Here is a 113,457-nt window from a genome sequence, read left to right as displayed (position 1 = left end):
ACCGCCACGTGCTCGTCCGCCAGTCGGGCCGTTTCGGTGCGGCGCGGGTCGATCACGACCACGGTGCCGCCTCGGGCGCGGACGTTCTTGATCCGTGTTTTCGCGCCGGGCATGGTGGTGATCGATCCGTTGGAGACCGCGGGATTGGCGCCGAGCACCACCAGCCGGTCGGTGCGATCGATGTCGGTGACCGGCATGAGAACGTTCGAACCGAACATCCGCCACGCGACGAATTCCTGCGGGAACTGATCGATCGAGGAGGCGGAGAAGAAGTTGCGGGTCAGCAGGACGGTCCGAAGCAGCGCCCCGTACATCACCGAGGAGCTGTGGGCGGCGGGGTTGCCGATGTACATCCCGGTGGCGCTGGAACCGTGCGCGGACCGCACCGCGCGCAAACGCCGGCCGATCTCGCGGAACGCCTCGTCCCAGCCGACGGGCTGAAAAGTGTCGCCGACGCGGCGCATCGGTGTCCGCAGCCGGTCCGGATCGTGGTGGAGACCGCCCATGGCTGTCGCCTTCGGGCAGATGTAGCCCTTCGACAGCACGTCGTCGGGGTTGCCCTCGATGCGGGTGACCTGCGAATCCTCGACGGTGACCAGAATTCCGCAGTGTGCCTCGCACAGTGTGCATTGCCGTGCAATCGTCGTGCTGTCCACAGCTTTTCCTACTTTCCGCTGAGCCCGGTCATGCCACGGTAGCGCGACCGGGTGCTCGGCATATCCGTCTACGGTCGGATTTCCGCGCAACCCGGCCAGCGGGCGTAAAATCGTCTGCGATACGAAGCGCCTTCCTTTCCGTTCGGGACAGGAGCAGATGCGATGCGTTCCAGAGTTCGTCTCGGGTTCGCGGCCGCCGCGGTCACGGTCGCCGGGATCGCCGGGCAGGCCACCGCCGCCGCCCAGCCCACCTATTACGACCCCGTCATCACGGCGTGCGGGCACCTGTTCCGCACCCCACTCGAACCGCCACGCCCCGGCACCGACATCTACTGGAGCCCGTTCGGCACCTCGAACATCGTCTGCTTCGACGATGGCACCGGGATGGAGCGGTACTACCAGCGAGACCCAGGGGGTCGCTGGCACGACATGAACGAACTGACCCCCGGTCACTTCTTCTACGTAATCTTCGATTCGTCGGTTCCGGACCACGCGAGCTGGGGCTGAGCGGACCGAGGGACGCGGCCGGCGACATCGTGGTCGCCGACCGCTCGGGGTCAGACGGAAACCGCCGCGTCCCCGGAGTTCTCGGTCGCCACCGGAGTGGTGAGATCGCCGGGCGATTCGACCGCCTGCCCGGACCGCACGGCGAAGCCGATGAGTCCGGCCAGAACCGCGATCGCGGCGGTCACGTACCAGGCGCGCTGGAAGGCGTCGAGCGTGGCAGCCGGGGTGTTCGGGGTGCCGAGTAGCGCGACGAGCACCGCGACGCCGAGGGCGAGTCCGAGTTGGCGGGCCATGCTCAGGACCGCCGATCCGGTCGCGAAGCGTTGCGGGGGAAGGGTTCCCGCGCCGACGGCGAAGGCGGTGGGCAGGGTCAACCCGACTCCGAGACCGGTCAGCAGCATTCCACCGAGTAGGCCACCCACGTAGTCCGGTGACAGTTCGGCCGCACGCGCCCACCACAGGAGCCCGCCGCCGAAGGCGAGCCCGCCTGCCGCGATCACCGGGCCCGGGCCGATTCGGGCGATGAGCTTGCCCGCGGCGACGGCGACGAACGGGACGACCAGTGGGCCGGGCGCGATCGCCAGACCGGTCTGCAACGCCGACCACCCCCACACGTTCTGGGCCCAGAGCGTGACCGAGAGCAGCATGCCCGCGAACGCGATCTGGAACACCAGCGAGTTCGCTCCCGCGAGCGTGAAGTTCGGGACCCGAACCAGGGCCGCGTCGATGATGGGGCTGTGATGACGGGCCGAGCTCACCGCGAAAACGACACCGAGCGCGATCGCTACACCGAACCCGGCTAGGACCCCGGCAGAGGTCCAGCCCCACTCGGGACCTTCGACGACGGCCAGGATCAACGACCCGACCGCGCCGATCAGTGCTCCCGCGCCCAGCAGGTCGGGCAACGGACCGCCCGCTGCGGGCGGGCACGGCAGCTTTCGCACGCCGATCGCGAACGCGGCCGCGCCGATCGGCACGTTCACGAGAAATACCCAGCGCCAATCGAGTTCGACCAGCAACCCGCCGAGGACCGGGCCGAGCGCGGCGCCGAGTCCGCCGAACCCGACCCACAGCCGAACCGCGCCCGCGCGCTGCTCCGGTGGCGTCGCGGCGAGGACCAGCGCGAGCGAGGACGGCGTGAGGAGCGCGCATCCCACGGCCTGGACGACGCGGAAAGCGATGAGCGACTCCACATTCCAGGCCGCCGAGCACAGGGCCGACCCGATCACGAAGATCGCCAGTCCGGTGAGGAAGGTGCCGCGGTTACCGCTGCGGTCACCGAGTCGACCGGCCGGAACGAGCAGGGCGGCGAAGACGATGGCATAGAGGTTGAGCACCCAGGACAGCTCGGTCAGTCCGGCGTCGAAGTCGTCTGCCATGGCGGGCATGGCGACATTGACGATGAACAGGTCCAGACTCGACAGCAGCACGCCGATGGAAACGATGGCGAGCACCAGACGTGGATTCGTATCCCGCAACGGGGCAACGGATTTCATGATCGAGCTTTCGTTCAGCCGAGGACGCGGCGGGTCTGACGGGCCGTGGCGAGCAGAACGCCCTCGCCGTCCCAGATATCGGTGTCGTCGACCGACCAGCCCTCACCGGAACTGACGTTCGCGGCGCGGACCAGGACGGGTGTGTCGCCGAGGCGGGTGCGATCGGCGTGTAGTTGCAGCGACAGGGTGACGGTCGGGACGGCGACCGGCGCGGTGAGCAGCGGGAACAGGCCGGGTGGGAGCGCGTCGGCGAGAACGGCCAGAGTCGGCGCGTCGAGGGGCAACCCGGGGTCGAGTGCGATCCAGGCACACATCATCGCCTCGTCCGCACCACTGAGGGGCAACGGGCCCGCGGCGGGCCGGATGACGAAATGCGCGCCGACGGGGACGATCTCGGGCGGCAGCTGGAACAGCGCGCAGTCCTGTGGCGGCGCGACGACGGGCGCGTGCCGGGCGCTGTGGGCGGGGATCGTCGACGCACTGGTCGCGCCGAGAGTGATGGTGGCCGACGCGACCGGCACACCGTCCTGTTCGGCGATCACGTCCACCATCGTCGTGCTGCGCCCGACGGTGTGTTCGGTGGCCCGCAGGGTGAACGCGCCGGTCGCCGGTCGGCCGAGGAACCGGACGTCGGCGGCCCGCACGGGGTCCTCGCGCGAGCTCGCCTGCTGGGCGACCTCGATCAGCAGCCCGGCGAGCGCGCCGCCGTGTGGGCCGGTCCAGCCGCGCCACGAATCGTCGACCACGGCACGCCACTGCCCGGACTCCGTGGCAGTGAGGGCGAATTGCGCGCCCAGCCGCCCAGTGAGTTTCATCATGCAACTCACCATAGATTGGTGAGTTCTTTCATGCAACTGACTATGCTGGGGTCATGCGGCGCACCAGCTTCGAAGACATGAACTGCTCCATGGCCCAGTGCCTCGAGGTGGTCGGGGAGTGGTGGACCTTGCTGATCGTGCGCGACGCCCTCTTCGGCGTGACCCGCTTCGACGACTTCCGCGATCGACTCGGCATCGCCCGCAATGTGCTCACCCAGCGCCTGGAGGGCCTCGTCGAACACGGGATCATGACCAGGGAGCCCTACCAGGACAACCCCGTCCGCTACGACTACCGGCTGACCGCGAAGGGTCGCTCGCTGTGGCAGGTGGTGAACGCGATGCGTCAGTGGGGCGACGAATGGGCCGCCCCGAACGGCGCCCCGGTCGAGTCGCTGCATCGAGGCTGCGGCCACGTCGCCACGATCGAGCCGACGTGCTCGCACTGCGGGGAGCGGGTCCACGGCCGCGACCTGAAACCGGTGGACGGCCCCGGTGCGGGGGATCGTTCTCCGCTGCCCGCGTCGCTACGCGGGTAACGCGCGATCTCGTCGACGGTCCGACCGTATATCGCTGCCGGACAGCTTGTTCCGTGGGTCAGCCGCGTAGACCCCGCAGGGCGGTCTCGACCACGCGATCGGCGAATTCGGTGGTCAGGGTGCCCGTGCGCAGTAACCATCGGTCCATCAGTGGGCCCCAGATCATCGCGATGGCCACGTCGAGGTCGATGTCGGCGGCGATCTGGCCCGCGGTCTGCGCGGCGGCCAGCCGACGGCGTTTCAGGTCGTCGACGGGGCCCTGGAGGCGTTCCACGTAAGCGGCGGCCAGGGTGGTGTCGTGCATGATGGCGCTGGTCAGGCCGCGCAGGGGGAGATCGAAGCGGGGGTCGGCCAGTTCGGCGACGGTGGCGCGCAGGACGAGTTTCAGATCCGCTTCCAGGTCACCGGTGTCCGGCAGGCCGGGTGTCGCGTCGTCGCCGGTCTCGCTGAGCATCAGGAAGGCGTCGAGCAGGACGGCGCCCTTGGACGGCCACCATCGGTAGATCGTCTGCTTGCCGACGCCCGCCCTGGCGGCGATCGCCTCGATGGTCAGCTTGTCGTAGCCGATCTCGCCCGCCAGCTCGAAGGCGGCGGACAGGATCGCGCGCCGAGATCCCTCGTTGCGCCGGGTCGCGTCGGCTGTCGGCCGGGGTGCGGGTTTCGCCTGCTGACTCATGACGTCATCCTAGCAATCGAAGAGACGAGACGTTGCGTCTTGACACGGCTATGGGTCGATGGCATCCTCGAATCATCAGACGAGACGCAACGTCTTGTCTAGGCAAGGAGGATCGCCATGACCACCGCCGGTACCACCGCATCCCGCATCTGGTTCGTCACCGGAGCCAGCCGCGGTCTCGGCCGGGCCTTCGCCGAGGCCGCGCTGGCGGCAGGGGATCGGGTCGCCGCCGCCGCGCGCACCGGATCCGCACTCGACGAACTCGCCGCCGCCCATCCGGGTCGGGTCCTGCCGTTGACCCTCGACGTCACCGATCGCGGTGCGGTACACGAGGCCGTCGATGCCGCCGTCGCGCATTTCGGTCGCCTCGACATCGTGGTCAACAACGCGGGCACGCTCTCGATGGGCATGATCGAGGAATTCACCGAAGTCGAGGCCCGTGCGCAGATGGAGGTCAACTTCTTCGGTGCGCTCTGGGTGAGCCAGGCGGTGCTCCCGCATCTGCGTGCTCAGCGCGGCGGGCACATCGTGCAGGTCTCCAGCATCGGCGGACTCGCCGGGTTCCCGCTGTCGGGAATGTACGCCGCGAGCAAATTCGCGCTCGAGGGCATGAGCGAGGCCCTGGCGATGGAAGCCGCGGAATTCGGTGCGCGGGTGAGCATTCTGCAACCGGGCGGGTACTGGACCGACCTGTATTCGGCGATGGCGACCACCACACCGATCGAGGCCTACGCCCCGCTGCGCGCACAGTTGGAGGCACAGTGGGCCGAAGGTTCGGTCGACAGCGAACCGGCCCTCGCCGCCGAGGCGCTGCTCACGCTCGTCGACGCCGAGGAGCCGCCGCTACGGCTGCTGCTCGGAAACATGGTGTACGACTTGGCCTTCGACCTCGCGCGCGCCAAGATGGCCACCTGGTCGGCGTGGGAGCAGACCAGCCGAGCCGCGGAGCGGGCAGTCGCCGCGCCGGGCTCGGCCCAGCCGCTCAGGTGGTGACGGGAGTCCGTGCGGCGCGATCGATCAGGTACTCGACCAGGTGCGTCAGCACCGCCTTGGCCGAGGGTCGATCGCGTGCGTCGCACAGGATCACCGGTGTGTTCGGGTCGAGGTCCAGCGCGTCACGCACCTCCTCGACCGTGTAGCGCGGCGCACCGTCGAAGCAGTTCACGGCGATCAGGAACGGCAAGCCCCGCCGTTCGAAGAAGTCGACCGCCGCGAACGAGTTGCTCAACCGCCGGGTGTCGGCCAGCACGATCGCGCCGAGGGCGCCACGGCACAGCTCGTCCCACAGGAACCAGAAGCGGTCCTGTCCGGGCGTACCGAACAGGTACAGCACCAGATCCCGGTCGATGGTGATGCGCCCGAAGTCCAGCGCGACTGTGGTCGTGTGCTTCTGCTCCACGCCCGACAGATCGTCGACACCGGTGCTGACCTCGGTGATCAGCTCTTCGGTCCGCAGCGGCGCGATCTCGCTGATCGCGCCGACCATGGTGGTCTTGCCGACGCCGAAGCCGCCGGCGATGAGGATTTTGACCGAGGCGGCCATGTGCTGGTCGCCTGCGGTCGTCGGGTCAAAGTTTTCGGATGCCATCCAGAACCGCTCGCAATATGTTGAGGTCACCGGCACCGGCCTCGGCCGATACCGGAGCCCGGAAGATGAGGTGGCCCTCGGCGATGAGATCACCGACGAGGATCTTGGTCACCGCCAGAGGCAGTTTCAGCACGGCCGAGACCTCGGCCACCGACTGCGGACGCTTGCACAACTGTGCGATCGTCGTGTACTCGGGTTCTGGTTTGCGCAGGGTGGGGGCGGGATGCACTGCTACCACCACCGTGAGCATGTCCAGGTCGTGCGCCGCACCCATGGTGCGGCCGCGGGTCACCGCGTACGGCCGGACCAGGGGTCCGGCCGCGTCGTCGAACCACGGATCGCCGAGTCGAGTCATAGTCGAAACTTTCTATAGCTGCGCATGCCCGTGCCGCGGCTCCGTCGACAGATAACTGCCGACCCGCTGCACGGTGAGATTCATTTCGTAGGCGACCATGCCGAGATTGGCCGACTCGTTGGCTTGCAGCGCCAGGCAGGCGTTCTCGCCCGCGGAGGTGACGAAGAGCACCGCTCGATCGAGCTCGATCACCGCTTGGCGCACGCCGCCACCGTCGAACCGGCTACCCGCGCTGCGCGCGAGACCGTAGAGGGTCGAGGACATGGCTGCGAAGTGTTCGGCATCTTCACGCTTCATCTGCGAGGAGCGTCCGAGCAGCAGTCCGTCGGTGGACAGCACAACCGCGTAGCGGACCCCTGCCAGCCGGTCGACGAGATCGTCGAGTAGCCAGTTGAGATCACCGGGGGAAGAGTTCACCTCAGCCTTCCTGTTCGTCCTGATTCGATGTGGTCTGTTGCTTGCGACCCTGGCGGGTGCCGTTCTCGATCGCGGACATGATGTCGCGCGCCTGTTCCGCGGAGCGGGGACGCTCGGGTGCGCGTGGCGCCTCGGCGGCCGGCTCGGTGAGTTCGGGTGCCAGATTCGTCTGCCTGCTGCGCCGTGGCAGTGCGGGACGGTCGTCGGAGCCGGTGTCGTAGCGCGGGTTCTGCACGGGGGGCGCCTCCGGGGCCGGCGCCATCGGACGCGGGGTCGGCGGGTCGGCGACCAAGGTCGCGACGGGCGACGGAGCCGCTTCGAGGGCGGCGACCGGTCCCGATGGTTCTTGCAGTGCGGGCAGACCACGCCGCAGCGGGCCGGTTGTCGTGGGCGGCGTGCCCGCCGAATCGGCCTCGCCCGCCAGCAACTGCTGGGGGATCAGCACGATGGCACGGATGCCGCCGTAGTCGGATTCGCTCAGCCGCACCGACACACCGTGTGCCAGGGCCAGCCGGGCGACCACGAACAGGCCGAGGCGCGAGTCCGAGGACAGCGTGCCGACACCGAAGTCCGGCGGCTCGGCCAGCATGGTGTTGTAGCGCACCAGGTCGTCGTCGCTCATGCCCATGCCCTGGTCGGTGATCTCGACGACCACACCCTTGCCGACGACATTGCCGCCCGCCTCGACCCGCGACTGCGGCGGGGAGAACGCGGTGGCGTTGTCGACGAGCTCGGCGAGCAGGTGCACGAGGTCGGCCACGACGGTGCCGACGACGTTGACCTCGGGCAGCTTGGTGACTCGCACGCGCGCGTAGTCGAGCGTTTCGCCGATGGCGCTGCGCACCACGTCCATCACGGGCACCGGCTGACGCCACTGGCGACCCGGTCGACCGCCGCCGAGGATGATCAGGTTCTCGGCGTTGCGGCGTTCGCGGGTGGCCAGGTGGTCGAGCCGGAACAGCGTCTCGAGCAGTGCCGGATCCTCTTGGCGGCGTTCGGCTTCGTCGAGGATCTCGAGCTGGCGGTGCACGACGATCTGGCTGCGGTGGGCGATATTGAGGAACACCGCGCGCACACCCTCGCGCGTGCGGGCCTCGTCGACGGCGGCACCGATCGCCGCCGCGGCGGCGTGCTCGAACGCCTTGGCGACCTGACCGATCTCGTCGTGCCCGAAGTCCAGGGACGGCGAGGTCTCGGCCGAGTCGACCTCGTCACCGTCGCGCAGAGCGCGCATGGTGGCAGGCAGCTTTTCGTCGGCGAGCTGCAGGGTGGCGGTTCGTAGGCGGCGTAGGCGACGAATGATTCGATTGGCCAGGACCACCGAGACCAGGAAGACGAGCACGCTGAGCGCGATGACGCCGCCGCCCGCGGCAGCCGCGGTCGCCTCCGAGCGCTGTGCGGAGTCCTTTGCCAGAGTCTGGATGAATTGGTTGTGACCGGTGTAGACGTCGAGCAGTGCGCGGTTGACGCTCGCCGAGGCGCTCTGCCATTCGGCGGCCGACATCGGCAGCGCGGGCGGGGTGGTCGCCTTGGTGGTGCTCGTGGTGGGCGCGGGAGCGGAGAAGCGCGCGATGATCGCGTTGTCCATCTGCGTGAGCTGCTGCCACGGCGCCGAGGCGGTCAGCGCGACGATCGCGTTGCGCTCGCCTTCGGGCAGCTCGGGGGTGAGGTTGCTGAGTTCGGTGCGGTAGAAGCCGCTCTGGCGGATGAATTCGTCGACCGTGACAGCGAATTCGCCCTCGGCCGAGACCAGCGCCGACCCGAGCGCGTTGCCCCGTGACATGGCCTCGATGACGTTGAGCAGGCGCATGCCTTCACCCACGCCGGAGGACACGGTCGCGTCGGGGGCGGCCAGCATGGCGATCTTCGTGCCCTGGATGAACTTGTCGACCACCAGGTTGAAGAACATGTAAGCGTCCGGCGCGGGCAACATACCCGCGTCCGCGCCGCCGCGCATGGCCTTGAGGTGCTGCTGGAAAGCTTCGAATTCGGCCTGGTCGTCGCCGATATCGGCGCCGTCGACGGCCTGCATCTGCTGCGCGATTTGGTTGAGCTTCAGGAACGCGGCGTCCGTGCGCGTACGCGCGGCGGGTAGCGCGGGGATGGTGGTCATGTCACCGGCGACCAGCGACAGGGTGAGGTGGCGCTCGGACTGGATCGCCTCGACCATCTCTTGGGTGTAGCGGCCGGCCTGTTGGAGTTCGGTGGCCCACGCTTTGGCCGTATTGCTCTCCTCGACCAGATATCCGGCGGTACCGACCCCGACCACCACCAGAGTCAAACTCGGAATGAGAGCAATCGCCAGAATCCGGGTGCGCACACCGAGTCTCGCTAAGAACATCGCCATAACGTAACGGAATCGTTGCAGTGTTGTCGTGTGTGTCTCGGTGAGCGAGACGCGATTTGGTTTGCGCGGGAACACATTTGCTATATGGGTGAAAGACGAAAAAACGGCGAGCTCACCCCGCCGGCTGAGCCTCGATGGCCCAGTCGGCGGGGGCTCGCCGCGATCTGGCAGCGCCGGGAAAGATGCTGCCAGATCAGGTTTTCGGGGGTGACGCTACAGGGTGCGGTCGGCGCCCGTTCGCGGTGGCGGACCGGCCGCCAGCGCCGCGTTCTCCGCCTCGGTCAACAGCCTGGCGCGCAAGACGAATCGCATGCCCTGGCCGGCCTCGAGCGAATCCTCGGCGGCCTCACCGCGCGTCACATCGACGGTGAGGTGGGTATCTTTCCAGCACTCGAACTGTGCCGCGCTGATCCAGAATTCGGTATGCCAACTGAGTCGGCCGAGCAGGATGTCGGCCTTCTCGATCGGGAACTGCTTGGCCGACAGACACACCGGTGCGCTGTCGTCGTCGCAGCCGTCGCCCGCCTGGCGGAACAGCACCGGGCCGTTGTCCTCGATGAGGCGGCGGAGCAGGGTCTGGGCGCGCTCGGTGATCTCCACACGGTGGATTCGATTCTGCATCAGAACATCCCGAGTCTCGTCGTCGAATAACTGACCAGCAGGTTCTTGGTCTGCTGGTAGTGCCCGAGCATCATCGCGTGGTTCTCCCGGCCGAATCCCGACTTCTTGTAGCCACCGAACGCGGCGTGGGCGGGATAGGCGTGGTAGCAGTTGGTCCAGACCCGGCCCGCCTTGATGCCGCGGCCGAGTCGATGGGCGGTGTTGATATCGCGGGTCCACACGCCCGCACCGAGACCGTAGAGAGTGCCGTTGGCGATGCGGATCGCTTCGTCGACGGTATCGAAGCGGGTGACCGCGACGACCGGGCCGAAGATCTCCTCCTGGAAGATCCGCATCGTGTTGTCACCCTCGAAGACGGTGGGTTCGATGTAGTACCCACCCGGTAGACCGTCGACCTTGCGTGCTTCCCCTCCAGTGAGCACGCGGGCGCCTTCGGCTCTGCCGATGTCGAAATAGGACAGAATCTTCTCGTACTGGTCGTTGCCGGCCTGTGCGCCGATCATCGTCTCGGTGTCGAGCGGATGACCGGACACGATGGCCTCGGTGCGGGCGATGGCTCGGGCGAGGAACTCGTCGTAGATCGACGAGTGGATCAGCGCGCGCGACGGGCACGTGCATACCTCGCCCTGGTTCAGGGCGAACATGACGAACCCCTCGACGCACTTGTCGAGATAGTCGTCGTCGGCGGCCATCACATCGGGTAGGAAGATGTTGGGGCTCTTGCCGCCGAGTTCGAGGGTGACCGGAATGATGTTCTCGCCGGCGTACTGCATGATCAGCCGTCCGGTGGTGGTCTCGCCGGTGAAGGCGATCTTGGCCACACGCGGGCTCTGCGCCAGCGGTTTGCCCGCCTCGGCGCCGAAACCGTTGACCACGTTGAGAACTCCGTCGGGCAGCAGATCGGCGATGAGTTCGACGACGAGCAGCAGCGACGCCGGAGTCTGCTCGGCCGGTTTGATCACCACGCAGTTGCCCGCCGCCAACGCGGGGGCGAGTTTCCAGGCGGCCATCAGGATCGGGAAGTTCCACGGAATGATCTGCCCGACCACGCCGAGCGGTTCGTGGAAGTGATAGGCGACGGTATCGGCGTCGATCTGCGACAGCGATCCCTCCTGGGCGCGCAGCACTCCCGCGAAATAGCGGAAGTGATCGACGGCGAGGGGCAGGTCGGCGGCGAGGGTCTCGCGAACCGGTTTGCCGTTGTCCCAGGTTTCGGCCACCGCCAGCGGTTCGAGGCTGTTCTCGATCCGGTCGGCGATCTTGAGCAGGATGTCGGAGCGTTCGGCGACCGAGGTCGCGGCCCAGCGCTCGGTGGCGCGGTGCGCGGCTTCGAGCGCCATGTCGATATCGGCGGCGGTGGAGCGGGCTACCGCGCAGAAGGTCTCACCGTCGACCGGTGAGGTGTTGTCGAAATAGCGGCCTTCGACAGGGGGAGACCAATCACCTCCGATGAAGTTGTCGTATCGGGCGGCATAGCTGACTATGCCGGTATCCGATCCGGGTTTGCCGTAGATCATGCGTCTCGCTCCTCGCGACCTCTGCGTGGTGTCCCACACTATGGTCGGCGAAGGTTGGTACGAGGTTGGTGACGGCGTTCGCGCAGGTCAGCCTTGTCGTGCGGTGAAAAGTCGGGCCGTGACGACGGCACGGCGGACGTCGTCACGAGGCAGTAGCCGCAGGGCATGCTCGTGCACGGCGACATCGCCGGGGCACCGCTGCCCGAACGCGACCGCGTGTTCGGGCCGGTCGCTGCCGAGCACGGCGTTGCGGATGCCGACATCGAGGTGGGCGCGCCATTGTTCGACGCCGGGCAGATCCGAACCGGGCAGCAGCGGTCCGCGATACAGCCACAGCGCCGAGGTGAGGTCGCCGCCCTCGATGGCGGCCAGCAGATCCACCGCGTCGCAAGAGACCGCGCCGGTGAGCATGTAGCGCCGGTTCGCGATCTCGCCGCGGGTGGCACGGCGCAGGTGCGACACATCGGCTTTGAGCGTGTTCAGCGACACCGCCCGCTCGCCGTAGACCGCGGCGTGGAGCTGTTCGGGGGTGTAGCCGTCGGGTTCGAGCGCCAGCAGGGCCAGGATCTCGAGTTGGCGCGGCGGCAGCGGTACCGGGCGGCCGTCGCGCAAAAGTCTTGCCGCGCCGAGGCATTCGAGCCGCACACCCGGGGCGGGCGTCGGTGCTTCCGCGCGCAGCATCGTCTCCACGGCGGTGACGAGCGCGCGGACCGAGGTCATCACCATCGGATGCGAGCGTTCCCAGGTCGAGGACAGATCGAGCACACCCACCGTCCGGCCGTCGGGGCCGTGGATCGGCGCGGAGTAGCAGACCCAGCCGTGCAACGCGGCGACGAGATGTTCCGCGGAGAACACGGTGACGGCCCGGTCGTCGTGCAGGGCAAGGGATAACCCGTTGGTGCCCATATGGCTTTCGTCCCAGACCCCGCCCGGCGCGAAGTTCACCGCTTCTCCTTGGCGGCGCAGCGTACGGTCGCCCGCGGTCCACAAGATGGTGCCCGATTCGTCACTGACGACGGCGAGATAGCCCGATTCCTCGGCCATTCCCCGTAGCTGGCCCGCGAGTTCGGTGACGGGCCTGCGCAGCGGGGATTCCGACCAGCGATCGCTGATGTCGTTGAGCCCGGGCGCGACCTCGGTGGCGGGGTCGACGGTGTGCAGGGAACGCTGCCACGATTTGGCGACATCGTTGCGCACGGCGCCGGTGTCTCGGGGCAGGGTCAGCGGGCGGGAGGGCGCGGCCAGGCGAGTCCACTGTTTCTCGAGCTCGACGCGGTAGTCCGAGAGCCGTTCGGGCCGGTGTGGGCCGACGATCGGATTGTCGGGGGCGTCTGGTCGGGCTCGTCCCAGGTCTTCGCCCACGTTCACTCCCTGCTCGTCGGTGACGCACCGTTCCAGCGACGAGAACGGGTGTGGCGCTTACTGTCTATCAGCTGTACCGCCGCCATGGGAACGTTTGTACCGAGGACGGCCAGGTCACCGGTCGCTGACCTGTCGTGTCGGCTTGACGTCGGCTACTTGTTCAGAAAGATCCCGGCGATGTCGGCGTTCTTGATCGGAGTGTCGACATTGCGCTGGGTCGCGCACAACAGGTCGACCTGCACGATCATCGAATCGACCACGGTGCCCGCGGGCTCGTTGTCGTTGCCGGTCTGCTGCTTGATCGCCTTGGTGATGGTGATCCGCTTGGTGTTCGCGTCCTGATTGACGTAGTCGCGGCAGCTGGTGTCGCCACCCTGGTTGAGCACCCGCTCGACCTCGGTGCAGCCGGTGGCCAGTGCCGCCAGCACCGCGACGCCCACCGCGACGGCGCCGGTTCGGGTGTTGGCAGCCATGTGTCCTCCTGGAATGGTTCACAGCGCGCGCCTGCGCGTCGGGGACAGCTTAGGTGGTGGTGCTCAGGCGCGGTGGATCCGCAGGGGAACCCGCAGTTCGGCGGCAGTGAGCGAACCGTGATGGCCGACCATGATCGATTGCAGCGGTTCGGCGCCGGACCGCACCACACCGCCGTCGCCGCAGGCGACCACGACGAGATCGCCGATGCGTGCGGCGGCGTCGCGGGTGAGGATCGGGCCGAACCAGCCCGCGTCGATCGCCTCCTCGCGGGTGCGGACCAGGAACCCGGCGCCCAGCATTTCTCGCCAGGTGTCGGCGACCGCAGCGCTGTCGTCGGTGTAGACGTGGCGGGCGCGCGGTTCACCGCCGAGTGCCAGCACGTTGTCCGACAGGTACGGGTGGGTGTCGAAGTCGATGCGTTCGACGAGTTCGACCATGCCGTGATCGGCGGTGACGACCAGCGCTGAGCGCGCGGGCAGCCGGGCCGCGATCTCGGCGGCGATCCGGTCGACATTGGCGAGCTCGAACCGCCACGCTCGGCTGGCCGGCCCGCGGGCGTGACCGGTGGTGTCGAGCTCCGAATGATAGGTGTAGACAAGGGTTTTCGGTGCGGAGGTGAGGGCGGTCAGAACGCCGTCGACGAGATCGCCCACCGAGAAAGCCGTGCGGAATCCGCCGCCGCGCCACCCGGCCAGGGTCAGGCCGGAGCCGTCCTGATAGCTCGGCGCCACCTGCACGGCGGCGATGCCCGCCTCGGTGGCGCGCTCGAAGACGGTGCGGTGCGGCTGAATTCGGTCGGGTGGGAAGGCGGTGAGCGCCTCCACCTTCGGCCCGGCGCCGATGAGTTGCCAGCGCAACGAATTGAACAGGCGCTCCTCGCCGGGCAGCCGCATGCTGTAGCCGACGATGCCGTGCTCGCCCGACGGCAGTCCGGTGCCGAGGGTGGTCAAGCTCGTTGCCGTGGTGCTGGGGAAACCGGCGTCGAGGGTGACCTCGGGCAGGCTCGTCAGGAACGGCGCGGCAGCCGATTCGGCGGCCAGGGCTTGCGCGCCGAGTCCGTCGACGAGCAGGACGCACACCCGGTCGACCTCGAGCTCGAGGCCGAGCCGGTCGGTGTCGCCGGGCGCGCCGAGGCAGGTCAGTACCGACGGGAGTAGATCGGAGAGTGCGGCTGTGCCGTAACGCGGTGTCAGCAGAAGATCGTCGCTCACGCCTGTCCTGTTTCGAATCGGCTGATCAGCCCGTCGCGCAGGACGAACTGCCAGGTGGTTCGCATCGAACCCCACCGGCTGTTGGTGTAGTCGGCGGTGAGTGCGAGGCCGTCGTCGGAATCGACTGTGTCCACGACGAGATGTCCGTTGCTGCTGAAGATCTCGGCTTCGGTCCACTGCGCGAGATTGCGTTCGACGCCGTCGTCGGACATCGTGGCGTCCTCGGTGAGCACGCCGTAGAACTGGTCGGTGTCCTGCGCGTTGAGCGCGTCGACGAACGCCTCGACCACGGGATCGAGTTTCGCGGTGCCAGACATCGGGCCTCCTGCTCGAATCGGCTACGCAACGACAAACACGGTCGTACTCACTCTAGGGCAGCGCGCACGCCGGTTCGCCCGAATATCGTCGGTGCGTCAGGTGCGTGGCGGGCCCGGCGTGATCAGCGCGGTGAATGTGTGCATGATCGTGTCGACGAGCTCGGGCGCGTGGGTGCCCATTTGTTCGCTGCGCTTTTCGAGATGACCGTCGAGCCACAGCGACGCCAGTCCGTGGGCCAGCCCCCACCAGGCGACGCCGAGGGTTTCGGCGCGGTCGGCGGGGATGGCGCCGACCGCGACGCATTCGGCGACGGTGTCGACCAAGACGTTGAAGGCGGCGTCACCGGCCACGTGGGCGTCGGGGTGCTTTTCCGGTTGGGACAGTTCGGGGCGGAACATCAGCCGGAACTGGGCGGGGTGATCGCGGGAGAACCGCACGTAGGCCGCACCGAGTTCGGTGAGGGCCGCCAGCGGGTCGGGCGTCGTCGCTCTGGCGCTGGTCATGTAGGAGGCCAACTGCTGGAAGCCGTCGACTGACAGCGCCGAGAGCAGCGCGGCGCGGTCGGCGAAATGGTGATAGGGCGCGCCGCTGCTGACCCCGGCCTCCCTGGCGACGCGGCGCAGGCTCACCGCGGCCAAGCCCTCGCTCTCGATCAGGCGCAGAGAGGCGTCCATCAGCGTGGCGCGCAGGTCGCCGTGGTGGTAACTGGTGCGCTTCACCCTCACGAGCGTAGGCGAGACCCGGGTCGGAATTGGCACTGGACAGGAAATCTATGCGGTGTTTAGATTAATTGAGCACCGCTTAGATGTGCGCCTCACCGAATCGACGGAATGGATGATCACCATGACCACTCGGGTACTCGTCACCGGCGCGACAGGTTTCGTCGCCGGCCACTGCATCGCCGAACTCCTCGACCACGGCTACGCCGTCCGCGCCACCGTGCGCGATCTCGCCGCGCACGCCGCTTGTGCCCACCTCACCGAGCTCGCGCGTCGCACCGGTGGTGACCTGGAATTCGTCGCGGCCTCCCTCGGCGACGACGCGGGCTGGGCCGCTGCGGTCGCGGGGTGCGACACCGTGCTCCACGTCGCATCACCGTTCCCCGCCACCCCGCCCGACAACGAGCAGGACCTGATCGAACCCGCCGTACAGGGCACCCTGCGCGTATTGCGCGCCGCGGCGGACGCCGGTGTCCGCCGCGTCGTGCTCACGTCCTCGGTGGCCGCTGTCGCCTACGGCCACGACGTGGACGAGGTGCGCACCGAGGACGACTGGTCGGTGGTCGACCGCATCCCCGCCTACCAGAAGAGCAAGACCCTCGCCGAGCGAGCGGCCTGGGACTTCGTCGAATCACTGCCCGCCGCAACCGGTCTCGAACTGGTGGTGGTCAACCCCGGCATGATCCTCGGCCCGCTGCTCGAAGCCAGGACCAGCACCTCCCACGAACCGATTCGCCGCCTGCTGGCGCGCGACGTGCCGGGTTCGGTGAAAACCGGCTGGACCCCCGTCGACGTGCGCGATCTCGCTGTCGCGCACCGGCTGGCGATGGAAGTGCCCGAGGCCGCCGGCAATCGGTACATCTGTGCGACCGATCCACTGTGGATGGGGGAGTTGGCCCGCCTGCTGGCCCGTGACTACGCGGCCGAGGGTTTCCGTGTTCCGACTCGGGTTCTGCCGAACTGGGTGATCCGCCTCGTCGCCGTGTTCGACAAAGGCGTCCGCTTGACGGTGCCGGTCCTCGGTCGCACCGAACACGTCAGCGCCGACAAGGCCCGTCGCGAACTCGGCTGGACCATGCGCCCGATCGAGGACACCGTCCGCGACACCGCCGACAGCCTGATCGCCTTCGGCATCGTCACCGCTCCCGGCCGGCCCGCGAAGTCATCGCGTGCCGCAGTCGGAACTCGTTGAGCGGGAAAGGAACACGATGCTGCTCACCGCGCTCCTGTTGACTCTCGTCGGCGTCGTCCGCCGGAAACTGCGCGGTCGTGCGGACGCGGAGTCGATGGCAGGTCCGGCCTTCGGCAGCCGTCTCGAGCGGGTCGGCGACGCGCTACGGCGCGGCGCGACCCGGTTGGTTCGCGAACCGGCCCCGGCGCTGTCGGTAGCCGTCGCGGTCCTCGGCCTCGCCGTTGTCGGCACGCATCTGGCCTGTTCGGGTCAGGTCTGAAGTCAACGCCATTCTTGGCGTTGCAGATCCAGGATCACCGGATGCATCAGCGTCGAGACCTCGGGGTCGACCGCCCGGCGGTCCGGCGGGAACACGGTGGCCGCCGTGAGGGTGGCCTCGTCCAGGGAGCGCAGCGGTCCGGGACCGCGCAGGGTCGGCGTGGGGGGCGCGGTGGCCGAGACCAGCACGAAGCCCCAGTCGCCGAAGCTCGGGACATCCACGTGGTACGGGGTGGTGTACAGACCCGCCGCGCGCACAGTGGCGTCGATGGTCCAGAAGGAGCGCGGGGCGAAGAACGGCGAACCCGATTGCACGACCATGCGGGCGCCGGGCGCCAGCACATGGGCGGTCATCGCGTAGAACTCCTTCGAGTACAGCTTGGCGACCGAGGTCTGGTCGGGATCGGGCAGATCGACGATCACCGCGTCGAAAAGGCCTGGTGCCGTGCGTAACCAGGCGAAGGCGTCGGCGTTGATCACCGTGACGCGCGGGTCGTCGAAGGCGCGGCGGTTGAGATCGGTCAGGCGATCGTCGGTGCGGGCCAGTTCGATCATCGCCGGATCGAGCTCGACCAGTGTCACCTGCGCGATGTCGGGATAGCGCAGGATCTCGCGCAGCGCGAGGCCGTCGCCGCCGCCGAGCACCAGCACCGCGCGGCGCGGGCCGGACAGCACCGGGTGCACCAGCGCCTCGTGGTAGCGGTACTCGTCGATCGAGGAGAACTGGAGTCCACCGTTGAGATAGAGCCGGGTGTCGGTGGTGGCGAACGGGGAGAACGATTCGGTGAGCACGATCTGCTGATACGGAGTGCGCGTCTGCCACACGATCGGGTGGGCGAACAGAGCCTGCTGCGCGGTCGCCTCGAAACGGTCGGCGTAGAGGTAGCTGCCGGTCAGGCCACAGGCGACCGCGACGGTGGCGGCGATCAGCGTGTGGCGGGCCCCGCGGGTCATCTTGTCCCGGAAGAAGAAGAATGCCAACGCGAGTCCGGCGACGGCGTTCACGACCCCGACCACCAGGCTGCCGCGGATCTGGCCGAACACCGGCAGCAGCAGGAACGGAAAAGCCAATCCGCCCAGGAGCGCACCCACGTAGTCGGCGGCGAACAGGTCGGCGACCGCGCTGCTGGCCTCCTGCTTGCGGATGTCCTGCAGCAACTCCATCAGCAACGGGATCTCCGCACCGACGAGCATGCCGATCACCGCCGCCGCCAGTACCAGCGTGCCCGTGTAGATGTTCAGCCACGCGTAACTGGCGTACAGGGCAGCTACCGACAGCCCACCGACCACGGCCAGCGCCAACTCCACCGCCACGAAAGCCGCAGCGGCACGCGACCGCAACGGTTTCGCCACCAGCGCGCCGACCCCCATCGAACACACCATCACGCTCAAGGTGATCGATGCCTGGGCGGCGGTGTCGCCGATCAGATAGCTGCCGAGGGTGACCAGCGACAGCTCGTACACCAAACCGCATGCCGCGCACACGAACACGGTCGCCAGCAGCGCCGCCCTGGCCAGGCGGTGCCGTGGCATCAGGTGAGGCTCGCGGCCACCACCAGCGCGACCGCGACATGCGCCGACGCCGTGACCCACACCGCCGGATGAGGTTCCGGGTCGGCGACGACCGCCCGGAAGTCACCGGGAGTGAGCGCGTCGAGCAGCACGAACGCCACCGCCATCGCGGCCAGTCCGATCACCCCGTAGATCGCGCTCGCCAGCAGGGCCTCGGCGATCTTGCCCTCGGAGGTCCAGATGGCCACGGCCACGATGATCCCGACTCCGAACAGATTCGAGGCGAGCAGGATCGCGGCATTGCGGTTGCGTTCGATCCAGATCTGGGCGCGCAGGTCGCCCGGGGTGAGCAGGTCGACGACGCCGAAACCGACGGCCATCAACACGATTCCCACCGCGGTATAGGCGAGCGCGGCGCCCGCGTTCGCCGCCAGGTCGGCGAGCATGAGGGTCCTCCTGTGCTGTACGGACGAGATGAACGCCCGAGTTGTCGGGCGACGATGCGCCCGGATGAACTACTTGCCGCCGTTGTCGCTGCCGCCGCCGCGGTAGTCGCCCGCCGCGGAGCCGCTGGTCCAGCCGTAACCACTGACGTGACCGTGATGGCGGCGAGTGCCGTTGGACAAGCTGTCGACGAGCACGAGGGCGCCACCGGCGTGCGGTGACACCGCGACGAGATCGTTGTCGAAGCGCAGATAGTGGTTGTCACCGGTATTGCGCTTGTCGCGCGGATCGGTGGCTTTCGCGATCGTCGCGGCCACCGCGGCAGGGGCGGCGGCGGCGAGGTAGGCCAGACCGTTGTTCGCCTGGTCGAGTTGTTGCGCCCGCCGGTACTTCTCGGCGACGAATTCGCGCGGATCCTCGTCGTGGGTGGCGACGACAACGACGACCACCGCCGCGATCACCGCGACCACCGTGACCAGGCTCGCGATGATCCACCGGGTGCGATTCATCGACTCGACCCCCCGAACCCGATGCGCCACAAAGCTGTCCGTGATGCGTTGATGACCGGCCCTCCCCATCGAAAAATCCTGCCGGACTGTATCACCCAGCTCGGCGCAGACACCGCATCGATTCGGACAATACGGATTCGCTCAGCGTGGCCGCCGCCACCGCAGGGTGTAGCGCCACATCAGGCGACGGCGGATCTCGGCGCCGGGAAGGTGTTCGGCGGCAGCGGACCGGATTTCGGCGAGGGTTTCCCGCGGAGCGGCCAGGGTGACATCGGGGCCACCGTGCGAACGGTGCCGCCAACGATCGAGTCCCCAGATGGCGGGCAGGAGGGGCAGATAGTGGAAGTCGCTGACCGGGTGCATCTTCCACAGACCCACCACCGCGAGGGTGCCGCCCGGCGCGACCAGGTGGCGCAGCGCGGTGATGCCGTCGCGCACGGGGACATGGTGCAGCGTGGCGACGGCGGTGACCACGTCGAAGGTCTGGTCGAGGTCGCGGAAGTCGGCGTGTTCGAGGTGGACGTTGGGGGCGGCGGGTGCGTTGGCGATCACCTGGTCGTCGATGTCGACTCCGAGCACCGCATCGCAGCGGGTCGCGAGTTTGCGGGCGAGTAACCCGTCACCGCAGCCGATATCCAATGCCGTGCGGGCGTTGTCGGGCACCTGCTCGAGTACCCAGGGGTGGTAGTGCGTGTTGTGGTTCCAGTAGGGGTCGGTCGGCATGACCGGTCAACGCGTCGAGTCTCGGATGGGTTCCGGAACGGGGCTGCGTAACAAGCTGTTTCGACGAACTACTGATCGACTCAAGTCGATGAGAGTCGGATTCGGGTCGAAGCCGACGGCGGGTGTCACGGTGCCGAGCCGATGGCCGGCCGCGTCGAACCCGGTCGATCGATGCCCGCACCTGCCCCGAACTGCACTGATTCACGTGGAACCCCGGCTGCACTCGATGCCGAAAACGGTTGGGGGAGTGTGGTGCGGCCAAGCATGATGTGCGTCACGGCATTTCGGACCTACCAGTTGGTAGCCGGGATATCAGCAGGTCACGCCCGCGTCGAGAGGCGTCGAAAGGTGTTGAGCCATCTCCTCGCTCAGCCGATGGCAGAAAACGCAACGGTGCAGCGACTGCCATTCGGCACGGAAACTCACCGCGCGGCGCGACCTGCATCCAGGCCGCGCCGCGAGGCATCAGCTACTGGCGGCCGCGGTGAACGGCGCGATCGTGGGCACCGACACCGGCCGCGACGGATGCGTCCAGACACCCTTGCGCTCCAGGATCGGCAGCACGCCCTCGCCGAACCAGTACGCCTCCTCCAGGTGCGGATACCCGGACAGGATGAACTGGTCGATCCCGATCGCGGCGTATTCGAGCAGGCGATCGGCCACCTCGGCGTGCGAGCCGACCAGCGCGGTACCCGCACCGCCGCGCACCAGGCCGACGCCCGCCCAGAGATTCGGGGCGATCTCGAGGCCGTCGGTGCGACCGTTGTGCAGCTGCGCCATGCGTCGCTGCCCCTCGGAATCGCTCTTGGCCAGGTTCGCCTGCACCCGTTCGATCTCACCGGGGGAGATGCCGTCGAGCAGGCGGTCGGCCTCGGCCCACGCCTCGGCGGCGGTATCGCGGCTGATCACGTGGATGCGCAGGCCGAAGTCGACCGTGCGGCCTTCGATCGCGGCCAGCCCACGGATCCAGTCGAGCTTCTTGGCGACGGCGTCGACCGGTTCGCCCCAGGTGAGGTAGGTGTCGGAGTAGCGGGCGGCGATCGGTCCGGCCGGACCCGACGAGCCGCCGAAGAACACCGGCGGAATCGGATCGGGACGAGTGCTCAGGATCGCGTCCTTCACCTGCAGGTGCTCGCCGGTGAAGCTGAACGGCTCGGTACGCGACCACAGCTCTCGCACGATGTGCAGGAACTCGCCGGTGCGCGCGTAGCGCTGGGTCTTGTCCAGGAAGTCGCCGTAGGCCTCCTGCTCGCGCTGCTCACCGCCGGTGACGACATTGAGCAGCAGGCGCCCGGCCGAATGACGCTGGAACGTCGCCGCCATCTGCGCGGCCAGGGTGGGGCTGGTCAGTCCGGGGCGCAGCGCCACCAGGAACTTCAGCGTCTCGCTGGTCTGTACCAGCATGGCGGTGGTCAGCCACGCGTCCTCGCACCAGGCGCCGGTGGGCGTGAGCACGCCCTCGAAGCCGTTGTCCTCGGCGGCGGCGGTGAGCTGATTGAGATAGCGCAGCGACGCGGGACGATCACCGGACATGAAGCTGCCGTGTCCGCCCGCCATCAGGCCGCGCGAGTCGCCGTAGGTGGGTAGGAACCAGTGGAACGACAGTCCGCGTTCGGTCATGTCCGCCTTTTTCGTTGCAGTGATAGTGAGGGGCCCATCGATGCTGACCGGTGCGCGAGCCCCCGTCACGGATTCCGATCACCGTGCGCGCAACCCACGACACGCCGCGGCGCCACCATGCCGAACTAGACGTAACTATGCGAAACACGTAACCTCGACGCAGGCTCGGGCGACGGTGCACGGGTCGGCGACCCTACGAAACGAGTTTCCTCAATGACGCGGCATGTCGACGTACTGATCATCGGCGCTGGCCTGTCCGGAATCGGCACGGCCTGTCACCTCACTCGCGAGCAGACCGGACGCAGCTACGCGATCCTCGAGCGCCGCGAGAACATCGGCGGCACCTGGGACCTGTTCAAGTACCCCGGCATCCGCTCGGACTCGGACATGCTCACCTTCGGTTTCGGGTTCCGCCCCTGGATCGGCACCAAGGTGCTCGCCGACGGCGCCAGCATCCGTGACTACGTCGAGGACACCGCCAAGGAATACGGCGTCACCGACCACATCAGCTTCGGCCGCAAGGTCGTCACCGCCGACTTCGACCGCGGCACCGCCCTGTGGACCGTGCAGGCCGTGATCGAGGCGACCGGCGAGACCGAGACCTGGACCGCCAACTTCGTCGTCGGCGCCAGCGGCTACTACGACTACGACAAGGGCTACCAGCCCGACTTCCCCGGTCAGGACGACTTCAAGGGTCAGATCGTGCACCCGCAGCACTGGCCCGAGGACCTGGACTACGCGGGCAAGAAGGTCGTCGTCATCGGTTCCGGCGCCACCGCGATCACGCTGATCCCGTCGATGGCCGACACCGCCGCCCATGTCACCATGCTGCAGCGTTCGCCCACCTGGATTCAGGCCCTGCCGTCCGACGACCCGGTCGCCATCGGTTTCAAGAAGTCGCGTGTGCCCGACGCCGTCGCCTACAAGATCGGCCGCGCCCGCAACATCGCCCTGCAGCGCGCCAGCTTCCAGCTCTCGCGCACCAACCCCGAGCTGGCCAAGAAGCTGATGCTGGCCCAGGTGCGCCTGCAGCTCGGCAAGAAGGTGGACCTGCGCCACTTCACCCCCAGCTACAACCCGTGGGATCAGCGCCTGTGCGTGGTCCCCAACGGCGACCTGTTCAAGGTGCTCAAGAGCGGCAAGGCCGACATCGTCACCGACCGGATCGCGAAGTTCACCGAGAAGGGCATCCTGACCGAGTCGGGCCAAGAGCTCGAGGCCGACATCATCGTCACCGCCACCGGCCTGAACGTGCAGATGCTCGGCGGCATCACCCTGACCATCGACGGCACCCCGGTCAAGTTCAACGAGACGGTCGCCTACAAGAGCGTCCTGTACTCCGACATCCCGAACTTCCTGATGATCATCGGCTACACCAACGCCTCCTGGACGCTGAAGGCCGACCTCGCCGCCGCCTACCTGTGCCGCGTGCTCAACATCATGCGCGACCGCGGCTACACCACCTTCGAGGTGCACGCCAACCCCGAGGACATCGCCGACGAGTCGCTCATGGGCGGCGCCCTCACCTCGGGCTACATCCAGCGTGGCAACGACGCCATGCCCCGCCAGGGTGCCCGTGGCGCCTGGAAACTGATCAACAACTACTACCGGGACCGCACGCTGATGCACAAGGCGCCGATCGAAGACGGCGTGCTGCAGTTCACCAAGACCGGCACCACCGTCAAGCCCGGTGAGAAGGTCGCCGGAGCGTAGACACCGAACCCGAAAAGGCCCGCCACAACGACCCGTGGCGGGCCTTTCGCTGTCCGCGATCGGCCGGTTTCCTTCACCCGGGCGAACTTTCAGCCGCTCCCGTACTATCGCGATCGAAGACACCGCCCGGGGAGATGAAGGAGGACGGTGTGGGATCTCGCCTACCGGCGACCATCCGTGACGCGGGGACGTGGCTGCGGCGATTCGCCGCGACGACACCAGGTGTGATCGGGGTGGTCCTCGTCGTGACCACGGTGGCCTGTCTGGTTGCCGGATCGACTGTGGGCCAACAGCTCGACGCGAAGATCGTGCGTACCGAACAGGTGCTGGATCGGACCGAGCCACTGGCCTTCGCCGCGCAGAGTCTGTATGTGTCGCTCTCGGCCGCCGACGCGGGCGCGGCGACGGCCTTCCTGTCCGGTGGCATCGAATCACCGCAGGTCCGAGACACTTACGAGCAGGCACTCGCCGATGCCGCCGCCGCACTGGCGGAAGCGACGGCCGGCGCCGCCGACGCGCAGACCAGGGCGATCGTGGCCCGCATCGCCGCCGACCTGCCGACCTACACCGGCTTGGTCGAGACCGCGCGCGCCAATAATCGTCAGGGCTTTCCGGTGGGGTCGGCCTATCTGCGCCAAGCCTCGGATCTGATGCAGACCTCGCTGCTGCCCAATGCCGAGCAACTCAGCAAAGCCCGCTTCGCCGCCGTGCGTGAGGACCAACAGCGCATCGGCACGCTGCCGTGGACGGGCATCGTGCTCCTGGTGCTCGTCCTCGCGGTGTGCGCGGTCGGATCGATCGTGTTGCTGCGCCGGACCAACCGTCTGGTGAACACCGGTATGGCCATGGCGGGACTGGCCGCCCTGGTGGCGTTGCTGTGGACCGCCGGCGCCACCCTGACAGCCGCGCAGTTGCTCGACAACGGCGATTCCGGCGCCGGTGCGCGCGTGGAGAACCTGGCGGGCGCCCGCATCCTGGCCCAACAGGCCCGCACCGACGAAACCCTGGCCCTGATCACCCGCGGCGACATCACCGTCACGGAGAAGGCCTTCCAAACCCACAGCGGCGATCTGCGTGGACGCCTCACCGCGGCCGGTGGCGGCGACTCCGATGCCGAACGCGCGCTGACGAATTGGAGCGCGGGACACAACGCCCAGCGCACCGCCTACGAGAAGGCCGACTATCCGGGTGCGGTCACCCAGGCGATCGGCACCGGCCCCGACAGCTCGGCCACCAGCTTCGCCCGACTCGACCAGGAACTGCGCGACGATCTCGCCCAGGCGCGTGACGACCTGCGCGACGGCGTCGCCGGCGCGGCGACGTCGTTGACCCTGAGCCCCTTCGGCACCCTGTTCCTGCTCCTGGCCGGGGCAGGCGCGGTGATCTCCGGACTCTGGCCACGACTGAAGGAATTCCTGTGAGGCGCCCCCTGCTGGTCGTGCTCGCCGCGGCCCTCGCGCTGGTCGCGGGCTGCGCCGACGCACCCGAACCGTCGACCATCGCCGCCACCGCCGTCGCCCCACCGCTGCCCGGCGCCGAAGCGATCACCTCGGCCCCGGCCGCCGAAGGCGCCGGAACCTGCGATACCGAAGCGACGCTGGCGCCGAGGACGCAGCCGAGACCGGGTGCGATGCCGGTGGGATCGGCGATGGCCGCGATCGTGGCCAACGGCAGGCTGCGCGTGGGTGTCGATCAGAACACCTACATGTTCGGCTTCCGCAATCCGTCGACCGGCAGGCTCGAAGGTTTCGACATCGACCTCGCCAGGGAGATCGCGCGCGACCTGTTCGGTGACCCGGACAAGATCGAACTGCGTTCCGTCACCGCGGCCGACCGGATCCCGCTGCTGCAGGAGAAGAAGGTCGACATGATCGTGCGCACCTTCTCGGCGACCTGTGAACGCCGCCGCGAGGTCGACTTCTCCAGCGTGTATTACCGTGCGGCGCAACGCATCGCGGCCCCGCGCGGCGCGGGCATCACCAACGGCGCCGGGCTCGCCGGCAAGCGGGTGTGCGTAGCGAAGGGCACGACCGCGGCCGCACCGCTGTTCACCCTGCCGACGCCCCCGAACGTGCTCGGCGTGACCAACTGGACCGACTGTCTGGTCGCGCTGCAGCAGGGCACCGTCGACGCGATCAGCGGTGACGAGCCCATCCTGGCGGGTCTGGTCGCCCAGGACCGCAATCTCGAGGTCGTCGGCGACCCGATCGGCGCGGGCGCGTACGCGGTCGGCGTGCCGCGCGGCAGTGACGAACTGGTGCGTTTCGTCAACGGCGTGCTCGACCGCACCCGCAACGACGGCACCTGGCAGCGGATCTACGCCCAGCACCTGTCGACTCTCGGCGCCTCGCAGGGCCCACCGGTGCCCCGGTACGTCGGATGACCTGGCCGGTGCTCGGCATGCTCGAGATCGATCGTGAACTCACCGGGCGCACAGCGGAACTGGCGAAGGTGACCACGACCTTGCTCGAACTGGACCGCCATCCCGGCCTGGCGCTGGTGCGTCGCTATCCGCCGACGGGGGAGACCGCACGCCGTTGGGCGCCGGTGGAGCAGGCGCTGGGCGAACTCTGGGAGGACCTCGGGCGGGTGCGCGCCATCCTCACCGAAGCCGAGGCGGTGCGGGCCGGGCGCGGCAAGATCGACGAGCGCGCCCGGGGGCGGCTCACAGAGCTGCTGCGCGGCCGCCCGCACGAAGTGGCGCGGATCCCGATTCCCCTGGCACAGCGCGGTCTCACCGGCCCCAGCGAGACCATCGTGACAGTCGGTATCGCCGATTGCCTCGACCGGATGCGCGCCGCGTTCGCCTTCGTCGCCCCCTTCGCCGACGAGGTCGCGGCGGTCGACGAGAAGGTGCTCGGCGCGCTCGCCCCCCTGCAACAGCGCGTCGAACAGGCTCGCGGCGCACTGGACGCGGCAGGCGAACCACTGGCCACCCTCCTGCGTCGCGCGGGCACCGACCCACTCGGCTTCGGGCGCGGCGAGATCGACACCGCCCTGGCCTCGCTCACCGCCCTGATCGACACCGAATCCGCCCGCCACAGTGAATATCTCGCGGTGGCCGCCGACCTACCGGACGCGGTCGCCGCCCTGCGCGCGCGGTTGGCCGATCTCGGTGAACTCCAACATCGCGCCGACGACACCGCGACCCAGGCCGAACGCAAGGTCGCGACCGGCGAGCTGCCCGCCGGCGGCGAACCGGCCACCAGGCTGGGCGCCGAACTCGACGCTCTCGGCGATACGCCCGACCGCCCGACGGTCGAACACCTCCTCGCGTTGCGCGTGCGGATCGCCGACGCCGCCGAAAAGGCCACGCGGCGAGACGAGTTGGCGCGTGGACTGCTCGACCGGCGCGCCGAACTGCGCGGCAGGCTCACGGCCTACCGTGCCAAGGCCGCTCGGCTCGGCGTGAGCGAGGACCGTGATGTGCTCGCGGCCGACCGGATCGCGGCCGGTCTACTCACCCGGACACCGTGCGATCTGGCCGCGGTCACCCGGGCGGTCGCGGACTATCGTTCGATCATCGGGGAGAAAGCGGGGCGGACAGCATGACGTGTAGTGAACCGGGGTGCGGCGGCACGATCGAGGACGGCTACTGCGCACTGTGCGGTACCGCGCCCGTCGCGAGCCCACCACCGGTGCGGCAGCCCGGCCCCGTGGCCAACGGCCGGTCGGGGCGCACCACGGCGCAACCACGCAGCGGGAACCGTCAGGCGCCACCACCGCCCGTGCCGGTCCCCGGTGCCTGTGGCGAAACCGATTGTGACGGAACGATCGTCGACGGTTACTGCGACACCTGCGGTACCGCTCCGGCCGCGGTGACAGGCCCGCTGCACAGCCCGTCCGCGTCGACGGTCAGCGCGAGCGGGCGCACCTCGAGTCGCTCGGTGCGAACCCGGTCGGGCTCGGCGCGTTCGGCCGCGCGCGGCAGGCTCGGCGCCGGGCTAGTCGAAGTCCCACCGGTCCCGCGGGTGGACCCGGCCACGGCCGTGCTCGCCGATCCCCAGGTACCCGAATCCGACCGCTTCTGCGGCAAATGCGACAAGCCCGTCGGCCGCGGTCAGGCGGGCGTTCCCGGGCGGACCTCCGGGTTCTGCCCGCACTGTGGCACCCGCTACTCGTTCGTGCCCCGGTTACGGGCAGGCGATCTCGTCGGCGGCCAGTACGAGGTGGCGGGCGCGCTGGCCCACGGCGGGCTCGGCTGGATCTATCTGGCCACCGACCGCGCCGTCAACAAGCGCTGGGTGGTCCTCAAGGGCCTCATCGACACCGGCGACCCCGACGCGCTGGCCGCCGCGCTGGCCGAGCGCCGTTTCCTCGCCGAGGTCGACCACCCCAACATCGTCAAGATCCACAACTTCACCGAACACGCCGACGCCGACGGCGAGCCTGTCGGCTACATCGTCATGGCCTATGTCGGCGGCACGTCGCTCAAGCAGATCCTGCGCGCCTACCGTGCCGAGACCCAGCGCTATCTGCCGCCCGCCCAGGCGATCGCCTATGTGCTGGAGATGTTGCCCGCCCTCGGCTATCTGCACGCTCGTGGCTGGGCCTACTGCGATTTCAAGCCCGACAATGTGATGCAGACCGAGGAACGCCTCGAGCTGATCGACCTCGGTGCGGTCATCGCGATGGACGACCGCACCAGCCCCATCTACGGCACCCTCGGCTACCAGGCGCCCGAGATCGCCGAAACCGGGCCGACGGTGGCCACCGAGATCTACACGGCGGGCCGCACGCTGGCCGTACTGATGATGCGGGTGCCCTCCGTCGACGGCAAGCTCGGCCCGATATCCGGTCCCGACACCGAACCGCTGCTGGCCGAACATGATTCGCTGTACCGCTTCTTGCAGCGGTCCACCGACCCCGACCCGCTCGCGCGCTTCGCCTCGATGAGCGAGATGGCCGACCAGCTCACCGGTGTCCTACGGGAAGTGCTGGCGACCGGCGACGGCATCCCACGTCCGGGCATGTCGAGCCAGTTCGGTCCCGCTCGTGCCGTCTTCGGCATCGACAGCGTCACACCCGAACCCGCCGCCCTCATCACCGGCCTGCCCGCCCCGCTGGTCGACCCCGGCGACAGCGGCGCCGCCCTGCTGGCGACCACCGATGCCGCGACCCCGGCCGAACTCGAGCAGGCGCTCACCGCGGGACTGCGCGCGGTGGTCACCGGAGCGGGCGAGTCGGTCGAGATTCCGCTGCGGCTGGTTCGCGCCGAACTCGAGGCAGGCGACGCGGCGGCGGCACTGGACCGTCTGGCCGACTTGGACGCCGAGCTCGAATTCGACTGGCGCCCCGTCTGGTATCGAGCCCAGGCAGCGTTGCTCACCGGCGACTATGCCGCCGCCGCGGCGGATTTCGAGTCCGTCTACGCCGCGCTGCCCGGCGAGCCCGCCCCGAAACTCGCCTTGGCGGCCGCACTGGAACTCGGCGCCACGGCCGACGGCAGCGAGAACCCGGACACCGCAGCCTTCGCGCTCAGGCGTGCGTCGGCGCTCTACGACGTGGTCTGGCGGACCGACCACACCTTCCTGTCCGCCGCCTTCGGCGCGGCACGACTGCGCCGCACCAGCGGCGACCGCGCGGGTGCGGTGGCGGTCCTCGACCAAGTCGACCGCACCTCCTCGATGTTCACCGAGGCTCGGGTCTCCGCCGTCGAAACCCTTCTGACGCACCGTGATCCGGCCGACCTCGACGAAGAACTGCTCCGGCGCACCGGCGAGCGCGTCGACCGACTGCGCCTCGACTCGCGCAAACGCACCGCGCAGGTGCGCATGTTCGTCCTCGAGGCGGCACTGAACTGGATCCGGTCGGGACAGCGGCCGAGTACACCAGGCAAGCTGTTGGACGTGGAATTCACCGAGCAGGGCGTGCGGACGGGATTGGAACGATGCTTGCGGACACTGGCGCGCGAGGCCGACGACATGTGGACCCGATTCGTCCTGGTGGACCAGGCGAACTCGGTGCGCCCGAGGACCACCCTGTGACGGCCCCGGGTTGTGCCGACTGCGTGGGCTCGGCACAGGCGGGGTATCGCTTCTGCGAAGGCTGCGGTCGCGAACTCGGCGTGCGCAAAGTCGCACTGCCCGTGCATGATCCGGTCGCGGTGCCGCAGTGCTCCACCTGCGGGGAACGCCGCTACGAGGGCGGCTACTGCGTCAAGTGCGGCAGCCCCAAGCCCATGCCCGATCGCTTCGAGGAAGACCTCGGCGCGGTGTATGTCCTCACCGACCGCGGAATCAGCCACTCCCGCAACGAAGACGCGGTCGCGGCGGCGGTGCGCGAGGGCGACGGCATCCGGGTGATCGTGGTCAGCGACGGCGTCTCCACCTCCCAGGATCCGCAAGCCGCCTCGGGCAATGCCGCCCGTACCGGCGTCGACGCCGCCTTGGCGGCCTTGGCCGAGGGCAGGCCCGACTCCGACGCCGCGATGGCGGGTCTGGCGGCGGCGACCGCGGCGGTGCGCGGCATGTCACGCACCCCCGAGTACGCGCCGTCGTGCACCTATGTCTCGGCGATCGTGCGCGAGACGAACGTGGGTACCGACATCACCGTCGCCAATGTCGGTGACAGCAGGGCTTTCTGGCTCGCCGCGGGCGATCCCACCGCCTCGCGCCGACTCAGCGTCGACGACTCCTGGGCCCAGGCCCTCGTCGACGCGGGCGCCCTCGACGAGACCGCCGCCATGAACGACCCGCGCGCACACACCCTGCTGCGCTGGCTCGGCGCCGACGGCGGCGAAGCGCCGTGGTCGGCCAACTGCCTGCAACGCATGCTCGCCACCGAACCGGGCACGCTGCTGCTGTGCAGCGACGGCCTGTGGAACTACCTGCCCGAGGCGGTCGCCCTGGCCGGCTTCACGGTGGAGACCTCGCCGCAGGCCGCCGCCCGCGCGCTCGCCGACTTCGCCCTGAACAGCGGGGGCAGCGACAACATCACGGTCGCACTGGCTCCGGTGCCCGTCGCCCTATCGCACCAACCAGGAGTGTCATGAGTTCCCCTGAGACAGCCGGTATCTCGATCGCCGTCGACCAGAACGAATTCCTCGCCGAAGGCGCGAGCGTGGTGGACGCGGTGCTGACGGTGACCACCGGCCCCGAACTCGCCGTTGTCGCGACGCCGCCGCCGCGCCTGGAGATCCTGATCATCGACTGTTCGGGCTCGATGGGTAACAAGCGTAAATTCGAGAACGCGCGCAACGCCACTCGCACCGCCCTCGACGAGATCCCCGACGGCACCGCGTTCGCCATCATCGAGGGCACCGAATCGGCCCGGCTGATCTACCCGACCGACAACACCCTGTCCGCGCCCGCCGACCGCGCTCACCGCGGCTCGGCCCGCCGGGCCCTGGATCGGCTGCGGCCGGACGGCGGCACCGCGATGGGATCGTGGCTGGCGCTGGCGCGCCAGGTCGCCGCCGCGCACCCCGGCGCGCAGGCACACGCGATTCTGCTCACCGACGGCAAGAACGAACACGAGTCCCCGCAGGAACTCGCGACCGAACTCGACCGGGCCGAAGGTCTTTTCGTCTGCGACTGTCGCGGTGTCGGCGACGACTGGGTCGCCGAGGAAGTGCGCAAGATCGCCCAGAAATTGTCCGGGGACGCCAATATCGTCGCCGACCCGAAGGACCTGGCCGCGGACTTCGCCGCGATGATGCGCTCGTCGGCGGCCCGGGTGATCCCGGAACTGACCCTGAGGGTCTGGACCCCCGCGGGCGCTCGGGTGCGCATGGTCAAACAGGTCTCGCCGGTGCTCGAGGATCTGACCGGACGTCGCACCGATGCCGGTGCGCAGGTGGGGGAGTACCCGCTGTCGTCGTGGGCCGCCGAGGAGCGCGAATACCACGTGCAGATCGAACTGGAACCGGCCGCGCCGGGCCGGGAGAAACTGGCCGCGCGATTGAGCGTGCTGGCCGGCGCCGAGGTCCTCGGCCAGGGTCTGGTGCGTGCCGTCTGGACCACCGATTCGACCCTGTCGACGCGCATCAGCACCCGCGTCGCCCACTACACCGGGCAGGTCGAACTGGCCCAGGCCGTCCAGGAGGGCTTGGCTGCGCGCCGCAACGGCGATGTCACGACCGCCACCGCGAAACTGCGGCGCGCGGTGGAGCTGGCCGCCGCCTCCGGCCACGAATCCACCGCCAGGCTGCTGCGCGGTGTGGTCGAAGTCGAGCACGACGGCACCGTGAAGCTGCGCGGTCAGGTCGCCGCGGCCGACGAACTCGCCCTCGACATCCGCTCGACCAAGACCGCGCGGGTGCGGCCGGAGGGCGGCTGAGATGCCGATGTGCGCGGACGGACACCAGTCGCGGTCGACCGACTACTGCGATGTGTGCGGATCGGCGCTCGGCGCTCCGCCCGCGCCCGACCCGGCACCGCTGCGCCTGTGCCCCCACTGCCAGGCGCCGACCAGCGGGCGCTTCTGCGAAGGATGCGGCCACGATTCCGCCCTTCCGGCACCGACTGCGACCGCGCGACCGGGTGACCGACCGGAATCGGCTGTCCCGTCCAGCGGGTTCGACCCCACCATGATCGCTACCGGCGCGCCGCCGGACAGCGGTCGGTCCAGGATCTGGGTGGCGCGAATCTTCGCCGACCGCGAGTTCTACGCGCGTGTCCAAGCCCGCAAGGGACCCGATGCCGAACGTGTCGAATTCCCTGATTTCTATCCCGAACGCCGAATCACTTTGCGCGGCACCCAGTTCCTGATCGGAAAACGATCGGCGTCGCAGGGAATCGTGCCCGAGATCGACCTGGGCATCGCCCCCGCGGATATCGGTGTCTCCCGCGCGCATGCGATGATCCAGGTCGATCAGGGTGGCGCGCTCACCATCACCGACCTCGGTTCCACCAACGGGACCAGCCTGGACGGCGCCGAATCTCCGATCACCCCACAGCAGGCGATCGCACTGCGCGAAGGCAGCCGGATCCACGTCGGCGGCTGGACCACCATCGCGATCACCTCGGAACCGTAGACGCATCTGTTCACCAAACCGTAGGGTCGGGATCATGACGAAGTTCGACGGGAAGACCTGCCTGATCACCGGTGCCGCCAGCGGCCTCGGCCGCGCCACGGCATTCGCGGCCGCCGCCAAAGGGGCGTCTCTTGTCCTCACCGACATCACCGCCGACGCACTCGCCACTACCGCCGAGGAACTGCGCGCGGCCGGCGCGACGGTGCATCTCGCGCACCCGGCCGACGTCAGCGACCATTCCGCGGTCGTCGGACTGGCCGCCCACACCTTCGAGGCCGTGAGCCATGTCGACATCGTCATGAACGTGGCGGGCATCGCCACCTGGGGTACCGTCGACAAGCTCACGCACCAGCAGTGGCGCCGCACCGTCGACATCAACCTGATGGGCCCGATCCACGTGATCGAGGAGTTCGTGCGCCCGATGATCACCGCGGGTCGCGGCGGTCACCTGGTGAACGTGTCCTCGGCGGCGGGCATCTTCGGCCTCCCGTGGCACGCTCCCTACAGCGCCACCAAGTTCGGGCTGCGCGGGGTCTCCGAGGTGCTGCGTTTCGACCTGCGCCGCCACAAGATCGGCGTCAGCCTGGTCTGTCCCGGCGCGATGGCCACCCCGATGGCCGACACCATCGACATCGCCGGCGTCGACCGCGACAACGCGGCCCTGCAGAAGGCGATCGGCCTGTTCATGCGCCACGCCGTCACCCCCGACCAGGCCGCCACGGCCGTCGTCAAGGGTGTCGAGCGCAACCGCTACTGGGTCTACACCTCCCGCGACATCCAGTTCGCCCACTGGGGCCAGCGCTACTTCCCCTACGGCTACACCCTGGCCATGCGCGGCCTGAACAACGCGATGACCAACTACGCCGAGAAGAACGCCCTGGTCCGCTAAACGAGATCGCTGGGGTCGGTATTGGCCCCACACAGGATCACACACACCCGTTCGCCGGGTTCGGGTCGATAGGCCGGGCCCGACCCGGCGTCGAGCAGCGCCGCCATCGCGGTGGCCGCGCCGTTCTCGACGACGATGCGGTGCGCGTCCCACAGCTGCTTCCTGGCCGCGCGGATCGCCTCGTCGGGCACCAGCAGCGAACGCACGCTCGGGTGCTGGGCCGCGGCCAGGGCCATCGCGGACACGCTCGGCGCGCCGAGCGAGTCCGCGGCGATCGAGTCGACGGTGACATCCACCGGGCGACCGGCTTCGAGCGCGGCAGCGAGCGATCGACAACCCAGGGGTTCGACGGCCACCGTACGAATCCCGAAATGCTGTGCGGCGATCGCTGTTCCGGTGAACAATCCACCGCCACCGACGGCGACGAGCACCGTATCCAGATCGGGTATCCGCGCCACGATCTCGCGCATCAGCGTGCCCGCGCCCGCCGCGACGAGCGGATGGTCGTAGGCGTGCGCGGCCAGCGCCCCACTGGTCCGGGCGAACTCCCGGCATGCCGCCAGCGCCTGCTTGTACTCCGGACCGATCAGTCGAACCTCGGCGCCGTAGTCACGAAGTCGACCAATTTTGACCGGGGGAGCTGTCTCAGGCAGAAACACCGTCGCGGGCACCCCCGCCTCGCGCGCCGCCCACGCACACGCCATCCCGGCATTGCCGCCTGAGGCGATCGTCACACCAGCGTCCGGCAACGTTCCGGCAGCGGCGTGCGCACGCACGAAGTTCTGCGCACCGCGCGCCTTGAAAGTGCCGGTGAACTGCAAGAACTCCAGTGCGAACCAGAGCGGGTCCGGCCCTGGTCCAGCGGGTGCGACGGTGAGTGGGCGAACCAGTCCGTCGATGCGCGCCGCGGCGGCTTCGATGTCGGCGAAAGTCGGGGTCACGCTCACGACTATGCCACCGGATCGGCCGCGCCGAACGGGCTGTTGACCGGGTGAATTGTTACGACGGGTTTACGCCGGGACCAGTCTGGGTACATAACAAACCGGTAACAAGCTCGAAGGCGGGATGGCGTGTCGGTCTGGGGACGCGAAATTCCCCAGTGCATCGGCACACGCCCGGCGTGTCAGCAAAGGATGTGCACAATGAGCGAGCGAAGCGAGCGGGCGAACACAGCCGCCATCGCGGTCATGTCGGCGCCGAGCGTCAGCGAGGTGCTGGCATGAGCGCGAACCTGATGATCGTGGACGACGACGTCCAGATGCGCGGCGACCTGCGTCGCGCGATGGAGGACGAAGGGTATGCCGTAGCCGAGGCAGGCGTGCCCTCCGACGCCCTCGATCGGCTGCGAAACGACGGGCCACCCGATCTGATGATCGTCGACCTGATGCGCGGCGAAGCCGACGGCTTCGACTGCATCAGGGAGATCCGTCGCGACCATGACGTACCGATCATCGTGATCAGTACCCGTTACGACACCCACGACGTGGTCGCGGCCCTGGAGGCGGGGGCCGACGACTTCGTGAGCAAGCCGTTCGAAATCAAGGAGATCACCGCCAGGATGCGCGCGCTCCGCCGTCGCGCCCGCATCACCGCCGATCGCGACACGACCCCCGAAGCCGTGCTCGACGCCGATCCGCACGCTCCGCTGGTGCTGGCGGCCGATGCGGGCGCGGTGCGCCGCGGCACCGAGGAGATCCACCTCACAGTCACCGAATTCCGGTTGCTGTGTGAACTGGCGGAGACCCCCGGTCGGGTGCTGAGTCGATCCGTGCTGCTCGAAAGAGTGTGGGATCAAGGCTTTTTCGGTGACGAGCGGATCGTCGACGTCCACGTGCGACGCCTGCGCACCAAGATCGAACGCGACCCCTCCGACCCGCGCATCGTGGTTACCGTGCGCGGTCTCGGGTATCGCCTCGATGTGCAGTCGTAGTAAACGATTCGTCATACAACCGCAAAGAGCTCGACACAAAGACCGCAAAGTCAGCTGGGCACTTTATAAATATGACAACGTCCACCAAGCCCATCGAGCCGGCCGCTGGGGTGGCGGCCCCTGGTTCGGAATCGAGATTGCGTCATCCACGACTGGGCGACGGCGCCCAGCTGTGGCGGATCGCCCGTGATTCGCAGGTACTCGACGTCAATTCCAGCTATGCGTACCTGTTGTGGTGTCGCGATTTCAGTGCGACCTCCTTGGTCGCCGAGGTTGACGGTCAGCCCGTCGGATTCGTCATCGGATATGTGCGTCCGGAAGCGCCGGACACACTGTTCGTCTGGCAGATCGCCGTCGACGCGCAATGCCGAGGCCGCGGTTTGGCCGCCGCCATCCTGCACGGACTGCTCGATTCGGTAGCAGCGGCAGGAATCACCACCCTGGAAACCACGATCTCACCCGGAAACACCGCGTCACATGCGTTGTTCTCCGCGGTGGCCCGGGAACGAGGTGCCGATTTGCGCACCGAGGACCTGTTCGAAGAAAACGATTTCCCCGATTCACACGAGGCAGAGCTGCTGTATGTGATTTCACCGGCTCAGCGCCAGGAGGAACGACGATGATCACGACCACCGACACCAGCATTTTCGAGGCTATGGAATCGAACGTGCGCGGATACTGCCGTGACTGGCCGGCCATCTTCAGCACCGCCGAAGGCGCCTGGTTGCGCGACGAGCAAGGCCGCGAATACCTCGATTTCTTCGCGGGCGCCGGCGCGTTGAATTACGGACACAACAACCCGATTCTGAAGAAGGCGCTGCTGGAATACATCGGCAGCAATGGCATCACCCACGGTCTCGATATGTCGACCGTGGCCAAACGCGAACTGCTCGAGACCATCCGCGACAATCTGCTCACGCCGCGCGGCCTCGATTACAAGGTGCAGTTCCCTGGGCCGACCGGCGCGAACGCCGTCGAAGCCGCGCTCAAACTGGCTCGCAAGGTCACCGGGCGCAAGACCATCCTGAGCTTCACCAACGCCTTCCACGGCATGACCCTCGGCGCGCTGTCGGTCACCGGCAACGCCGCCAAGCGAGCCGGCGCCGGTGTGCCGCTCGAGCACTCCACCCCGATGCCCTACGACGGCTACTTCGACAACACCATCGAGGACTTCGGGTGGATGCAGCGCGTCCTCGACGACAGTTCCTCGGGTTTCGATCGCCCCGCCGCGGTGATCGTGGAGACCGTGCAGGGTGAGGGCGGTGTCAATCTGGCCCGTGCCGAGTGGCTGCGCCACCTGGCCGGACTGTGCGCCGCGCGCGACATCCTGCTCATCGTCGACGACGTGCAGATGGGTTGCGGACGCACCGGCCCGTTCTTCTCCTTCGAGATCGCGGGCATCACCCCCGACATCGTGACGCTGTCCAAATCGATCGGCGGCTACGGCCTGCCGATGGCGCTGGTGCTGCTCAAGCCCGAGCACGACCAGTGGTCCCCCGGTGAGCACAACGGCACCTTCCGCGGCAACAACCCCGCCTTCGTCACCGCCACCGCCGCCCTGCGCGAGTACTGGTCCGACGACAAGCTGGCCCTGCGCACCGCCGAGAACGGCGAATACCTGGCCCGCACGCTGAACGCGGTCGCGCAGCGGCACGAGGGAGTGTCCACCCGTGGCCGCGGCATGGTGCACGGCATCGTGTTCGACGACCCGTCGCAGGCGGGCAAGGTGTGCCGCACCGCGTTCGAACAGGGTCTGCTGGTGGAGACCTCGGGTTCGATGGACGAGGTCGTCAAACTGCTGCCGCCGTTGACCCTCGGCCGCGACGAACTCGATCAGGGCCTGTCGGTCCTGGTCTCCTCGATCGACACCGTCTGTGGTGGTGCCGCATGATCGTGCGCACCACAGCGGAGATCACCGGAACCGAACGCGATGTGGCAGGGCCCGGTTGGCGTAGCAAGCGCATCGTGCTCGGCGGCGACAAGGTCGGTTTCTCCTTCCACGAGACCACGATCGAGGCAGGCACGGTTCACACGTTCCACTACCAGAACCACGTGGAGGCGGTGTGGTTGGTCGAGGGCGAGGGCAGTTTGCGCGATTTCGACAACGAGACCGACTACGAGCTGGGCCCGGGCTCGATGTACCTGCTCAACGGTCACGAACGTCACCAGGTGACCGCCCGCACCCAGTTGCGGATGCTCTGTGTTTTCAATCCGCCGGTTACCGGCCGCGAGGTACACGATGAGAACGGGGTGTATCCGCTGATTATCGAGGAGGATGGCGCCAGTGTCTGATCAGCTCGACCGCTACCCGACTCGGTTGTCCGAGCCGGCCCCGCACATCGAGCGCACCGATCCGACGGTGTGGGGCCGGGTCACCTCGCCGGAGCTGACCGGATTCGAGGCGAACGGTTTCGCGACGATCCCCGATCTGCTCACCCCCGACGAGGTGGCCGCCTTCGGCGCCGAGGTCGGCCACCTCGCGTCCGACCCGGTGCTCTACGGCGACGAACGGGTGATCGTGGAACCCGTTGCGGGGCAGGTCCGTTCGGTGTTCCAGGTGCATCAGCTCAGCAAGCCGATCGCCGAGCTGGTCGCCGAATCGCGGATCGCCGGACTCGCCGAGCAGATCATCGGTTCGCCGGTGTACCTGCATCAGACCCGGGTGAACTACATGCCCGGTTTCGGCGGTAGCGGTTTCGGCTGGCATTCCGATTTCGAGACCTGGCACGCCGAGGACGGCATGCCCACCCCGCGTGCGGTGAGTCTGTCGATCGCGTTGACCGACAACTACCCGTTCAACGGCAGCCTGATGCTGATGCCCGGTTCACACCGCACCTTCGTGCCGTGCCTGGGCGAGACGCCGAGCGGTCACTATCGGGAGTCGTTGCGCGAGCAGCGAATCGGGGTCCCGACGACGGACGACGTGACGTTTCTGGCCGCCCGCTACGGCATCACCCAGTTCACCGGGCGGGCCGGTTCGGCACTGTTGTTCGACTCCAACATGATGCACGGATCGTCGAACAACATCACCCCGTTCCCACGCTCGAACATCTTCATCGTGTTCAACAGCGTGGAAAACGCCCTGGAGGAGCCCTTCGCGGCCCCTCAGCGCCGCCCGCAATACATCGCGGCCCGCGACTTCACGCCACTGCGTGAAGCCCGGCCCGAAGTTGTCGGCGCACTGGCGGACCAGGCGACCTAGGGCAGCCCGAACACACGGTCGCCGCTCGCGAACCATCGCGGGCGGCGGCTTTGTCGTGCCCGTGCCGCCTAGGGCAGTTCGGACAAGGCGGTGAGGGAGGCGGCGGCTCGTGGGTCGTCGTGGGCGGCGGTTTTCCACCATTGTTCGGCGGCGGCGCGTTCGCCCTGTTGCAAGAGGAGGGCGCCGAGGTCGTAGGCGGCGCCGGTGTGGCCTGCCTGGGCGGCCTGGGTCCACAGGGCGCGGGCCGAATCGTGTTCGCCGCGTTCGTGCATGGCGGTTCCGAGGTCGTGGAGAGCGGCACCGACGCCTTGGTCGGCGGATCGCCGGGGAGTCGGCGGGGCGGCAGGTCTGAAGGAGACGTCTGTCGGGGGATCGAGATGCGCGGGGTGGGGTGTCGGCTCCGTGGATATGACCGGGGGGCTCGGTTCGGTGGGGCCGCCGAGTGACGTCGGCTCGGGCGAATCGGCGGGTGTGTCGAGTGGAGCGAGTTCGGCCGGGCCCGTAGTGAGCTCGACGACCAGTTCGTTGAAATCGGGTGTGCCGGGCCCGGTGCTGCACCACAGCGTCGACGCTCCGTCGGGAAGCAGGTCGACGACCACGCCGTAATTGCCGGTCCAGGACTGGTTCGTGCCCGACTCCGCCACCCAGACGGGCGTGAGAGTGAACAGTGCGTCGGGTGCGTCCGCGGTCACCGAGATGTCGATGCCGTCGGCGAGTGCTTCGTACCAGATGTCGACGCCCGCCAGCGATCTCCCGTCGAGGTTCACGTGCCCGTCGTGCACGGAGAGCCCCAGGCCTAGGCCTGTCACGTCTTCGGGTGCCATCACCGACAGTGCGCGCAGATGCAGCGCCGTCGTCCCGGCGGGTAGCGCCTCGGCATACATCGGATAGACGGCCGCACCGCACCATTCGATCGGATCGGCGCCTTGATAGCGCTGGTCGAGCGGTACCGGTTCGCCAGGGCGTTGCGCGCCGGGGTCATTCATCGGTGGCACCCACTCTTTCCGCTGTCACACCCCCTCGCGGCGCCAGATGGTCCGCGGTTGCGCGCTACACCGTACTCGTGTCTACGTGCGGCCGTGGCGGATTTCGCGACAACATCGCCGGCGAAGACGAGACCGCCCCGGCGAGCGCGTCGACCGGGTCCGGAACTGTGTGTCCGGATGTCGGGCAACGGGATTCGCCGGGGCGTGTCCCGACTGATCGGGCGTGGCGTCACACCGTCAGACGGCGACCGATTCGCCGATCTCCTCCTCGACCGCGGCAGGCGCGATCGGTTTCGGCGCGTGCCGTGCCTCGTGGCGACCCGCCACCACGACCAGCACCAGACCGACCACCAACCAGGCGAACAACCCGAACAGGCGGGAACCGAACCCGGCACCACCGTCGAAGTAGAGCAGGTCGCGCAGACCTTCGACGAAGTCGGCGCCGTTCCAGAACGAGTGCAGCGCACCGAAGAAGCCGTTCTGGAGTTCGGGCCCGTAGACGCCGCCGGAGGTGGTGAAGTTCAGCATCACGAACAGGGTGATCAGGGCCAGGGTGGTCCAGCGCTTCAGGAACGTGTGCAGGCCGATGCCGATCAGGATGATGCCCGAGGCGTAGAGCCAGGCGATACCGAACACGCTCGCGATGCCGCTGTCGATCACGCCGAATACCGGACCTGCCACCAGAACACCGATGAGGCTGACCACCAGCGCGGTCACCACACCGACCGCCGCACGCACTCGCATGCGCAACATCGCCCCGGCGGCGCCGATCACGGCGACGCTGCCGTACGCGCCGACGCTCAACGCGACCAGCAGGAAGAAGAGGCCCTGACCCGGCGGATCACCGTCGGCCTTGGTCGTCACATCGGTGACCATCAGCGGCACACCCTGATGATCGGACACCGACCGGAAAGCCACCTCCGCGGCCATCGCGCTGGTATCCGAGCCGGCCGTGGCGACGAGCAGTTCCGGCTTGTCGGCGTCGGGCACGTAAGCGCCGATGAGTTCGCGGTGCTGTAGCGCGCTGACAGCCGCCTCGCGGTCGGTCACGGTGACCATGTCGAGTCCGGCGCCGCCCTTGTCCTTCATCGTCTGGGCCAGCACCATCGTCTGTGGGGAGTCGCCGACGACCGCGAGTGCCATATTGTTCGGCTCGGGCTGGTGGAACGCGCCGAGGTAGGCGAAGGCCATGCCGAGGCACATCAGCAGCGGCGTCAGCAGATGTCCGGCGAGGTGCCGGAACTGTGTGCGAGTCATCGCGAACAATCTCCAAACAGTTGGTAAATGCAACTAAGTATGGTTGTATGATACAACCATGAATGCGCGGATCACAAGAACCCAGGCTGTCGACACCATCCAGCGCGAGCTCACCGCCTTCGCCCGTCGGGCGCGCGGCCGCGCCGCCGAGCTGCATCCCGAGCTGAGCCTGGTCGCCTACAGCATTCTCGATCTGATCCTCGAACGCGACGGTTGCCTGGCTACCGATCTCGCCGAACAGTTCCTGCTCGACAAGTCGACTGTCAGCAGGCAGGTCGGCGCGCTGGAGAAGCTCGGCTACCTCGAACGGGCGGTCGACCCCGACAATCGGCGCAATCACGTCCTGCGCGCCACCCCTGAGGGCCGCATCGTCGCCCGAGAGGCCGAACGCCGACGTCGGGAGGCCTTCCAGGCGCGTTTCGCCGACTGGACGGACGCCGACGTCGCGGCCATGGCCGGTTACCTGACCCGCTACAACCGCGGCGACTGACCAGCGCGGTATTCCGCGCGTTCGGTCCGTCGGCGGGCATCCGCCTGGCTATTGCGCGCATCACCGCGGCCGACGGGCGGTGCCCCGGTAGTGCACGCGAGTCGGTATAGTCGCCGCGGATGAGTAGTGACACCACCCACCCCGTGCAAGAGCGTTCACCACGCCCGATCAATCGAGCATGGTGGCTGGTGCCGGTGCTGCTCACCATTGTCTCGGTCGTCTGCGTCAGGACGCCGATCTGGCCCTTCGAACGCTATTCCGACGGGTTCATCGATCTCCAGGTCTACCGTCTCGGTATCGAGGCGATGCGCGACGGCGCCGACATGTACGGCCAGCTGCCCAAAACCACGATCGGCATCGGCCTGCCCTTCATCTACCCGCCGTTCGCGGCGATCGCGCTCGCGCCGTTCGCGCTGCTGCCGTGGGGTACGGCGAAGATCCTCTACGTCGTGGTGTCGATCGCCGCCGTCGCCTGGACCCTGTACCTGGTCGCCCGGCGCTACCACCCCGACCGCAAGCAGGCCGCCCTGCTCGTCACCGCCTGCGCGCTGCCGCTCGCGCTGCTGCTGGAACCGGTCCGCTCGACCATCGACTTCGGTCAGGTCAACCTGTTGCTGATGGTGCTGGTCGCCACCGACTGCCTGCTCCCGAAGACCCGCTACCCCCGCGGCATGCTGATCGGCCTCGCCGCGGCCATCAAACTCACGCCCGCGGCCTTCGTGCTCTACTTCCTGGTCCGCAAGGACTACAAGGCCGCCGCGACCGCCGCGGCCACCGGCGCGATCGCCACCATCGCCTCGTTCGCGTTCCTGCCCACCGAATCCACCCGCTACTGGTTCGGTGGCCTCGGCAACGTCTCGGGTCTGAGCGGCTCGGCCTTCCATACCAATCAGTCGATCCAGGCCGTCATGGCTCGCCTGCACATCACCGGCCTCCCCTTCGATGTCCTGTGGCTGGTGCTGGGCGCGCTGCTGCTCGTCCTCGTCGTGGCCGCGATGCGCAAGGCCGCCGACGCCCCGGCGATCGCGCTGTCCCTCAACGCGGTCTTCACGCTGCTGCTGTCGCCGATCTCGTGGTCGCACCACTGGGTCTGGATCGCGCCCGCGTTGCTCGCGATGGTCTGCCACGCCCGCACGCTGCCCGTCGCCAGTGCCCGCGGTTGGTACGCCACGACGGTCGCGGTCGCCGCGGTCTTCGTGATCGCGCCGCACAGTTTCCTGCCCGACGGCGAACACCGTGAGACCTCGTGGACCTGGGATCAACACATCATCGGCGACACGTACGTGTGGTTGGCCGTCGCCCTCGTGGTCTTGTTCCTCGTCACCGGACGTCGGCCCGCGCAGCCGGTGGCCGAGCCCGCGGCGGTCGAGGAACACGTACGCGTGGCCTGACTATCAGGTGAGACCGGCGGCCTTGTCTCGCGTCGGGTGGTAACCGAGGGCTACCGGGAGCGGACAGACGGTGACGTCGGGATGGGCGATGTCGGCCAGTTCGCGCAGGTTCGAGTCGAGTCCGGACTGGATGGCGCGACGAAGCACGACCACATCGGCGTCCCGCAATGCCTGGCCGTGCAGGCTGGTTCGAAGCGTCGCGCGGGAAACGTCGCGCAGCTGCTCGACTTCCACGGTGAACGCGACAGCGACTCCGGTGACCCCGCCGCACGTCATCGTCCAACCGAGGGTCGGGCGGTATTCGGTGACGACCAGATGCACGTCGTGGATCATGTGGAACATCTGAACCTGTGCGGCGAGTTCGCGACCTGCGCCGACTCGATCCGTGGCAGGCCCGGTCCAGGCGTGGAGTTCGGACATCCACGAGGCGATGTGCTCCGGCTGGGACAGGAGGTCCCACAGCTCTTCCGGCCGAACAGCCAGCGAGACCGAGCCACTGACGCGCACCTGGTCCAAGCCGTGTGAGGGTGTGGTGTCGGACGTGATCAGTACCTCGCCCTGACGCCTGCGACTACTCCGCTGGGCCATGATCCCCCACTTCATCAAGACGCCGCGTGCGATGCTCGCACGTCGGCGCCGAGGAGAAAAAGCCGAGCGGTAGGTAGGCAGACAGGGTGGTGCAGGTGCAGCGCTGCACCGCCGGTTTCCCGGCTACCACTCCTGAAAGGTTCCCCTTGTCCCGGTCGGCGTGCAAGAGACGCTAGCCGACCGGGACGGAATGTCCACCCGGACAGCGGATCTCGCATGCAACACCATAACGGCACCACTTCCTTCGTGGTGAGTCACCATGCCGATGTGATCCACGCGGGGCGAAGCTGTGAATACGACGCTCAGATGCCGACCGGTCGCCTCAGACAGTGACGGAGGCTTCGCGTCGGAGTTCCAGTGCGATGTCGATGAGTTGGTCTTCCTGGCCGCCGACGAGTTTGCGTTTGCCCGCGCGGACGAGCATTTCCGCGGCGGAGACGCCGTACCGTTCGGCTTGGCGTTCGGCGTGCTTGAGGAAGCTGGAGTAGACGCCCGCGTAGCCCATCATCAGTGATTGCCGGTCGAGCAGGCATTCCTGGGGCATGGCGGGGCGGACGACGTCTTCGGCGGCGTCGGCGATGGCGAAGAAGTCGACGCCGGTGGTGATGGCGAGTTTGTCGGCGACGCCGACGAAGGCTTCGACGGGGGTGTTGCCCGCGCCGGCGCCGAAGCGGCGGGTGGAGCCGTCGATCTGGGTGGCTCCGGCGCGCACGGCGTAGACGGAGTTGGCCACGGCCAGGCCGAGGTTCTCGTGGCCGTGGAAGCCGACTTGGGCGTCGGTGCCGAGTTCGGTGACGAGGGCGGTGACGCGGTCGGAGACTTGTTCGAGGACCAGGGCGCCGGCGGAGTCGACGATGTAGACGCATTGGCAGCCTGCGTCGGCCATGATGCGAGCCTGCTCGGCGAGGGCTTCGGGGGGTTGGGTGTGCGACATCATGAGGAAGCCGACGGTTTCCAGGCCGAGGTCGCGGGCGTAGCCGAAGTGTTGGATGGAGACGTCGGCTTCGGTGCAGTGGGTGGCGATGCGGCAGATGGAGGCGCCGTTGTCCTGGGAGATCTTGATGTCTTCCTTGACGCCGACGCCGGGCAGCATGAGGAACGCGATCTTGGCGTTCTTCGCCGTCTCCGCGGCGATGGTGATGAGTTCTTGTTCGGGGGTTTTGGAGAACCCGTAGTTGAACGAGGAACCACCGAGGCCGTCACCGTGGGTGACTTCGATGACGGGGACACCGGCACCGTCGAGGGCGGCGACGATGTCGCGGACTTCGGTGGTGGTGAATTGGTGGCGTTTGTGGTGGGAGCCGTCACGCAGGGAGGTGTCGGTGATCCGGATGTCGAGATCAGCAGAGAATGTCATGGTCGAGTCTCCTTACGCCCGGCTCGGCTGCGGCGAGCGCAGGGCCGCGGGGGTGATGGTGTCGAGGGCTGATGAATCGGTCATGATCACACCCGAGTCGACAGGATCTGTTCGGCCATGACCTCGCCGACACGGGTTGCCGCGGCGGTCATGATGTCGAGGTTGCCCGCGTAGGGCGGCAAGAAGTCGCCTGCGCCTTCGACTTCGACGAACACCGAGACCTTCGCCAGCCCACCGGAGACCACGGAGGGTTCGTCGAATTGCGGCTCGTTGAGCAGCCGATAGCCGGGCACGTACTGCTGGATGTCGGCGACCATCTGGTGGATCGACGCAGCGATCGCATCCTGGTCGGCGTCGTCGGGGATGGCGCAGAAGATGGTGTCGCGCATGATCATCGGCGGTTCGGCCGGATTCAAGATGATGATCGCCTTGCCCCGCTGCGCACCGCCGATGGTCTCGACACCACGGCTGGTGGTCTTGGTGAACTCGTCGATGTTCGCCCTGGTGCCGGGTCCGGCCGAATTGGACGAGACCGAGGCGACGATCTCGGCGTAGGGGACCGGCACGACACGCGAGACTGCGGCGACGATCGGGATGGTGGCCTGGCCACCGCAGGTGATCATGTTGACGTTCGGCGCGTCCAGCAGCGAGGCCAGATTCACCGGCGGCACCACGGCCGGGCCGACGGCGGCGGGGGTGAGGTCGACGGCGCGGATGCCGAGTTCGGCGTACCGGGGCGCGGCGGCGCGGTGGACGTAGGCCGAGGTGGCCTCGAAGACCATGTCGGGCCTCTCGTCCTGGGCGAGCAGCCAGTCCACACCCTCGGCGGAGGTTTCCAGGCCGAGGCCGCGAGCGCGTTCGAGACCTTCGCTGTCGGGGTCGATGCCGATCATCCAGCGCGGCTCGATGGACTCCGAGCGCAGCAGCTTGTAGAGCAGATCGGTGCTGATGTTGCCGGATCCTACGATCGCGGCGGTGACGGAACCGTGGGACACGGTTGGCCTCCTCGTGGAATAGCGGCCGGGCAGGCCGGCGGGGTGGGGTCGGCTCAGGTGAACGACAGGCGGACCGAGCCGAGTCCGGTGAAGTCGGCGAGGAAGGCGTCGCCGGGTCGGGCGTCGATCGCGCGGGTACAGGAGCCGGGCAACACGATGTCACCGGCTGTGAGCCGCACCCCGAAGGTCGCGACCTTGCGGGCCAGCCAGGCCACCGCGATCGTCGGATCGCCGAGGACCGCGTCGCTGCGGCCTTCGGCGACGACCTCACCGTTGCGGGTGAGCACGGCGTCGATCGCGGTGATGTCGATATCGCCCGGGGCGACGCGTTGCTTGCCGAGCACGAACCCGGCCGAGGACGCGTTGTCGGAAATCGTGTCGGCCAGCCCGATCTTCCACTCGGTGATCCGCGAGTCGATCAGCTCGATCGACGGGGCGTAGGCGACGGTCGCGGCGAGGACATCGGCTTCGGTGCAGTCCTCGCCGGGCAGATCGGCGCCGAGGACGAACCCGACCTCGACCTCCACCCGGGGCAGCAGGAACTTCGAGGTGTCGACGGGGACGTCCTCGTAGACCTCCATGTCGGCGAGCAGGTGACCGTAGTCGGGCTCGTCGACGCCCATCATCTGTTGCATCGCCTTCGACGACAGCCCCACCTTGTGCCCGACGATCTTCCCGCCGTCGCTAAGCCTGCGCCGGATATTGAGCAGCTGGACCTCGTAGGCGTCCACCACGTCGATGCCCGGATATCGGTCGACGATGGGGGACACGGCCACCCGGTCCAGCTCCGCCCGCGCCAGCTCGGCGGCGAGCTCGGCGCGCATGCCGGTTGTCAGCATCCTGGCTCCCTCTTCTCTTCTGGTGATACCACCCCATGCTCGTGGCCGAGACCGCGCACCGGAGCGGGCTCTCCCGCTGGATGGACAGGAAATTGCGAGGCCATACCCGGGATCGCCGCGCACGCGGCCACCAGCACGACGGTCATCGCCGCGATCGTCGCGAACACCAGATGTGTTGCTGCCGAGAGTGATTGCGGCGACGGCGCACCCACGTCACCGAGGTGCGCGTTGACGATCGCGCCGAACGCGGCGACCCCCACCGCACTGCCCAGTGACCGCGCGAACAGCGTGGCCGAGGTGACGACGCCGCGTTCGGTCCACCGCGCGCTCGTCTGCGCCGCGATGAGCGTGGGCGTGGCCACCAACCCCATGCCCGCGCCGACCACGAAACACGAGGCGCCGACCTGCCATAGCGTCGAGTTCTCGTCCAGGAGCAGTGTCGTCGCCGCGCCGATCGCCGCCACCGTGCTGCCGAGCACGGCACAGGTACGAAACCCGAAGCGCAGGTACACCTTTCCCGCACGGGCCGCCGCCAACGGCCAGCCGAGGGTGAGTGCGCCGGTGACGAGCCCCGCGACCAGAGCGCTCGTGCCGAGCACGCCCTGGTTGAACATCGGCACATAGGTCGTGAACCCGAACAGCAGGGCCCCGCCGAGCATGGCCGCGACACAGCTCGCGACCACCACCCGCCGGGTGAATACCCACAGCGGCAGAATCGGCTGCGCGGCACGCGCTTCCACGACCACGAACAGCGCGAGCGACAGTGCGGCGCAACCGAATACCGCGAAGCCCACCGGCGACCCCCACGCCCAGGCGTGCCCGCCCTCGAGCAGTCCGAGCACCAGCGCCCCCGCCCCGAGCGTCAACAGCACCCCCCCCGCGTAGTCGATGCCGCGGCGCTGCCGGGGCACGGACTCGTGGAAGTTGCGGACCAGCATCCACGCGGCGAGCGCGGCCAGCGGCAGGTTGACCAAAAAGATCCACCGCCAGCCGAGGTAGTCGGCGCAGATGCCGCCGAGCAGCGGCCCCGTCACCGACGCCACCGCCCACACCCCGGCCAGATAGCCCTGGACCGTGGCACGTTCGGCCAGCGTGTACAGGTCACCGGCGATGACCATGGTCGTCGGCTGGATGGCGCCGGCGCCGATGCCCTGCACGGCCCGGAACACGATCAGGGCGAGCATGCTGCTCGCCGACCCACACAGCAGCGAGCCGAGCGCGAACACCGCGATGCCGAACAGCATCACCGGCTTGCGACCGAACGTGTCGGCGAGCGCGCCGTAGATCGGCACCGTGACCGCCTGTGCGAGCAGGTAGATCGTGAACAGCCACGGGAACAGCGTGAAATCGCCGAGACTGTCGGTGATCGACAGCACCGCGGTCGCCAGGATCGTCGAATCGAGCGCGACGAGTCCGGTGGCGAGCATCAGTGCGGCCAGCACCGGCCCACGGTCCGAGCCGAATCCGACCTCGGATCGCGCGGTATCGGTTGCCACAGCACACCTTTCGCTTCAGAAGCGGATACGGACCCGGTCGGTGCGCGGACGGGCCTGGCAGGCCAGGGCGTAGCCGGCGTCGATGTCCTCCTGATCGAGGATCGCCGCGTCGGTCATGGTGACCTCGCCGTCGACGACGGTGCACGCGCACGAACCGCATTCGCCCTCACGACAGGAATAGGGGACGTCGAGTCCGTCGGCGAGCATCACGTCGACGAGGGTGCGCGAGCGCGGCCAGCTCAGCGCGTGCACCGTCCCGTCGAGCTCCACCTCCACGCGTGCGGCGTCCTCGGCGTCGACCGGGTCGAGGGGTGCGGGCTCGGCGAAGGGATCACCGGACAGCGAGACGAAGACCTCGGTGGTGATGCGCTCGCGCGGCCACCCGGCGCCGGACAGCGCCTCGGTCACCGCCGACATGAACGGACCTGGCCCGCACACGAACGACGCGAAAGACGGATACGGCGCGGCGAACTCGGCCAGCTGCGCCGTGGTGGGCAGGCCCTGGAGGGATTCGAGCCAGTGCGCCACGGTGATTCGGCCCGGATACCGCGCGACGAGGTCGCGCAGGGCCTCGGCGAAGATGACCGATTCCTGCTCGCGATTGGCGTAGAACAGCACCACCCGGCCCGCGCCGCGCGCCAGGGCCGACCGCAGAATCGACATCACCGGCGTGATGCCGCTGCCCGCCGCCCACAACAGCAGATCGGTGTCGAGGGAGGCCGGGGTGAAGCTGCCCTGCGGTGGCAGCACGTCGAGGGTGTCACCGACAGAGATGTTGTCGCACAGCCAGTTCGAGCCGTAGCCGTCGGGTGTGCGCTTGACCGTGACCTGCAGGGGATCGCCCGTGAACGGTGAGCTCGCCAGCGAATAACAGCGCGCCACGGCTTCGCTCCGCTCGCTCGGAATACGCAGCGTGAGGAACTGACCCGGCCGGTAGGCGAAGCGGTCGGCGAGCGCATCGGGCACATCGAACACCAGCGAGCGGGCGTCCTCGGTCTCCTCGATCACCGCCGACACCCGCAGCGTCACCACCCGCGAGCCGCGCGGCACGTCGACAGTCGCCCTCGTCACTGGTGTCCTCCTCGATCACAGAACCGGCGTTGCGGAGCCACCGTCGCAGGCCCGACGAAAGTGCGGAGCCCCTGGTTCCCGGTAGCCGGGAGATCGCCGCGCACAGCCCGCTGACCGGGAAGACCAGGGCGGACCCGGCGGCCGACGACCCTAGCGTCGGGCTCGTGGACACCAGATATTCCGGGGGCGCCCGATGAACCGCATGCAGAACACCGTCGCGCTGGTGACCGGCGCGGCCGGGGGAATGGGCCGCGCCCATTGCCGTCGGCTGGCCGAGGAAGGCGCCGACATCATCGCCCTCGACATCGAGGCCGCCGCGGCCGAATTGGCCCAGACGGCACGGGAAGTCGAGTCGGTGGGCCGCCTGTGCGTCACCGGTGTCGCCGACGTGCGCGATCAGGCGCAACTCGATGTGGCGGTCGCCGACGGCGTCGCCGCACTGGGCCGCCTGGACGTGATCGTGGCCAACGCCGGCATCTACGGCGACCTCGGCCTATCCTGGGAACTGTCGGACCAGGCCTGGCAACGCACCATCGACATCAATCTCACCGGTATGTGGCACACCGTGCGGGCGGCCGTTCCGGCGCTGAGCGACGGCGGCTCGGTCGTGATCGTGAGCTCCACCAACGGCATCGTCGGCGCGGCCGGGGCCGCGCACTACTCGGCGAGCAAGCACGCCGTGGTCGGCCTCGCCCGCACACTGGCCAATGAACTCGGCCCGCGCGGGATCCGGGTGAACACGGTGCACCCCGGCTCGGTCGCGACGCCGATGATCCTCAATGCCGCCGTGTACGCCAAACTGCGCCCCGACCTGCCGAATCCGACCCGCGAGGACGCGGCGGAGGCGCTCGCCCGCCGCACGATTCTGCCCGTTCCGTGGGTGGACCCGGTCGACATCAGCAATGCCGTGCTCTTCCTCGCATCCGCCGAGTCCCGTTACGTGACGGGAATCCAACTCGTGGTCGATGCCGGACTTACTCAGAAGGTGTGACATGGGACGGGTTTCGGGCAAGATCGCGCTGATCACCGGCGCCGCGCGCGGCATCGGCCGTGCACAGGCGATCCGGCTGGCCGAGGAAGGCGCCGACATCGTCGCCGTCGACATCTGCGGACCGGTCGAGACCGTGGTGTCGCCGGGAGCGACCCACGACGACCTCGCCGAGACCGTGCGCGCGGTCGAGGCGACCGGCGCGCGGATCGTCGCCGCGACCGTCGACGTCCGCGACGGCGCGGCGCTACGGGCCGTGGTCGACGCCGCGGTCGAGCAGTTGGGCGGCCTCGACATCGTCTGCGCCACCGCCGGAATCAGTTCCAGCGGCGGGGCACTGGAACTGACCGAACAGCAGTGGCAGACGATGATCGACGTCAACCTGACCGGTGTGTGGCAGACGTGCAAGGCCGCCACCCCGCACCTGATCGCGCGCGGCGGCGGCGCGATGATCCTGACCAGCTCGATCGCCGGACTACGCGGGCTGGTCGGCGTCGCGCACTACACCGCCGCAAAGCACGGGGTGGTGGGACTGATGCGCTCGCTCGCGAAAGAACTCGCTCCACACCATGTCCGGGTGAACTCGGTGCACCCGACCAATGTCGACACCCCGATGATCCAGAACGACATGGTGCGCAAGGTGTTCCGGCCCGACCGGGACAACCCCACCCGCGAGGAATTCGCCGAGGCCGCCGTGACGATGAACATGCTGCCCATCCCGTGGGTCGACCCGGTCGACATCGCCAATGCCGCACTGTTTCTGGCCTCGGACGAGGGCCGCTACATCACCGCGGTGGCGTTGCCCATCGACGCGGGCAGTACTCAGCGTTAGTGCACTAGCAACGCTCGTACTGACGTGCGAAGGGCTCCGACTCCGGCGAAACCTCACGCCCGGTTGCCGGGCAACCGCCGACAAGGACGGCGAGATCAGGGCCCTCCCGGTTGATGATCGTGTAGTCGACCACGCCACCGCGCAGTGACAAGTAGTGAAGATGCCGATCGGCGAGTTGTGTCGTCTGCACCGCGCTGAACCCCGCTCCGACGGGTGGGAACAGCGTGACGCCCAAGGTGCGGCCCGCTGTCGCGGGCGGGTCGAACACCGACACCTCGGCGACGAACGGAGTGGGTTGATCGGTCAGCAACCACTCCCACACTTCGAGTTCGCCGTGGGAGGGGAAGCGGGGACGGCCGCCTACGTGGGTCACACTGCGGCCCAGTCTCGAGTAGAGCTCGGACATGCTCCCCCCATGAGTGGGCGACACTGTCCAGTTGTTGGCTGCCAGTTCCGGGAACTCCTGGCTGATGCGGCGCATCGCCGCGGTGGCACGCTGGGGTTCGCCCTCGGAGCCCGCTCGGACACCGATGGATCCGAGCGGTCCGTCCGCGGCTCCGTTGGCCCTGATGCCGCCGGACCAGTGAATCTGCGCACCGGTTCCGGCCGATGACACTCGGGTCCAGGCGTATGCCGCGTTCGCCTCCACGTCCACGTCCCGCCCGAACAGCCAGCTCCCGAAATAGGAGTCGGCCATCCTGCGGATTTCGACCAAGGTTTGCTCGCCTCGATAGTGCGGCGGCAGTTGCTGCGCACCCATGACACGCACGACAGCCGCGGTCTCGGCCGGCGTGGCGTCGTCCTCGAGCTGCACGTCCAGTTCGGAGGTGTAGTACGAGTTGGGGCCGTACGGGTTGTACCGGAATGTATGTGACGCGTCGCCCACTCCCGGAAGGGCCTCGATGGACGCCTCGATCACCCGCGACCAGCTGTCACGCTCGTCCTGATCGGGCCCTTCCGCGAAGAGCGAACATCCCGTGAGCAGGACTGCCGCCATCATCGACACGATGGCGGGCACGGTGAAGCGCATGGCAATTGATCCTGCCAGCAGTCGGCATGAGGTCAGCCGCGAAACAGAAATGCGCGGGCTGCCCCGAGGCGGCCCGCGCATTGTGCTTGTTCAGAGTGCGGCTTCCTTGCGAGTGAGGAAAGCCATGACCGCCGACTCGAATTCGCTCTTGCGTTCGATCATCGCCCAGTGCCCGCAGTTCGGGAACACGTGCAGTTCGGCGCGCGGGATGGTACGCATCGGGATCAGCGCCATATCGAGGGGGCTCACCCGGTCGTCACGGCCCCAGGTGATGAGCGTGGGCGCCTGCACCTTGTGCAGCATCGCCCACGGTGGTGGGGCGTCGGAGGCTTCCATGGCGCGCACCATCATCGCGAACGCGGCCTTGCTGTACATCCGGCGGGCGCTGTCGAGGGTCGCGGGATCGGTGGCCTGGGTCCAGCGCTGCTCGATCAAGTCCTCGGTGACCATCGCCGGGTCGTAGACCATCGAGTGCAGCCACTGGACCAACCGCTCGCGGGTGGGTTCCTCGGTGAACTCCTGCAGCAGCTTGATGCCCTCGCCGGGGCCGGGACTGAAGAGGTTACGGCCGATGCCGCCGATCGTCACCAGCTTGCCGACCCGCTCGGGATGGGCGATGGCGTAGTTGAGCGCCACCCCGCCGCCCATCGAGTTGCCGATGATGTCGACGCTGTCCAGGCCGAGCGCGTCGACGAAACGGACCACCGCGTCGAGTGCGGTGACCATCGGATGGCCGCCGAAGTCGTCGCTCACCCCGAAGCCGGGGAATTCCAGCACGAGACAACGGAAGCGGTCCGCGAAGGTGGCGAGATTGGCGCCGAAGTTGCGCCACCCGGTGACGCCGGGCCCCGATCCGTGCAGGAGCAGCAGCGGTGGTCCCTCGCCCGCCTCGTGGTAGCGCAGGACACCCGCGGCGGTGGTGATCTCGCGCAGTGTGCCCTCGTAGCTCAGGTCGGTCATGCGTGGGTACCGCCGTCGATGCGGATCTCGGTGCCGGTGATGAAGGCGCCGTCCTCGGAGACGAGCATCGCGATCACGCCCGCCACCGCGGTCGGGTCACCCATGCCCGCGCCGCCGGATTCGCGGTCGGTCGGCAGTACGGGAGACAGCTTGGCGAACAGTGCCCAGTCGGAGTCGGCGGGCACGTATCCCGGAGTGGCGTCGGTGATTCCGGACTTGATGCTGCCGGGCGCGACGCAGACCGCGCGCAGGCCCTTGCCGCCGTACTCGAGGGCGATGGCGTGGGTGAAGGACTGGATGCCGCCCTTGCTCGCCGCGTAGGCCGCCATGTACGGGTGCGCGAACGCGGCCGAGGTGGAACTGAAGTTCACCACCGTCGCGCGCGGGTTGGCCAGCAGGGCGGGCAGTGCCTCGCGGACCACCAGGAAGGTGCCGGTGAGGTTCACCCGGATGATCAGGTCCCACAGGTCGAGGGAGGTCTGTTCGGTGTGCGAGGCGCGCAGGATGCCCGCCGCGTTCACCAGCGAATCCAGCCCGCCGAGGGTCTCGACCGAGGAACGCACACCCTCGACCACCGACTGTTCGTCGCCGATATCGATCAGCAGGGTGGTGAGCCGGTCCGCGGTGCCGCGCTCTGCGGCCTGCGCGCTGGTCGCGGCGAGGCCGTCGGCCGACACATCGGCGGCGACCACCCGCGCGCCCTCGTCGAGCAGCCGCAGCGCGGTGGCCTGGCCGATGCCCGATGCGGCGCCGGTGACCAGCGTCCGGTGGTTGTCGAGTCTGTTCATGGGTTCTCTCCTGGTCTGGGTGTCAGCCGAGTCGGCCGGGAACCGGTTCGTGGCGGAGCTGATCGGTCGCCAACGCGCCTGCGCGAACGGCGTCCTCGATGGAATCGCGCAGGGCGGGGCAGGTGGGGATCCAACTGCTGTGCTCACCGAGGGCCGCGCGCCGAGCGAACTCGGGGCACGCGGACTCGGCGTCGTCGAGCCACTGGATGCTGGTGTGGCTCGGACTGAACTTCTCGGCGAGCACCTTGTTGCCGCAGGAAGCGCATTCGACGGGTTGCATTCTCACCCGCCTCGTCGCTCGCCGGCGGCATGACGCGCGCCGATGTAGCCGAACACCATGGCCGGACCGATCGTCGCGCCCGCACCGGCGTAGTCGTTGCCCATCACCGCGGCGGAAGTGTTGCCCACGGCGTAGAGGCCAGGGATGGGAGATCCGTCGGCGCGCAGCACCTGGGCGTCGGCGTTGTAGACCAGTCCGCCCTTGGTGCCGAGGTCGCCGATCCGTACCCGCAGCGCGTAGTACGGACCCTTGTCCAGCACATCGAGCGCGGGCGTGGCCAGGGTCGGATCGCCGTAGTAGTTGTCGTAGGCGCTGACCCCACGACCGAAGTCCGCGTCGTGCCCGTCGCGAGCGAAACCGTTGAAACGTCCGACGGTGTCGCGCAGGCTCGCTACGGGAACGCCGATCGCCGTGGCCAGTCCCTCGATATCGGGCGCGGTCCGCACCAGGCCGCTCGTCAGCCAGGAGGACGGGAACTTCTGGCCGGGCACGATGCCGCCGATGGGGTAGCGGCTCTTGGCTTTCGCGTCGAAGATCAGCCAGGCCGGATCGTGGCCGCCCTTCAGCTGGGCATGCACGAACGTCACATACGGCGACGCCTCGTTGGTGAACCGCTTGCCCGTGTCGTCGACGATGATCGAGCGCGGGATGGAACGCTCCGACACCAGCACCTGATTGATGCCCTCGGGGCGCTGGAACGACGGCATCCACCACGCGTCGTCCATGAGATCGACTGCCGCGCCGACTTTTTCGCCCGCGATGATGCCGTCGCCGGTGTTGTCCGTCGAGGCCGCGCTGAAATTGTCGCGCCCGCCCTCGGGCAGGTGGTCCTTGCGCATGGTCTGGTTGTACTCGAAACCGCCGGTGGCCAGCAGCACACCGTCGCGTGCCCTGATCCGGATCTCGCGGCCGTCGCGCTCGGCGAGCACGCCGAGCACCGCGCCCGCGTCGTCGGTGATCAGCGAACGCAATGGGGTGTCGAGCCACAGCGGCACGCCCGCGTCGCGCACCGCCAGCCGTAGTCGGGCGATCAGTGCCCGGCCGAGCGTGTCCATGTGCCTGCGCAACACGATCGCCTTGATCGCACGCAGACCGGTCAGCAGTGCTGTCCAGCGTGCCCGCCAGGTGCGGGTCACCATATTGAGCTGGACGAAGTCCTTGGAGGTGATGAACAGTCCGGGCGGCGTCGCGAGCGCGGCCGGACGCAGGAGGTGCTCGTCCGCGCCGAGCTGTTTGAGATCGACCGGCAGCGGCTCGATGGACCGGCCCGCAGGCCGTCCACCGGGTGCTTCGGGGTGATAGTCGGAATAGCCGGCGCACCACTGGAATCGCAGGTGCGGGCTGGTCTCGAGAAAGGCCAGCATGCGCGGGCCCTCGTCGATGAACGCGTCGAGATTCTTCGTCGGCACCCGGTCGCCCACGACGGCGTCGAGATAGGCGCGCACGTCGGCGCGGGAATCGCCGAGGCCCTCGCGCAGCAGCGTCGGGTTGTTGGGCACCCAGATGCCGCCGCCCGACAGCGCGGTGCTGCCGCCGTAGACCGAGGCCTTCTCGATGACCAGGGTGTCCAGGTCGCGATCGGCGGCGGCGAGCGCGGCGGTGAGCCCGCCCGCGCCGCTGCCGACGACGAGGAAACCGACCTCGTGATCCCAGTGTTGTTCGGTCGCAGTCATGTCCGCCTCGCTCAGCCGACGACCATGTCGTCCTGGGACCAGAACGCGCGCATGCTCACGATGCGGGCGTCCTCGTCGAAGGTCATGACATCGATCGGGTCGAGGGTGAAGGTCTGCTCGCCGAACTTGGTGACCACCCGGAAGCTGAACGCGGCGCTGTCGCCCGCGACGCGGAGAGTGAACAGTTCGGTCGAACGCTCCAGCGGCTCGATGTTCTCGTAGAACTTGGTGATCGCCGCGTGCCCGACATGCGGTTCGGTGCCGACCGGGTCCTCCACCGTCGCGTCCTCGCGGTAGAGGGCGACGACGTCGGCGGCCGTACCGCTGCCGACGGCCTCCACATACTTGCGCACCGTCGCGCGAATGTCGTCCGCTGAAGCCATCGTGTCGCTCCTGAAATATCGAAAGGGATGAGTCTGTGAACCGAACCACATCCGGTGGCCCGGGTGCCCCGGTCTCTCCCGGCCAGCGGGAGAGACCGGGAAGGGATCATTCGCCGAGAATGTGCCGCACGGCGAGGTGGCTGAACAGCATGGACGCGCCGATCGGATTGCCGCCGCCGGGATAGACCTCGCCGCTCACCGCGGCCATGGTGTTGCCCGCGGCGTAGAGGCCGGGGATCGGTTCGCCGTCGCGGCCGAGAACCCGCGCCGCGCTGTCGGTGCGCAGACCGCCCTTGGTGCCCAGATCGGAGATGCCGAACGCCGCCGCGTGGAACGGGCCCTTCTCGATGGTCACCAGCGGCGGTTCGCCGTTGGAGAAGGCCCGGTCGTAGGCCTCGTCGCCGCGCCCGAAATCGGGGTCGACACCGGTGGCGACCGTCGCGTTGAACCGCTCGACGGTGGCCTCCAGGTTCGCCGCGGGCACGCCGATCTTCGCGGCCAGCTCCGCGAGGGTGTCGGCGGTGTGCCACAGACCGGCCTCGACGTACTTCTCGGTCTCGACCATGGACACATTGGTGGCCTTGATCGGCGGCACTTCGCCCTCTTTGTCGTCGTAGATCATCCAGAACGGCAGGGTGAGCCCGCGGTCGTTCATCTGGCGGATCACCTCGCGCCCCAGCCGGTCGTAGGGCGCCGATTCGTTGACGAACCGCTTGCCCTCCTGGTCGACGAAGATGCCGCCGGTGAACCACAGCGCGAACGCCGAACGCCCGTCGGGATGGGTCAGCCCGGGCGACCACCACGCCTGATCCATCAGATCGGTGTCGGCGCCCGCCGCGATGCCCGCCTGGTGCGCCCTGCCCTGATTTCCCCAGGGCCCCATGGTGTCTCGCGCCTCGCCGGGCACGCCGTAGTGCTTGCGCAGCTCGGTGTTCTGCTCGAAACCGCCGGCCGCGAGGATCACGCCGCGCCGGGCGCGGATCGCGATCCTGGCGCCGTCGCGTTCGACGATCGCGCCGGTCACCACCCCGTCCTCGACCACCAGTTCCACCAGCGGCGAATCCAGGTGCAGCCGCGCGTGCGGGTAGCTCGAGATCGCTCGCAGCATCCGCCCGATCAGCGCCTGACCGCCGATCAGCAGGTCCTGCGGGGGAGCGCCGAGCCGGTCGGTGTCGAGCGTTCCGCGCAGCGATTCGCGCAGCGGGCCCAGCTCGGCGGCGGGCAGGGGCGTCGGCATGATGTGGCGCCGACCGTCGAGCCGGGCCTTGGGCGCCTTCCCGAAGTAGTCCGGCCACGGCAGCATCATGAACGCGAAATGGTCGTCGGCTTCAAGGTATTCGATGAGATCGCGACCCCGCCGGACGTAGGTCTGCTGCAGCTCGTCGGGGGTGCGGTCGCCGACCACGGCGCGGTAGTACGTCAGCGCGTCGTCGATGGTGTCGTCGGTGCCCGCTCGCTCGAGCACCGGGTTGCAGGGAAACCACACTCCGCCGCCACCCGAATACGCCGTCGTGCCGCCGAACTTGTCGGTCGCCTCGACCACCGCGACGCTGAGTCCCTCGCGGGCCGCGGTGTAGGCGCCGGCCAGGCCACCGCCCGACCCCGCGACCAGCACATCGACCTCGTCGTTCCAGTCCACCACTGTTTCCTCCTGGTACCACCTCGAATTGCGCTCGACGGTAGGCCCGGCGCCGGGTGCCGTGGGGCGGATCTCCCGATCACCGGGAGGGCATCGATGCGCGAATGTGCCGGTCAGCGGGAAGGGGACCTGCTCGGACGGTGCGCGCCTCCTTAGCGTCGCCGCAGAGAAACCGGTCTCCATCGAAAGGTAGGCACTGTGAACCCCGAGACCCCATCGGCACCAGCGAAAGGCCCGACCGACGTCGACGTGGTCGTCGTCGGCGCGGGCATCGCCGGCCTCTACGCGCTGCACCGCTTCCGCGGCAGCGGCCTCACCGTGCGGGTGTTCGAAGCCGGTGACGGCGTGGGCGGCGTCTGGTACTGGAACCGCTATCCGGGCGCGCGCTGCGACGTCGAGAGCGTCGACTACTCGTACTCCTTCGACGACGCCCTGCAACAGGAATGGAACTGGAGCGAGAAATACGCCACCCAGCCCGAGATCCTGGCCTACCTCGAGCACGTCGCCGATCGCTACGACCTGCGCCGCGACATCGAATTCGGTACCCGTGTCACCGATATCGTGCTCGATGAGCAGACCCTGCGCTGGCAGGTCGACACCGACACCGGCCACGCGGTCTCGGCCCGGTTCGTGGTGCTGGCCACCGGTCCGCTGTCGAACGCGAACACCCCGGCCATCGATGGACTCGACACCTTCGCCGGGCAGATCCTGCACACCTCGCACTGGCCGCACGAGGGGGTCGACCTCACCGGCCGCCGGGTCGGCGTGATCGGCACCGGATCCTCCGGCATCCAGACGATCCCGTGCGTGGCCGAGCAGGCCCAGCGACTGCACGTGTTCCAACGCACCGCCAATTACAGTGTGCCCGCGGGCAATACGCCGCTGACCGAGCAGGATCGAGCGGCGCAGAAGGCGAACTATCCCGAGCGCAGGCGGCTGTCGATGGCCAGCGGCGGCGGTTCGCCGCATCAGGCGCATCCGGAATCCGCGGTCACGGTGACCGATCGGGAACGGCGCGAAGCCTACGAGAAGCGCTGGGCACTGGGGGGTGTGCTGTTCAGCAAGACCTTCCCCGACCAGCTGACCACCCTCGCCGCCAACGACACCGCGCGGGAATTCTGGGAGGAAAAGGTGCGGGCGGTGATCGATGACCCGCGCGTCGCCGACCTGCTCGTTCCGCACGACCATCCCATCGGCACCAAGCGGATCTGCACCGACACGAACTACTACCAGACCTTCAACCGCGACAATGTCGAGCTGGTCGACCTGAAGGCCACGCCGATCACCCGGATCGACGCCGCGGGCGTGCACACCACCGACGCGCACTACCCGCTCGACACCCTGGTGCTCGCGACCGGATTCGACGCGATGACCGGCTCGGTATCACGGATGAACATCGTCGGCCGTGATGGCGAGACACTCAACCAGGCATGGCGCGAAGGGCCGAAAACCTATCTGGGCCTGGGGATGGCGGGCTTTCCGAACCTGTTCAACCTCACCGGTCCCGGCAGTCCGTCGGTGCTGGCCAATATGGTGCTGCACTCGGAACTGCACGTCGACTGGGTGGCCGAGGCCATCGGCTTCCTCGACGGCAGGGGAGCGGTGGCGCTCGAGGCACGCCGGGACGCGGTGTCGGAGTGGGTGCGCGAATGCGTCAGCCGGGCCGCGGGAACACTGATGACACAGGCGAATTCGTGGTATCTGGGCGCCAACATCGAGGGCAGGCCGCGGGTGTTCATGCCGTTCGTCGGCGGCTTCGGCGTCTACGGCGAGATCATCGCCGAGGTCGCGGCCGCCGGGTACAAGGGCTTCGACGTCATCGAGGCGTGAGACACGACGACGGGGTGGTCCGGCGCGGACCACCCCGTCGTCGTCGGTTCAGGACGCGAAGCCGCCGAACCCACCCTTGTAGAACAGCAGCGGCTCGGCGCCCTCGGTGGCCCGCAGATCACCGACGCGGGCGAGCACTACGGTGTGGTCGCCCGCGTCGTGCTCGAGCTCGACGGTCACCTCGATCTGGGCCAGCGTCCCGGCCAGCGCGGGCGCGCCGTTGCCCGCCCTGTCCCACTCGACACCGGCGAACTTGTCGGCGCCGCTCACCGCGAACTGGCGACACAGCGCGCTCTGCTCCTGCGCCAGGATGTTGATGCACAGGGCGCCCGCCTCGCGCAGCAGCGGCCAGCTGGTCGAACTCTTGGCCGGGCAGAACGACACGTACGGCGGGTCCAGCGACACCGACACCACCGACTGACAGGTGAAGCCGAGCGGTCGCGTCCCGTCGTGGGCGGCGATCACCGCGACGCCGGTCGCGAAGTGACCGAGCACTCTGCGTAGCTCCGCGGGGGCCGGGATACCGGCGACGACGACGTTGTCCGCATTCATAGGTGTCCTTCCGAACGGAATTCGATGTTTCCCAGAATCCGGGACCATCGGGGCGCGGCTCAAGACGGCCTCCCGGTCAGCGGTTGTCGATGGCTGAATTCCGACAATGCCGGTTGCTAGCATTCAGCAATGGCTACCCCTGACCCCGATACCGGCGTGCCGAATCTGCCGCCGACCAGCTGGGCGGTGCTCGCCATGCTCTCGTACGAGGAGGAGATCTCCGGCTACGACTTGAAGAAGTGGGCCGATTGGAGCCTGCGCTACATCTATTGGACCCCGTCCTACAGTCAGATCTACGCCGAGCTGAAGAAGCTCGAGCAGCACGGCTTCGCGAGTTCGCGCCTCGACCCCGACAACACCATGCGCGCCCGGCGGCTCTACCAGATCACCGCGGAGGGTCGGGCCGCGGTGACCACGTGGTGGAACAAGGCGCCCGTCGATCCGTCGGTACTCAAACACCACGTGCTGCTGCGCGTCATGTTCGGTCATCTCGGGTCCCCGGATCGGCTCAAGCAGATCCTGCACGACCATATCGCCGATGTCGACAAACTCGCGCAACGCGCCGCGATCGATGCCGAAGCCGCGAAATCCGAACCGGGCTGGGCTTATTCGCAGTTGGTACTGCAATGGGCGCAGCGCCATTACGCGACCGAACGCGACCTCGCCCAGCAGTTGATCGATGACATCGACAACGCGGCCACCACATTGGCCGACGCCGAACACGACGACCGCGCCGAATACCCCCATCCGACGCCGGGGCGCTGGCGCGAGATCGAGCAGCGTGTGCGCGCGGAGGAACTCGAGCAGCACGACCCGGCGGACTAGGCCGTGTTCTGCCGGGTGCCGGTTCAGATCTTGAAGCGTCCCGCGAAGGCTCGCAAGGGCAGGTCCGCGCTGGTGATGATGCCCGCGGGCGCCGCCACCACCGAGGTGATGGCGTTGAGCGCGGGCAGCCCGGTTACGGTCATGCCGATCGAGGCGAAGTTGCTCGGATCCGACAGGTCGAACCCTTTGCGCGGGAAGATCATGTGCTTGCTGTAGATATTGGGATCGCCGGTTACCTCAGTGATGTAGCAGCCCTTGATATTCCACGCCGGATCGGTGTGCGGGGTCATTTGCCATTCGAGATGTGATTCCACCCGCGCGACGCCGTCGACCATGCCCTGGTACTTGATGTAGTTGGCGCCCAAAGACCCTTTCGGCAGGAAATACCAGCCGAGATCGACGTCCTCGGTGCAGGCGCCGAGTTCGTACCCGAACCGCACTTCGTCGAGTTCGAGGTCGAAGGCATCGGCCATCAGGTAGACGGCGTCGGCGAAGACCGCGGTGTATTTGTGCAGTGATTCCCCGATCGTGGGATCGTCGATCGGACGCCCGTAGCCGACAGCCTTCCAGGTGTCGACCGAGTGGTGACACGAGACGTCGACCGATTCGATGACGGTGATGTTCTCGATCTCGGAAACATCGGCGGTATGCACGATTCCGAGGATCTGACTCAGACCCGGATTCATGCCGGTGCCGTAGAAGGTGGCATTGCCGCGCTCGCACGCGGCCGCGATCACCTCGCTGACCTTCCTGCCGGACGGATGCGGATGGTGGGTGTCGCGGTGGAAGCCGGTGATCCAGTCCGCGGTGGTCACCACATCGATGCCTGCCTCGAGGACTTTCTCGTAGAGGTCCTCGTCGGGAAATACGCCGTGAAAGGTGAGGACGTCGGGTCGGGCGGCGATGATCTGCTCCACCGAGCCGGTAGCGATTACACCGATCGGACCGATACCGACGATCTCCCCGGCGTCGCGTCCGATCTTGTCGGGCGAATAGCAGTGCAGTCCGACCAGTTCGAGATCGGGATGCTGCTGGATGCGTCCGATCATCTCGGTGCCGAGATTGCCGGTCGCCACTTGGAAAACACGGACTCTGCCGGAGGTGCTCATGATGTGAATCCTTGTGTCGCGGTTCGTCGGTCGAGAGCTGTGGCCGCGTTGTCGTCGGGATAGAACTGGGCGGCCCACGCGCGCAACGCGGTGAACCCGTCGAATTCCCTGCGCGACAACGCTGGTGGGTCGGAGTAGCGCTGATGCGCCCAGATGTGGATGTCGGCGGCGAACTGCTCGATGACGAAGGCGGCCATCGTCTTGCCGTAGGTGGAGGTCTCGGAGCTGTCGTCGCCGGGTTCGCGGCCGATCCAGACGGTGAAGCGGACGTCGCAGGTGGCGTCGTCGACCGGCGTCACCGCGGGCATGGTGCGGTTGTCGACCATGCCCCAACTCTTGGTGACCGTGCAGCCCAGGCCCGCGTTGATCGATTCGACTCCGCTGTTGACGTCGTTCTCGGCGATGCCCGCGTCGAAGGCGATGGTGAAGTCCACGAACGACACCGGCCCGGAGAAGTCGTGGCGAGTGAAATTCGGGACGAACGGCGTCTTGTGCACGAACTTGAAGTGGGCGAAGTCGACACCGTTCTCCAGCACGTACTGCGGATGGAGTTCCAGCTGCTGCCGGTAAAGAGTCGCGACGGGTACCGGCTGGTAGTAGTCCTCGGCGGTCTTGTCGTCGCCGAAATCCGCGAAGATATCGGGCACCTCGAAATACGGTGCCCGGACCTGGGTGTCGTACCAGATCCACACCGCCTCGTTGCGTTCCACCACCGGATAGCTGCGGATGCGACGACCCTTGTTCGGATGGCTCTCGTACGGGATGCAGACATTGCGCCCTTCGCGATTCCACTCCCAGCCGTGGAACGGGCACACGAGATTCTCGCCCTCGACATGCCCGCCGTAACCGAGGTGGGCGCCCAGATGCTCGCAGTAGGCGTCGAATACCGCGATCCGGCCGGAAGCCGACCGCCAGGCGACCATTTCGCGCCCGAAGTACTTCATCCGGTGGACCGCGCCGGTCGTGATCTCGGGGCACCACGCCACTTGGAACCAGCCCGTCGGTTCCATCGGCAAGGGTGTTTTGGCCATCGGAATCCTCCAGGGCACCCGGCACGGCGATGAGCTGTTCGGTGTGATGCCGACCACAGAACGTCATGAGAATAGAACCCTCTTTCAAAAAATACAAGAGGGTTCGGTGAAACTGGAACGGGCAGCTCGGAGCGGCTAGAGTCGAGCCTCGTGACAGAACCGGCGATCGGTGGGCGACGCGCGAACAGGCGTGGCATCGAATCGCGAGACAGCATGATCAAAGCCGCTATCGCGTCGTTGGCCACCGGCGATCCCGCTGCGGTATCGGGCAATCGCATCGCTCGCGATATCGGTGCCACCTGGGGTGTGGTGAAGTACCAGTTCGGTGATATCGACGGCCTGTGGGCCGCGGTGCTGCGCTACACCGCCGACAAGCGCGGCGACCTCCCCGCGAACCTGCGGCCGGACGGGACATTGCGCGAACGGGTCGCTGCCCTTGTCGACGCCATGGCCGTCGGCCTGCGCACGCCGGAATCACTGGCCATCGAGACGTTGCGCGCCGCATTACCGCGCGAGCAGGTCGAACTCGAACGCGAGTTCCCGCTCACCGCGGCGGAATTGTCGTCGTGGAAACCGAACTGGGACGATGCCTGCCACCGGGCGTTCGCGGATCTGGGGGTCGACCCGGTCAGGGTGCGGCAGGTGGCCGCCCTGATCCCCGCGGCGATGCGCGGCATCACCTCCGAACGCACGCTCGGCACCTACGGCAACCTCGAGGATGCCCTCGCCGGGCTCACCGGCAGCATCGTGGCCTACCTACAGACCTGAGCCAGGCGCGCCCGATCGCGGGTAGCGTCGACCGAAAAGGAGAGAAATCATGATCGCAGTCATCGCCGAGGTCACTGTCAAAGCCGGTGCGGGTGCGGAGTTCGAAGCCGTCGTCGCCGATCTCATCGAACAGATCAAGGCCAATGAGCCGGGCAACCTGACCTACCAATTGGTGCGTTCGCGCACCGATGCCGAGCACTACCGGTTCTTCGAACTGTATGCCGACGACGCCGCTGTCGAAGCCCACGGCCGGTCGGATCACTTCCGCGCGGCAGGAAAGTTGATGGCTCCCTTGCTGGCGGGCGCACCGAAGATCGAGTACTTCACCGCCGTCTGAACCTCGAACTGTCGCGCCGCTGAACTAGTGGTCGAGGTCGAGCATCTCGCATACCACGGCCCAGATCTCGGTGCGCGCGGCCACGGTGGCGGCCAGCGACGGGATGCTGAGGAATCCGTGGAACAGCCCGTCGTAGCGGCGATGCCGGACCGCGACGCCGTCGGCTGCCAAGCGCTGGGCGTAGGCGTCCCCGGCGGTGCACGGCGGGTCCAACTCGGCGGTGATCACCACCGCGGGCGGTAGACCGGCGAGTGAGTCGGCCCTGGTCGGCACCAGGCGAACATCGTCGGTGCCGTCCGGGGCGTAGTTCTGCCAGTACCACCGCATCGCGCTGGTCGTGTTGTAGTGGCCGGTGCCGAAGCGCCGGTAGGACTCGGTCTCGACATCGTCGTCGATCACCGGATAGATCAGGATCTGCGCCGCCACCGGCGGACCGCCGCCGTCTCTTGCGGCGATGGCCACGGTGGCCGCGAGATTGCCGCCCGCGCTGTCGCCGGCCAGCGCGATTCGCGACGGATCACCGCCGTAGGCGCCGGCGTTGTCGGCGGCCCACCGCAGCGCCGCGAACACGTCGTCGTGCGCCGCGGGGCCGGGATGCTCCGGCGCGAGCCGGTAGTCGACCGAGATCACCAGCGCGCCGACGCCCGCCGCCATCGAGCGGCAGAACTCGTCGTGGCTGTCGAGATCGCAGAACACGAAACCGCCGCCGTGGGCGAACACGATCACCGGCAGGGCACCGCCGTCGTGATGGGGGACGAACACGCGCAGCGGCAGCGGGCCGCCGGGTCCGTCGATCGTGAGGTCGTGCGCTCGGCGCATCTCGGGAAGTCGTCGCAGCGGGGCGCGTCTGGCGCGGATCGCGGCGCGCACATCGACCGCCGCCATCGTGGCGACATCGGGGAATCCGGCGTCGAGCGTGGCGAGCATGGCCGCGACCTCCGGATCGGGAACCGCACCCGGCCCGGTGGTCGGGAAAGTTCGCACAGTCACTGGTCCTCCTGGTTCTCGGCGACGCGATCGGCGGTCGAGCGCGTCGTCGGCCTCACCGTAGGACCGGTGCGGCGCGATCCGAACCGCGTTCTCCCACTGGGCGGAAACACCAGGTCGATGCCCATCGGCGGCTGCCTACGGTCGGCGGATGGAAGCCACGAAGGTCTACGTGATCGACACCGTAGTGACGAAGCCCGGCCGCGCCAGAGAGTTCGTCGACGCCTATCTGCGCGACTACGCGCCGGGCGCGCGGGAGCGCGGCATGGTGCTCGAGCGGATCGTGGTGAGCCCGCCCGTGTGGTTCCCGGACGAGTCGAACACGGTCATCGCGAGCTGGGTGCTAGACGGTGCTCAGGGCTGGTGGACGATGACCTGGCAGGGGCGTCCCGACGAGTCGGTGCGGCAGTGGTGGGCCGCGGCGGCGGAGATGATCGTCGAACGGACTCGGGCCACCGGTGCGCTCGCGGCCGACGTCGACAGGCTCGGCGATGTTTGAGGTGACGCGGCTGGTGCATCTTTCGCCCGATACCGATCCCCGCGCGCGTGACCGGTTGATGTCCGGGTTGCGTGGAATCGCCGCTCCGGTGGCGCGACGCGTGTTGGTCCAGCCCACGCTGCCGGGGGTCCGTAACGGCGGTGATGTCCTGGTGCACCTGCGCTTCGACGAGTCCGCCGACTGGACGGGGACCACTGCCGAGGTGGACACGCTGCTGAGCGAGAGCCCGGTGGCCCACGTCGACGGCGCCGAATATCAGGGCGGCACAGCGGGTATCGCCGAACCGGACGCCACCGGATCGGTCTACCGGGTACTGCTGCTACGCGTCGCGCCGGGCACACCGCGCGCGACGATCGAGCGGTTCGAAGCAGACCTGCTGCGGATGCCCCGCTATCTGCCGAGCATCCGGTCCTGGCAGTTGAGCCGGGTCGCGCGTGGTGCGGGATCCTCGCCGTGGACCCATGTCTGGGAACAGGAGTTCACCGATCTGGACGGTCTCACCGGCCCCTATCTGATGCATCCCGTGCACTGGGCGCACGTCGACCGATGGTTCGATCCCGAATGCCCGCAAGTGATTGTCCGCGAACGTATCTGCCACAGCTTCTGCGTGAACAGTCCGGCCTGACGCAGCGATCGAATCTGTGCCGCCAAGGTGGGAAAGTCCGCCTGACTTCTCGCGCCGGTCGCCGCCCGAGTTCGGGTCGGCGACTCGGCGAGGTGATGGATCACGCCGTGCGCGGGCCGCGCTGATCCGCGTGCGGTCGCGCTGCCGGGCCTACCCCGAGCGGGCGGGGATGCTGCTGCAACGTGGGATGCACCCGCACCCGGCCGTCGTCGACGTGGCGCCAGATATTGAGGGCGGTCGTGCGCACCGGTGCGCTGAGACGGTGATCGAACAGCATTCGATCCAGCGGCCCGCACACCGACACCGCCGCCACGGCGGCCTCGCCGAGATCGCCGATGGGCGCCGCGATACAGCCGAAGCCCGGCAGTGATTCCTCGCGTTCGACGGCGATCCCGTGCGCGCGCACCTTGTCCAGTTCGGTGTCGAGCTGGGCCTTGGTGGTGATCGAGTAGCGGGTGCGCGCGCCGGCCCGGCCTGCGAGGGCGTCGGCGATGCGGCGCTCGTCGGAGTAGGCCAGGATCGCCTTGCCGACCGCGGTACAGGCGGCGGGCCGTCGACCGCCGACACGGGTGGGTACCACCGCCGACAGCTCGCCACCGACCTTGTCGAGATAGACGACGTCGGGGCCGTCCAGCACGGCCAGGTGCACGACGAACCCGGTGACCCGGTGCAGTTCGTGCAGGAACGGCATCGCCGCGCGGTGCAGTCGGTCCTGATGCACCGCCAGCGAGCCGAGCTCCATCAGCCGGATGCCGAGCTCGTAGTCGCGTCCTTCACGACGTAACCAGCGCAGCTGCACCAGCCGATCGAGCATGCGATGCGCCGAGGACCGGGGTAGGCCGGTGCGCCGGACGATCTGGGCGAGGGTGAGCCTGCCCGGGCCGTCGAAGGCGTCGAGCAGCAGGGACGCGCGATCGAGAATCGCGCTCGGGGTGGTGGCCTCGGCCTGGATGACCATGAGCTCTCCATTCGGATCTACGAGCTGATGCCCACTCGCATATTTCGATTAGGCATATACCTATTCATACCATCCGTTGTGGTCGTTGTCACATGATTCGGCAGGTCCATATCGAGACGAAGGCCCCCGGTCCGAGCGATGAGCTCGGGCCGGGGGCCTTCGTGGGGTGGGCGCGGGGTCTACATGGCCGCGAGCGGCTCGCTGCCGGACCAGTCGTGGCCCCAGTAGCTGTCGGCGGTGATCTCCTCAGCGCTGTAGGAGTTCTCGTCGACCCGCATGCCCTCGGTGCCGAACTCGATGTCCCAGCCGCCGGGCGCGCGGACGTAGAACGAGACCATCTTGTCGTTGGTGTGCCTGCCGAGGGTGGACGACACCGAGAAGCCGTCCTTGGTCACCCGGTCCAGCGCCTGACCGACGGCGTCGAGGCTGTCGACCTCCACCATGATGTGCACCAGGCCGGGCGCGCCGCCGTGTGGCGCCGGGCACAGCGCCAGGCTGTGATGGCGCTCGTTGACGCCGAGGAACCGCACCCGCATCGGGCCGAATTCCGGCGGCGCCGGGATCCGGAACGCGCCGCGCGGCAGGAACCCGAGCACATCGGTGTAGAAATCGAACGCGCCGTTGGGGTCCATGGTCGGGAGTACGACATGACCCAGACCCTGTGCGCCGGTGACGAATTTCGCGCCGAACGGCGTCACCACCGGACTGTGGTCGAGCACCGCGCCGTGGAACACCTCGAGGGTGGCGCCGGTCGGGTCCTGGAAGGTGATGACCTCCTCGACCCGGCGCGCGTCGGCCTCCTCGACCGACAGCGGTTTCACCGCGATTCCCGCCGCCGTCACCGCCTCCTGTACGCGGAGCAGGGCCGCGTGGTCGCGGACTTCCCAGCCGATGGTCACGATGGCGTCGCTGTCGCCCGGCACGATCGTGATCCGCGCCGCGCGCTCGTCCATCCGCAGATACAGCGCGTTCTCGTCGGGCCCGCTGCCCTGTGCGAAGCCGAGCACCTCGAACGCGAACTTGCGCCAGCGGTCCATGTGGGCGGTCTGGATCTTGACGTAGCCGAGGCCTTTGATATCTGTCATTTCGGTTGTCCTTCTTGAAGATCGGTCAGATCATCGAGCGCAGGTTGGCGGCGGGCTCGACACCGAGAGAGCTGAGCGCCGAGGCGTGATAGACGGTGCTCGGCACGTGGATGGCGTGGGCGAGCCCGGCGTGCGCGTCGCGCCAGTAGCGCTGCAGGGGCTTGTCCATGCGCAGCGCGTTGCCGCCGGAACGGGCGAAGATCTGGTCCACGGCCGTCACCGCGCGCCAGGCCGCGCGGACCTGGGTGCGCCTGCCCGCGGCGCGCTCGGCGAAGCTGATCTCCTTGCCCGCGTCGACGGCGTCGTAGATCCGGTCGGCGTTGGCGAGCAGTTCCTGGCGGGCGGCGTTGATGTCGGCGGCGGCCTCGCCGATCGAGAACAGCACGTACGGGTCGTCCTTGACCGCGGTGCCCTGCGCGCCGACGCGGTCGCGCTGATAGTCCAGATGCGCGGCCAGCGCACCCTCGGCGATGCCGACCACCGCCGAGCTGATGCCGAGCGGGAACATCGTCGACCACGGCATCTTGTACAGGGTCTCGGTGACGCCGTACTCGCGCTGCGCGGTGCCGTCGATGACATCGTCACCGCTCATCACCCGGTAGTCGGGCACGAACGCGTCCTTGACGATGATGTCCTTGGAACCGGTGCCCTTGAGTCCCACCACATTCCAGGAGTCCTCGACGATCTGGTAGTCCTGGCGCGGCAGGATCATGTGCAGCATCTTCGGCGGCAGCGCCATCTTGCCCTCGGTGTCACCGAGCATGGCGCCGAGGAAGATCCAGTCGCAGTGATCGGTGCCGGAACTGAACTGCCAGCGGCCGTTGAAGACATACCCGCCGTCGACCGGACGGGCGATGCCGGTCGGTGCGTAGGGCGAGGCCATCCAGGTGTCGTGGTCGTCGGACCACACCTCGTCCTGCACCTTCGGGTCGGCGAAGGCCAGCTGCCACGGGTGCACGCCGACGATGCCGGTGATCCAGCCGCTGGCCGGATCCAGTGCGGCGGTGGCCATCACCGTCTCGGCGAACTCGCGGGGGTGTACCTCGAACCCGCCGTACTTCTTGGGCTGGAGCAGACGGATCGGGCCCGCCGTCTTGAGCAACTGCGCCGTCGCGTCGGGGAGCTGCCCGAGGCGCTCGGCTTCCGGTGCCTGCTCGCGCAGCTGGTCCGCGATCGCGGCGATATTGTCGAGAACTCTGGTCATCTCGGGTGGTGCTTTCTGTTCGTGGTGGGGTGAGTGGTCAGGACATGGTGTCGATGACGGCGCCGCGGGCGATGTTGTCGGCCACCTCGGCCTCCCAGCTCGTCACCGCGCGGTCGGTATCGATCTCGAACTCGAACCGCTTGGTCATGTCCTCGGTGACGTCGTCGACGTCGACATAGAACTGCTTGTACCAACGGCGCAGCTGATACACCGGGCCGTCTTCCTCCGACAGCAGCGGATTGTCGATGGGCGCCTTGTTCTTCCAGATCTGGACGTCCTGCTCGAAGCCGTACTCGACGCCCTGCGCGAACTGCGCCGCCATCGCGTTCGCGTCCTCGTCGGACATGCCCTCCGGCTTCTTCACCATCGCGCCGTACTGCAACACGAACGAGTTCTCGTCGACCGGGTAGTGGCAGTTGACGAGCACCGTCTCGATGGTCATGCCCTGCGCCTCGCTCCACAACCAGTCGAGCATGTAGGACGGACCGAAATACGAAGCGTCCGAGCGCAGGGTGGAATTCGGATCGTCGTAACTGGTGCCGACCGTGATATCCATGCGCGGGGTCGAGCGCATGTACTGGGTGGCGACGTGACCCTCGAAGACGTTCTTGAAATAGCGCGGGAACGAGTAGTGCACATAGAAGAAGTGCGCCATGTCGACGACGTTGTCGACGATCTCGCGACAGTGCGAGCCCTCGATCAGAATCGAATTCCAGGTCAGGTCGGTCCATTCCGGGGTGCCGTAGCCCTCGATCTCGGGAATGGTCACCTCGTCGGTGGGCTTGCTGCCCTGCGGGTCGTGCCAGACGTAGAGCTGACCGTTGCGCTCGAGCGTCGGCCAGGTGCGCGTCTTGGCCAGCGGCGGGACCCGGCGCGCGTACGGAATGGCCGTGCACTTGCCGTTGCCGCCCCAGCGCCAGTCGTGGAACGGGCAGGCGATCGAGTCGCCCTTGATGGTGCCGTGGGCCAGGTTGCCGCCCATGTGGCGGCAGTAGCCGTCGAGCACGTGCAGCGCGCCGTCGGATTCGGACTGGAACACCACGAGCATGGTGCCGAAGGCCTTCACCTCGTGCGGGTTGCCGTCGCGGAACGACGAGAGCAGGCCGAGGCAGTGCCAGCCGCGCGCGAAGCGGGTGGGCGCGGCAGCAGCCTCGATCTGTCGGTAGTCGGCGGCGTCGGGTGTTCGGCCGTTCGGCGGGTTCTCCGGCATCGAAACCTCCATGTTCGGACGGAGTGGGGATGAGCTGCGCCGATGGTCGCGCTGTGCGCGGGTGTTCGGGCCGTCGCGTTCCCGGTCAGCGGACATGTTTTCGGCGCGGTCGACCCGGCGTCCCGATGAGCGGGAGCGGAACCGATCACAACGGGCGCGGTGGTCCTACCGTGACGGCATGCTCCTGGAAACCGGCGCCATCCGGCTGTTCGCCGAGGCCGCGCGCTCGCACAACCCGGCCTATCGGCTCGCCGAGCGGCCGGTGGTGCCGCCGACCTTCCTGCCCGCCGACGGATTCGCCTCCGGTGTGGGGGAGCGGGTCGAGACCGACCACCGGTTCTTCGGTCCGCCGCCCCGCGCGGGGGACCAGCTGACCGCGATTCGCGCGGGCGCCACCACCGACCAGCCCGCCGCCGTCGCCACGGAGTCGCTGACCCGCTACTTCGACCGCACCGGCGGTCTGGTCGCCGAGTCGTGGGCAGCGGCGGAAACCTTTGCGGGCGAGCAGGTTTCACCACAGGCCGCGGCCCTGTTGGCCACCTATGCCACCGACTGGCTCGGGGCCGAGGCGATCCGCCGATTCCGCACCAGGTCGGTGCGACCGCTGCCGCCCGGTGACGTCATGTCGTGTTCGGGGCGCGTCACGCAGAGCTATGTGCAAGACGGTGAGTCGCGCGTCGATGTCGCACTGGCCGGCGCCGACGCCGGGGGCAATGTCGTCGTGCGGGCGTGGGCGACGTTCGCGGTGACCGATGACGTGACCCCGGACCGGGCCGGGCGGCCCGCGAACGGGTAGTCGACTACTCGTGAGGACGTCTCCGCCTGCGGCGACGATGGTGTTCGAACTCTCGATACACCACGTCCGCCTGCTGGAAGGGGCATCCGATGACCGCCAATGTGGCTACCGCGTCGACGAACGGTAGCGCGAGCGACACGCTGCGTACCGGCTACGACCCGGACTTTCTCGGGCCCAGGGTCGAGGTTCCGGAACTGGATGCCGCGGTCCGCGCCGACGCGGTTGGCCTGGACGGCTCCGACGTCATCAGCTACACGCACTTCTCGTTGGCGTTGAGCACGCCGCGACGGTTCGCGTTCTGGGTGGCCTGGAACATCGACGGCGCCGCGATGCGCAAACTGCCCCGCACCGGCATCGACTTCGTCAAAGACCCGCGAATCCCGGCCGAGGTGCAGGTGGGAAACGAGCTGTACCGACGGAATCGGCTCGACCGTGGCCACCTGGCGCGGCGCGCGGATCTGCTGTGGGGCACCGAGACCGAAGCCGAGCAGGCCAATATCGACTCGTTCTTCTACACCAACATCACCCCGCAGATGGACGACTTCAACCAGAGCAGCCGCGCCGGGGTGTGGGGGCAACTCGAAGACGCGGTCTTCGCCGACGTCGACATCGACGACCTCAAAGTGAGCGTCTTCGGCGGACCCGCCTTCCGGGCCGACGACCAGGTGCATCGTGGCGTGGCATTGCCGCGCGAGTACTGGAAGGTGATCTGCTTCGTGGAGGGAAAACGGCTGCGGTGCAAGGCGTTTCTGCTGACCCAGCACCTCGACGAACTCGAAGCGCTCGCGCTCGACGAGTTCCGCGTCTTCCAGGTAGCGGTGCCCGAGATCGAACAACGAGCACGGTGCCGATTCCCCGCGGCCCTGCACATCGCCGACACGTTCGTGACCCAGGAGTCGGTCGATCACCGTCGCCCGCTCGAGTCGACGGCCGACATCAGCTGGTGACCCCTGCCGGACGCCGAGGACGGCCGGGTCAGCGCGTCGCGGCCCGCTGCGCCGCGACGCGCGCCCACACCTGCGGATCGGTGCGCGGGCCGCCCGGAGTGGCTGCGCCGTATCGCTGGATCTGGGCGTCGATATCCAGTGGCGCGGTCAGCGAGGTGCCCGGCGCGAGTGCGGCCTCGACGTGTTCGTCGGGTACCAGCCAGCACACCTCGAACTCGATGCCGTCGGGGTCGCGGGCGTAGAGCGCTTTGGTCGACCCGTGGTCACTGGCCCCGGTCAGCGCGTGCGCCGCCGTCAGGCGGTCCCGGACGGCTACGAGCTCGGACAAAGTGTCCACTTCCCACGCGACGTGATAGAGCCCGACCGAGCCCGCGGGCCCGGCCGCCGGTGTTCTGGCCTGGAAGAGCCCGAGGTCGTGGTCGTTGGCCGAGCCGGGGGAGCGCAGAAACGCGCCGCCGGGAAATCCTTCGGGGAGCCGCTCGAATCCGAGCACGTCCTCGTAGAACGCGATACTGCGCGGCAGATCCGCGACGAACAGCACGATGTGGTTGATTCCCCGCATCTCCGGTGGCCTCCTCGATCGAAAGTTCTCGTCTCTTGACAGTCCCACGCCGGTGGCGACGACACCACCGGATGACCGGTAAGCGGGAGACTTCCTGACCGCCGTCGCCGCCGGGCTCCGGTGGAGCGCCGCTCAGTCGGGTGTGGAGCCGGGCAGGTGCGGATCCATCCATCGCAGCATCCGGTCGACCGAATCCGCGCAGTCGCCCTCCGCTCCGGACTCGGCCCACTCGATCAGCGCGGCGAAGGTGGCGGACTGATACGCGGTCGCGATGGCCCGGCAAACGGCGGCGGGGGAGCCGGGTAGGCGGTCAGCCAGGTAGCCCGAGAGCGTATCGATCCACGGCCGGTAGATCCGGGGAGCGGTCGCGGCCAGCTCGGGTTCCGAGGAGATCAGCCGCAGCCAGCCCGCGGCCAGCTCCTGGATCTGCGGATCGCGGGACACCGATTCGACGATCGCGGCCCGGACGACCACCGCGGGCGGCTGCTCGGGGGAGGCGGCGCCGAGTGCGGATTGCAGGCGCCCGGTCGCAGGCGCGACGCCGATCCAGGCGATCTCGGATCGCGACGAGAAGTGCCGCAACAGGGTGCGGGTGCTGATCCCCGTGGCCTCGGCGAGATCGCTCCAGTTGGTGGTGGCGAAGCCGCGGTCGGCCCACAGACGCAGCGCGCCGGCCGACACGGCCCTGGTGTCCAGCACGGAGGGACGGCCGGGGCGGCGGGGCGCTGGCTGGGTCACCACGAAAGCCAAACAGTTTTGGCGAAGTGTGTCAATATCGGTGAGACCTCACCGAAAAACAGGAGAAACAGTATGGATTTCGTCAACTTGTCCGCGATCGTCACCGGCGGTGCGTCGGGTCTCGGCTTGGCGACCGTGCAGGAACTGCACGCCAAGGGCGCCAAGGTCGTCATCGTCGACCTTCCCTCGTCCAACGGTGCGGCCGTCGCCAAGGAACTGGGCGAGGGTGCGGCCTTCGCGGCCGCGGACGTGACCGATGAAGCGGCGGTGGGCGCGGCACTCGACGTCGCGGAGTCGCTGGCGCCGCTGCGGATCGCCGTGAACTGCGCCGGCATCGGCAACGCGATCAAGACGGTCGGCAAGAAGGGTGCGTTCCCGCTCGCCGATTTCACCAAGGTGATCAACGTCAACCTCGTCGGCACGTTCAACGTGATCCGGCTGGCCGCCGAGCGCATGTCGGGCACCGACCCGGTCGGTGAGGAGCGGGGCGTCATCATCAACACCGCCTCCGTCGCCGCCTACGACGGCCAGATCGGCCAGGCCGCCTACTCCGCGTCCAAGGGCGGCATCGTCGGCCTGACCCTGCCGATCGCGCGTGACCTGGCGAGCTACAAGATCCGCGTCGTCACGATCGCGCCCGGACTGTTCCGCACGCCGCTGTTCGAGACGCTGCCCGAGGAGGCGCTGCAGTCCCTCGGCGCGCAGGTGCCGCACCCCTCGCGGCTGGGGCAGCCCACCGAGTTCGCCGCGCTGGCTCGCCACATCGTGGAGAACCCGATGCTCAACGGCGAGACCATCCGCCTCGACGGCGCCATCCGGATGGCGCCGCGCTGAGTCGAGCTGTGAGACAACGGCATCCGTCCGGGCAGTGCGCCCGGACGGATGCCGTTGTCACTCGGCCGCCCCGGTGATATTGCGGGCCATCCCGCCGAAGATGATCGCGTGAAAGGGACTGAGGGACTTCCAATAGAGGTGCCCGGCCAGTCCGTGTGGTTCGAACAGGGCCCGCTGGCGGTAATGCGCGCCGCCGCCCTCGGCCGGGGTGACCGACAGCTCGAGCCAGCCTCGTCCCGGCACGCGCATCTCCGCGCGCAAACGCAGCAGCCGTCCGCGGTCGAGGTGTTCGACCCGCCACCAGTCCAGCGCCTCGCCCACGTGCAAGCGGTGTGGATCGCGCCTGCCGCGGCGGAGGCCGACGCCGCCGAACAGACGGTCGATCCACCCGCGCAGCGCCCAGGCCAGCGGGAAGGAGTACCACCCGTGTTCGCCGCCGACGGCTTCGACGACGGCCCACAGCGTGGCCGGGTCGGCGGTCGTGTCCCGCTCGCGCACATCGCTGTAGAGCGTGCCGCCGGACCAGTCCGGATCGGTGGGCAGCGGATCGGACGGGGCATCGGCCAGGCCGGCATCCGACCAACGGGTGGGCACGTCCCGATCGCGGATGCGGTGCAGTGCCAAGCTCACCGCGCCGAGATAGGACGTGAGCCCCTCCGGTGGGTCGGGGATGTGATCGGCGATGCGGTGCTCCGCGCAGACCACGTCGTTGACGAGCGATTCCATCAGCGGCACGGCGAGTGCCTTCGGCACCGGAGTGACCAGGTTGACCCACTGCGCCGACAGCCACGGCGTGAGTACCGGCACCGGCAGGATCACCCGCCGCGGCAGCCCCGCCGCCACGGCGTAGCCACGCATCATGCCCTCGTAGGTGAGCACATCGGGCCCGCCGATGTCGAAGGCGTCGTTGACGGTGTCGGGCAGGTCGGCCGCGCGCACCAGGTAGTGCAGGACATCGCGCACCGCGATGGGCTGGATCCGGCTGCGTACCCAGCGCGGCGTCACCATGACCGGTAGCCGTTCGGTCAGGTACCGCAGCATCTCGAAACTGGCCGAGCCCGAACCGATGATCACCGCCGCCCGCAACACCACGGCGGGCGTCGGTGCGTCCAGCAGGATCTGTCCCACCTCCGCCCGTGAGGCGAGGTGGCGCGACAACTCCTGGCCGCTGGGAGTGATGCCGCCCAGATACACCGACCTGGTCAGGCCCGCGCGCGCGGATTCGGCCGCGACCAGGCGCGCCGCCTCGCGATCCACGTTCTCGAAATCGGCCCGGCCCAGGGAATGGACGAGGTAGTAGAGCACTTCCTGACCGTCCAGCGCGGCACGGACGTCCTCGGCCCTGGTGACGTCGCCACGCACGACCTCGACCTGTTCCCGCCACGTCGCGTCGACGAGTTTGCCCGGGTCACGGGCCAGCACCCGGACCGAGTGCCCGGCATCGAGCAGTTCCGGGACCAGTCGGCCACCCAGATATCCGGTGGCGCCGAACACTACACAGCGCATAGCGGTTCACTCCTGTCCGACGAGTCACAGCACGGGGTTCGACAAGACATCGACGGCCTCCTCCAGAGAGCTGAGCCGCCGCCCGACGGCGACGTCCGTCCAGCCGGGACCGGCGGACATTACCGGACCGTGCCCGGCGACCGCGTGAAGCGCGGCGGGTGCCGCGGTAGCGGGCGTCTGCGACCACAGCACGACGACGGCGGGATGCGTCCGACGTGACAACGACTGGGCCAAGGCGTCGTCGGGCACATTCGCACCGAGAAGCAGTGCGGCCCTGCCCTTCTCGGCGAGTGCGGCACGCAGAATCTCGAGCGGCAGCACATGGTGTTCGCCCGCCGTACAGGCAAGGACGATCTCCGGCTCTCGACCCGCATCGGTCAAGGGCGGCACACAGCGATGCAGACTGGTCGTGATCGCCCACGACAGCAGATGCTCGACGTCGATGTAACCGCGGCCCTGCTGCTGACGAGTCACGATGTACTCGAAGGCGGGTCGGCACAGCTGGTTCCAGGTGGGCACGACGCCGTGATGGGTGATGTGCGCCGCCAGCAGGTCGAGCAGCCGGGAGATGTCCATGTTCTCGGCGGCGATGATCACCGGGTCGACCGCGCCGAGCTCCGGCTCGGGCGCGCGCACGGTGCGCGCGGCCTGCGCGGCGCTTCCCGGAGTGGCGCCGGCGCGGACCAATTCGACCATTTTGGTGGCCACGGCCAGGTCGGCACCGGTGTAGTGGCGGTGCCGACCCGGCAGATGCCCGCGCGGGCCGAGGTCGTAGCGCTGATTCCAGCTGCGCAGGGTGGCGACCGGAACCCCCAACAGGCGCGCGACGGTGCCGACGGTCAGCTCCGTCGCCGCCTGAGGGCCGTCCGGCGTGGCCGTCATGGCCGGTGAGCGCCCCGTTCGAGCACCGGCCGGGTTCTCCCGCGACGCTCGTAGACGGCGCCGGCCAGACACAGCAGTCCCCACGTCGAGGTCACCGCCAGAGTCTTGCCGAGCTCGGGACGGCCCCTCAGCGCGTGGGCGAACACGGCCGTGTCGGCGGCGTCCGAGCCGACCCGGACGACGGCGGCCACGGTGCGCGCACGGACGCCGGTCGCTGTCACCAGGGCGAGCCCGGAGAGCACATCGCGCAGCGCGACAGAACGGGCCAACGCGCGCAGTTCGGGTTCCGCGCCGGTGCCGAGCCCACTGGGGCGCAGCAAGATCTCGGGACGGACGGTGACCGCGACGCCGTAGGCCGCTGTCGCGAGGCCGAGGATCCGCGAGGGCGTGGTCGGGTTCATCGCGTCACCGCCGCATCGAGCTCGGCCGACGAGCTCCGTCGAAGGATCAGTTGCAGCGCATCCAGGTAGCCGGAGCGGAAACCGGCTTCGGAGTAGGCGAGATACAGCCGCCACATTCGCTGGAAGACCTCGTCGAAACCCAGTGCGGCGACCTGGACGTCGGCGGCGGTGAACCGGTCCTGCCACAGGCGCAGCGTGTGCGCGTAGTGCTGCCCCATCGCGCTGCGATCGACCTGTTCCAGGTCCGTGTGGCGCGAGATAAGTTGCGCCAGTAGTTCTTCCGAGGGGAGGAACCCGCCGGGGAAGATGTACTTCTGCACCCAGGTATGGGTCGTGCGGCTGGCCAGCATCCGATCGTGCGGCATGGTGATCACCTGCACCGCGACGTGACCACCCGGCGCGAGCAGTCCTTCGAGCACGGTCAGGTAGTCCGCCAGATACTCGTAGCCGACGGCTTCGATCATCTCCACCGAGATCACCGCGTCGTAGCTGCCCTCGACATCGCGGTAGTCGCGCAGTTCGATCGTCACGCGGTCGGCGAGGTCGGCCGCGGCCACGCGCTGCTGGGCGAGCACGAGTTGTTGCGCCGAGAGCGTGACGGAACGGACGGTCGCGCCGCGCTGCGCGGCTCGGATGGCGAGTTCGCCCCAGCCGGTACCGATTTCGAGCACGGAGCTGCCCGGTCCGACGTGCGCGGCGTCGAGCAGCCGGTCGATCTTGGCGTGCTGGGCGGCGGCGAGGTCGTCCCACTCCGGGGCGGGGTCGAGCCGGTCGAACAGCGCCGCCGAGTACGTCATGGTCTCGTCGAGGAACAACGCGAAGAAGTCGTTGGACAGGTCGTAGTGGTGCGCGGCATTACTGCGCGCGCCCGCGGGCGTGGCCCTGGTCCGGCTGGGTTGTCCGGGCAGGACGAGCGGACGCAGTGCCTGCAGCGGCGCCGGGACCAGAGCGCTCAGGTCCGAGGCCAGCACGGTGAGGACCGCCGTCGGGTCCGGGGCCGACCAGTCGCCCGTCATGTAGGCCTCGCCGAATCCGATGAGGCCGGTGGCGCCGAGCCGGGTGGCGAACGCGTCCGGGTCGTGCAGGACCATCAGCGGGGTCGTCGGGTCGTCGACGCCGCCGCCGAACCTCGTGCCGTCGGGCAGTTCGACGCGCAGCGCGAGCCGTTGCGCGGCCCGGCGGAACAATGCCGCCGCCACCAGCCGACCGGCGCTCGCGCGCAGCCCGCGCGGCACCTCGGCCAGATGCGGCCATCGGTCGACCAACGCGGCGGTGGCGGGCGGCGCACCGCACGGGGAGATGGTGGTCATGGCAGAGCCTCCTGGGAGAGATGCGGAGTGCGTGGCACGATCGGCAGACCCCGATGCCACAGGCGAAGGCCCTGCCATCGGATGCGCGCGGCGATGCGCCAGGTTTCGATCGGGTGCGCGAGAACCGCGCCGGTCACGGTGCGGCGGGTCGCGGGGCGGACGAGGCCGCGGACGGTGGCGTCGAAGGTGGACCGGCCGTCGGGTCCCTCGAGCGATATCGCCAACCGCAGCCGTGTGTCGGGAACCGGCAGACGCAGCCGGTAGCGCCCGGTCACCGGGTTGAACGGCGAGACGTAGAACTCCTTGGCGACCGAGGGATTCGGCTCGGGCGAGACGAGATAGCGATGGCGTTCGCCGTAGGTGTTGTGCACTTCGGCGAGCACGCATCGCAGGGTGCCGGTGTCGTCGTGGCACCAGAACACGGTGAGCGGGTTGAAGACGTAGCCGAAGATCCGCGCGTTGGCGAGCATGAGTATCTGTCCGCCACGGAGATCGATGCCCTGCTGGGCGAGATGGTCGACCACGTTGTCGCGCAGCGTGGCCGACGGATCACCGAGATGGTCGCGGGCGTGGAAGCCCGCGAACGGTCGCAACGGCCAGGGCAGGCGCGGCAGTTCGTCGAGGTCGACGAGCCAGCTGTAGCTGCGATAGGCGAACAGGTGCCGCACCGGTTCCCGCCGCGAATGGCGGATCACGGTGCGCACCAGCCGGGCTCGGGTCATCGCACCTCCTGCCGGACCGCCGGGACGTCGGCGCGACGCGGTTGCCACACACCGCCGATGCGTTCGGCCGCCCGCAATCCCGACAGCGCGCCGTCCTCGTGGAATCCCCACCCGTGGTACGCCCCGGCGAAGGCCACGGTCCGGTCGCCGATCTCGGGCAGGCGCCGTCGGGCGGCCATCGAACGTGGCGTGTACTGGGGGTGTTCGTAGGTCATCGTGGCGACGACCGCGTCCGGCGACACCTGGTCGTCGCCGAGAGTCACCAGGAACCGGCGATCGACGGTGGCGGGCAGCCGGTGCAGCCGGGTCAGGTCGTAGCTCACGAGCACCCGGTCCGGCGAGGAATCACAGTGCGGCAGGCGGTAATTCCACGACGCGCGGGCCGCGGTGCGGCGGGGCAGCACGGACTCGTCGGTGTGCAGCACGGTGTGGTTGGTCGAATAGGTCAGCGCGGCGAGGATGTCGGATTCCGCGGCGGTCGGCCGATCCAGCAGACGCAATGCCTGACCGGGGTGGGTGGCGATCACGGCGGCGTCGAAGCGGTCCACCCGATCGGCGTCGTCGCGGACCTCGACCGAGCCCGCGGCGCGGTGAACCGCCCGCACCGGCACCGCCGTGCGCACATCCTGCACGCCCTCGGCGACCGCTCGCACATAGGTGGCCGAGCCGCCGGTGACGGTGCGCCAGGTGGGCGAGCCGAACACGGTGAGCATGCCGTGGTGGTCGAGGAAGGTGAACAGGTAGCGGGCGGGGTAGCGCAGCGCGAGGTCCGGCGGGCACGACCAGACCGCCGCCACCAGGGGAACCAGGAAGTGCGCGGTGAAGTAGTCGGAGAAGGCGCCGGCTCGCAGGAATTCACCCACGGTGCGCAGGTCGTCGCCGTGGTCGATGTCCAGTTCGGCGCGGGCCAGGCGGTGGAAGCGCGTGATCTCACCGAGCATTCGCAGATAGGAGCCGCGGGCCAGGGAACGCGGCTCCGGGAAGATCCCGCGCAGCCCTTTGGCGCCGGCGTATTCGAGTCCACAGCCGTCACAGCGGATCGACATCGACATGTCCGAGTCCTGCGTGCGCACGCCCAGTTCGCCGAACAAACGCTGCAGGGTCGGGTAGGTGCGGTCGTTGTGCACGATGAAGCCGGAATCCACGCCGAGCCACTCCCCGGTGCCGTCGGCGCGGGAATTCACCCGATGGGTGTGGGCGTGGCCGCCGAGGCGAGCATCCGCTTCATAGAGCACGACGTCACAGGTACGGGCGAGCACCCAGGACGCGGTGAGCCCGGCGACCCCACTGCCGATCACGGCTACCCGACGTCGATCACCGGTCATCGCTTTTCGCTTCCCCGGACCACGACCGGCAGGTCCGGCGAATCGGCGATGGGTCGTGTCGTGCTGGGCGAGGTGGGGGTCATGACGTCCTCCGGAGTTCGATCGGCCGGCGGACTGTCCGGCTCGCACTTTCGACGCTACCATTGAAACGACGCACAAACGATGCATAAATTGTCAGTCGATCGATCAGGCAGGGGCGCACGATGACCACTCACCTTCCGAGCTTCATCGACTCCGCACTCGACCGCACCATCGCTCCCGGCTACAGCCGGATCGGCTTTCAGGTGCGAAGCCGAGGGTGGCCGCCGTTCGCGCCGCAGGCGCTGCGGGGCCGCACCGCCATGGTCACCGGTGCGAACTCCGGCATCGGCAAGGCGATCGCCCTCGGCCTGGCCGACCTCGGCGCCGCGGTCATCTTGGTGGTGCGCAATACCGCGCGTGGGCACGCCGCGGCCGCGGAGATCGCCGAGGCTGTTCCCGGCGCCCTCGTCCAGGTGCGGCGATGCGATGTCTCCGATCTGGCGGACGTGCGGGATTTCGCCGCCGATTTCGTCGGCGGGACCGACCAGGTGGACGTACTCGTCCACAACGCGGGAGTCATGCCCGTCACCCGCACCGAGAGTTGGCAGGGATACGAGCTCTGTGTCGCGACGCACGTCCTCGGCCCGCTGCTGCTCACCGAAATGCTCGCACCGGCACTGCAGCGCGCAGGGGACGCGCGGGTGGTTCTGATGTCCTCGGGTGGCATGTACGCCCAGGCTGTGCATCCCGACGATCTCGAGTACCGCACGGGCGACTATCGCGGCGCCACCGCCTACGCCCGCTCGAAGCGGATGCAGGTCGCGCTCACGCCGGTGCTGGCCGAACGCTATTTCGGAGCGGGCATCGCGGTGCACAGCATGCATCCCGGTTGGGTGGACACACCGGGCGTGGCCACCTCGCTACCCAAATTTCGGGCCCTGACCGGCCCCTTCTTGCGCACGCCCGCCCAGGGCGCCGATACCGCGATCTGGCTCGCCGCCACCGACGGCCTGCCGTCCGGACTGTTCTGGCACGACCGCAAACCACGGCCCGAGCACTACTCGCGGCGCACCCTGGAGTCGGCCGCCGACCGCGATCGGCTGTGGGAGTTCTGCGCGAGCGCGACCGGCGTGACCGCAGACATACCCTGATCGCAACAATAACGATGCGCCTTCGATGCGAATAGGGGGCAGGTAGTGGTCGACAAGGCCGTGCGGAACGCGGGTCAGTTCGAGAGATGAGCGGGCGCTGCCGAGACCTTTGGGATGGGTCGAAGACGGCGGCGGGTGACTTGATGCAGAATGTGAAGGTGAAGGATAGGCCTGAGACGAAGTTTGGGGTGTTGGCTGCTGTGGGACCGATAGCTGTCGCGACACCTGTCCGCGGTTAGTTCGATGTCGGCAGGAAACCGGGGCAGGGTTCACGATGGGACCTGATGAAGGCCGTTTCGACGCGGTGGAGCGGCTGCGTCGGAAATGGGAAGAGGCCAAGGCCAAGGCCGAGGAGGACGGTTCCGGTGCGGCGGGCGGGTCATCCAATGTCGTCCGGCTGCCGAGGATGCCGCGGCGCGGTCGGGAGAAGGTCGACCAAGCTCGGCCTCGCCCGTGGCCTGCGGAGGAAGTCGACGATCCGGCGCCGACCCGACCGGTGACGCGAGCGGAGTTGCAAGGCGAGACGGGTGCGTGGCTGTTCCACGGGGCGGCGTTGTCCGCGCCACAGGCAGACGAGCACCCCGAGCACGAAGGCAAGGTCATAGATCTCGGCGCCTCGCGTCGGAAACGTACGGGGGCCGATTCTTCTCCCGGGCGCGCTCGGCCGAGGGCGATGCCGCGCAGAATCGGGTCCGCCGACACTCCGGGCGGCGAAGCCGATACCGCACCGACGGACAGACCCGAGCGGTAACGGCGCGGATCAGGCGATCCCCGTGACGCTCTCGGGCGCCGGGGCGAATGTCGACTCGAAATGACGGATGAGGTCGTCTTCGGCGGCGGGGGAGGCCGCGTAGCCGAGGTAGCCGTCGGGGCGCACGACATAGGCGGCACCGGCGGCGCAGTGGTATCGCCGGGCGAAGTCGCCGTCGCTGTCGCGGATGACGGGCAGGATCGTCGGGGCGACGGTGGCTCCCGGACTCGCGACGAGGTAGGTGTCGAGGTGGTCGTCGGTCAGTTTCCGCAGCAGCGCGACATGGCGTTCCATCTCGGTGAGAGTGGCTGTGTCGCAGGTGTTGTCGACGTACCGCAGCAGAGTATGTCCCGGGCCCGCGAGCAGTGGGAACAGCCGCAACGGTGACGTCACGCCGTCTCGGGTCAGCCCGGTCGCGTCGGGAGCGCGGCTGCCCGCGAGGGGCGACGGCGCGCCGGTGGGGGATTCGGTGACGAGGGGGCTGTCCCGGTAGTCGATCAGCAGCTGCGCCTCGCGCAACAGAACGCGTTCGGGATCGGACTCGTCGACGCCGATCCCGTCGCGGGCGTGCCGGACGGTGCGGCCGACCACCTCCTCGCCGACCGGCCTGCGCTCGGCGTCGTAGCTGGCCAGCAACGACGGCGCGGCCACCTCGTCGACAGCCAGCGCCAGCTTCCAGGCGAGGTTGTGCGCGTCCTGGATGCCGGTGTTCATGCCCTGGGCGCCCGTGGGCGGGTGGATGTGGGCGGCATCGCCCGCGACGAAAACCCGGCCCCGACCGTAGGCGTCGACGATGCGATGACTGATCCGGAAGACCGAGGACCAGCGCAGATGCGAGGCGGTCACCGGTTCCGGCGCGAGCCGGTCGAGTACCGCCTGGATCTCGGCCAGGCCGGGGCCGGGCCCGGTGCCGAGTCCGTGCTCGATCTTGTCGCCGCCGACGGAGGTGTCGATCTCGAGCTCCGGTGGAACCCGCATCGACACGCGGTAGCGATGGTGGCCGGGCAGCGGGATGCACACCAGCACATCGTCGGTGACGCCGTCGGTCTGGTGCATCGCCCGCACGCTGTAACCGTGCGGCTGTGACCAGTCCAGCTCGACATCGCCGAGCATGTACTGCTCGTCGAAGGCCGCACCCTCGAACGTCAGACCCAGCGTCTTACGGACGGTGCTGTGCGCCCCGTCGCAGCCGACCAGATACCGTGCCCGCACCGTGTGCTCACCTTCGGGTCCGGCGAGCACGGCATCCACACCGTCCTCGTCCTGGGTGAACCCGACGAGCCGGACCCCGCGCTCCACGCGCGTGCCCAGCGACTCGAGGTGTCGGCGCAGGATCCGCTCTGTCTCGTACTGGGGCAATCCGAGAAACCCGAACGGAACCTCGGGTGGCAGCGTCAGATCCATTCGGTCGGCCTCGGCGCCGTTGATGTAGACGATCTGGCCGCGCATCAGGATCGAGGCGTCGAGGACCTCCCGCAGGACGCCCATCGCCTCGAACAGCTCCAGTGTGCGGGGTTGGATGCCCACCGCTTTCGCGTACTGCGGCGGTTCGGATTGCGCGTCGATGATCCGGCACCGCACACCGTGTCGGACCACCTCCACGGCGGCCGCCGATCCCACCGGACCCGCGCCGACGATCAGAACATCGGTATCGAACATGCGACATCACCTCGCGCTCGAAGCCCCCGCTCATGGTGGTCCGCCGATCGTACGCCTGGCGCCGACCCGCGGAATCCCTCCACCGAACCGGTCGCGAGTCTTGCTCACGCGCAGCCGAAATCGGCAGGTGCTGCGACGATGCACCGAGTGCCATCCAAGGAGGTACTGGTTACCGTACTCGGTGGTATGGTCGCTCGCGCGGTGCCTGCGACGATGCGGCCCGGGAAGGGCTCGAGCATGGAACATCCGATCGAACGCCGTCGGTTCTTGCGGGCGGCCGGAGTGGGCCTGCTCGCCGCGGCGCTGGGAGAGTCGCAGGTCGGCGCGGTGCCCACCGCGCCACCGGGAGTGCGCAGTCCGCTGTTGTTCCACTCCCCGGCGGTCGAGCCGTTCGTCGACGAGATGCCGCGCCTGCCCGTGGTGCGGGGCGACCGGCTCGAACTCGTCGCCGAGACCGCGACCCACCGGTTCCACCGCGATCTGCCGCCGTCGCCGTCACTGGGTTACAACGGCATGAGCTACCTGGGCCCGACCATCGAGCATCCGGCGGGCACGCCGCTGCGCCTGCGTTTCGCCAACAGGATGACCACCCACCCCCTTGCCGCCGACATGGACACCAGCCTGCACGGCGTCGCCGAGAGTTTCCGCACCGTGCCGCCGTCGTCGCTGCATCTACACGGTGGGGTGACCCCGCCCGACAGCGACGGGCACCCGGAACAACTCGTCTATCCCGGCGGCGACATCGACCACGACTTCCCGCTGGCGCAGGACACCGGCCATCTCTGGTATCACGACCACGCCATGGGCATCACCCGCGTGAACGTCTACGCCGGGCTGGCCGGAATGCTGTTGCTGCGCGACGAGTTCGACACCGGCCGACCCGACAACCCGCTCGGCCTGCCCGCGGGCGAGTTCGAAGTGCCGTTGGTCCTGCAGGAGAAGCTGTTCACCGCGGACGGGCGCCAATCGGTCCGGTCGACACCGGTGGTGCCCGAAGGCGGCTGGGAGGGTGGGGCCGTCGGCGACATCGGTCTGGTCAACGGCAAGATCTGGCCGTATCTCCCGGTCGCGCGTGGCCTCTACCGCTTCCGCGTGCTCAACGCGGCGTCGTTCAGCGTATGGAATCTGTTCTTCGGCAACCGGATGCGGTTCTGGGTGATCGGCAACGATCACGGCCTGCTCGACGTGCCGGTCGCCACCCACGAACTGCGGCTGGCGCCCGGTGAACGGTTTGATCTGCTGGTGGACTTCGCCGAACTGGCCCCGGGCGAGACCGTCGAACTGCGCAACGACGAGGCGCCGGTCTCCCAGGCCGCGATTCTCGGCGAGGTCGCGATGCCGCGCTTCTGTCAGTTCCGGGTGGAGGATCGGCCCGGCTTCCCGGGCGGCGTGCCGGAACGGCTGCGTGGCGGAGCCGGACTGCCGCCGCTGCTACCGCCGATCGAGACGCCGACGGTGATCCGCGATGTCACCGTCAGCCAGCCCTACGAGCTGCGCGTGCCGCCCGCGATCATGTCGCTGAACAACCTCACCTTCAGCAGTCCCGATATCGAGATGCCGCGCCAGGGCACCGTCGAACAGTGGAACATCATCAACATCACGCCCGACCCGCACCCGATCCACCTGCACCTGGTCACCTTTCGCATTCTCGGCCGGACTCCGCTGCGCACCGTCGACTATCAGCTGGCCCATCCGCAGCCGCCCGTCGGCCGGAAATGGGCGCCGTCGGCCGAAGGATTCCTGGCCGGTCCGATGGTGGCGCCGCAGCCGTGGGAGGCGGGCGCCAAGGACATCGTGCGCGTCGACGGCGGCACCGTCACCAGCATCATCGTGCGGTTCCCGACCGCGGCGGAACTGGGCTTCGACCCGGACGCACCGTTCCGGCGCCGGGTCGCGACCGAACGTGTGGGCGGGGACGCTCATACCGGTCACCGCGCGCCGGATCATGCCGGTCATCAGCACGACGATCTGCGCGGATACGTGTGGCACTGTCACCTGCTCGACCACGAGGACCACGACATGATGCTGAAGTACCGCATCGTGCCGTGACGGTTCCGTACTTTGGGGTACGGAAAGAGATTCGGCATAGTATGGTCGGACTCGATCGCAGTCAGCGAGTGGATGTCAGATCAGGAGGCCGACAGTGGTCGATGCCGTCGAACGTCAGGTCGAGCACCTTCGCTCCGGGCCGCTGGTGAAGTGCCCCAGCGCCTTTCGCTATTGGGAAGCGCGCGACACCCCGCTGGTGCGTCGGCTCGAGCGCGTCTTCACGACCGTCACCAGGCAGCGGCTGTTTCCCAGCGACGAGCAGGCGAGTGCGCTGTGCGAGGACCTGTTCACCGGTGACCCGGTAGCCGAACGGTTCGTCGCCGAGGTGATGCACGGTGCGATCGGGTCGAAAGCCGGGCGCGCGATGCTGGAGACGGCGCTGGCCGAGGGCATCGATGCGGTGCCGGACGCGCCGGAATCCATGCGCGCGTTGTTCGTCGAGTTCGAGACCGTGCCCGACTGGGTGGTGCCCGAACTGGTGGAGCAGGGCGCGGCGATCTGGCGGCGCTGGGGCACCATGCTTTTCAGCTTCGCCGGAGCCGAGACTCTCGAGATGTACACCGAGGCCGCGGTCGCGACGCCACTGTCGCTCGCGGGTGGCTACGCGGGCGACAGCGCCCTGCGCAGGTTCCTGGAGACCACCCGCTTCTGGATCGACGTCTCCGCCCCTGACGCGCTGCTCACCCCGGGTTCGGCGGGTCGGGCCACCGCGCTGAAGGTGCGCGTGATGCACGTCTCGGTGCGCGCGAAGGTCGCGGGCCACCCCGAATGGGACCTCGAGCGCTGGGGGCTGCCGATCAGCCAGACCTACCAGATGCTCACCCTGTTGGCGGGCAGCGTGACGCCCGGCCTCGGCCTTTGGGCACTGGGCTATCAGACGACGCCGTCGGAAATCCGTGCGCTGCTGCATTTCCAGAAGTACATGGGTCACCTGCTCGGCGTGCGGGTGCGCTGGTATCCGGAGACCGTCCTCGACGGACTGCGGGTGTTGGCGATGACCATCGTCTCGCGGTCCTACGACGCCGGACAGCACGGGACCGAACTGATCGAGTCCTATCCGGCGGCCTTCGCCCCCCGCGACGGCCACCGTGGTCTGACCCGGTGGCGCGAGAAGTACAACTACCGGATCAATTCCGTGTACTCCGCGATGTACATGGCCCCCGGCACCCGCCGTCACTACACCATGCCGCCGGCGTTCCCATGGATCCTCATCCCGATCCTGCGTTTTCCGCTGATCACCGCGATGGAGATCGTGCGCCGGATCTGCCCGCCGTTCGCGCGGGCGCACGAAAAGCTCATGCTCGCCCATCGCGAGAACTGGTATCGAGCCCAGATGCAGGGCCGCACAGCGGCATTCGATGCCAGCGGTGCCCTGCGCCGATGAACCCACCGAAAGCAGCCATGACTACCGCAGACATCGTCGAAGTATGGAACGGGCCGGGACGTCGCGACGGCGAACTCACACCGGTCGAGCCGCGCCACAACGGATTGCATCCCTCGCCGAGCAAGCTCGCCTTCGAACACTGGTACTTCGACGCGCACCTCGACACCGGCCACGTGGTGATCGGTTTCCTGACCAAACGTCGACCCGAGGACCTGCCGTTGGCCCGGCCCTGGGTGGAGATGATGGTCTACGCCCCCGACGGCACCCGCCGCCAGGTGTCGCGGCGCTATCCGCACTCGGCGACCTCGTTCTCGCCCGATGCCTGCGATGTGCGCGTCGGCGCCAACACCGCGCGCACCGAGTTCCGCGACGACGGCCTACCGATCCATCACCTGCGGATGGCCGAGGACGGTCTGGTCTTCGACCTGCGGTTCCACAACGAGGTCCCCAGCTGGATGCCCGGCAAGGGGGAGACCCGTTTCGGCGCCAAGGATTCCTTCGGCTGGATGGTCGCCGCGCCGCGTGCCGCGGTCACCGGCTCGATCGAGCTCGACGGGGTGCGACACGAGGTCACCGGACGTGGATATCACGACCACAACTGGGGCGTCGGCGACATGAAGAGGATCATCGAGCGCTGGCATTGGGGCAGGCTGTACGTCGACGACTACTCGCTGCTGTTCGCCTCGGTGCTCACCCAGCAGCGTCACGGCGGACACGAGATCAGCCCGCTGATGCTCGCCCACCACGCCGACATCGTGCTGTCCACCGGCGAGACCGTCCTCACCGAGGGACCCGCGCGCTTCGACGCCACGGCGGGGCGGAACTACCCCGAATGGGTCGCACTGCAGGTGCCCGGAAAACTCGAACTGCGCCTGGATGTCGAGCGGGTCATCCACGCCCACGACCTGCTCGACGATCTGCCGATCGTGCGTTCGCGCCTGGTCAAACCCCTGGTGCACCGACTGGTCGGGCACCCGGGCTATTTCCGGTTCGAGTCGAGCTTCGACCTGACCGTGCACACCGAGAGCGGACCGCAGCGACGCAGCGGGACCACGCTGCACGAACTGGTCGCGCTGACATGACCGCCGGGCCGTGCTCACCGGCACAGAACTCGGTGCGGCGCATCGCAGCTCAGCGGGGCGGCTCGGTGCTGGTGATGAACCGGAAGAACTCGCGGCGCTGATCCTCGGTCGGCACGGGAAGGTTCTGGTTCCCGTGCACGAAGCCGATCCCGGCGAAGCACATCAGTCCGGCGCGCATCTCCGCCTGTTCCGCGGAGAATCCCATGTCGACCAGGGTCTTCGACAGGGTGTGGAAGATCCGTTGATCCAGCGCCTTCACCGCCTCGGCCACCTTGGCATTGGTGCGCGCCCAGTCGCGGACCGCGAGTTCCACCTGCCAGACCCGCTCGCCGGTGAGCAAGGCTCCCATCCGGGCCAAGCGTTCCTGCACCGGCAGTTCGTCGAGGTCGGTGAACCCGCGGGCCGCGTCGTTCTGATCGGCGCACCAGAACTGCGCGGTGGTCTCGAGCAACTGGTCGATACCGTCGAAATGCCAGTAGAAGCTACCTTTGGTGACGCCGAGTTCATCGCAGACCTTGGCGATGGTGATGGCGGCGACGCCGTCGCGCAGCAGCACACCCAACGCCGCGTCGGTCCAGTCCTCGACGCCGAGCCTGCGCGCCGCCCCACGCGCGGCCGCCGCTTTGCGTTTGGACACCGGCGCCGTCGGCCGGGTGTTGCCTGGCTCGTCGGTCATGGACGTCTCCTCGCGGCTCGCGGCTGGCACCATACTTCACCGTACAGTTCAACCTACCAAAAGGTATGGTCGGGCGATGCGGTTCAGTCCGACCGGATCGGACAGTGAGCCGTCGTGGGAGACAGAAAACGGCCCGAAACCCTGAGGGGGCTTCGGGCCGTGCACTGAGGTCGTGTCGGTTAACGCGAGACGCCGCGGCGACCGGTGACCAAACCGACGAGGAACAACAGGATGACCGCGCCGGCGATGCAGGTGAAGAAGCTGAACCACAGCCCGCCGCCGTTGACATCGACACCGAACAGCTTGAGCAGGAATCCGCCGAGCAGTCCGCCGATGACACCGACGACGATGTTGAGCAGGATCCCTTGCTGGGCATCGGTTTTCATGATCTTGCTGGCGATCCATCCGGCGAGTCCGCCGATGATGATCCAACCGAGAATTCCGAGACCGAGCATGGTCTACTCCCATCATCTGTCCGTGCCGGCGAGCACCCGGTGCGGGCCCTCGCTCTCACCGGCGGCATACCCCGGCCTCGTGCGGTCAATCAGGCTGTCGGGCAGATGATGTGGGTCGTGCTATTTCTGGATGGTGCGGGCGAGGATGCCGAGGGTGGCGCGCAGGGCCGCCTCGGGGATGATCGGGAAGATGGCCGCCTCGCGGTAGCGGGGCGCGATCTTGCTCCAGTCGTAGTACGAGGTGACCAGCGTGCCGTTGTCGTCGGCTTCCAGGCGGTAGCCGTACAGGTGCTCGATCGGCGGCTTGATGGCGCCCGAGATCGTCCATTCGAGGTGGGTGTCCTGCTCGAATTCGGTGATGATCACCGTCACGTCGTACTTGCCCATCGGGAAGTCGTTGAGCGACTCACGGTCCATGTGCACGACGAACTCGTCGCCCACGCCGGTGACGGGCTTTCCCTCCGCCGATTGCAGCATGCCCGAACTGTCGATGGCTACGTGCCCTTCGGGGGAGCACAGCAGCGTGAAGATCTCCGCGGGTGAGGCGGTGATGTGCCGCTGGACTTCGAACCGTTCTACCGTCATGTCGTCCACCCTCGCACACGGTCGTCGAGGTGTTCACGTCACCGACGACGATCTCCTCGAAAGGTTCGCGGCCAGGGTGGATCCGACTCCGTGCAGGACGATGCTGCCCAGCACCGTCATGACCATGACGGTCAACACCGGCTCGCCGTACTGCTCGGGCAGCAGGTTGAACGCGAGCAGCCCGAAGATGATCGAGGGGGTACCACGCGGACCGATCCATCCCAGGAGTAGGACTTCTCGCCGCGGGAGCCCGGATCCCACCAGGGAAATCGCGACGGGCACTATGCGCGCCACCGTGAGAACGCCCGCGCTGAACACGATCAATCGCCAGTCGATCTCGCCGGCGAGCGCGACGACGGCGGCGGCGCCGAAGGCGAACCACATCTGGGTGGTGAGCAGGAATCCGACGTCGTCGATCAGCTGATGGCCTTCGGCGAAATTCTCGGACCGACGGCGGAGGTGATGGAACATGACTCCGCACAGGAACGGGGCGACGAATTCGTTGCCGCCCAGTTCGTGCACCACGGCGAACGTCAGAATGGGGGCGGCGACGACGACCATCCGCTCGGACTGCGCGGTCATCAGTCCGCGCCGTTCGGCCGCGTTGACGGTGATTCCCAGGACGAAGCCGAGCGCGACGCCGACCACGACCGCCACGGCGACGGCCCACACCGCCGAGCCGAGCGCGCCGAGCACGGTTCCCGACGCCGCGGTGCCCGCGGCGACGGCCACGCCGAAGAACAGCACCGGCGCCAGGATCCCGTCTTTGTAGCCTGCTTCGATATTGAGCACATCGCGGACCCGCTCGGGTACTCGCTTGTCGCGCAGGATCGACGTAGCGGGTGAGAAATCGGTGGGCATGACCACGCAGGCGATCACCAGAAGCAGTGCCCATCCGGCGGTCGGGACCAGCCAGGAACCGAGAAGCATGGCCGCGACGATGCTCAGCGGCAGGGCCACCACCATCATCCGGACAACGACACCGGGATTGCCGCCGAGCAGTCGGCCGCGCGCTTCGGAGGAGTCGATGAACAGCAACACCGCGAGGATGATCTCGGCGGCCTCCAGCGCGGCGTGCGCGTCGAGGACTTCGGCGACGTCGCCGTAGGATGCGATACCGACGACGATCCCCGCCGCGACGACCACCATCGGAGCGGTGATGCGGTGCCGCTCGAACCACCCGGCCAGCATCGCCCACACCACGAACGCCGACGACACCGCGAGAATCACTCCGGTCACCAGGACAGCCTGCCAGAACAACGGGTTTCCACAAGGACGACACCCGCCGTCGTCTCCAGGCTGTCGAGTGGGCCCGATCACCTGCCGGCGCGGCCGGATCCCCACGATCGTGGCCGCCGGGCACCGAATCATTGTTCGGCCGAGGGCAAGTTCCGCGTGTCAGGATGGATCGCATGGCATCGATTCCAGAAGGTCGTGCGCTTCCCGCTGATCCGGCCTCGGCAAGTGCCTATGACAGCTTCGCTGAGGGCTACACGGCCGAGAACGCGACCAATCTTGTACACGTGCACTACAACCGGCCCGCACTGCTCGAGCTCGCCGGGAACGTCACCGGGCGGCGGATCCTGGACGCCGGCTGCGGCTCCGGCCCACTGTTCGCCGCGCTGCGCGATCGGGGCGCGGTCGTGACCGGCATCGACGCGAGCTCGCGGATGCTGGAGCAGGCCGGGCAGCGCCTCGGCCCCGATGCGGACCTACGGGTCGCTGATCTGGCGGACCCGCTGCCCTTTCCCGACGGCGCGTTCGACGACGTCGTCGCGTCTCTGGTGCTGCACTACCTGCGGGACTGGGGACCTACCCTGGCTGAGCTACGCCGCGTACTGGTGCCGGGCGGACGTCTCATCGCCTCGGTCGAGCATCCTTTCGCCAACTTTCTCGGGCAGCGCCTGGCCGGGGACGAGACCAACTATTTCCAGACCCGCAACCGGGTCGAAGAATGGACCATGGGCGGGCAGACCGCCCAGCTGAGCTTCTGGGACCGGCCGCTGCACGCGATGACCGATGCCTTCACCGCGGCGGGCTTTCGCATCGGTGTCATCAGCGAACCGCCGGCGCTACCCGCCGCCCGAGAGCTGGCCCCCGAGATCTTCGACGAGAGCACCGGCACGCGGTTCCTCTGTTTCCTGTTCTTCGTCCTGCACAGCGACTGACAGCCGGCCTTCTCAGAGCTGCGATGCCACCTCGGCGGCGATGAGTTCGAGGTGGTCGAGGTCGGCGAGATCGAGGATCTGCAAGTAGATCCGGCTCGCGCCGATCTCGCGGTAGCGGGCGATCTTGTCGACGACCTCGGCGGGCGAACCGGCCAGACCGTTTTCCTTCAGCTCGTCGACCTCGCGGCCGATCGCGGCGGCCCGGCGCGCCACCTCGGCGTCGGTGCGTCCCACACAGGCGACCAGGGCGTTGGAGTACACCAGGTCGTCGGTGCGTCCGGCTGTGCGCACGGCGGCGCGCACCCGGTCGAACTGGGCGGCGCTGTCGGCGATCGAGGCGAACGGCATGTTGAACTCGGTGGCGTAGCGGGCCGCCAGGCGCGGGGTGCGGACCTTGCCGTTGCCGCCGATGATCACCGGTACCGGATCCTGCACCGGCTTGGGCAGGGCGGGGGAATCGGTGAGCTGGTAGTGGGCGCCGTCGAAGCTGAACGTCGACCCCGGCTCGGTCTCCCACAGGCCGGTGACGATGGCCAGCTGCTCCTCGAGCAGACCGAACCGATTGTCCGGGAACGGGATGCCGTAGGCCGCGTGTTCGGCGGCGAACCAGCCGCTGCCCAGACCGAGTTCGACCCGTCCGCCCGACATCTGATCCACCTGGGCGATCTGGATGGCCAGGGGTCCCGGCAACCGGAAGGTCGCGGCGGTGACCAGGGTGCCCAGTCGGATCCGGGAGGTGTCCCTGGCCAGCCCGGCCAGGGTGATCCACGCATCGGTGGGGCCGGGCAGGCCGGAGGCATCGCCCATGGCGAGGTAGTGGTCGGAACGGAAGAACGCGTCGAAGGCGAGCTCCTCGGCCGCGCGCGCCACCGACAGCAATGTGTCGTAGTCGGCGCCCTGCTGAGGCTCGGTGAAGATACGGAGGTCCATGATCATCATCGTGCCCGATGCGTGCGTGGTCCGCCCGGGCACCGATCCCCGTGCGTCTCAGCTGCGGAAATCGTCGAAATCGAAGCCGGGCGCGACCACACAGCTGACCAGTACTTCCGCGTCCGCGTAGGGCCGTGCGGCCTGCCAGTGGCCCGCGGGCACGAGTTGCTGTACGCGGTGCCCCTGTTCGATGTCCGGGCCGAGGATCACCCGCTCGGGTGTGCCCGGTGTGTCACGGTCGCCGCCGAGGGACAGCTCCAGCGGCCCGCCCCGGTGCCACATCCAGAGCTCGTCGGAGCGCACCGCGTGCCAGATCGACTGTTCGTCCGAAGGCAGCAGGAACAGGATGCCGGTCGCGGCGACGCGCGGGCCCGGATAGCCCTCGGGCTCGAAGGTGTGTGTGCTGCGCCAGGTTTCGCGGAACCAGCCACCTTCGGGATGCGGAAGCAGGTCCAGCGTCGCGGCCGTGGCGGGCCGGTGCAGCAACTCCGTATGGCGACCGGCGGGACCGCGGCGAGCCCAGCGGACGGCACTGACGGCGGACCGGGGAACGGTGTCGCTGGTGGGGGAGATCCCGCGCGGGGTGAGTACGAGAACGGGCGCGGTCGTCGGCACCAGGTCGGCGACCGCGAGCGCGGCCTCGTCGTCACCCGCCCAGTTGGTCCGCTCGTTGTCGACGTGAAGTCGGTCGCCCGCGCTCAACCAGGCATCGAGCGTGGTGACGACTACCGGGCCGGAATCGGTGGAGTTGCCGGAGGTCATAGATGAGTCCCGTCGGATTACGTCAGGTGGACATGTCGGTCCTACCATCGGTCACGGCGACGAGCCCGACACGGTCCGGACCTGCATGTCGCTCACCGTAACGGCTGCGCGATCGGTTCGCAGGGGCGCACGGGTGCGCGACGACGTGAGCCGCTGCTGTGGGCGCTGACGCGAGATGCCCACAGCAGCAACATCACTCAGGCGTCTACGGAAACCGTGGCCGATCGCAGATCGGGGAGGCCGAGGTTGTCTCGCAGGGTCGTTCCGGTGTATTCCGTGCGAAGGGCACCGCGGTCTTGGAGCAGCGGGACCACGCGGTCGACGAATTCGTCCAAGCCGGTGGGAACGAGGTGCGAGCCGAGGATGAAACCGTCGGAGCCGTCGTTGTTGACGAATTCGTCGATCTTCTCCGCGACCTGGGCCGGCGTGCCGACGATCGGGCCGCGCTCGAACTGGTCGATCACCGTCTCGCGCAAGGTCAGCTTCTTGGCCTCGGAGATGTCGCGCAGTCGCTTGACCGTGGCGAAGCGATCCTGGTGCAGGAAGGCGCGGCCCTGGATGAACGACGGCGCATCGGGATCCGGCTCGATGTCGGGGATCGGGCCCTCGGGGTCGTAGCCGGACAGATCCCGGTTCCAGATCTGTTCGAGCAGGATCAGCGCGGTCTGTCCGGTGACCTGTTCGTTGCGGATCGCGTGGTATTTCTCGATCGCCTCGGCTTCGGTGTCGCCGAGGACGAAACTCGCCGATGGCAGGATCTTGATGTCATCGGCCGAGCGCCCGGCCGCCACCGCGCGCGCCTTGATGTCGCGATAGAAGTCCGCGGCCTCGGGAAGCTTGCCGTAGGGGGAGAAGATGGCGTCGGCATTGGCCGCGGCGAAATCGCGGCCCTGCGGCGAGACACCGGCCTGGAGGATCACCGGCCTGCCCTGCGGGCTGCGCGGCACGGTGAAGCGCCCGGAGATGTCGAACTGCCGACCACGGAACGCGAACGCGCCCGCGTCGGGCCTGGCCAGGAATCGCCCACTGTCCTTGTCGGCGACGATGTCGTCGACGTTCCACGAATCCCACAGGGCGCGAACAGCGTTCAACGTCTCCTCGGCCCGCACATACCGGTCGGCCGGGTCGAGGAAGCCGCCGCGGCGGAAGTTCTGTCCGGTGAAGGCGTCGAAGGAGGTCACCACGTTCCAGGCGGCGCGTCCGCCGGAGAGGTGATCGAGGGTGGCGAATTGGCGGGCCAGTTCGTAGGGCTCGTTGAACGTGGCGTTGATGGTGCCCGCGAGGCCGAGGTGCTTCGTGACCGCGGCGATAGCGGCCAGCACCCCGAAGGTGTCGGGACGGCCGATGATGTCCTGGTCGAAGATCTGGCCCGCGCGTTCACGCAGGATGAGACCTTCGGCGAGGAAGAAGAAGTCGAACTTGCCGCGTTCGGCTGTGCGCGCGGTGTGTTCGAACGAGCTGAAATCGATCTGGCTGCCCGCCTGGGGGTGCCACCAGGCGGTGTGGTGGTTCACGCCGCCGAGGTAGGCGCCGAGGATGACCTGCTTACGGGGTGTACTCATCAATGGGACCTCACACTCGGGCGTAACGGTTGGGCACGGTGGTCGACAGTCCGAGCAGTCCGCGCAGGGATTGCTCGGGGTAGCCGGTGCGGAACACTCCGCGCTGTTGGAGGGCGGGCACGAGTCGGTCCGCGATCGCGGCCAGGTCGTCGACAGCCACACCGGGACGCAGCCGGAATCCGTCGACCCCCTGGGCGTCCCAGTCGGTGAGCAGATCGGCGAGTTCCTCGGCGCGGCCGGTGAAAATGGCCGCGTCGGAGGTGAATTCGGCACCGGACTGATCGTTCAGGCGGGCCAGGCGTTGCGCGCCGGTGTCGTCGTCGGTGTCGAGGAAGACGACCAGGTCGGCATACACCCGCAGTGGTTCGCCCACCCTGGTCGCACCAGCGGTCGCGACCTGTCGCAGGATTTCCGCGGGTCCGTGCTCGCGCGTGGGTGTGATGAAGACGAGATCGGCTGCCGCGGAAGCGAATTCGTAGACGCGCGGGGCGTGGGCGAGTGCGGTCACCACCGGCTGACCCTGTGGTGGGCGCGGGGTGATGGAGGGACCGCGGACGTCGAAGAAGCGACCTTCGAAGTCGATGTAGTGCAGCTTGTCGCGGTCGATGAAGCGACGGGTGGCGACATCGCGGATCTCGGCGTCGTCCTCCCAGCTGTCCCACAGGCGGCGCACCACTTCTACGGCGTCGGTGGCCTCCTCGAACAATGCTTCGGCGTATTCGGGGAGCGTGCCGGTGGCGATGATGTCGGCGAACTCGGCGGGCGTCGGTTCGGTGATCTCGCGCCGCCCGAAGTGCTCGGCTTCCTCGGTCCCGGCCGAGACCCTGACCTGCCAGCCCGCGCGGCCGCGGGAGGTGTAGTCGAGGGTGGCGAGCGCGGTGGAGACGTGGAACGGCTCGGTGTGGGTGGTCGTCACCGTCGGGATGAGTCCGATGTGGCGCGTGATCGGGGCGAGGCCGGCGGCGATGAGATGTGCGTCGAGCCGGGCGCGGACCTGGTCTACGGCGTTGTCGTCGCGGGTGTGCAGCGGACCCGGGACGCGCAGGCTGTCCTCGATCGTGACGAAGTCGAGCAGGCCGCGTTCCGCGGTGCCGACCAGGTCGGCCCAGTAGCCGGCGCTGAACAATTCGGTGGGCCGCGAGTTCGGTGCTCGCCAGGCGGCCGGGTGCCAGCCCGCGCCGTCGAGCGCGACACCCAGGTGCAGTGGGTTCGGTGCCATCGTCTGCCATTTCTGTGGTTCGGTGAACGGTGCCTGGTGCAACGCTCGATGCCGGGCACCCGCTGCGCGCCGGGTACGGGTGCCGTGGTCGCCTGAGGGGCGGCGGCTCGAGGCCGCTCTCGATCACAGGTGGCCAGCGGGGGTGGCCGGAGGCATGTGAACGGGCGCCGCGAGGACGTCAACCGTTGAATTCAGCCCGATCGACGGGAAATAGGCCGTCGCTTCACCATTGCGTCGACCGTCGCACCGGTAGATCCTCGTCACCTGACGTATCTCACCGACTTCTCGCTCTTCGGGAATTTATTTCGTGCCGCGACCCGTCCGCCCAGGTGACAGCAGTGAAACTCGGTGTAAGCCGGAGGTGGGTAAAGGCTTTCGCTCGCCGGGCGGGTCGATACTTTCGACGTGAAGACAGCGCAGGAAAACCCGAGCGAGGAGTTACTCGTTCGAGTGCGTGACTATGCGGAGCAAGTGTTGAGACCCGCCGCGTTGTCGACCGACCGGGACGGGGTTCTCGCGGATCGCATCGACGAACTGGGCGAACTCGGCCTGCTCAACCATCTCGCGCCGAGCGAATTCGGTGGGCTCGCGATCGACCGCGACACCGACCGTCGAGTCCACGAGATCATCGCCGGCGCCTGCTTCAACACCTGGCTGGTCTGGGCCCAGCACGCGCCGCTGGCCGGGCGCATCGCCGCCGCACGCGCGACGGGTGCTCCGGTGTCGGCGCTCGCCGCACGGATTCTGCGCGGGGAGTTGCTGCTCGGCGCGGGGGTCAGCGATGTGCGGCGGTTCCCCGATCACTATGTCGCGGCCCGTAAGGCGGCCAACGGCTGGATCTTCGAGGGCACCCTGTCCTGGGTCAGCGGTTGGGGTCTGAACTCGGCGCTCACCGTGGCTGCCGTGGAACCGGATACCGAAACCGTGGTCACCGCGCTCGTCCCGGTCGGGGAACGAACCCGCAGCGCCGGGCCGCTGGAACTCGGCGCCGTCGCGGGCAGCCGGACGGCCCGGGTGCACCTGGACGAAGTCTTCGTCCCCGACGAGAACGTCCTCACCACACAGAGTCTCGACGAAGCGCGCTTCGCCGACGCCGGGACCGCGAGTGACGCGCGAGCCCATCACTTCGGCCTCGCCGAGACGATCCTGACCGAGCTGGAGTGCAGCACCGTGCCGCTCGCCGCGGCCGTCGCGGCGACCTGGCGCCCACGCGTCGCCGACATCCGTTCCACCGCGTACGCGCTCGCCGACGAAGCGACAGCGGCGGGCGGGGACCGCATCGCCTCGAGGAGCGCCTTGCCACCAAAGTGGCCAGCGGCGAAGCACTCTCGGCGATCAGCCGCGCCCTGCTCATCACCAGGTCCGGCCGTGGCCTCGGCGGTGACGACACCGCGCAATTACACGCCCGCTCCGTCCTCTTCGTCCTGGTCCAGGGCCAGACCGCCGATGTCCGTCGCGCCCAGCTCGCTGCGCTGACCCGCTGATCACCACCGAACGGAACCACCGAACATGAGTCTCGAATTCCTCTGGTACATCCCCAATCAGGTCACGCCCGGCCACCGCGGCGAGCCCGTGGCCGCCGACCACAACAGCCTGGACACCCTGAACACGCAGGCGAAGGCGCTGGAGGCGCACGGCTGGAAGGGCGCGCTGCTCGGCACCGGCTGGGGCCGCCCCGACACCCTGACCGTCGCCGCGGCGCTGGCGGCCAGGACCGAGTCCTTCGAGCCGCTCATCGCGATCCGGCCCGGCTATTGGCGTCCGGCGAACTTCGCCTCCGCCGCTGCCACGCTCGACCACCTCTCCGGCGGCCGGGTCCGGGTGAACATCGTCTCCGGCAAGGACGATCTGGCCGCCTACGGCGACAGCGAGGGCGACCAGGCCGACCGCTACGCCCGCACCAAGGAGTTCCTCCAGCTCGTCCGCAAGCTGTGGACCGAGGAGAACGTCACCTACCGCGGCGAGCACTTCCAGGTCACCGACTCCACGGTGGTGCCCCGCATCGAGCCGCGCGGCGAACGTCGTCATCCGACGCTGTACTTCGGTGGGGCCTCCGAGGCGGCCGAACGGGTCGCCGCGACCGAGGCCGACGTCCAGTTGTTCTGGGGTGAGCCCCTGGAAGGGGTGCGTGAGCGCATCGAACGGTTGCGCGCGCTGAGCACCGAACTGGGCCGTGAACACGCACCGCTCGAATTCGGTTTGCGTATCACGACTTTCGTCCGCGACACCACCGAGCAGGCGTGGGCCGACGCCGAGGCGAAGGTCGCGGAGATGGCGAAGAACAGCCAGGGCGCCTCGAATCCGCACCGCCGCACCGCTGTCGGCCAACAGCGACTGCTCGACCTGGCCGCGCGCGGCGAGGTACTCGACGACAACCTCTACACCGCACCGGGCAAATACGGTGGCGGCGGCGCGGGCACCACCTGGTTGGTCGGTTCCGCCGAGGATGTGGCCAAGTCGCTGCGCAAGTACCGCGATCTCGGCATCACCCACTTCGTGCTGTCCGACACCCCGTATCTGCGCGAGATCGAGCGCCAGGGTTCCCAGCTGCTGCCGTTACTCGGGGAGTGAGCCCCGCTGCTGTCCTGACTGTCGACCCGGTGCGCAGTCGACGGTTCCGGCTCATCGCGGTCTTCGCGGTGACCCAGACCGTCGGCTACGGCGCGATGATCCAGGCCTTCACCGTGCTGCTGGTCCCGATGTCGCAGGCGTTGGCGGTCTCCCGCACCGAAATCGCCGCCGCTGCCACCATCTCCACGCTGATCGGGGCGTTGGCCGCGGTGCCGGTGGGCAATCTGCTCGACCGCTACGGTGGGCGGGCCTTGATGACGGCGGGCTCGGCGCTCGGCGTCGGCGCGGTGCTGCTGTGGTCGCAGGCGCAGAGCCTGGCCCAGCTGTACGCGGCGTTCACGCTGATCGGGTTGGCACTGGCCACCTCCACCTATGAGGCCGCGTTCGCCGTTCTGGTGGTGGCCACCGAACCGGAACACCGGGATTCGGCGATCGTCGCGGTGACCACGGTCGTCGGTCTGGCCACCAGCCTGTACTACTTCTTCGCGGGCTGGCTCGAAACGCAACTCGGCTGGCGCACGACACTGGTGGTGCTGGCGATCGGTTTCGCGGTGATCGTGGTGCCCGCGCACCTGTGGGCGGTGCCGGGGCGCGCGGCGCACACCAGCCGGGTCGCGCAACGCACCGGCGTTCGCCTCGGTGACGCGCTCCGTGACCGCAAATTCTGGCTGCTGGTGGTCTCTTTCGTCGCCCAGAGCGGGTCCACCTCGGCCTTCCTGCTGATGATGGTCACCTACTTCCGCGACATCGGCTATTCGCCCGTGTCCGCCGCGGCGCTCCCGATCGCCGTCGGCGTCACCCAGATCGCCGCCCGCCTGGCCCTGGCCCCCTTGGCTCGCCGCTTCGGGATGACCAGCGTGACAGGGGTTTCCTTCGCCCTCCAAGGAGCGGGATTGCTGGCGCTACCGCTGGCAGGGACCTCACTGCCGCTCACGCTGGCCTGCATCGTCGCCTTCAGTACCGGCTACGGCACCAGCGTGATCGCCCGGCCGTCCATCGTCGCCGACAGCTTCGGCGTCCCCCAGTTCGCCGGCATCCTCGCGGTGATGACCGTCCCGATCGCGCTGTCGCGTGCGGGCGCGCCCTTGGCCGCCACCTGGCTCGGTGACTGGCGATTCCTGGTAGCCATCGGGCTCGCGGCCCTCCTCGCCGCTGTCGCGCTGATCCCGCTGTCGCGCACACCGCCGGTCGACCACCCGCCGGTCCCCACCCAGGACGCGGTCACCGGGCCTCACTGCGGCGCGACCCCGTAACGGACCGGCAGCGCAACGGCCGCCCGCTCGAACGTGAGCGGGGCGGCCGTTGGACTGCGGTGACTACGCGGGCAGGCTTTCGGCCGCGCGGTTCCCCGGGAAGGGCAGCCCGAAGCGAGCGCGCAATGTCGGTGCGGCGTAATCGTTTTGGAACAGACCACGCTCCTGGAGGATCGGCACCACCAGGGTCGCGAAATTCTCCAGGTCGACGGCGGTCTCGGCGGGCATGATGGTGAAGCCGTCGGCGGCGCCCGCGTCGAACCAGGACGCGAGATCGTCGGCGACCTGCTCGGCCGAGCCGACCAGGAGGCGGTGGCCGGAGCCGCCGGCACCCTGCTGGATCAACTCGCGCGGAGTGCGCGGTCCCTCGGCGATGAGCGCGCGGGTGGAGATGCTGAACCCGGTCGAGAACGCACCGGTCGGAACGGTGTCGGGAAGATCGTCGACGCTGATCGGATCGTCGGGGCCGAAAGAGTCCGCGGGCAGGCCGAGATTGCCCAGCAGTGCGGTGGTGAGTCGCTCGATCGGCAGCAGGTCATAGAGTTCCTGCTCGCGCCGGCGTGCCTCGTCCTCCGTCGCCGCGACCAGCACCACCACGCCGAGCGAGATCTTCACATCGTCGCGATGACGACCGGCCGCGGCCGCGCGCTGCCGGATGTCGTTGCGGAACGCGACCGCCTTGGCCTGGGTCTGGGCGACGGTGAACACGACATCGGCGAAGTCACCCGCCAACTTCAGCCCACCCTCGGACCCGCCCGCCTGCACGACCACCGGTCGACCCTGCGGGCCCGGAGCCACCGGCAGCGGCCCGGCGACCGAGAAGAACTCGCCCTCGTGATCGATGCGATGGATCTTGTCGGTGTCGGCGTAGCGACCGGTCGCCTTGTCCGCGATCAGCCAGTCCGGCTCCCAGCTGTCCCACAGCCGGGTGACCACGTCGAGGAACTCCCAGGCCCGCCGGTACCTGGTCTCCTTCTCCGGATGATCGGTCAGGCCGAAATTCGCTGCGGCAGCGGGTGTTCCGGTGGTGACGATATTGACCGCCGCCCGCCCCTTCGTCACGTGATCGAGCGCCTGGAATCGCCGCGCGAGGTTGTAGGGGGAGTTGTAGGTGGTCGACGAGGTGATCACGACACCGAGATGCTCGGTCACCGCCGCGACGCTGCCGAGCAGGACGAGCGGATCGATCCCGGTGCCGGGCGCCTCCTCGATCTCCCCGCGCAGGGCAGGGCCGTCCCCGAGAAAGACCGCGTCGATCTTGGCGGCCTCGGCGATCTCGGCCAGGCGCTGGAAATAGTCGATGTCGAGGTAGGCGAGCGGATCGGCGTGGTCGAGTCGCCACGCCTGGCGGAAGTGTCCCGGTGTCATCAGGGACAGGTTCAAATGGAATCCGGACATGGTTGGTGCCTTCTGATGCGGTCGGTGAGACAGGAGACGCCGATGACGTGAGCGGTCTCGGCCACGTCATCGGCGTCGTGTTCGGGCAGGAATCAGAGCTTCAGGCCGGTGCCGTGGACACCGTGTTCCTCGATGAGGGTGAGCTCCTCTGCGGTGAAGTCGGGGAAGTTCAGTGCGGCGGTGTTGTGGTCGAGCTGGGCCACCGAACTCGCGCCGATCAAGGCCGAGGTGACCTCGGGACGGCGCAGCACCCACTGCAACGCCAGCTGGGCCAGCGACTGCCCGCGCGCGGCGGCGATCTTGTTCAGCTCGGCGGTGCGCTGCCGGTAGGTCTCGTCGATGACATCGGGGGACAGGAACGTGCTGTTCTGCGCGCGAGCACCCTCGGGGATGGTCTCGAGGTACTTGTCGGTGAGCAATCCCTGGGCCAGCGGCGAGTAGACGATCACGCCGAACCCGTCCTGGGTCGCGGTGTCGAGCAGACCGTTCTGCTCGGGGCGGCGATCGTAGATCGAGTAGCGGGCCTGGTGGATCAGCAGCGGGACACCGGCGGCGCGCAGCTGCTCGGCGATCTCGTGGGTACGGTCGGGCAGGTAGTTGGAGATGCCGACGTAGAGCGCTTTGCCCTGCTGTACCGCGCTGACCAGCGCGCTCACAGTCTCCTCGAGCGGGGTGTCGAGGTCGGGGCTGTGGTGGTAGAAGATGTCGACGTAGTCGGTGCCGAGATCGCGCAGGCTGTGCTCGAGGGAGTTCAGGATCGACTTGCGCGAGCCGCCGCGCAGGTACGGGCTCGGCCCGATCGCGTTGCCCGCCTTGGTGGACAGCACGATCTCGTCGCGGTACGGCGCGAGGTCCTTGGCGAGCACCCGGCCGAAGTTCTTCTGCGCGGCGCGGTGCGGGGGACCGTAGCGGTCGGCGTTGTCGAAGTGGGTGATGCCCAGGTCGAAGGCGTGCAGGATGATCTCGCGCTGGGTGGCGAAGGCGTAATCGGTGCCGAACTTCTGCCACAGCCCGAAGGAGAAGGCGGGCAGGTCCAGGCCGGAGGCGCCGGTGCGCCGGTACGGGACCTTCTCGTAGCGGTCTTCCGCGGCGGTGTAGGTGCGGTCGAAGGGGCCGTAGCTCATCAGGTTGGATCTTTCTCTCGGTGGTTCAGAACAGACCGGTGGTCGGGGGTTGTTCGCCCGTCAAGTGAAACGCGCCTGCGACGGATTGCTTCCACTGGCGGGGGTTGTGATTGGCGGCGGTCCTGGCATTGCGCCAGTGCCGGTCGAAGCCGAGGGCACGGTCGGTGATCGAGCCGCCACCCACGTCGAAGACGAGTTCGGCTGCGGCGAGGGCGGATTCGATGGCGATCACGCCCGCCTGGGCCACCTCGACCGCCGCCGCCGCACCCGCGGCCCTGGCATCGTCGCCGGTGCGCCCGCGCACGCCCTCGAGTGTCTCGGCGGCCAGCAGGACCACCGCTCGCGCCGCCTGGGCGCGGGCGGCGATCTCGCCGACGGTCTGGCGGACATAGGGATCGTCGAGGCTGCTGGTCGCGGTGCTGTGCTTGATCGGGCGGGCCTTCTCCCGCACGTAGGCGACGGCGTCGTCACGGGCGCGCGCGGCGATGCCCGCCTGCACGGCGGCCAGATACAGCTGGGCGTAGGAGCCCTGCCATGGATTGTCGGGTTCGGTCTCCGGCGCCGGGGTGATCTCGTCGCCGCTCACGCGCACTCCGGTGAAGCGGGTGGTCCCACTGGCGGTGAGGCGCTGGCCGACCGCGTCGAAGTCATCGAGCCGTTGCACCCCCGCGCGATCCACCGGCACGGTGAACCGCAGCACCGTCCCGTCCTCGGTCTGTGCCTGCGTGGAGAACCAGTTCGCGTACAGCCCACCGGTCGAGTAGTACTTCTCGCCGTCGATCACCCAGTCCGCGCCGTCACGGCGGGCGGTCGCGTTGACCTGCCCGCTGGCGCCGCCCGTGCGTTCATTGCTGGTGCCCGTGAACAGGTCGCGGTCGCGTAGCCGTCGCAGCGTCTGCTCCCGGTGCGGCAGGTCGGGCCTGCCCGCCACCTGGTTCGCGGTCAGAAAACTACTCCGCAATGCCTGCGCCACACTGGAATCGGCCCGCGCGATCTCGATCACCAGGTCGGTGACCTCGCGCAGCGACCCGCCCGCCCCGCCCTCCGCGGCGGCAATGCCGGTCAGGGCGATCCCTGTCTCGGCGAGCGCGCGCACCTGTGCGAAGGCGTAGTCGCGGTCGATCTCGCGTTGCCGCGCCGTCTCGGCGAGCTGGCGCAGGATCGGCGCCGCGGCGGCCCGGATGCCCGCCACCGTGAGCGGGGAGTCGGGCCTTGTCGACGGGGAACGCGCTGGTGTCCCGGCGATGTCGGGATCCGGCGCGGTGCCGTGAGTCGAGGCGATCGGCAGGCTACCGCCGCTGATACCCGACACGGCGTCGAGTACCGGGAGAGCGGGTGTGGCCGATGCTGATCCGGTCGGGCCGGGTTCGAACAGGGGCGCCGACTGGTCGACGGCGGTCATCGCGCGCCGTTCGGCGCGGCATCGGCTGCGGCGGTCGCCTCGCCGTTCGGCGCGGCGACGGTGGCGTCCGGTGTGACGACCGAGGGACGCTGCCGGTAGTAGCCCGGCACCGGCGCGTTGCCGTTGACAACGAAGTCGCCCAGCACGCGCGGCTTGTAGATGACCGGGTTGTGTGAGGCGAGGGTGCGGGCATTGCGCCAATGCCGGTCCAGGTGCACGCTGTTGCGGATCGTGGACGACCCGCCCGCGTCGAAAGCCCTTGTCGCGGCATCGAGTACGGCCTCGATCACCGCGATCTGCGCGGCGGAGGTATCCAGGTAGGCCCGGGTGTAGGCGGCCTCGTCCCCGGTTGCGTGCGCGGCCTCGAGCTGCTCGGCGACATGCCGCAGCAGGGTTTCGGCGGTGAGCCTGCGGGCTTCCAGGAGTCCGATCACCGACAGGATGTCGGGATCTTCGGTGGCGTGCTGGGTGAGCGCGTGCAGGCTGGTGCGCGTGCGACCGCGCACGATCGCGGAAGTCTCGGCGACGATGCTGCGCGCGATCCCGGTCAGATTCGCCAGGTGCACGATCTGGACGAAGGAATCCAGCCCGCGCAAGGATTCCTTGAACCGGCCGATATCGCCGTGCTCCTCGACCGGCACATCCTCGAAATAGGTCGTGCCGCTGCCGGTTTGACGCTGACCGATGCCGTCCCAGTCGTCGGCGTGGGTGACGCCGGGATGCCGGGCCGGGATCACCACGAAACTACGGGTGCCCTCGTCGTCGACCACGGCCGCGCGGATGAAGTCGGCGAATCGCGCGCCCGTCGAGTAGAACTTGGTGCCCGAGACCACGCGCACGCCGTCCTCGCCCACCCGGGCGCGCGTGGTGGTCACACCCCAGCCCGCGGATTCGCCCACCGCCTCGGCGACCAGCGCCGAGGGCTCGGACTGCGCGTTGCCGAACACCGCGCCCGCGCCGATCGCCCGGAACCAGTGCTCGCGCACCACCGGATCGGTTTCGGCGCGCAGGATCTCAGTGGTGGTGAAATGTCCGCGCCAGATCTGCGGAATATTGGAATCGGCCTGCCCCGCCTCGGCCAGCAGCCCGAACAGCGTCGGCAGGTCGACGTCGAAGCCGCCGTACTCCACCGGCACCCGCAACCGGCCGAAGCCCGCGTCCGCCAGCGCCTGGATCAGCGCGTCGGGGTGCTCGAAGGCGAGGTCGCGCTCGCCCGTGCCCGGGACGAACTCGGCCAGGATGGACCGGATGCGGGGGAGTGCCTCGGCCAGAGTGGCGGGCGCGATGGTGGTGGTCATGACAGTCCTCCGATGAGGTCGCGGCCGGCGATCGCGTCGAGCAGACGCACGGTGTAATCGTCGGTGGGAGAGGAGAAGACCTGGTCTACGGTGCCTTGTTCGACGATGCGGCCTTCGCGCATCACCGCCACGCGATCGGAGATCGCGCGCACCACGGCCAGGTCGTGAGAGATGAAGACGTAGGTGAGCCCGCGTTCTTCCTGCAGGCCGCGCAGCAGGTCGAGGATCTGCGCCGCGACCGAGACGTCCAGCGCCGAGATGGGCTCGTCGAGCACGATCACCTTCGGCTCGAGCACCAGCGCGCGAGCGATGGCCACCCGCTGACGTTGCCCGCCCGACAATTCGCGCGGATGCCGGTCGACGAAATCGGCGGGCAGGGCGGCGGCCTCGAGCGCGGCCACCACCCGATCTCGATTCGGCCTGCCGCGACGCAGCCCACGGCGCGGCTCGAACGAGCGCAGCGGCTCGTCGACCACGTCGTAGACGTCGAAGCGCGGATCGAACGAGGAATACGGGTTCTGATACACGATCTGCACGTCGCGGCGCAGTGGACGGAACTCCCGGCGGCTCAGCCGGGTGATGTCGGTACCGAGCAGCGCGACCCGACCCGAGTCCGCTTCGGTGAGCCCGGTCAGCACCCGCGCCGTCGTCGACTTCCCGCTACCGGATTCGCCCACGATGGAATAGGTTTCGCCGCGTCGTACCCGGAAGGAGATGCCGTCGACGGCGGGTACGCCGCCGTAGTCCTTGCGCAGCTCGTCGACCTCGATGACCGTCTCGGTGCCGACCGCGACCGGTGTGCGCTCACGTACCCACGGCCGCCGCGACGGCACGCTGTCGAGCAGCCGCCGGGTGTAGGGGTGTCGCGGGTCGGCGACCAGCTGCGCGGTCGGCCCGAATTCGACCAACTCGCCCTGGTGCAGCACCCCGATCAGATCGGAGCGGTCGGCGGCCACGCCGAGATCGTGGGTCACCAGCACCACGCTGGTCCCCGTGCGCAGCCGGACTTCGTCGAGGAGGTCGAGCACCTGTTTCTGCACCGTGGCGTCCAGCGCCGAGGTCGGCTCGTCGGCGATGATCAGATCCGGTTCGGCCGCGACCGCAGCGGCGATGAGCACCCGCTGGCGCATCCCGCCCGAGAGTTCGTGCGGGTACTGGCGATAGCGGCGCTCGACATCGGTGAAGCCGACCAGCTCGAACAGTTCGTGCACCCGTTCGCGGCGAGCGTCGGCATCGAGCTCGGTGTGCAGCCGCAGCACATCCTCGACCTGGTGTCCGACCCGGCGCACCGGGTCGAGCGAGACCGTCGGGTCCTGCGGGATCAGGCTGATCGCGCGTCCCCGGATCGAGCGCCAGCCTTTCGCGCTCAGCTCGGTGAGGACCTGGTCGCGGAAGGTGATGGTGCCGCCGGTGACCTCGCCGTTGCCGGGGAGCAGCCCGAGCACGGCGTGGGCGGTGGTGGTCTTGCCCGAACCGGACTCGCCGACCAGCGCCAGCACGGTGCCGGGCGGGACGTCGAAGGAGACGTCGCGCACCACCGGCGAGACCCGGTCGTCCACCCGGTAGCCCACGCGCAGGTTCGCTACGCGCAGCACCGGCCGCACATCGATTTCTCTTGTAGGCGTTGATATTTCGTGGACGACGCTCATGCGGAGCCCCTCCTGGAGAGATGGCGGGACAGGTGATTGGTCGCCAGCACCATCACCACGATGGTGAGCCCCGGCCACAGCGTCAGCCAGCCGCGCGTGGCGATGTAGTTGCGCCCGTCGGAGACCAATCGACCCCATTCCGGGTCCGGCGGCTGCGCACCGAGCCCGAGGAAACTCAGCGAGGCGATCCAGATGATCGCGATGCCGAACTGCACGGTGACCAGCGAGACGGTCGGCGCGATCGAATTGGGGATCACGTGTCGCAGGAGAATCGCGCCGGTCGAGGCCCCGCTGGTGGTCGCCGCCTCGACGTAGGTACTGGTACGGGCCTTGACCACCTCCGAGCGGATGAGCCGGGCGAAGGTCGCCGACGAGGTGAGCCCGACCGCGATCCCCGCCTGCCACACGCCGAAACCGAGCAGCACCACGATGGTGATCGCCAGCAGGAAGCCGGGAATCGACAGCACCACGTCGATGAGCCGCATCACCGCGCTGTCGGGGAACCCGGCGAACCAGCCCGCCACCGCGCCGAGCAGGGAGCCGACGAGCACACCGACGCCGACGGCGATCGCCGAACCCAGCAGTGAGGCCCGCGCGCCGTAGACGATGCGCGCGTAGAGGTCGCGGCCGAGCTGATCGGTACCGAACCAGTGTTCACCCGAGGGCGGCTTCAGCTTCTGGGCCGGATTCACCGCGAGCGGGTCGTAACCGGTGAACAGCTGCGGCACGATCGCCCACGCCACGATGGTGAGGACCACCAGCAAGGCCAGCGCGACCGTCCAGTGCCGACGGGTCCACCGCAGCGCGGACCGTGTCCGACGTGCCGGGGCGGCCGAATCAGGTTGTGCTGGAGCAGCTTCGATCTTCTCGAGTGTCGTCATGGCATCGCCACCTCGGCAGGCAGTCGACGCGGCACCGCCGCGACGACCGGAACGGATACGGTGGCCTGCTTGCGTACGGCCGATCGCGACCGGGTGACCCGGTGCGTGCGCCCGTCCACCAGCACCCGCGGATCGATGAACGGATAGGCCAGGTCCACCGCGAGATTCACCAGCACATAGGCCACCGTCGAGAGCAACACCACACCCTGCACCACCGGCAGGTCCTGGGTGTCGACCGCGCCGACGGTGAGCTGGCCGATGCCCTGACGCGCGTACACCGACTCGGTCACCACCGCGCCCGCGATCAGTTCACCGAAGGCCAGCCCGAGCAGCGTGAGCACCGGCAGCGACGAATTGCGCAGCACATCCTTGCGGAAGATGTAGCCCTCGCTCGCGCCTCTGGCCGCCACCACGTGCACGAACGGTCGCTGCCGGGTCGTGCGCACCGAGGTGGCGAACACCTGCGCCAGCGGCGCGGCCACGATCAGCCCCAGTGTCGCGGCGGGTGCGATGAGCGCGAGCACCGTGCCGTTGTCGACCGAGGGGATCAGGTGCCAGCGGAACGAAAGATATTGCAGCACCAGTACACCGACGACGAACGTGGGAACCGAGGCGAACAGCGCGGGCGCGGAATCGAAGACGCCGCGCAGCCACGCCCACGGCGCGTAGTTGGCCGCCACCGCGACGACGGCGGCGAATACCAGCCCGAACACCAAGCCGAGCCCGGTCAGCGTCAGCGTGGAGGGCAGCGCCTCGGTGACCGCCTGCGTCACCGGCCTCCCCGAGGTGAGCGAGAAGCCGAGGTCACCGTGCAACAGTGCCCACAGCGCGTGCAGGTACTGCTCCCAGGCAGGCCGGTCGAGCCCGTAGAACTCGAGCATCAACCGGCCCGCCTCCGGCGTGATCTGCGCTTCCGGGTTCTGGATCCGGTTGTTCACCGAATCCCCCGGCAGCGCGCTGAGCAAGACGAACGACAGGGTGTAGGCGGCCCAGAGGACCAGTACCGCTTGGACCAGCCGTCGCAGGACGTAGTTGCGCATCGTCGGTCTCCTACCCGGTGATCCAGGTGTCGTAGAGCCAGGTGCGGGCCGTGGACTCGGTGGTGAAACCGTGCACGGTCGGCGCGAGTCCGAACACCTGGGTCTCGTCGTAGAGCGGAATGGCGTAGCCCTCGCCGAACACCCGATCCTCGACGGCCTGGATGGCTCTGGTGCGGGCGGCGGGGTCGAACTCGAAGGCCTGCGCGCGCACCAGCTCGTCGAGCTTCGCGTCCGGCACGGGTGCGAAGAACTCGTTCTGCGCGGTGCTGTCGAACGCGGTGCGCAACACGTCGGCCTCGGCGCGCGAGGTCTGGCCCTGTACCAGCGACCAGTTGTCGGGACGCGCATTGCGCACGGACTCGTACTCGGTCTGCGACACGGTGTGCAGGCTCAGCTCGACCCCGGCCTTCTTCCACTGCGACTGCAGCAGTTCCAGCACCGGCTGTGCCACCTGGTAGACGGGCGCTACCCAGATCTCGAACTGCAGACGCTTGCCGTCCTTGACCCGGATGCCGTCGCCGCCCTTCTTCCAACCCGCGCCCTCGAGCAGCGAATTGGCCTTGTTCAGGTCATAACCCAGGTACTTGCTCGCGTCGCCGCGATTGGGAGTGTCCTGCACCAGGATGCTGGTCGGAATCGGGTAGCTCGGCGAGAGCACCGTCTCGTTGATCTCCTTGCGATCGGTGGCGGCCTGCAACGCCAGGCGCACGTCCTTGTCCACGATCGGTGCGGTCGAATCCAGTTGCACCGACAGCTTGTTGGTCTGACCCTGCACCGCGAACGCCTCGATCCGGCCACCGTTGGCGGTCACCGTCTCCTCGTCGTAGGGGCTGATGTTGCGCGCGATGTGCGCCTCGCCCGACTGCAGCGCGCCGACCCTGGTACCGGCCTCCGGCACGGTCTTGAAGACCACCCGCTCCAGGTAGGCCTTGCCCTGATGGCCCGAACCCGCCGGCGCCCAGTTGTAGTCCTCGCGCCGCTTCAGGGTGATACCGGTATTGCCGGTGACCGACTCCACCACGAACGGACCGGACCCGATCCAGTTCTTGGCCTGACTCTGCCCGTTGAGATCTCGCTCCAGGAACGGCTTGGCCAGGATGGACCCGGCCCGGTAGAACGAAGCCACCTGCAGGAAACCGGCATTGGGCTTGGTGAACGCCACCTCGACGGTCAAGGGATCGATCACCGTCGAGGCCCGGTAGTCGGAGAAGAACCGGTCCGGCGGAATGCCGAGCGCTTTGTCGCCGAGCGCGTGCTGGTCGTAGTTTGCTTTCACGACCGCCGCGTCGAGTGGGTCACCGTTGCTGAACGTGACTCCCTCGCGCAGGCGGAAGGTGTACTTCAGCTTGTCGGGGCTGACCTCCCACGACTTGGCCAGCCAGGGCTTGATCTCCCCGGTTGCGGGGTCCTGCCAGGTCAGGCGCTCCGCGAGGTTGTTGGCGACCTGACTGTTGGACCAGATCGAGTTGACCGGCGTCCACGCTGCGTACTCGATGGGATCGTAGAAGTTCAGCGTGCCACCGAACACCGGGTCGCCTGCCGCCTCGTTCTGCGATGACGGCCCACCACACGCGGCCAGCACGGTGGCGAGGGCGATGGCCGCGGTACCGGTGGCCAGGAGTCGACGGAATCGAATATTCCTCATGTGGTCGTGGGTCTTTCGTCGGAGCGGACTGTGTTGCTTACACTCCGGAGGTTAAGTCCGCGACCGTCACATTCCGCGATTTCGGATCGCCAAGAATGCCTACACCATTAATCAAGTTTCGCTTCACGATCGGGTGGCGTGCTCGATTCACTAAAACTGAACAAATCACGAAGTGCAACTTGGTTGTTCGCGGACTTGTCGTTGTGCAGACTTCGCGAAATGTCATCGAAAAGATTCTCCGCGGCGACCGTGCTCGTGGCCGTCACCCTCGTCGCCTCCGTGCTGACGGGCTGCGCGGCCTCGGGTAACCGGGTCGCGGGCAGCGACGACGCGGGCCCGCCGGTCGCCGGTGGGACCCTGCGTTTCGCCGTCCTCGACGCACCCGCCAACCTCGACCCGCATTCGGGCAGCTCGTATCCGGAGTCGCTCATCACGAGCAACATCACCGACAAATTGACCTACCAGAATCCCGAAACCGGGGCCATCGAACCGTGGCTGGCGAAATCCTGGGAGATCAACCCGGAACTGACCGAATTCACGTTCCGGCTCCGCGACGACGTCACCTTCACCGACGGTTCGAAATTCACCGCCGATTCGGTGAAAGAGAATTTCGACCTGCTCGGATTCGGTGACAAGGCGCTGGGCATCGTGCCGGTGACCGCGTACTGGGTCGGCTACACCAGCACCACGGTGCTCGACCCGAGCACGGTCAAGGTCGTCTTCAATCGACCGAATGCCGGTTTCCTCCAAGCGCTTTCGCTGTACTTCTCCGGCATCGTCGGTCATTCGACCCTGCAGCTGACCAAAGAGCAGCGAGCGTTGGCGCAGAATCTGGTGACCACCGGTCCGTTCGTCGTCGCCGAGCACGTCTACCAGCAGCGAACGGTGCTGAAGAAGCGTCCCGGATACAACTGGGCGCCCCCCAGCCGCAAACACAACGGCGAGGCCTATCTCGACGCCGTGGAGATCTCGGTGATTCCCGAGGCCGCGGTCCGCACCGGCGCGTTGCGCGCGGGTCAGGTCGACGCGATCCTCGACGTCAACAACACCGACGAGGCGCCGCTGAAAGCCGAAGGCTACCGGATCGTTTCGCAGCTGATTCCCGGGCGCGATATCTCCTTCGACCTCAAGACCGACCGGTTCCCGACCGATGACCGCGCCGTGCGGGAGGCCGTGAAGCTGGGCTGGAACCGCGACGCGCTTGCCAAGACAGTGCTCACGTCGAGCTACAAGGTCTCGAGCTCGGTGATCTCCTCGCGCGTGCCCGGCCACGTCGACTTCTCCGCGGAACTGAAGCAGGACCGGGCCAAGGCCGAACAGATTCTCGAGTCGGCGGGCTGGAAGAAGGGCGCCGACGGTATCCGGGTGGACGCGCAGGGCCGACGACTCGAACTGGCCCTGCTCGGCATCAACAACCTGGTCAACAACAAGCCCGCCTACGAGTTGATCCAGCAGGATCTGCGCAAGATCGGCATCGACCTGAAACTCGAGGTGCTGCCGATCCCGGACTACACCGCCGCCGCCACCCAGCAGAAACGCTGGAACATTCAGGTGGCCAATCAGAGTCGCGCCGATGTGGCGGTGCTCGAGCAGGTGTACTCGCCGCAGTACACCAACTCCTCGAAGCTGGCGCCGGAGAATCCGCTCTACCAGCAGGCGATCGACAAGCTCAGCGCGGTGAGCAAGACCCTCGACCCGGGCAAGCGCGCCGAGGCGGCCGAGGCGGCGCAGCGTTTCCTGCTCGTGGACCAGGTGCTCACGGTGCCGGTCTACAACCCGGCGCAGGTGACCGCGGCGTCCCCTCGGGTGCACGACGTGGGTTATGAAGCGCAGTCGCGCAACGTCTTCTACGACACCTGGATCGAGCCGAGGTAACCGATGTCGCGCTATGTGCTCGCCAAACTGGGGCAGGCGGTGTTCGTGGTGTGGGGCGCCTACACCCTCACCTTCGTGCTGCTGTTCGTGCTGCCCTACGACGCGGTCGACTTCCTGTTCGACCCGTCGCAGGGCGACTTGATCTCCGAGGAGGACAAACAGAACTCACGGGAGTACTTCGGCTTGGACCAGCA

Annotated in this window: 112 protein-coding genes (2 of these 112 running past the window's edge); 43 read left to right on the top strand and 69 right to left on the bottom strand. The window is 68.3% G+C overall.

Going from position 1 to position 113,457, the window contains the following annotated elements; all coding sequences use genetic code 11:
* A protein-coding gene (locus QX204_RS18160; protein WP_301900923.1) for a molybdopterin oxidoreductase family protein crosses the window boundary here: on the bottom strand, positions 1-656 show its 5' end (the start). It extends 1,540 nt beyond the left edge of the window; the window shows 656 of its 2,196 coding nt (coding positions 1-656); its start codon is at positions 654-656; its stop codon lies off the left edge, out of view.
* Positions 657-818: 162 nt separating this feature from the next.
* Between QX204_RS18160 and QX204_RS18155 the strand changes: the two genes are divergently transcribed.
* Entirely contained in the window at positions 819-1,163 is a 345-nt protein-coding gene (locus tag QX204_RS18155; RefSeq protein ID WP_301900922.1) for a hypothetical protein, read from the top strand.
* Between the two features lie 50 nt (positions 1,164-1,213).
* Here the strand turns inward: QX204_RS18155 and QX204_RS18150 are convergent, their stop codons facing one another.
* Positions 1,214-2,659 carry an MFS transporter gene (locus QX204_RS18150; protein ID WP_301900921.1) on the bottom strand — a complete coding sequence of 482 codons (1,446 nt, stop codon included), beginning with the start codon at positions 2,657-2,659 and terminating at the stop codon, positions 1,214-1,216.
* 14 nt (positions 2,660-2,673) lie between these two features.
* Positions 2,674-3,477 (bottom strand): acyl-CoA thioesterase, encoded by an 804-nt coding sequence (locus tag QX204_RS18145; RefSeq protein ID WP_301900920.1) that lies wholly within the window; start codon positions 3,475-3,477, stop codon positions 2,674-2,676.
* A 53-nt stretch (positions 3,478-3,530) separates the two neighbouring features.
* Between QX204_RS18145 and QX204_RS18140 the strand changes: the two genes are divergently transcribed.
* Positions 3,531-4,013: a winged helix-turn-helix transcriptional regulator gene (locus QX204_RS18140; RefSeq protein WP_301900919.1), complete on the top strand. Its 483-nt coding sequence runs from the start codon at positions 3,531-3,533 to the stop codon at positions 4,011-4,013.
* A gap of 58 nt (positions 4,014-4,071) precedes the next feature.
* Here the strand turns inward: QX204_RS18140 and QX204_RS18135 are convergent, their stop codons facing one another.
* Positions 4,072-4,689, bottom strand: a complete 618-nt coding sequence (locus tag QX204_RS18135; RefSeq protein WP_301900918.1) for a TetR/AcrR family transcriptional regulator — start codon at positions 4,687-4,689, stop codon at positions 4,072-4,074.
* A gap of 117 nt (positions 4,690-4,806) precedes the next feature.
* Here QX204_RS18135 and QX204_RS18130 point away from each other — a divergent pair, with 117 nt between their 5' ends.
* Positions 4,807-5,682 carry an SDR family NAD(P)-dependent oxidoreductase gene (locus QX204_RS18130; RefSeq protein ID WP_301900917.1) on the top strand — a complete coding sequence of 292 codons (876 nt, stop codon included), beginning with the start codon at positions 4,807-4,809 and terminating at the stop codon, positions 5,680-5,682.
* Here QX204_RS18130 and QX204_RS18125 read toward each other — a convergent pair.
* The 11 genes from QX204_RS18125 to QX204_RS18075 all read right to left on the bottom strand — a co-directional run bounded on the left by QX204_RS18125 (position 5,672) and on the right by QX204_RS18075 (position 15,618).
* Entirely contained in the window at positions 5,672-6,277 is a 606-nt protein-coding gene (locus tag QX204_RS18125) for a GTP-binding protein (protein ID WP_301900916.1), read from the bottom strand. The genes QX204_RS18130 and QX204_RS18125 overlap by 11 nt on opposite strands.
* Positions 6,258-6,632: a DUF742 domain-containing protein gene (locus QX204_RS18120; RefSeq protein WP_056809730.1), complete on the bottom strand. Its 375-nt coding sequence runs from the start codon at positions 6,630-6,632 to the stop codon at positions 6,258-6,260. The genes QX204_RS18125 and QX204_RS18120 overlap by 20 nt, the downstream gene beginning before the upstream one ends.
* 12 nt (positions 6,633-6,644) lie before the next feature.
* Positions 6,645-7,049: a roadblock/LC7 domain-containing protein gene (locus tag QX204_RS18115; protein ID WP_056809728.1), complete on the bottom strand. Its 405-nt coding sequence runs from the start codon at positions 7,047-7,049 to the stop codon at positions 6,645-6,647.
* Between the two features lies 1 nt (position 7,050).
* On the bottom strand, positions 7,051-9,390 hold the full coding sequence (locus tag QX204_RS18110) for a sensor histidine kinase (RefSeq protein WP_367620135.1): 2,340 nt from the start codon (positions 9,388-9,390) through the stop codon (positions 7,051-7,053).
* A 219-nt stretch (positions 9,391-9,609) separates the two neighbouring features.
* Positions 9,610-10,017: a DUF779 domain-containing protein gene (locus QX204_RS18105; RefSeq protein WP_301900914.1), complete on the bottom strand. Its 408-nt coding sequence runs from the start codon at positions 10,015-10,017 to the stop codon at positions 9,610-9,612.
* Positions 10,017-11,534 carry an acetaldehyde dehydrogenase ExaC gene (locus tag QX204_RS18100; protein ID WP_301900913.1) on the bottom strand — a complete coding sequence of 506 codons (1,518 nt, stop codon included), beginning with the start codon at positions 11,532-11,534 and terminating at the stop codon, positions 10,017-10,019. Before QX204_RS18100 ends, QX204_RS18105 begins: the two co-directional genes overlap by 1 nt.
* Before the next feature lie 87 nt (positions 11,535-11,621).
* Positions 11,622-12,896, bottom strand: a complete 1,275-nt coding sequence (locus QX204_RS18095) for a transcriptional regulator (protein ID WP_301900912.1) — start codon at positions 12,894-12,896, stop codon at positions 11,622-11,624.
* Positions 12,897-13,048: 152 nt separating this feature from the next.
* Positions 13,049-13,369, bottom strand: a complete 321-nt coding sequence (locus QX204_RS18090; RefSeq protein ID WP_101467411.1) for a hypothetical protein — start codon at positions 13,367-13,369, stop codon at positions 13,049-13,051.
* Between the two features lie 63 nt (positions 13,370-13,432).
* Positions 13,433-14,581, bottom strand: a complete 1,149-nt coding sequence (locus tag QX204_RS18085; RefSeq protein ID WP_301900911.1) for an alkaline phosphatase family protein — start codon at positions 14,579-14,581, stop codon at positions 13,433-13,435.
* Positions 14,578-14,898, bottom strand: a complete 321-nt coding sequence (locus QX204_RS18080) for a nuclear transport factor 2 family protein (protein WP_301900910.1) — start codon at positions 14,896-14,898, stop codon at positions 14,578-14,580. The genes QX204_RS18085 and QX204_RS18080 overlap by 4 nt, the downstream gene beginning before the upstream one ends.
* 96 nt (positions 14,899-14,994) lie before the next feature.
* The gene (locus tag QX204_RS18075) at positions 14,995-15,618 is read right to left on the bottom strand and encodes a TetR/AcrR family transcriptional regulator (RefSeq protein ID WP_301900909.1); all 624 of its coding nucleotides are present in this window, start codon (positions 15,616-15,618) and stop codon (positions 14,995-14,997) included.
* A 124-nt stretch (positions 15,619-15,742) separates the two neighbouring features.
* Here QX204_RS18075 and QX204_RS18070 point away from each other — a divergent pair, with 124 nt between their 5' ends.
* A complete protein-coding gene (locus QX204_RS18070; RefSeq protein WP_301900908.1) occupies positions 15,743-16,810 on the top strand; it encodes an SDR family oxidoreductase in 1,068 nt (355 codons plus the stop codon).
* 16 nt (positions 16,811-16,826) lie between these two features.
* On the top strand, positions 16,827-17,069 hold the full coding sequence (locus QX204_RS18065) for a hypothetical protein (RefSeq protein ID WP_301900907.1): 243 nt from the start codon (positions 16,827-16,829) through the stop codon (positions 17,067-17,069).
* 2 nt (positions 17,070-17,071) lie between these two features.
* Here QX204_RS18065 and QX204_RS18060 read toward each other — a convergent pair whose 3' ends face one another.
* The 5 genes from QX204_RS18060 to QX204_RS18040 form a co-directional block, all read right to left on the bottom strand.
* A complete protein-coding gene (locus QX204_RS18060; RefSeq protein WP_301900906.1) occupies positions 17,072-18,601 on the bottom strand; it encodes a polyamine aminopropyltransferase in 1,530 nt (509 codons plus the stop codon).
* Entirely contained in the window at positions 18,601-19,026 is a 426-nt protein-coding gene (locus QX204_RS18055; RefSeq protein ID WP_301900905.1) for a DUF350 domain-containing protein, read from the bottom strand. Before QX204_RS18055 ends, QX204_RS18060 begins: the two co-directional genes overlap by 1 nt.
* A gap of 69 nt (positions 19,027-19,095) precedes the next feature.
* On the bottom strand, positions 19,096-19,533 hold the full coding sequence (locus QX204_RS18050) for a DUF4247 domain-containing protein (RefSeq protein ID WP_301900904.1): 438 nt from the start codon (positions 19,531-19,533) through the stop codon (positions 19,096-19,098).
* Positions 19,534-19,674: 141 nt separating this feature from the next.
* Complete coding sequence (locus QX204_RS18045) at positions 19,675-20,256, bottom strand: class I SAM-dependent methyltransferase (RefSeq protein ID WP_301900903.1); 582 nt, start codon at positions 20,254-20,256, stop codon at positions 19,675-19,677.
* A gap of 465 nt (positions 20,257-20,721) precedes the next feature.
* Complete coding sequence (locus tag QX204_RS18040) at positions 20,722-21,876, bottom strand: LLM class flavin-dependent oxidoreductase (protein ID WP_301900902.1); 1,155 nt, start codon at positions 21,874-21,876, stop codon at positions 20,722-20,724.
* 213 nt (positions 21,877-22,089) lie between these two features.
* Here QX204_RS18040 and QX204_RS18035 point away from each other — a divergent pair, with 213 nt between their 5' ends.
* The 9 genes from QX204_RS18035 to QX204_RS17995 all read left to right on the top strand — a co-directional run bounded on the left by QX204_RS18035 (position 22,090) and on the right by QX204_RS17995 (position 33,455).
* The gene (locus tag QX204_RS18035) at positions 22,090-23,589 is read left to right on the top strand and encodes a flavin-containing monooxygenase (RefSeq protein WP_301900901.1); all 1,500 of its coding nucleotides are present in this window, start codon (positions 22,090-22,092) and stop codon (positions 23,587-23,589) included.
* 149 nt (positions 23,590-23,738) lie between these two features.
* Positions 23,739-25,010, top strand: coding sequence for a GlnX family signal transduction membrane protein (locus QX204_RS18030; RefSeq protein ID WP_301900900.1), 1,272 nt, complete (start codon positions 23,739-23,741; stop codon positions 25,008-25,010).
* Complete coding sequence (locus tag QX204_RS18025) at positions 25,001-25,972, top strand: glutamate ABC transporter substrate-binding protein (RefSeq protein ID WP_301908028.1); 972 nt, start codon at positions 25,001-25,003, stop codon at positions 25,970-25,972. The genes QX204_RS18030 and QX204_RS18025 overlap by 10 nt, the downstream gene beginning before the upstream one ends.
* Entirely contained in the window at positions 25,969-27,141 is a 1,173-nt protein-coding gene (locus tag QX204_RS18020; protein WP_301900899.1) for a hypothetical protein, read from the top strand. The genes QX204_RS18025 and QX204_RS18020 overlap by 4 nt, the downstream gene beginning before the upstream one ends.
* On the top strand, positions 27,138-29,576 hold the full coding sequence (locus tag QX204_RS18015; protein WP_301900898.1) for a serine/threonine-protein kinase: 2,439 nt from the start codon (positions 27,138-27,140) through the stop codon (positions 29,574-29,576). The genes QX204_RS18020 and QX204_RS18015 overlap by 4 nt, the downstream gene beginning before the upstream one ends.
* Positions 29,573-30,583 carry a PP2C family protein-serine/threonine phosphatase gene (locus QX204_RS18010; RefSeq protein WP_301900897.1) on the top strand — a complete coding sequence of 337 codons (1,011 nt, stop codon included), beginning with the start codon at positions 29,573-29,575 and terminating at the stop codon, positions 30,581-30,583. The genes QX204_RS18015 and QX204_RS18010 overlap by 4 nt, the downstream gene beginning before the upstream one ends.
* On the top strand, positions 30,580-31,869 hold the full coding sequence (locus tag QX204_RS18005; protein ID WP_301900896.1) for a VWA domain-containing protein: 1,290 nt from the start codon (positions 30,580-30,582) through the stop codon (positions 31,867-31,869). Before QX204_RS18010 ends, QX204_RS18005 begins: the two co-directional genes overlap by 4 nt.
* 7 nt (positions 31,870-31,876) lie before the next feature.
* Positions 31,877-32,566 carry a double zinc ribbon and FHA domain-containing protein gene (locus QX204_RS18000; RefSeq protein ID WP_301900895.1) on the top strand — a complete coding sequence of 230 codons (690 nt, stop codon included), beginning with the start codon at positions 31,877-31,879 and terminating at the stop codon, positions 32,564-32,566.
* A gap of 34 nt (positions 32,567-32,600) precedes the next feature.
* Positions 32,601-33,455 carry an SDR family oxidoreductase gene (locus tag QX204_RS17995; RefSeq protein ID WP_301900894.1) on the top strand — a complete coding sequence of 285 codons (855 nt, stop codon included), beginning with the start codon at positions 32,601-32,603 and terminating at the stop codon, positions 33,453-33,455.
* On the opposite strand, the gene QX204_RS17990 is transcribed toward QX204_RS17995, so the two are convergent.
* Positions 33,452-34,396 (bottom strand): threonine/serine dehydratase, encoded by a 945-nt coding sequence (locus tag QX204_RS17990; RefSeq protein ID WP_301900893.1) that lies wholly within the window; start codon positions 34,394-34,396, stop codon positions 33,452-33,454. The two genes, QX204_RS17995 and QX204_RS17990, sit on opposite strands and share 4 nt — an antisense overlap.
* A gap of 278 nt (positions 34,397-34,674) precedes the next feature.
* Between QX204_RS17990 and QX204_RS17985 the strand changes: the two genes are divergently transcribed.
* The 5 genes from QX204_RS17985 to thpD all read left to right on the top strand — a co-directional run bounded on the left by QX204_RS17985 (position 34,675) and on the right by thpD (position 38,587).
* A complete protein-coding gene (locus QX204_RS17985; RefSeq protein WP_056809688.1) occupies positions 34,675-35,385 on the top strand; it encodes a response regulator transcription factor in 711 nt (236 codons plus the stop codon).
* Positions 35,386-35,456: 71 nt separating this feature from the next.
* Complete coding sequence (ectA, locus tag QX204_RS17980) at positions 35,457-36,008, top strand: diaminobutyrate acetyltransferase (RefSeq protein WP_301900892.1); 552 nt, start codon at positions 35,457-35,459, stop codon at positions 36,006-36,008.
* The gene (gene ectB / locus QX204_RS17975; RefSeq protein ID WP_301900891.1) at positions 36,005-37,276 is read left to right on the top strand and encodes a diaminobutyrate--2-oxoglutarate transaminase; all 1,272 of its coding nucleotides are present in this window, start codon (positions 36,005-36,007) and stop codon (positions 37,274-37,276) included. Before ectA ends, ectB begins: the two co-directional genes overlap by 4 nt.
* Positions 37,273-37,677 (top strand): ectoine synthase, encoded by a 405-nt coding sequence (locus QX204_RS17970; RefSeq protein ID WP_301900890.1) that lies wholly within the window; start codon positions 37,273-37,275, stop codon positions 37,675-37,677. Before ectB ends, QX204_RS17970 begins: the two co-directional genes overlap by 4 nt.
* Positions 37,661-38,587 (top strand): ectoine hydroxylase, encoded by a 927-nt coding sequence (gene thpD, locus QX204_RS17965; protein ID WP_301900889.1) that lies wholly within the window; start codon positions 37,661-37,663, stop codon positions 38,585-38,587. The genes QX204_RS17970 and thpD overlap by 17 nt, the downstream gene beginning before the upstream one ends.
* Before the next feature lie 68 nt (positions 38,588-38,655).
* Here the strand turns inward: thpD and QX204_RS17960 are convergent, their stop codons facing one another.
* A complete protein-coding gene (locus QX204_RS17960) occupies positions 38,656-39,573 on the bottom strand; it encodes an SEL1-like repeat protein (protein ID WP_301900888.1) in 918 nt (305 codons plus the stop codon).
* A gap of 237 nt (positions 39,574-39,810) precedes the next feature.
* Positions 39,811-40,830: an ABC-2 transporter permease gene (locus QX204_RS17955; RefSeq protein ID WP_301900887.1), complete on the bottom strand. Its 1,020-nt coding sequence runs from the start codon at positions 40,828-40,830 to the stop codon at positions 39,811-39,813.
* A 58-nt stretch (positions 40,831-40,888) separates the two neighbouring features.
* On the opposite strand from QX204_RS17955, the gene QX204_RS17950 reads away from it, so the two are divergent.
* Together QX204_RS17950 and QX204_RS17945 are read left to right on the top strand one after the other, a co-directional pair.
* Positions 40,889-41,320 carry a MarR family winged helix-turn-helix transcriptional regulator gene (locus QX204_RS17950; protein WP_301900886.1) on the top strand — a complete coding sequence of 144 codons (432 nt, stop codon included), beginning with the start codon at positions 40,889-40,891 and terminating at the stop codon, positions 41,318-41,320.
* Positions 41,321-41,439: 119 nt separating this feature from the next.
* On the top strand, positions 41,440-42,711 hold the full coding sequence (locus tag QX204_RS17945) for a glycosyltransferase 87 family protein (RefSeq protein ID WP_301900885.1): 1,272 nt from the start codon (positions 41,440-41,442) through the stop codon (positions 42,709-42,711).
* Positions 42,712-42,714: 3 nt separating this feature from the next.
* Here QX204_RS17945 and QX204_RS17940 read toward each other — a convergent pair whose 3' ends face one another.
* From QX204_RS17940 to QX204_RS17915, 6 genes are all read right to left on the bottom strand, one after another.
* Positions 42,715-43,299 (bottom strand): SRPBCC family protein, encoded by a 585-nt coding sequence (locus QX204_RS17940; protein WP_301900884.1) that lies wholly within the window; start codon positions 43,297-43,299, stop codon positions 42,715-42,717.
* A 322-nt stretch (positions 43,300-43,621) separates the two neighbouring features.
* Positions 43,622-44,656 (bottom strand): 4-hydroxy-2-oxovalerate aldolase, encoded by a 1,035-nt coding sequence (dmpG, locus tag QX204_RS17935; RefSeq protein WP_301900883.1) that lies wholly within the window; start codon positions 44,654-44,656, stop codon positions 43,622-43,624.
* An 86-nt stretch (positions 44,657-44,742) separates the two neighbouring features.
* Complete coding sequence (locus QX204_RS17930) at positions 44,743-45,651, bottom strand: acetaldehyde dehydrogenase (acetylating) (protein ID WP_301900882.1); 909 nt, start codon at positions 45,649-45,651, stop codon at positions 44,743-44,745.
* Positions 45,652-45,704: 53 nt separating this feature from the next.
* Positions 45,705-46,490: a 2-keto-4-pentenoate hydratase gene (locus QX204_RS17925; RefSeq protein ID WP_301900881.1), complete on the bottom strand. Its 786-nt coding sequence runs from the start codon at positions 46,488-46,490 to the stop codon at positions 45,705-45,707.
* Entirely contained in the window at positions 46,484-47,986 is a 1,503-nt protein-coding gene (locus QX204_RS17920; RefSeq protein WP_301900880.1) for an MDR family MFS transporter, read from the bottom strand. Before QX204_RS17920 ends, QX204_RS17925 begins: the two co-directional genes overlap by 7 nt.
* A gap of 15 nt (positions 47,987-48,001) precedes the next feature.
* Positions 48,002-49,057, bottom strand: a complete 1,056-nt coding sequence (locus tag QX204_RS17915) for a ferredoxin--NADP reductase (protein ID WP_301900879.1) — start codon at positions 49,055-49,057, stop codon at positions 48,002-48,004.
* A 193-nt stretch (positions 49,058-49,250) separates the two neighbouring features.
* On the opposite strand from QX204_RS17915, the gene QX204_RS17910 reads away from it, so the two are divergent.
* The gene (locus QX204_RS17910) at positions 49,251-50,048 is read left to right on the top strand and encodes a mycofactocin-coupled SDR family oxidoreductase (protein WP_301900878.1); all 798 of its coding nucleotides are present in this window, start codon (positions 49,251-49,253) and stop codon (positions 50,046-50,048) included.
* Position 50,049: 1 nt separating this feature from the next.
* Positions 50,050-50,877: a mycofactocin-coupled SDR family oxidoreductase gene (locus tag QX204_RS17905; RefSeq protein WP_301900877.1), complete on the top strand. Its 828-nt coding sequence runs from the start codon at positions 50,050-50,052 to the stop codon at positions 50,875-50,877.
* Positions 50,878-50,881: 4 nt separating this feature from the next.
* On the opposite strand, the gene QX204_RS17900 is transcribed toward QX204_RS17905, so the two are convergent.
* From QX204_RS17900 to QX204_RS17870, 7 genes are all read right to left on the bottom strand, one after another.
* The gene (locus tag QX204_RS17900) at positions 50,882-51,907 is read right to left on the bottom strand and encodes a hypothetical protein (protein ID WP_301900876.1); all 1,026 of its coding nucleotides are present in this window, start codon (positions 51,905-51,907) and stop codon (positions 50,882-50,884) included.
* Positions 51,908-51,997: 90 nt separating this feature from the next.
* Entirely contained in the window at positions 51,998-52,867 is an 870-nt protein-coding gene (locus QX204_RS17895; protein WP_301900875.1) for an alpha/beta fold hydrolase, read from the bottom strand.
* A complete protein-coding gene (locus QX204_RS17890) occupies positions 52,864-53,655 on the bottom strand; it encodes an SDR family NAD(P)-dependent oxidoreductase (RefSeq protein ID WP_301900874.1) in 792 nt (263 codons plus the stop codon). Before QX204_RS17890 ends, QX204_RS17895 begins: the two co-directional genes overlap by 4 nt.
* Positions 53,656-53,677: 22 nt before the next feature.
* Complete coding sequence (locus QX204_RS17885; protein ID WP_062989633.1) at positions 53,678-53,935, bottom strand: hypothetical protein; 258 nt, start codon at positions 53,933-53,935, stop codon at positions 53,678-53,680.
* A gap of 2 nt (positions 53,936-53,937) precedes the next feature.
* A complete protein-coding gene (locus QX204_RS17880) occupies positions 53,938-55,608 on the bottom strand; it encodes an FAD-binding protein (RefSeq protein WP_301900873.1) in 1,671 nt (556 codons plus the stop codon).
* Between the two features lie 11 nt (positions 55,609-55,619).
* Entirely contained in the window at positions 55,620-55,991 is a 372-nt protein-coding gene (locus tag QX204_RS17875; protein WP_194824943.1) for a nuclear transport factor 2 family protein, read from the bottom strand.
* Between the two features lie 106 nt (positions 55,992-56,097).
* Positions 56,098-57,633 (bottom strand): FAD-binding protein, encoded by a 1,536-nt coding sequence (locus QX204_RS17870; protein WP_301900872.1) that lies wholly within the window; start codon positions 57,631-57,633, stop codon positions 56,098-56,100.
* A gap of 195 nt (positions 57,634-57,828) precedes the next feature.
* On the opposite strand from QX204_RS17870, the gene QX204_RS17865 reads away from it, so the two are divergent.
* Positions 57,829-59,460: a flavin-containing monooxygenase gene (locus tag QX204_RS17865; RefSeq protein ID WP_301900871.1), complete on the top strand. Its 1,632-nt coding sequence runs from the start codon at positions 57,829-57,831 to the stop codon at positions 59,458-59,460.
* 48 nt (positions 59,461-59,508) lie between these two features.
* Here QX204_RS17865 and QX204_RS17860 read toward each other — a convergent pair whose 3' ends face one another.
* Positions 59,509-60,012 carry a flavin reductase family protein gene (locus QX204_RS17860; protein ID WP_301900870.1) on the bottom strand — a complete coding sequence of 168 codons (504 nt, stop codon included), beginning with the start codon at positions 60,010-60,012 and terminating at the stop codon, positions 59,509-59,511.
* 129 nt (positions 60,013-60,141) lie between these two features.
* Here QX204_RS17860 and QX204_RS17855 point away from each other — a divergent pair, with 129 nt between their 5' ends.
* Positions 60,142-60,837 (top strand): PadR family transcriptional regulator, encoded by a 696-nt coding sequence (locus tag QX204_RS17855; RefSeq protein ID WP_056809637.1) that lies wholly within the window; start codon positions 60,142-60,144, stop codon positions 60,835-60,837.
* 23 nt (positions 60,838-60,860) lie between these two features.
* On the opposite strand, the gene QX204_RS17850 is transcribed toward QX204_RS17855, so the two are convergent.
* Positions 60,861-61,946 carry an NAD(P)H-dependent amine dehydrogenase family protein gene (locus tag QX204_RS17850; protein WP_301900869.1) on the bottom strand — a complete coding sequence of 362 codons (1,086 nt, stop codon included), beginning with the start codon at positions 61,944-61,946 and terminating at the stop codon, positions 60,861-60,863.
* Positions 61,943-62,977 carry a Rieske 2Fe-2S domain-containing protein gene (locus tag QX204_RS17845; protein ID WP_301900868.1) on the bottom strand — a complete coding sequence of 345 codons (1,035 nt, stop codon included), beginning with the start codon at positions 62,975-62,977 and terminating at the stop codon, positions 61,943-61,945. The genes QX204_RS17850 and QX204_RS17845 overlap by 4 nt, the downstream gene beginning before the upstream one ends.
* 150 nt (positions 62,978-63,127) lie before the next feature.
* On the opposite strand from QX204_RS17845, the gene QX204_RS17840 reads away from it, so the two are divergent.
* On the top strand, positions 63,128-63,745 hold the full coding sequence (locus QX204_RS17840; protein WP_301900867.1) for a TetR/AcrR family transcriptional regulator: 618 nt from the start codon (positions 63,128-63,130) through the stop codon (positions 63,743-63,745).
* A gap of 49 nt (positions 63,746-63,794) precedes the next feature.
* A complete protein-coding gene (locus tag QX204_RS17835; protein WP_056809632.1) occupies positions 63,795-64,082 on the top strand; it encodes a putative quinol monooxygenase in 288 nt (95 codons plus the stop codon).
* Between the two features lie 24 nt (positions 64,083-64,106).
* On the opposite strand, the gene QX204_RS17830 is transcribed toward QX204_RS17835, so the two are convergent.
* Entirely contained in the window at positions 64,107-65,072 is a 966-nt protein-coding gene (locus tag QX204_RS17830) for an alpha/beta hydrolase (protein ID WP_301900866.1), read from the bottom strand.
* 148 nt (positions 65,073-65,220) lie between these two features.
* Here QX204_RS17830 and QX204_RS17825 point away from each other — a divergent pair, with 148 nt between their 5' ends.
* Together QX204_RS17825 and QX204_RS17820 are read left to right on the top strand one after the other, a co-directional pair.
* The gene (locus tag QX204_RS17825) at positions 65,221-65,568 is read left to right on the top strand and encodes a hypothetical protein (protein WP_301900865.1); all 348 of its coding nucleotides are present in this window, start codon (positions 65,221-65,223) and stop codon (positions 65,566-65,568) included.
* On the top strand, positions 65,561-66,193 hold the full coding sequence (locus QX204_RS17820) for a Dabb family protein (protein WP_301900864.1): 633 nt from the start codon (positions 65,561-65,563) through the stop codon (positions 66,191-66,193). The genes QX204_RS17825 and QX204_RS17820 overlap by 8 nt, the downstream gene beginning before the upstream one ends.
* 100 nt (positions 66,194-66,293) lie before the next feature.
* Here the strand turns inward: QX204_RS17820 and QX204_RS17815 are convergent, their stop codons facing one another.
* The 4 genes from QX204_RS17815 to QX204_RS17800 all read right to left on the bottom strand — a co-directional run bounded on the left by QX204_RS17815 (position 66,294) and on the right by QX204_RS17800 (position 70,662).
* On the bottom strand, positions 66,294-67,151 hold the full coding sequence (locus tag QX204_RS17815; protein ID WP_301900863.1) for an IclR family transcriptional regulator: 858 nt from the start codon (positions 67,149-67,151) through the stop codon (positions 66,294-66,296).
* A gap of 179 nt (positions 67,152-67,330) precedes the next feature.
* Positions 67,331-68,236, bottom strand: coding sequence for a biphenyl-2,3-diol 1,2-dioxygenase (gene bphC, locus QX204_RS17810; RefSeq protein WP_301900862.1), 906 nt, complete (start codon positions 68,234-68,236; stop codon positions 67,331-67,333).
* Between the two features lie 25 nt (positions 68,237-68,261).
* Positions 68,262-69,440: an acyl-CoA dehydrogenase family protein gene (locus QX204_RS17805; protein WP_301900861.1), complete on the bottom strand. Its 1,179-nt coding sequence runs from the start codon at positions 69,438-69,440 to the stop codon at positions 68,262-68,264.
* Positions 69,441-69,477: 37 nt separating this feature from the next.
* A complete protein-coding gene (locus QX204_RS17800; protein ID WP_301900860.1) occupies positions 69,478-70,662 on the bottom strand; it encodes a 3-ketosteroid-9-alpha-monooxygenase, oxygenase component in 1,185 nt (394 codons plus the stop codon).
* A gap of 166 nt (positions 70,663-70,828) precedes the next feature.
* Here QX204_RS17800 and QX204_RS17795 point away from each other — a divergent pair, with 166 nt between their 5' ends.
* Together QX204_RS17795 and QX204_RS17790 are read left to right on the top strand one after the other, a co-directional pair.
* Complete coding sequence (locus tag QX204_RS17795; protein WP_301900859.1) at positions 70,829-71,446, top strand: hotdog family protein; 618 nt, start codon at positions 70,829-70,831, stop codon at positions 71,444-71,446.
* Positions 71,447-71,535: 89 nt separating this feature from the next.
* Positions 71,536-72,393: a DNA/RNA non-specific endonuclease gene (locus QX204_RS17790; RefSeq protein ID WP_301900858.1), complete on the top strand. Its 858-nt coding sequence runs from the start codon at positions 71,536-71,538 to the stop codon at positions 72,391-72,393.
* Between the two features lie 28 nt (positions 72,394-72,421).
* Here the strand turns inward: QX204_RS17790 and QX204_RS17785 are convergent, their stop codons facing one another.
* Positions 72,422-72,955 (bottom strand): VOC family protein, encoded by a 534-nt coding sequence (locus tag QX204_RS17785; protein ID WP_301900857.1) that lies wholly within the window; start codon positions 72,953-72,955, stop codon positions 72,422-72,424.
* 132 nt (positions 72,956-73,087) lie between these two features.
* A complete protein-coding gene (locus QX204_RS17780) occupies positions 73,088-73,693 on the bottom strand; it encodes an acyl-CoA-like ligand-binding transcription factor (protein WP_301900856.1) in 606 nt (201 codons plus the stop codon).
* Between the two features lie 72 nt (positions 73,694-73,765).
* Here QX204_RS17780 and QX204_RS17775 point away from each other — a divergent pair, with 72 nt between their 5' ends.
* Entirely contained in the window at positions 73,766-74,527 is a 762-nt protein-coding gene (locus QX204_RS17775; RefSeq protein ID WP_301900855.1) for a 3-hydroxyacyl-CoA dehydrogenase, read from the top strand.
* A 57-nt stretch (positions 74,528-74,584) separates the two neighbouring features.
* Here QX204_RS17775 and QX204_RS17770 read toward each other — a convergent pair whose 3' ends face one another.
* The 6 genes from QX204_RS17770 to QX204_RS17745 are packed head-to-tail and all read right to left on the bottom strand — an operon-like array spanning position 74,585 to position 80,673.
* On the bottom strand, positions 74,585-76,033 hold the full coding sequence (locus tag QX204_RS17770; RefSeq protein WP_301900854.1) for an SDR family oxidoreductase: 1,449 nt from the start codon (positions 76,031-76,033) through the stop codon (positions 74,585-74,587).
* Positions 76,034-76,057: 24 nt separating this feature from the next.
* Positions 76,058-76,915: a MerR family transcriptional regulator gene (locus QX204_RS17765; protein WP_301900853.1), complete on the bottom strand. Its 858-nt coding sequence runs from the start codon at positions 76,913-76,915 to the stop codon at positions 76,058-76,060.
* Positions 76,912-77,316, bottom strand: coding sequence for a hypothetical protein (locus QX204_RS17760; protein ID WP_301900852.1), 405 nt, complete (start codon positions 77,314-77,316; stop codon positions 76,912-76,914). The genes QX204_RS17765 and QX204_RS17760 overlap by 4 nt, the downstream gene beginning before the upstream one ends.
* Complete coding sequence (locus QX204_RS17755; RefSeq protein WP_301900851.1) at positions 77,313-78,626, bottom strand: class I SAM-dependent methyltransferase; 1,314 nt, start codon at positions 78,624-78,626, stop codon at positions 77,313-77,315. Before QX204_RS17755 ends, QX204_RS17760 begins: the two co-directional genes overlap by 4 nt.
* Positions 78,623-79,348 (bottom strand): DUF1365 domain-containing protein, encoded by a 726-nt coding sequence (locus QX204_RS17750; RefSeq protein WP_301900850.1) that lies wholly within the window; start codon positions 79,346-79,348, stop codon positions 78,623-78,625. Before QX204_RS17750 ends, QX204_RS17755 begins: the two co-directional genes overlap by 4 nt.
* Positions 79,345-80,673, bottom strand: a complete 1,329-nt coding sequence (locus QX204_RS17745; RefSeq protein ID WP_301900849.1) for an NAD(P)/FAD-dependent oxidoreductase — start codon at positions 80,671-80,673, stop codon at positions 79,345-79,347. The genes QX204_RS17750 and QX204_RS17745 overlap by 4 nt, the downstream gene beginning before the upstream one ends.
* Positions 80,674-80,876: 203 nt before the next feature.
* On the opposite strand from QX204_RS17745, the gene QX204_RS17740 reads away from it, so the two are divergent.
* Together QX204_RS17740 and QX204_RS17735 are read left to right on the top strand one after the other, a co-directional pair.
* Complete coding sequence (locus tag QX204_RS17740) at positions 80,877-81,845, top strand: SDR family NAD(P)-dependent oxidoreductase (RefSeq protein WP_301900848.1); 969 nt, start codon at positions 80,877-80,879, stop codon at positions 81,843-81,845.
* A gap of 274 nt (positions 81,846-82,119) precedes the next feature.
* Positions 82,120-82,596 (top strand): hypothetical protein, encoded by a 477-nt coding sequence (locus tag QX204_RS17735; protein WP_301900847.1) that lies wholly within the window; start codon positions 82,120-82,122, stop codon positions 82,594-82,596.
* A gap of 9 nt (positions 82,597-82,605) precedes the next feature.
* Here QX204_RS17735 and QX204_RS17730 read toward each other — a convergent pair whose 3' ends face one another.
* Positions 82,606-84,255 (bottom strand): FAD-dependent monooxygenase, encoded by a 1,650-nt coding sequence (locus QX204_RS17730; protein ID WP_301900846.1) that lies wholly within the window; start codon positions 84,253-84,255, stop codon positions 82,606-82,608.
* Between the two features lie 237 nt (positions 84,256-84,492).
* Here QX204_RS17730 and QX204_RS17725 point away from each other — a divergent pair, with 237 nt between their 5' ends.
* The 3 genes from QX204_RS17725 (at position 84,493) to QX204_RS17715 (ending at position 88,770) form a co-directional block, all read left to right on the top strand.
* Complete coding sequence (locus tag QX204_RS17725; RefSeq protein WP_301900845.1) at positions 84,493-86,304, top strand: multicopper oxidase family protein; 1,812 nt, start codon at positions 84,493-84,495, stop codon at positions 86,302-86,304.
* 94 nt (positions 86,305-86,398) lie between these two features.
* Complete coding sequence (locus tag QX204_RS17720) at positions 86,399-87,688, top strand: oxygenase MpaB family protein (protein WP_301900844.1); 1,290 nt, start codon at positions 86,399-86,401, stop codon at positions 87,686-87,688.
* Positions 87,689-87,705: 17 nt separating this feature from the next.
* Positions 87,706-88,770, top strand: coding sequence for a lipocalin-like domain-containing protein (locus QX204_RS17715; RefSeq protein WP_301900843.1), 1,065 nt, complete (start codon positions 87,706-87,708; stop codon positions 88,768-88,770).
* A 49-nt stretch (positions 88,771-88,819) separates the two neighbouring features.
* On the opposite strand, the gene QX204_RS17710 is transcribed toward QX204_RS17715, so the two are convergent.
* The 4 genes from QX204_RS17710 to QX204_RS17695 all read right to left on the bottom strand — a co-directional run bounded on the left by QX204_RS17710 (position 88,820) and on the right by QX204_RS17695 (position 91,725).
* A complete protein-coding gene (locus QX204_RS17710; protein WP_301900842.1) occupies positions 88,820-89,446 on the bottom strand; it encodes a TetR/AcrR family transcriptional regulator in 627 nt (208 codons plus the stop codon).
* Positions 89,447-89,625: 179 nt separating this feature from the next.
* Positions 89,626-89,901 carry a GlsB/YeaQ/YmgE family stress response membrane protein gene (locus QX204_RS17705; protein WP_301900841.1) on the bottom strand — a complete coding sequence of 92 codons (276 nt, stop codon included), beginning with the start codon at positions 89,899-89,901 and terminating at the stop codon, positions 89,626-89,628.
* 120 nt (positions 89,902-90,021) lie between these two features.
* Entirely contained in the window at positions 90,022-90,486 is a 465-nt protein-coding gene (locus QX204_RS17700; RefSeq protein WP_301900840.1) for an SRPBCC family protein, read from the bottom strand.
* 33 nt (positions 90,487-90,519) lie between these two features.
* Positions 90,520-91,725 carry a cation:proton antiporter domain-containing protein gene (locus QX204_RS17695; protein ID WP_301900839.1) on the bottom strand — a complete coding sequence of 402 codons (1,206 nt, stop codon included), beginning with the start codon at positions 91,723-91,725 and terminating at the stop codon, positions 90,520-90,522.
* Positions 91,726-91,898: 173 nt separating this feature from the next.
* Here QX204_RS17695 and QX204_RS17690 point away from each other — a divergent pair, with 173 nt between their 5' ends.
* Positions 91,899-92,654 (top strand): class I SAM-dependent methyltransferase, encoded by a 756-nt coding sequence (locus tag QX204_RS17690; RefSeq protein ID WP_301900838.1) that lies wholly within the window; start codon positions 91,899-91,901, stop codon positions 92,652-92,654.
* Between the two features lie 12 nt (positions 92,655-92,666).
* Here QX204_RS17690 and QX204_RS17685 read toward each other — a convergent pair whose 3' ends face one another.
* The 4 genes from QX204_RS17685 to QX204_RS17670 all read right to left on the bottom strand — a co-directional run bounded on the left by QX204_RS17685 (position 92,667) and on the right by QX204_RS17670 (position 97,127).
* Entirely contained in the window at positions 92,667-93,584 is a 918-nt protein-coding gene (locus QX204_RS17685; RefSeq protein ID WP_301900837.1) for an LLM class F420-dependent oxidoreductase, read from the bottom strand.
* Positions 93,585-93,641: 57 nt separating this feature from the next.
* Entirely contained in the window at positions 93,642-94,070 is a 429-nt protein-coding gene (locus QX204_RS17680; protein ID WP_301908027.1) for a cupin domain-containing protein, read from the bottom strand.
* Positions 94,071-94,543: 473 nt separating this feature from the next.
* On the bottom strand, positions 94,544-95,908 hold the full coding sequence (locus QX204_RS17675) for an NtaA/DmoA family FMN-dependent monooxygenase (protein WP_301900836.1): 1,365 nt from the start codon (positions 95,906-95,908) through the stop codon (positions 94,544-94,546).
* A gap of 10 nt (positions 95,909-95,918) precedes the next feature.
* Positions 95,919-97,127, bottom strand: coding sequence for an LLM class flavin-dependent oxidoreductase (locus tag QX204_RS17670; RefSeq protein ID WP_301900835.1), 1,209 nt, complete (start codon positions 97,125-97,127; stop codon positions 95,919-95,921).
* A 471-nt stretch (positions 97,128-97,598) separates the two neighbouring features.
* Between QX204_RS17670 and QX204_RS17665 the strand changes: the two genes are divergently transcribed.
* From QX204_RS17665 to QX204_RS17655, 3 genes are read left to right on the top strand one after another with little or no spacing between them, the layout of a single operon-like run.
* Positions 97,599-98,603, top strand: a complete 1,005-nt coding sequence (locus tag QX204_RS17665; RefSeq protein ID WP_301900834.1) for an acyl-CoA dehydrogenase family protein — start codon at positions 97,599-97,601, stop codon at positions 98,601-98,603.
* Between the two features lie 33 nt (positions 98,604-98,636).
* Complete coding sequence (locus QX204_RS17660) at positions 98,637-99,698, top strand: LLM class flavin-dependent oxidoreductase (protein WP_301900833.1); 1,062 nt, start codon at positions 98,637-98,639, stop codon at positions 99,696-99,698.
* Positions 99,699-99,727: 29 nt separating this feature from the next.
* Positions 99,728-100,951 (top strand): MFS transporter, encoded by a 1,224-nt coding sequence (locus tag QX204_RS17655; RefSeq protein WP_301900832.1) that lies wholly within the window; start codon positions 99,728-99,730, stop codon positions 100,949-100,951.
* Between the two features lie 63 nt (positions 100,952-101,014).
* On the opposite strand, the gene QX204_RS17650 is transcribed toward QX204_RS17655, so the two are convergent.
* The 8 genes from QX204_RS17650 to QX204_RS17615 all read right to left on the bottom strand — a co-directional run bounded on the left by QX204_RS17650 (position 101,015) and on the right by QX204_RS17615 (position 111,388).
* The gene (locus tag QX204_RS17650; RefSeq protein ID WP_301900831.1) at positions 101,015-102,319 is read right to left on the bottom strand and encodes an NtaA/DmoA family FMN-dependent monooxygenase; all 1,305 of its coding nucleotides are present in this window, start codon (positions 102,317-102,319) and stop codon (positions 101,015-101,017) included.
* Between the two features lie 122 nt (positions 102,320-102,441).
* Positions 102,442-103,473, bottom strand: coding sequence for an aldo/keto reductase (locus QX204_RS17645; RefSeq protein ID WP_301900830.1), 1,032 nt, complete (start codon positions 103,471-103,473; stop codon positions 102,442-102,444).
* A gap of 25 nt (positions 103,474-103,498) precedes the next feature.
* The gene (locus QX204_RS17640; protein WP_301900829.1) at positions 103,499-104,875 is read right to left on the bottom strand and encodes an acyl-CoA dehydrogenase family protein; all 1,377 of its coding nucleotides are present in this window, start codon (positions 104,873-104,875) and stop codon (positions 103,499-103,501) included.
* Complete coding sequence (locus QX204_RS17635) at positions 104,872-106,173, bottom strand: acyl-CoA dehydrogenase family protein (protein ID WP_301900828.1); 1,302 nt, start codon at positions 106,171-106,173, stop codon at positions 104,872-104,874. Before QX204_RS17635 ends, QX204_RS17640 begins: the two co-directional genes overlap by 4 nt.
* Positions 106,170-107,822 (bottom strand): dipeptide ABC transporter ATP-binding protein, encoded by a 1,653-nt coding sequence (locus QX204_RS17630; RefSeq protein ID WP_301900827.1) that lies wholly within the window; start codon positions 107,820-107,822, stop codon positions 106,170-106,172. Before QX204_RS17630 ends, QX204_RS17635 begins: the two co-directional genes overlap by 4 nt.
* Complete coding sequence (locus tag QX204_RS17625; RefSeq protein WP_301900826.1) at positions 107,819-108,703, bottom strand: ABC transporter permease; 885 nt, start codon at positions 108,701-108,703, stop codon at positions 107,819-107,821. The genes QX204_RS17630 and QX204_RS17625 overlap by 4 nt, the downstream gene beginning before the upstream one ends.
* Entirely contained in the window at positions 108,700-109,743 is a 1,044-nt protein-coding gene (locus QX204_RS17620) for an ABC transporter permease (protein WP_301900825.1), read from the bottom strand. The genes QX204_RS17625 and QX204_RS17620 overlap by 4 nt, the downstream gene beginning before the upstream one ends.
* 10 nt (positions 109,744-109,753) lie before the next feature.
* The gene (locus QX204_RS17615) at positions 109,754-111,388 is read right to left on the bottom strand and encodes an ABC transporter substrate-binding protein (RefSeq protein WP_301900824.1); all 1,635 of its coding nucleotides are present in this window, start codon (positions 111,386-111,388) and stop codon (positions 109,754-109,756) included.
* Positions 111,389-111,607: 219 nt separating this feature from the next.
* Between QX204_RS17615 and QX204_RS17610 the strand changes: the two genes are divergently transcribed.
* The gene (locus QX204_RS17610; protein WP_301900823.1) at positions 111,608-113,263 is read left to right on the top strand and encodes an ABC transporter substrate-binding protein; all 1,656 of its coding nucleotides are present in this window, start codon (positions 111,608-111,610) and stop codon (positions 113,261-113,263) included.
* A 3-nt stretch (positions 113,264-113,266) separates the two neighbouring features.
* A protein-coding gene (locus QX204_RS17605) for an ABC transporter permease (protein ID WP_301900822.1) crosses the window boundary here: on the top strand, positions 113,267-113,457 show its start. It continues 763 nt past the right edge of the window; 191 of the gene's 954 nt are visible here — the first part of the coding sequence; it begins with the start codon at positions 113,267-113,269; the stop codon falls past the right edge of the window.

Source organism: Nocardia sp. PE-7, from assembly GCF_030486425.1.
Classification (GTDB): domain Bacteria; phylum Actinomycetota; class Actinomycetes; order Mycobacteriales; family Mycobacteriaceae; genus Nocardia; species Nocardia salmonicida_A.
The sequence above is the reverse complement of the archived record's forward strand: the minus strand, read 5'-3'. Positions and strand labels throughout refer to the sequence as shown.

Coding starts and splice junctions, on each gene's coding strand:
- QX204_RS17875 (WP_194824943.1), bottom strand. CDS start 55,991: ATGGCTTCAGCGGACGACATTCGCGCGACGGTGCGCAAGTATGTGGAG.
- QX204_RS17890 (WP_301900874.1), bottom strand. CDS start 53,655: ATGAACAGACTCGACAACCACCGGACGCTGGTCACCGGCGCCGCATCG.
- QX204_RS17790 (WP_301900858.1), top strand. CDS start 71,536: ATGACCGCCAATGTGGCTACCGCGTCGACGAACGGTAGCGCGAGCGAC.
- QX204_RS17895 (WP_301900875.1), bottom strand. CDS start 52,867: ATGACCGACCTGAGCTACGAGGGCACACTGCGCGAGATCACCACCGCC.
- QX204_RS17970 (WP_301900890.1), top strand. CDS start 37,273: ATGATCGTGCGCACCACAGCGGAGATCACCGGAACCGAACGCGATGTG.
- QX204_RS17950 (WP_301900886.1), top strand. CDS start 40,889: ATGAATGCGCGGATCACAAGAACCCAGGCTGTCGACACCATCCAGCGC.
- QX204_RS17945 (WP_301900885.1), top strand. CDS start 41,440: ATGAGTAGTGACACCACCCACCCCGTGCAAGAGCGTTCACCACGCCCG.
- QX204_RS18040 (WP_301900902.1), bottom strand. CDS start 21,876: ATGACCGAACGCGGACTGTCGTTCCACTGGTTCCTACCCACCTACGGC.
- QX204_RS17620 (WP_301900825.1), bottom strand. CDS start 109,743: ATGCGCAACTACGTCCTGCGACGGCTGGTCCAAGCGGTACTGGTCCTC.
- QX204_RS18105 (WP_301900914.1), bottom strand. CDS start 10,017: ATGCAGAATCGAATCCACCGTGTGGAGATCACCGAGCGCGCCCAGACC.
- QX204_RS17880 (WP_301900873.1), bottom strand. CDS start 55,608: ATGACTGCGACCGAACAACACTGGGATCACGAGGTCGGTTTCCTCGTC.
- QX204_RS18140 (WP_301900919.1), top strand. CDS start 3,531: ATGCGGCGCACCAGCTTCGAAGACATGAACTGCTCCATGGCCCAGTGC.
- QX204_RS17815 (WP_301900863.1), bottom strand. CDS start 67,151: ATGGTCATCCAGGCCGAGGCCACCACCCCGAGCGCGATTCTCGATCGC.
- QX204_RS17775 (WP_301900855.1), top strand. CDS start 73,766: ATGGATTTCGTCAACTTGTCCGCGATCGTCACCGGCGGTGCGTCGGGT.
- QX204_RS17645 (WP_301900830.1), bottom strand. CDS start 103,473: ATGAGCTACGGCCCCTTCGACCGCACCTACACCGCCGCGGAAGACCGC.
- QX204_RS17765 (WP_301900853.1), bottom strand. CDS start 76,915: ATGACGGCCACGCCGGACGGCCCTCAGGCGGCGACGGAGCTGACCGTC.
- QX204_RS18100 (WP_301900913.1), bottom strand. CDS start 11,534: ATGATCTACGGCAAACCCGGATCGGATACCGGCATAGTCAGCTATGCC.
- QX204_RS17850 (WP_301900869.1), bottom strand. CDS start 61,946: ATGAGCACCTCCGGCAGAGTCCGTGTTTTCCAAGTGGCGACCGGCAAT.
- QX204_RS17910 (WP_301900878.1), top strand. CDS start 49,251: ATGAACCGCATGCAGAACACCGTCGCGCTGGTGACCGGCGCGGCCGGG.
- QX204_RS18050 (WP_301900904.1), bottom strand. CDS start 19,533: ATGAATCGCACCCGGTGGATCATCGCGAGCCTGGTCACGGTGGTCGCG.
- QX204_RS17860 (WP_301900870.1), bottom strand. CDS start 60,012: ATGAATGCGGACAACGTCGTCGTCGCCGGTATCCCGGCCCCCGCGGAG.
- ectB (WP_301900891.1), top strand. CDS start 36,005: ATGATCACGACCACCGACACCAGCATTTTCGAGGCTATGGAATCGAAC.
- QX204_RS17745 (WP_301900849.1), bottom strand. CDS start 80,673: ATGACCGGTGATCGACGTCGGGTAGCCGTGATCGGCAGTGGGGTCGCC.
- QX204_RS17995 (WP_301900894.1), top strand. CDS start 32,601: ATGACGAAGTTCGACGGGAAGACCTGCCTGATCACCGGTGCCGCCAGC.
- QX204_RS17675 (WP_301900836.1), bottom strand. CDS start 95,908: ATGAGTACACCCCGTAAGCAGGTCATCCTCGGCGCCTACCTCGGCGGC.
- QX204_RS17785 (WP_301900857.1), bottom strand. CDS start 72,955: ATGCGGGGAATCAACCACATCGTGCTGTTCGTCGCGGATCTGCCGCGC.
- QX204_RS18045 (WP_301900903.1), bottom strand. CDS start 20,256: ATGCCGACCGACCCCTACTGGAACCACAACACGCACTACCACCCCTGG.
- QX204_RS18000 (WP_301900895.1), top strand. CDS start 31,877: ATGTGCGCGGACGGACACCAGTCGCGGTCGACCGACTACTGCGATGTG.
- QX204_RS17940 (WP_301900884.1), bottom strand. CDS start 43,299: ATGGCCCAGCGGAGTAGTCGCAGGCGTCAGGGCGAGGTACTGATCACG.
- QX204_RS18155 (WP_301900922.1), top strand. CDS start 819: ATGCGTTCCAGAGTTCGTCTCGGGTTCGCGGCCGCCGCGGTCACGGTC.
- QX204_RS17905 (WP_301900877.1), top strand. CDS start 50,050: ATGGGACGGGTTTCGGGCAAGATCGCGCTGATCACCGGCGCCGCGCGC.
- QX204_RS18065 (WP_301900907.1), top strand. CDS start 16,827: ATGCTGCTCACCGCGCTCCTGTTGACTCTCGTCGGCGTCGTCCGCCGG.
- QX204_RS18035 (WP_301900901.1), top strand. CDS start 22,090: ATGACGCGGCATGTCGACGTACTGATCATCGGCGCTGGCCTGTCCGGA.
- QX204_RS17625 (WP_301900826.1), bottom strand. CDS start 108,703: ATGACGACACTCGAGAAGATCGAAGCTGCTCCAGCACAACCTGATTCG.
- QX204_RS17825 (WP_301900865.1), top strand. CDS start 65,221: ATGGAAGCCACGAAGGTCTACGTGATCGACACCGTAGTGACGAAGCCC.
- QX204_RS17805 (WP_301900861.1), bottom strand. CDS start 69,440: ATGACCAGAGTTCTCGACAATATCGCCGCGATCGCGGACCAGCTGCGC.
- QX204_RS17725 (WP_301900845.1), top strand. CDS start 84,493: ATGGAACATCCGATCGAACGCCGTCGGTTCTTGCGGGCGGCCGGAGTG.
- QX204_RS17615 (WP_301900824.1), bottom strand. CDS start 111,388: ATGAGGAATATTCGATTCCGTCGACTCCTGGCCACCGGTACCGCGGCC.
- QX204_RS18150 (WP_301900921.1), bottom strand. CDS start 2,659: ATGAAATCCGTTGCCCCGTTGCGGGATACGAATCCACGTCTGGTGCTC.
- QX204_RS17955 (WP_301900887.1), bottom strand. CDS start 40,830: ATGACTCGCACACAGTTCCGGCACCTCGCCGGACATCTGCTGACGCCG.
- ectA (WP_301900892.1), top strand. CDS start 35,457: ATGACAACGTCCACCAAGCCCATCGAGCCGGCCGCTGGGGTGGCGGCC.
- QX204_RS17690 (WP_301900838.1), top strand. CDS start 91,899: ATGGCATCGATTCCAGAAGGTCGTGCGCTTCCCGCTGATCCGGCCTCG.
- QX204_RS17770 (WP_301900854.1), bottom strand. CDS start 76,033: ATGCGCTGTGTAGTGTTCGGCGCCACCGGATATCTGGGTGGCCGACTG.
- thpD (WP_301900889.1), top strand. CDS start 37,661: ATGGCGCCAGTGTCTGATCAGCTCGACCGCTACCCGACTCGGTTGTCC.
- QX204_RS17835 (WP_056809632.1), top strand. CDS start 63,795: ATGATCGCAGTCATCGCCGAGGTCACTGTCAAAGCCGGTGCGGGTGCG.
- QX204_RS17800 (WP_301900860.1), bottom strand. CDS start 70,662: ATGGAGGTTTCGATGCCGGAGAACCCGCCGAACGGCCGAACACCCGAC.
- dmpG (WP_301900883.1), bottom strand. CDS start 44,656: ATGACATTCTCTGCTGATCTCGACATCCGGATCACCGACACCTCCCTG.
- QX204_RS17795 (WP_301900859.1), top strand. CDS start 70,829: ATGCTCCTGGAAACCGGCGCCATCCGGCTGTTCGCCGAGGCCGCGCGC.
- QX204_RS17985 (WP_056809688.1), top strand. CDS start 34,675: ATGAGCGCGAACCTGATGATCGTGGACGACGACGTCCAGATGCGCGGC.
- QX204_RS18110 (WP_367620135.1), bottom strand. CDS start 9,390: ATGTTCTTAGCGAGACTCGGTGTGCGCACCCGGATTCTGGCGATTGCT.
- QX204_RS18070 (WP_301900908.1), top strand. CDS start 15,743: ATGACCACTCGGGTACTCGTCACCGGCGCGACAGGTTTCGTCGCCGGC.
- QX204_RS17700 (WP_301900840.1), bottom strand. CDS start 90,486: ATGACGGTAGAACGGTTCGAAGTCCAGCGGCACATCACCGCCTCACCC.
- QX204_RS17735 (WP_301900847.1), top strand. CDS start 82,120: ATGGGACCTGATGAAGGCCGTTTCGACGCGGTGGAGCGGCTGCGTCGG.
- QX204_RS17900 (WP_301900876.1), bottom strand. CDS start 51,907: ATGCGCTTCACCGTGCCCGCCATCGTGTCGATGATGGCGGCAGTCCTG.
- QX204_RS18130 (WP_301900917.1), top strand. CDS start 4,807: ATGACCACCGCCGGTACCACCGCATCCCGCATCTGGTTCGTCACCGGA.
- QX204_RS17650 (WP_301900831.1), bottom strand. CDS start 102,319: ATGACACCGGGACACTTCCGCCAGGCGTGGCGACTCGACCACGCCGAT.
- QX204_RS18005 (WP_301900896.1), top strand. CDS start 30,580: ATGAGTTCCCCTGAGACAGCCGGTATCTCGATCGCCGTCGACCAGAAC.
- QX204_RS17755 (WP_301900851.1), bottom strand. CDS start 78,626: ATGACCACCATCTCCCCGTGCGGTGCGCCGCCCGCCACCGCCGCGTTG.
- QX204_RS18060 (WP_301900906.1), bottom strand. CDS start 18,601: ATGCCACGGCACCGCCTGGCCAGGGCGGCGCTGCTGGCGACCGTGTTC.
- QX204_RS17630 (WP_301900827.1), bottom strand. CDS start 107,822: ATGAGCGTCGTCCACGAAATATCAACGCCTACAAGAGAAATCGATGTG.
- QX204_RS17635 (WP_301900828.1), bottom strand. CDS start 106,173: ATGACCACCACCATCGCGCCCGCCACTCTGGCCGAGGCACTCCCCCGC.
- QX204_RS17820 (WP_301900864.1), top strand. CDS start 65,561: ATGTTTGAGGTGACGCGGCTGGTGCATCTTTCGCCCGATACCGATCCC.
- QX204_RS18090 (WP_101467411.1), bottom strand. CDS start 13,369: ATGGCTGCCAACACCCGAACCGGCGCCGTCGCGGTGGGCGTCGCGGTG.
- QX204_RS17760 (WP_301900852.1), bottom strand. CDS start 77,316: ATGAACCCGACCACGCCCTCGCGGATCCTCGGCCTCGCGACAGCGGCC.
- QX204_RS18020 (WP_301900899.1), top strand. CDS start 25,969: ATGACCTGGCCGGTGCTCGGCATGCTCGAGATCGATCGTGAACTCACC.
- QX204_RS17685 (WP_301900837.1), bottom strand. CDS start 93,584: ATGGACCTCCGTATCTTCACCGAGCCTCAGCAGGGCGCCGACTACGAC.
- QX204_RS18120 (WP_056809730.1), bottom strand. CDS start 6,632: ATGACTCGACTCGGCGATCCGTGGTTCGACGACGCGGCCGGACCCCTG.
- QX204_RS17705 (WP_301900841.1), bottom strand. CDS start 89,901: ATGCTCGGTCTCGGAATTCTCGGTTGGATCATCATCGGCGGACTCGCC.
- QX204_RS17670 (WP_301900835.1), bottom strand. CDS start 97,127: ATGGCACCGAACCCACTGCACCTGGGTGTCGCGCTCGACGGCGCGGGC.
- QX204_RS18135 (WP_301900918.1), bottom strand. CDS start 4,689: ATGAGTCAGCAGGCGAAACCCGCACCCCGGCCGACAGCCGACGCGACC.
- QX204_RS18015 (WP_301900898.1), top strand. CDS start 27,138: ATGACGTGTAGTGAACCGGGGTGCGGCGGCACGATCGAGGACGGCTAC.
- QX204_RS18145 (WP_301900920.1), bottom strand. CDS start 3,477: ATGATGAAACTCACTGGGCGGCTGGGCGCGCAATTCGCCCTCACTGCC.
- QX204_RS17885 (WP_062989633.1), bottom strand. CDS start 53,935: ATGCAACCCGTCGAATGCGCTTCCTGCGGCAACAAGGTGCTCGCCGAG.
- QX204_RS18080 (WP_301900910.1), bottom strand. CDS start 14,898: ATGTCTGGCACCGCGAAACTCGATCCCGTGGTCGAGGCGTTCGTCGAC.
- QX204_RS17855 (WP_056809637.1), top strand. CDS start 60,142: ATGGCTACCCCTGACCCCGATACCGGCGTGCCGAATCTGCCGCCGACC.
- QX204_RS18125 (WP_301900916.1), bottom strand. CDS start 6,277: ATGGCATCCGAAAACTTTGACCCGACGACCGCAGGCGACCAGCACATG.
- QX204_RS17660 (WP_301900833.1), top strand. CDS start 98,637: ATGAGTCTCGAATTCCTCTGGTACATCCCCAATCAGGTCACGCCCGGC.
- QX204_RS18055 (WP_301900905.1), bottom strand. CDS start 19,026: ATGCTCGCCGACCTGGCGGCGAACGCGGGCGCCGCGCTCGCCTATACC.
- QX204_RS17710 (WP_301900842.1), bottom strand. CDS start 89,446: ATGACCGACGAGCCAGGCAACACCCGGCCGACGGCGCCGGTGTCCAAA.
- QX204_RS17715 (WP_301900843.1), top strand. CDS start 87,706: ATGACTACCGCAGACATCGTCGAAGTATGGAACGGGCCGGGACGTCGC.
- QX204_RS17730 (WP_301900846.1), bottom strand. CDS start 84,255: ATGTTCGATACCGATGTTCTGATCGTCGGCGCGGGTCCGGTGGGATCG.
- QX204_RS17845 (WP_301900868.1), bottom strand. CDS start 62,977: ATGGCCAAAACACCCTTGCCGATGGAACCGACGGGCTGGTTCCAAGTG.
- QX204_RS17740 (WP_301900848.1), top strand. CDS start 80,877: ATGACCACTCACCTTCCGAGCTTCATCGACTCCGCACTCGACCGCACC.
- QX204_RS17750 (WP_301900850.1), bottom strand. CDS start 79,348: ATGACCCGAGCCCGGCTGGTGCGCACCGTGATCCGCCATTCGCGGCGG.
- QX204_RS17610 (WP_301900823.1), top strand. CDS start 111,608: ATGTCATCGAAAAGATTCTCCGCGGCGACCGTGCTCGTGGCCGTCACC.
- bphC (WP_301900862.1), bottom strand. CDS start 68,236: ATGACAGATATCAAAGGCCTCGGCTACGTCAAGATCCAGACCGCCCAC.
- QX204_RS17925 (WP_301900881.1), bottom strand. CDS start 46,490: ATGCTGACAACCGGCATGCGCGCCGAGCTCGCCGCCGAGCTGGCGCGG.
- QX204_RS17960 (WP_301900888.1), bottom strand. CDS start 39,573: ATGAATGACCCCGGCGCGCAACGCCCTGGCGAACCGGTACCGCTCGAC.
- QX204_RS17640 (WP_301900829.1), bottom strand. CDS start 104,875: ATGACCGCCGTCGACCAGTCGGCGCCCCTGTTCGAACCCGGCCCGACC.